Annotated in this window: 98 protein-coding genes, 3 tRNA genes and 1 pseudogene (2 of these 102 running past the window's edge); 45 read left to right on the top strand and 57 right to left on the bottom strand. The window is 62.4% G+C overall.

All coding sequences use genetic code 11. From position 1 onward, the window contains the following. A protein-coding gene (gene fdhF / locus M0D65_RS05015) for a formate dehydrogenase subunit alpha (protein ID WP_266251573.1) crosses the window boundary here: on the top strand, positions 1-1955 show its 3' portion. Its footprint begins 991 nt before the window's first position; the window shows 1955 of its 2946 coding nt (coding positions 992-2946); its start codon lies off the left edge, out of view; the stop codon is at positions 1953-1955. An 11-nt stretch (positions 1956-1966) separates the two neighbouring features. Next, positions 1967-2212 carry a formate dehydrogenase subunit delta gene (locus M0D65_RS05020; RefSeq protein ID WP_266251574.1) on the top strand — a complete coding sequence of 82 codons (246 nt, stop codon included), beginning with the start codon at positions 1967-1969 and terminating at the stop codon, positions 2210-2212. A 49-nt stretch (positions 2213-2261) separates the two neighbouring features. Here the strand turns inward: M0D65_RS05020 and M0D65_RS05025 are convergent, their stop codons facing one another. The 3 genes from M0D65_RS05025 to M0D65_RS05035 all read right to left on the bottom strand — a co-directional run bounded on the left by M0D65_RS05025 (position 2262) and on the right by M0D65_RS05035 (position 5452). After that, positions 2262-3998 carry an FAD-dependent monooxygenase gene (locus M0D65_RS05025; protein ID WP_266251575.1) on the bottom strand — a complete coding sequence of 579 codons (1737 nt, stop codon included), beginning with the start codon at positions 3996-3998 and terminating at the stop codon, positions 2262-2264. Between the two features lie 93 nt (positions 3999-4091). Beyond that, on the bottom strand, positions 4092-5132 hold the full coding sequence (locus M0D65_RS05030) for a cation diffusion facilitator family transporter (RefSeq protein WP_266251576.1): 1041 nt from the start codon (positions 5130-5132) through the stop codon (positions 4092-4094). Then, the gene (locus M0D65_RS05035; RefSeq protein ID WP_177228271.1) at positions 5129-5452 is read right to left on the bottom strand and encodes a helix-turn-helix transcriptional regulator; all 324 of its coding nucleotides are present in this window, start codon (positions 5450-5452) and stop codon (positions 5129-5131) included. Before M0D65_RS05035 ends, M0D65_RS05030 begins: the two co-directional genes overlap by 4 nt. 187 nt (positions 5453-5639) lie before the next feature. On the opposite strand from M0D65_RS05035, the gene M0D65_RS05040 reads away from it, so the two are divergent. Next, on the top strand, positions 5640-7613 hold the full coding sequence (locus M0D65_RS05040; RefSeq protein WP_091011476.1) for a tetratricopeptide repeat protein: 1974 nt from the start codon (positions 5640-5642) through the stop codon (positions 7611-7613). A gap of 236 nt (positions 7614-7849) precedes the next feature. On the opposite strand, the gene M0D65_RS05045 is transcribed toward M0D65_RS05040, so the two are convergent. Then, the gene (locus M0D65_RS05045) at positions 7850-9157 is read right to left on the bottom strand and encodes an MFS transporter (protein ID WP_091011475.1); all 1308 of its coding nucleotides are present in this window, start codon (positions 9155-9157) and stop codon (positions 7850-7852) included. A 330-nt stretch (positions 9158-9487) separates the two neighbouring features. Between M0D65_RS05045 and M0D65_RS05050 the strand changes: the two genes are divergently transcribed. Then, positions 9488-10021, top strand: a complete 534-nt coding sequence (locus M0D65_RS05050) for a GNAT family N-acetyltransferase (RefSeq protein WP_091011648.1) — start codon at positions 9488-9490, stop codon at positions 10019-10021. Positions 10022-10065: 44 nt separating this feature from the next. Here the strand turns inward: M0D65_RS05050 and M0D65_RS05055 are convergent, their stop codons facing one another. Both M0D65_RS05055 and M0D65_RS05060 read right to left on the bottom strand, forming a co-directional pair. Continuing rightward, on the bottom strand, positions 10066-11448 hold the full coding sequence (locus M0D65_RS05055; RefSeq protein ID WP_091011474.1) for a gamma-glutamyl-gamma-aminobutyrate hydrolase family protein: 1383 nt from the start codon (positions 11446-11448) through the stop codon (positions 10066-10068). Positions 11449-11636: 188 nt separating this feature from the next. Then, on the bottom strand, positions 11637-13394 hold the full coding sequence (locus M0D65_RS05060; RefSeq protein ID WP_091011473.1) for a cation:proton antiporter: 1758 nt from the start codon (positions 13392-13394) through the stop codon (positions 11637-11639). A gap of 185 nt (positions 13395-13579) precedes the next feature. Between M0D65_RS05060 and M0D65_RS05065 the strand changes: the two genes are divergently transcribed. From M0D65_RS05065 to guaD, 10 genes are all read left to right on the top strand, one after another. Then, positions 13580-14266, top strand: a complete 687-nt coding sequence (locus tag M0D65_RS05065) for a DUF2848 domain-containing protein (RefSeq protein ID WP_091011472.1) — start codon at positions 13580-13582, stop codon at positions 14264-14266. A 7-nt stretch (positions 14267-14273) separates the two neighbouring features. Next, positions 14274-15590 (top strand): MFS transporter, encoded by a 1317-nt coding sequence (locus M0D65_RS05070; protein ID WP_091011471.1) that lies wholly within the window; start codon positions 14274-14276, stop codon positions 15588-15590. A 114-nt stretch (positions 15591-15704) separates the two neighbouring features. Next, a complete protein-coding gene (locus M0D65_RS05075) occupies positions 15705-16382 on the top strand; it encodes a GntR family transcriptional regulator (protein ID WP_091011470.1) in 678 nt (225 codons plus the stop codon). Positions 16383-16388: 6 nt separating this feature from the next. Beyond that, entirely contained in the window at positions 16389-17765 is a 1377-nt protein-coding gene (locus M0D65_RS05080; protein ID WP_091011469.1) for an amidase, read from the top strand. A gap of 94 nt (positions 17766-17859) precedes the next feature. Beyond that, entirely contained in the window at positions 17860-18369 is a 510-nt protein-coding gene (locus M0D65_RS05085) for a disulfide bond formation protein B (protein WP_091011468.1), read from the top strand. 439 nt (positions 18370-18808) lie between these two features. Beyond that, on the top strand, positions 18809-20371 hold the full coding sequence (gene xdhA / locus M0D65_RS05090; protein WP_091011647.1) for a xanthine dehydrogenase small subunit: 1563 nt from the start codon (positions 18809-18811) through the stop codon (positions 20369-20371). Beyond that, positions 20368-22791, top strand: a complete 2424-nt coding sequence (gene xdhB / locus M0D65_RS05095) for a xanthine dehydrogenase molybdopterin binding subunit (protein ID WP_266251587.1) — start codon at positions 20368-20370, stop codon at positions 22789-22791. The genes xdhA and xdhB overlap by 4 nt, the downstream gene beginning before the upstream one ends. A gap of 64 nt (positions 22792-22855) precedes the next feature. Beyond that, positions 22856-23920 (top strand): xanthine dehydrogenase accessory protein XdhC, encoded by a 1065-nt coding sequence (xdhC, locus tag M0D65_RS05100; RefSeq protein ID WP_091011466.1) that lies wholly within the window; start codon positions 22856-22858, stop codon positions 23918-23920. A 67-nt stretch (positions 23921-23987) separates the two neighbouring features. After that, positions 23988-25034 (top strand): adenosine deaminase, encoded by a 1047-nt coding sequence (locus tag M0D65_RS05105; RefSeq protein ID WP_091011465.1) that lies wholly within the window; start codon positions 23988-23990, stop codon positions 25032-25034. Between the two features lie 119 nt (positions 25035-25153). Then, complete coding sequence (gene guaD / locus M0D65_RS05110; protein ID WP_091011464.1) at positions 25154-26491, top strand: guanine deaminase; 1338 nt, start codon at positions 25154-25156, stop codon at positions 26489-26491. A 64-nt stretch (positions 26492-26555) separates the two neighbouring features. Here the strand turns inward: guaD and M0D65_RS05115 are convergent, their stop codons facing one another. Next, the gene (locus M0D65_RS05115; RefSeq protein WP_091011646.1) at positions 26556-27797 is read right to left on the bottom strand and encodes an NAD(P)/FAD-dependent oxidoreductase; all 1242 of its coding nucleotides are present in this window, start codon (positions 27795-27797) and stop codon (positions 26556-26558) included. 130 nt (positions 27798-27927) lie between these two features. Between M0D65_RS05115 and M0D65_RS05120 the strand changes: the two genes are divergently transcribed. Continuing rightward, a complete protein-coding gene (locus M0D65_RS05120; RefSeq protein ID WP_091011463.1) occupies positions 27928-28665 on the top strand; it encodes a class I SAM-dependent methyltransferase in 738 nt (245 codons plus the stop codon). Between the two features lie 80 nt (positions 28666-28745). Here M0D65_RS05120 and M0D65_RS05125 read toward each other — a convergent pair whose 3' ends face one another. The 18 genes from M0D65_RS05125 to M0D65_RS05210 form a co-directional block, all read right to left on the bottom strand. After that, positions 28746-29171, bottom strand: a complete 426-nt coding sequence (locus M0D65_RS05125; RefSeq protein ID WP_091011462.1) for a signal peptidase — start codon at positions 29169-29171, stop codon at positions 28746-28748. A 38-nt stretch (positions 29172-29209) separates the two neighbouring features. After that, positions 29210-30451, bottom strand: a complete 1242-nt coding sequence (locus tag M0D65_RS05130) for a beta-ketoacyl synthase (protein WP_091011461.1) — start codon at positions 30449-30451, stop codon at positions 29210-29212. Continuing rightward, positions 30448-31674 carry a beta-ketoacyl-ACP synthase gene (locus M0D65_RS05135; protein ID WP_091011460.1) on the bottom strand — a complete coding sequence of 409 codons (1227 nt, stop codon included), beginning with the start codon at positions 31672-31674 and terminating at the stop codon, positions 30448-30450. Before M0D65_RS05135 ends, M0D65_RS05130 begins: the two co-directional genes overlap by 4 nt. A gap of 1 nt (position 31675) precedes the next feature. After that, the gene (locus tag M0D65_RS05140) at positions 31676-32401 is read right to left on the bottom strand and encodes a 3-ketoacyl-ACP reductase FabG2 (protein WP_091011459.1); all 726 of its coding nucleotides are present in this window, start codon (positions 32399-32401) and stop codon (positions 31676-31678) included. Then, positions 32398-32883, bottom strand: a complete 486-nt coding sequence (locus M0D65_RS05145; RefSeq protein ID WP_091011458.1) for a hotdog family protein — start codon at positions 32881-32883, stop codon at positions 32398-32400. Before M0D65_RS05145 ends, M0D65_RS05140 begins: the two co-directional genes overlap by 4 nt. Beyond that, positions 32883-34064, bottom strand: coding sequence for a beta-ketoacyl-[acyl-carrier-protein] synthase family protein (locus M0D65_RS05150; protein ID WP_091011457.1), 1182 nt, complete (start codon positions 34062-34064; stop codon positions 32883-32885). Before M0D65_RS05150 ends, M0D65_RS05145 begins: the two co-directional genes overlap by 1 nt. Beyond that, the gene (locus M0D65_RS05155; protein WP_091011456.1) at positions 34061-36493 is read right to left on the bottom strand and encodes an MMPL family transporter; all 2433 of its coding nucleotides are present in this window, start codon (positions 36491-36493) and stop codon (positions 34061-34063) included. The genes M0D65_RS05150 and M0D65_RS05155 overlap by 4 nt, the downstream gene beginning before the upstream one ends. Then, positions 36493-37158 carry an outer membrane lipoprotein carrier protein LolA gene (locus M0D65_RS05160; RefSeq protein WP_091011455.1) on the bottom strand — a complete coding sequence of 222 codons (666 nt, stop codon included), beginning with the start codon at positions 37156-37158 and terminating at the stop codon, positions 36493-36495. The genes M0D65_RS05155 and M0D65_RS05160 overlap by 1 nt, the downstream gene beginning before the upstream one ends. Continuing rightward, the gene (locus M0D65_RS05165) at positions 37146-37577 is read right to left on the bottom strand and encodes a thioesterase family protein (protein WP_091011454.1); all 432 of its coding nucleotides are present in this window, start codon (positions 37575-37577) and stop codon (positions 37146-37148) included. Before M0D65_RS05165 ends, M0D65_RS05160 begins: the two co-directional genes overlap by 13 nt. Beyond that, positions 37570-39174 carry a histidine ammonia-lyase gene (gene hutH, locus M0D65_RS05170; RefSeq protein ID WP_091011453.1) on the bottom strand — a complete coding sequence of 535 codons (1605 nt, stop codon included), beginning with the start codon at positions 39172-39174 and terminating at the stop codon, positions 37570-37572. The genes M0D65_RS05165 and hutH overlap by 8 nt, the downstream gene beginning before the upstream one ends. Further along, positions 39161-41074 carry a glycosyltransferase gene (locus M0D65_RS05175; RefSeq protein ID WP_266251598.1) on the bottom strand — a complete coding sequence of 638 codons (1914 nt, stop codon included), beginning with the start codon at positions 41072-41074 and terminating at the stop codon, positions 39161-39163. Before M0D65_RS05175 ends, hutH begins: the two co-directional genes overlap by 14 nt. Continuing rightward, positions 41071-42789, bottom strand: a complete 1719-nt coding sequence (locus tag M0D65_RS05180; RefSeq protein WP_266251599.1) for an AMP-binding protein — start codon at positions 42787-42789, stop codon at positions 41071-41073. The genes M0D65_RS05175 and M0D65_RS05180 overlap by 4 nt, the downstream gene beginning before the upstream one ends. Then, entirely contained in the window at positions 42786-43511 is a 726-nt protein-coding gene (locus tag M0D65_RS05185) for a hypothetical protein (RefSeq protein ID WP_266251601.1), read from the bottom strand. The genes M0D65_RS05180 and M0D65_RS05185 overlap by 4 nt, the downstream gene beginning before the upstream one ends. Continuing rightward, the gene (locus M0D65_RS05190; protein ID WP_091011451.1) at positions 43511-43762 is read right to left on the bottom strand and encodes an acyl carrier protein; all 252 of its coding nucleotides are present in this window, start codon (positions 43760-43762) and stop codon (positions 43511-43513) included. Before M0D65_RS05190 ends, M0D65_RS05185 begins: the two co-directional genes overlap by 1 nt. A gap of 3 nt (positions 43763-43765) precedes the next feature. After that, positions 43766-44065: a phosphopantetheine-binding protein gene (locus M0D65_RS05195; RefSeq protein ID WP_091011644.1), complete on the bottom strand. Its 300-nt coding sequence runs from the start codon at positions 44063-44065 to the stop codon at positions 43766-43768. Continuing rightward, entirely contained in the window at positions 44040-44834 is a 795-nt protein-coding gene (locus tag M0D65_RS05200; protein ID WP_266251603.1) for a 1-acyl-sn-glycerol-3-phosphate acyltransferase, read from the bottom strand. The genes M0D65_RS05195 and M0D65_RS05200 overlap by 26 nt, the downstream gene beginning before the upstream one ends. Next, on the bottom strand, positions 44831-45532 hold the full coding sequence (locus tag M0D65_RS05205; protein ID WP_266252027.1) for a beta-ketoacyl synthase chain length factor: 702 nt from the start codon (positions 45530-45532) through the stop codon (positions 44831-44833). The genes M0D65_RS05200 and M0D65_RS05205 overlap by 4 nt, the downstream gene beginning before the upstream one ends. Positions 45533-46160: 628 nt before the next feature. Further along, positions 46161-46892 carry a DUF4136 domain-containing protein gene (locus tag M0D65_RS05210; RefSeq protein ID WP_266251605.1) on the bottom strand — a complete coding sequence of 244 codons (732 nt, stop codon included), beginning with the start codon at positions 46890-46892 and terminating at the stop codon, positions 46161-46163. 186 nt (positions 46893-47078) lie between these two features. Here M0D65_RS05210 and pepN point away from each other — a divergent pair, with 186 nt between their 5' ends. The 3 genes from pepN to M0D65_RS05225 all read left to right on the top strand — a co-directional run bounded on the left by pepN (position 47079) and on the right by M0D65_RS05225 (position 51111). After that, on the top strand, positions 47079-49769 hold the full coding sequence (gene pepN, locus M0D65_RS05215; RefSeq protein ID WP_266251607.1) for an aminopeptidase N: 2691 nt from the start codon (positions 47079-47081) through the stop codon (positions 49767-49769). A 195-nt stretch (positions 49770-49964) separates the two neighbouring features. Then, positions 49965-50981: a class 1 fructose-bisphosphatase gene (locus tag M0D65_RS05220; RefSeq protein WP_091011447.1), complete on the top strand. Its 1017-nt coding sequence runs from the start codon at positions 49965-49967 to the stop codon at positions 50979-50981. A 54-nt stretch (positions 50982-51035) separates the two neighbouring features. Then, positions 51036-51111 (top strand) — tRNA-Thr (locus tag M0D65_RS05225). Between the two features lie 109 nt (positions 51112-51220). Here the strand turns inward: M0D65_RS05225 and M0D65_RS05230 are convergent. Then, on the bottom strand, positions 51221-51529 hold the full coding sequence (locus M0D65_RS05230) for a hypothetical protein (RefSeq protein ID WP_266251609.1): 309 nt from the start codon (positions 51527-51529) through the stop codon (positions 51221-51223). Between the two features lie 135 nt (positions 51530-51664). Further along, positions 51665-52576, bottom strand: a complete 912-nt coding sequence (locus M0D65_RS05235; protein WP_266251611.1) for a LysR substrate-binding domain-containing protein — start codon at positions 52574-52576, stop codon at positions 51665-51667. Positions 52577-52665: 89 nt separating this feature from the next. Here M0D65_RS05235 and M0D65_RS05240 point away from each other — a divergent pair, with 89 nt between their 5' ends. From M0D65_RS05240 to M0D65_RS05250, 3 genes are all read left to right on the top strand, one after another. After that, positions 52666-53994 carry an aspartate aminotransferase family protein gene (locus M0D65_RS05240; RefSeq protein ID WP_266251612.1) on the top strand — a complete coding sequence of 443 codons (1329 nt, stop codon included), beginning with the start codon at positions 52666-52668 and terminating at the stop codon, positions 53992-53994. Between the two features lie 255 nt (positions 53995-54249). Further along, positions 54250-55488 (top strand): dienelactone hydrolase family protein, encoded by a 1239-nt coding sequence (locus M0D65_RS05245; RefSeq protein WP_266251614.1) that lies wholly within the window; start codon positions 54250-54252, stop codon positions 55486-55488. A gap of 536 nt (positions 55489-56024) precedes the next feature. After that, positions 56025-56837, top strand: a complete 813-nt coding sequence (locus M0D65_RS05250) for a polysaccharide lyase family 7 protein (RefSeq protein WP_266251615.1) — start codon at positions 56025-56027, stop codon at positions 56835-56837. A 123-nt stretch (positions 56838-56960) separates the two neighbouring features. On the opposite strand, the gene M0D65_RS05255 is transcribed toward M0D65_RS05250, so the two are convergent. Then, positions 56961-59318: a TonB-dependent receptor gene (locus M0D65_RS05255; protein ID WP_266251617.1), complete on the bottom strand. Its 2358-nt coding sequence runs from the start codon at positions 59316-59318 to the stop codon at positions 56961-56963. 136 nt (positions 59319-59454) lie between these two features. Then, positions 59455-59838 carry a DUF2946 domain-containing protein gene (locus tag M0D65_RS05260; protein ID WP_266252028.1) on the bottom strand — a complete coding sequence of 128 codons (384 nt, stop codon included), beginning with the start codon at positions 59836-59838 and terminating at the stop codon, positions 59455-59457. A gap of 224 nt (positions 59839-60062) precedes the next feature. Here M0D65_RS05260 and M0D65_RS05265 point away from each other — a divergent pair, with 224 nt between their 5' ends. Both M0D65_RS05265 and M0D65_RS05270 read left to right on the top strand, forming a co-directional pair. After that, positions 60063-60212: a hypothetical protein gene (locus M0D65_RS05265; protein WP_170043833.1), complete on the top strand. Its 150-nt coding sequence runs from the start codon at positions 60063-60065 to the stop codon at positions 60210-60212. A gap of 317 nt (positions 60213-60529) precedes the next feature. Further along, positions 60530-61129 carry a chorismate mutase gene (locus M0D65_RS05270; protein WP_266251621.1) on the top strand — a complete coding sequence of 200 codons (600 nt, stop codon included), beginning with the start codon at positions 60530-60532 and terminating at the stop codon, positions 61127-61129. Between the two features lie 15 nt (positions 61130-61144). On the opposite strand, the gene M0D65_RS05275 is transcribed toward M0D65_RS05270, so the two are convergent. Together M0D65_RS05275 and M0D65_RS05280 are read right to left on the bottom strand one after the other, a co-directional pair. Further along, the gene (locus tag M0D65_RS05275; protein ID WP_266251623.1) at positions 61145-62302 is read right to left on the bottom strand and encodes an exonuclease domain-containing protein; all 1158 of its coding nucleotides are present in this window, start codon (positions 62300-62302) and stop codon (positions 61145-61147) included. A 260-nt stretch (positions 62303-62562) separates the two neighbouring features. Next, the gene (locus M0D65_RS05280) at positions 62563-62766 is read right to left on the bottom strand and encodes a cold-shock protein (protein WP_091011435.1); all 204 of its coding nucleotides are present in this window, start codon (positions 62764-62766) and stop codon (positions 62563-62565) included. A 425-nt stretch (positions 62767-63191) separates the two neighbouring features. Here M0D65_RS05280 and M0D65_RS05285 point away from each other — a divergent pair, with 425 nt between their 5' ends. Beyond that, positions 63192-63422, top strand: coding sequence for a hypothetical protein (locus M0D65_RS05285; protein ID WP_091011434.1), 231 nt, complete (start codon positions 63192-63194; stop codon positions 63420-63422). Positions 63423-63952: 530 nt separating this feature from the next. Then, positions 63953-65092: a porin gene (locus tag M0D65_RS05290; RefSeq protein ID WP_091011433.1), complete on the top strand. Its 1140-nt coding sequence runs from the start codon at positions 63953-63955 to the stop codon at positions 65090-65092. Between the two features lie 150 nt (positions 65093-65242). On the opposite strand, the gene greB is transcribed toward M0D65_RS05290, so the two are convergent. Beyond that, on the bottom strand, positions 65243-65812 hold the full coding sequence (gene greB / locus M0D65_RS05295; protein ID WP_266251626.1) for a transcription elongation factor GreB: 570 nt from the start codon (positions 65810-65812) through the stop codon (positions 65243-65245). A gap of 120 nt (positions 65813-65932) precedes the next feature. Here greB and M0D65_RS05300 point away from each other — a divergent pair. Beyond that, positions 65933-66009: transfer RNA gene (locus tag M0D65_RS05300), tRNA-Arg, on the top strand. 66 nt (positions 66010-66075) lie between these two features. Here the strand turns inward: M0D65_RS05300 and M0D65_RS05305 are convergent. The 4 genes from M0D65_RS05305 to M0D65_RS05320 form a co-directional block, all read right to left on the bottom strand. Then, the gene (locus tag M0D65_RS05305) at positions 66076-68433 is read right to left on the bottom strand and encodes a bifunctional (p)ppGpp synthetase/guanosine-3',5'-bis(diphosphate) 3'-pyrophosphohydrolase (protein ID WP_266251628.1); all 2358 of its coding nucleotides are present in this window, start codon (positions 68431-68433) and stop codon (positions 66076-66078) included. 81 nt (positions 68434-68514) lie between these two features. Then, positions 68515-68718 (bottom strand): DNA-directed RNA polymerase subunit omega, encoded by a 204-nt coding sequence (rpoZ, locus tag M0D65_RS05310; protein WP_091011430.1) that lies wholly within the window; start codon positions 68716-68718, stop codon positions 68515-68517. 59 nt (positions 68719-68777) lie between these two features. Beyond that, a complete protein-coding gene (gmk, locus tag M0D65_RS05315) occupies positions 68778-69461 on the bottom strand; it encodes a guanylate kinase (protein ID WP_091011429.1) in 684 nt (227 codons plus the stop codon). A 27-nt stretch (positions 69462-69488) separates the two neighbouring features. Beyond that, positions 69489-70418 carry a YicC/YloC family endoribonuclease gene (locus M0D65_RS05320; protein ID WP_266251632.1) on the bottom strand — a complete coding sequence of 310 codons (930 nt, stop codon included), beginning with the start codon at positions 70416-70418 and terminating at the stop codon, positions 69489-69491. Between the two features lie 249 nt (positions 70419-70667). Between M0D65_RS05320 and rph the strand changes: the two genes are divergently transcribed. The 4 genes from rph (at position 70668) to M0D65_RS05340 (ending at position 73399) form a co-directional block, all read left to right on the top strand. Further along, positions 70668-71408, top strand: a complete 741-nt coding sequence (rph, locus tag M0D65_RS05325) for a ribonuclease PH (protein WP_091011427.1) — start codon at positions 70668-70670, stop codon at positions 71406-71408. Beyond that, positions 71401-72045, top strand: coding sequence for an RdgB/HAM1 family non-canonical purine NTP pyrophosphatase (gene rdgB / locus M0D65_RS05330; RefSeq protein ID WP_266251635.1), 645 nt, complete (start codon positions 71401-71403; stop codon positions 72043-72045). The genes rph and rdgB overlap by 8 nt, the downstream gene beginning before the upstream one ends. Beyond that, the gene (hemW, locus tag M0D65_RS05335; protein WP_266251637.1) at positions 72042-73256 is read left to right on the top strand and encodes a radical SAM family heme chaperone HemW; all 1215 of its coding nucleotides are present in this window, start codon (positions 72042-72044) and stop codon (positions 73254-73256) included. The genes rdgB and hemW overlap by 4 nt, the downstream gene beginning before the upstream one ends. 53 nt (positions 73257-73309) lie before the next feature. Then, positions 73310-73399: transfer RNA gene (locus M0D65_RS05340), tRNA-Ser, on the top strand. A 122-nt stretch (positions 73400-73521) separates the two neighbouring features. On the opposite strand, the gene M0D65_RS05345 is transcribed toward M0D65_RS05340, so the two are convergent. Then, positions 73522-74289, bottom strand: coding sequence for an SDR family NAD(P)-dependent oxidoreductase (locus M0D65_RS05345; RefSeq protein WP_266251639.1), 768 nt, complete (start codon positions 74287-74289; stop codon positions 73522-73524). On the opposite strand from M0D65_RS05345, the gene M0D65_RS05350 reads away from it, so the two are divergent. Beyond that, positions 74288-74422: a hypothetical protein gene (locus M0D65_RS05350; RefSeq protein ID WP_266251641.1), complete on the top strand. Its 135-nt coding sequence runs from the start codon at positions 74288-74290 to the stop codon at positions 74420-74422. The genes M0D65_RS05345 and M0D65_RS05350 overlap by 2 nt on opposite strands. A 337-nt stretch (positions 74423-74759) precedes the next feature. On the opposite strand, the gene M0D65_RS05355 is transcribed toward M0D65_RS05350, so the two are convergent. The 4 genes from M0D65_RS05355 to M0D65_RS05370 form a co-directional block, all read right to left on the bottom strand. Next, complete coding sequence (locus tag M0D65_RS05355) at positions 74760-75572, bottom strand: OmpA family protein (RefSeq protein WP_266251643.1); 813 nt, start codon at positions 75570-75572, stop codon at positions 74760-74762. 64 nt (positions 75573-75636) lie between these two features. After that, a complete protein-coding gene (locus tag M0D65_RS05360; RefSeq protein WP_266251645.1) occupies positions 75637-79569 on the bottom strand; it encodes a YadA-like family protein in 3933 nt (1310 codons plus the stop codon). Between the two features lie 640 nt (positions 79570-80209). Continuing rightward, on the bottom strand, positions 80210-82093 hold the full coding sequence (locus M0D65_RS05365) for a CHASE2 and HATPase_c domain-containing protein (RefSeq protein WP_266251647.1): 1884 nt from the start codon (positions 82091-82093) through the stop codon (positions 80210-80212). A gap of 110 nt (positions 82094-82203) precedes the next feature. Beyond that, entirely contained in the window at positions 82204-82941 is a 738-nt protein-coding gene (locus M0D65_RS05370) for a response regulator transcription factor (RefSeq protein ID WP_266251649.1), read from the bottom strand. A gap of 1261 nt (positions 82942-84202) precedes the next feature. Here M0D65_RS05370 and M0D65_RS05375 point away from each other — a divergent pair. The 4 genes from M0D65_RS05375 to M0D65_RS05390 all read left to right on the top strand — a co-directional run bounded on the left by M0D65_RS05375 (position 84203) and on the right by M0D65_RS05390 (position 86835). Beyond that, on the top strand, positions 84203-84415 hold the full coding sequence (locus M0D65_RS05375) for a hypothetical protein (protein ID WP_091011639.1): 213 nt from the start codon (positions 84203-84205) through the stop codon (positions 84413-84415). A 134-nt stretch (positions 84416-84549) separates the two neighbouring features. Next, positions 84550-85020 carry a TonB family protein gene (locus tag M0D65_RS05380; protein ID WP_266251652.1) on the top strand — a complete coding sequence of 157 codons (471 nt, stop codon included), beginning with the start codon at positions 84550-84552 and terminating at the stop codon, positions 85018-85020. A gap of 187 nt (positions 85021-85207) precedes the next feature. Next, the gene (locus tag M0D65_RS05385) at positions 85208-86524 is read left to right on the top strand and encodes an MFS transporter (RefSeq protein ID WP_266251654.1); all 1317 of its coding nucleotides are present in this window, start codon (positions 85208-85210) and stop codon (positions 86522-86524) included. A gap of 131 nt (positions 86525-86655) precedes the next feature. Continuing rightward, complete coding sequence (locus M0D65_RS05390) at positions 86656-86835, top strand: hypothetical protein (protein ID WP_091011419.1); 180 nt, start codon at positions 86656-86658, stop codon at positions 86833-86835. Positions 86836-86925: 90 nt separating this feature from the next. Here the strand turns inward: M0D65_RS05390 and M0D65_RS05395 are convergent, their stop codons facing one another. After that, a complete protein-coding gene (locus M0D65_RS05395) occupies positions 86926-87066 on the bottom strand; it encodes a hypothetical protein (protein ID WP_266251657.1) in 141 nt (46 codons plus the stop codon). Between the two features lie 281 nt (positions 87067-87347). Continuing rightward, positions 87348-88388 (bottom strand): lipopolysaccharide heptosyltransferase I, encoded by a 1041-nt coding sequence (gene waaC / locus M0D65_RS05400; RefSeq protein WP_266251659.1) that lies wholly within the window; start codon positions 88386-88388, stop codon positions 87348-87350. 216 nt (positions 88389-88604) lie between these two features. Between waaC and M0D65_RS05405 the strand changes: the two genes are divergently transcribed. Then, positions 88605-90026, top strand: coding sequence for a chloride channel protein (locus M0D65_RS05405; RefSeq protein WP_266251661.1), 1422 nt, complete (start codon positions 88605-88607; stop codon positions 90024-90026). A gap of 175 nt (positions 90027-90201) precedes the next feature. Here the strand turns inward: M0D65_RS05405 and M0D65_RS05410 are convergent, their stop codons facing one another. The 7 genes from M0D65_RS05410 to M0D65_RS05440 form a co-directional block, all read right to left on the bottom strand. Continuing rightward, complete coding sequence (locus M0D65_RS05410; protein WP_266251663.1) at positions 90202-90513, bottom strand: YXWGXW repeat-containing protein; 312 nt, start codon at positions 90511-90513, stop codon at positions 90202-90204. A 270-nt stretch (positions 90514-90783) separates the two neighbouring features. Continuing rightward, positions 90784-91038 carry a cell division topological specificity factor MinE gene (gene minE, locus M0D65_RS05415; protein ID WP_091011415.1) on the bottom strand — a complete coding sequence of 85 codons (255 nt, stop codon included), beginning with the start codon at positions 91036-91038 and terminating at the stop codon, positions 90784-90786. A gap of 14 nt (positions 91039-91052) precedes the next feature. Then, on the bottom strand, positions 91053-91868 hold the full coding sequence (gene minD, locus M0D65_RS05420) for a septum site-determining protein MinD (protein ID WP_091011414.1): 816 nt from the start codon (positions 91866-91868) through the stop codon (positions 91053-91055). Between the two features lie 104 nt (positions 91869-91972). After that, entirely contained in the window at positions 91973-92749 is a 777-nt protein-coding gene (gene minC / locus M0D65_RS05425; RefSeq protein WP_266251667.1) for a septum site-determining protein MinC, read from the bottom strand. Between the two features lie 163 nt (positions 92750-92912). Beyond that, complete coding sequence (locus M0D65_RS05430) at positions 92913-93446, bottom strand: GNAT family N-acetyltransferase (protein WP_091011412.1); 534 nt, start codon at positions 93444-93446, stop codon at positions 92913-92915. A 98-nt stretch (positions 93447-93544) separates the two neighbouring features. Beyond that, the gene (map, locus tag M0D65_RS05435) at positions 93545-94330 is read right to left on the bottom strand and encodes a type I methionyl aminopeptidase (RefSeq protein WP_266251669.1); all 786 of its coding nucleotides are present in this window, start codon (positions 94328-94330) and stop codon (positions 93545-93547) included. 183 nt (positions 94331-94513) lie between these two features. Further along, a complete protein-coding gene (locus M0D65_RS05440) occupies positions 94514-95323 on the bottom strand; it encodes a DUF817 domain-containing protein (protein WP_266252029.1) in 810 nt (269 codons plus the stop codon). A gap of 278 nt (positions 95324-95601) precedes the next feature. Between M0D65_RS05440 and M0D65_RS05445 the strand changes: the two genes are divergently transcribed. From M0D65_RS05445 to M0D65_RS05460, 4 genes are all read left to right on the top strand, one after another. After that, the gene (locus M0D65_RS05445; protein ID WP_266251671.1) at positions 95602-96687 is read left to right on the top strand and encodes a sensor histidine kinase; all 1086 of its coding nucleotides are present in this window, start codon (positions 95602-95604) and stop codon (positions 96685-96687) included. After that, positions 96675-97379 carry a LytTR family DNA-binding domain-containing protein gene (locus tag M0D65_RS05450; protein WP_266251673.1) on the top strand — a complete coding sequence of 235 codons (705 nt, stop codon included), beginning with the start codon at positions 96675-96677 and terminating at the stop codon, positions 97377-97379. Before M0D65_RS05445 ends, M0D65_RS05450 begins: the two co-directional genes overlap by 13 nt. Positions 97380-97488: 109 nt before the next feature. Then, complete coding sequence (locus M0D65_RS05455; protein WP_266251675.1) at positions 97489-98424, top strand: sterol desaturase family protein; 936 nt, start codon at positions 97489-97491, stop codon at positions 98422-98424. 82 nt (positions 98425-98506) lie between these two features. Continuing rightward, positions 98507-99313, top strand: coding sequence for an aspartate/glutamate racemase family protein (locus M0D65_RS05460; RefSeq protein ID WP_266251677.1), 807 nt, complete (start codon positions 98507-98509; stop codon positions 99311-99313). A gap of 12 nt (positions 99314-99325) precedes the next feature. On the opposite strand, the gene M0D65_RS05465 is transcribed toward M0D65_RS05460, so the two are convergent. Continuing rightward, on the bottom strand, positions 99326-100432 hold the full coding sequence (locus M0D65_RS05465) for an NAD(P)/FAD-dependent oxidoreductase (protein WP_266251679.1): 1107 nt from the start codon (positions 100430-100432) through the stop codon (positions 99326-99328). A gap of 385 nt (positions 100433-100817) precedes the next feature. Here M0D65_RS05465 and M0D65_RS05470 point away from each other — a divergent pair, with 385 nt between their 5' ends. Then, on the top strand, positions 100818-101252 hold the full coding sequence (locus M0D65_RS05470) for a GNAT family N-acetyltransferase (protein WP_266251681.1): 435 nt from the start codon (positions 100818-100820) through the stop codon (positions 101250-101252). Positions 101253-101354: 102 nt separating this feature from the next. On the opposite strand, the gene M0D65_RS05475 is transcribed toward M0D65_RS05470, so the two are convergent. Next, positions 101355-102545 carry a hypothetical protein gene (locus M0D65_RS05475; RefSeq protein WP_266251683.1) on the bottom strand — a complete coding sequence of 397 codons (1191 nt, stop codon included), beginning with the start codon at positions 102543-102545 and terminating at the stop codon, positions 101355-101357. A gap of 1682 nt (positions 102546-104227) precedes the next feature. Between M0D65_RS05475 and M0D65_RS33080 the strand changes: the two are divergent. Further along, a pseudogene (locus M0D65_RS33080) lies at positions 104228-104857 on the top strand (ESPR-type extended signal peptide-containing protein); the annotation flags it as partial. Here the strand turns inward: M0D65_RS33080 and M0D65_RS05485 are convergent. Continuing rightward, positions 104848-105342 (bottom strand): hypothetical protein, encoded by a 495-nt coding sequence (locus tag M0D65_RS05485; RefSeq protein ID WP_266252047.1) that lies wholly within the window; start codon positions 105340-105342, stop codon positions 104848-104850. The pseudogene M0D65_RS33080 and the gene M0D65_RS05485 overlap by 10 nt on opposite strands. 167 nt (positions 105343-105509) lie before the next feature. Continuing rightward, positions 105510-106076: a hypothetical protein gene (locus M0D65_RS05490; protein WP_266251685.1), complete on the bottom strand. Its 567-nt coding sequence runs from the start codon at positions 106074-106076 to the stop codon at positions 105510-105512. Between the two features lie 469 nt (positions 106077-106545). Between M0D65_RS05490 and M0D65_RS05495 the strand changes: the two genes are divergently transcribed. Beyond that, positions 106546-107478 carry a YadA-like family protein gene (locus M0D65_RS05495; RefSeq protein WP_266252030.1) on the top strand — a complete coding sequence of 311 codons (933 nt, stop codon included), beginning with the start codon at positions 106546-106548 and terminating at the stop codon, positions 107476-107478. A gap of 62 nt (positions 107479-107540) precedes the next feature. Here the strand turns inward: M0D65_RS05495 and M0D65_RS05500 are convergent, their stop codons facing one another. Together M0D65_RS05500 and M0D65_RS05505 are read right to left on the bottom strand one after the other, a co-directional pair. Next, positions 107541-108485, bottom strand: coding sequence for an autotransporter domain-containing protein (locus tag M0D65_RS05500; RefSeq protein ID WP_367619324.1), 945 nt, complete (start codon positions 108483-108485; stop codon positions 107541-107543). Further along, positions 108383-110602, bottom strand: coding sequence for an autotransporter outer membrane beta-barrel domain-containing protein (locus M0D65_RS05505; protein ID WP_367619325.1), 2220 nt, complete (start codon positions 110600-110602; stop codon positions 108383-108385). Before M0D65_RS05505 ends, M0D65_RS05500 begins: the two co-directional genes overlap by 103 nt. Positions 110603-112902: 2300 nt before the next feature. Between M0D65_RS05505 and M0D65_RS05510 the strand changes: the two genes are divergently transcribed. Both M0D65_RS05510 and M0D65_RS05515 read left to right on the top strand, forming a co-directional pair. Beyond that, positions 112903-114069: an IS30 family transposase gene (locus tag M0D65_RS05510; protein WP_266251687.1), complete on the top strand. Its 1167-nt coding sequence runs from the start codon at positions 112903-112905 to the stop codon at positions 114067-114069. Between the two features lie 118 nt (positions 114070-114187). After that, on the top strand, positions 114188-114520 hold the full coding sequence (locus M0D65_RS05515; protein ID WP_266251689.1) for a hypothetical protein: 333 nt from the start codon (positions 114188-114190) through the stop codon (positions 114518-114520). Between the two features lie 498 nt (positions 114521-115018). Here the strand turns inward: M0D65_RS05515 and M0D65_RS05520 are convergent, their stop codons facing one another. Then, positions 115019-115343, bottom strand: partial view of a sugar-binding domain-containing protein gene (locus M0D65_RS05520; protein WP_266251691.1) — the end only. It continues 2567 nt past the right edge of the window; only the last 325 of its 2892 coding nucleotides appear in the window; its start codon lies beyond the right edge, outside the window; the stop codon is at positions 115019-115021.

Here is a 115343-nt window from a genome sequence, read left to right on the forward strand (position 1 = left end):
AGATCACCGACCCATGGCGCGAAGTCAGTTGGGACGAAGCGATCAGCTACGCAGCATCGGAATTCCGCCGCATCCAGGACAAGCACGGTCGCGATTCGATCGGCGGCATTACGTCGTCGCGCTGCACGAACGAGGAAACCTACCTCGTGCAGAAACTCGTGCGCGCCGCGTTCGGCAACAACAACGTCGACACCTGCGCGCGCGTCTGCCATTCACCGACCGGCTATGGACTGAAGACGACGCTCGGTGAATCCGCCGGAACGCAGACTTTCCGCTCGGTCGAAAAAGCCGATGTGATCGTGGTGATTGGTGCGAATCCGACCGATGGCCACCCGGTGTTCGCGTCGCGTCTGAAGCGCCGCGTGCGCGAAGGAGCGCGACTGATCGTCGTCGATCCGCGCCGCATCGATATCGTCGACACACCGCACGTGAAAGCCGTGCACCATCTGCAACTGATGCCCGGCACCAACGTCGCGATCGTCACCGCGCTCGCGCACGTAATCGTCACCGAGGGCTTGCTGAACGAAGCGTTCATCGCCGAGCGCTGTGAAACGCGTGCCTTCGAACAATGGCGTGCGTTTGTCGCGCTGCCCGAAAACTCGCCCGAAGCCACCGAAGCAACGACCGGCGTGCCCGCCGACCAGGTGCGCGCGGCCGCTCGCATCTACGCAACCGGTGGCAATGCGGCGATCTATTACGGCCTCGGTGTCACCGAACATGCGCAGGGCTCAACAATGGTGATGGGCATCGCGAATCTTGCGATGGCGACCGGCAACATCGGTCGCGAAGGCGTCGGCGTCAATCCGCTGCGCGGCCAGAACAACGTGCAGGGTTCGTGCGACATGGGTTCGTTCCCGCACGAACTGCCCGGCTACCGCCACATCAGCGATTCGATCACGCGCGCACTATTCGAGGACGCCTGGAACGTCACGCTGCAGCCCGAGCCGGGCCTGCGGATTCCGAACATGTTCGACGCCGCCGTGCACGGCACCTTCAAGGGCCTGTACTGCCAGGGCGAAGACATCGTGCAGTCGGATCCGAATACGCACCACGTATCGGCTGCGTTGTCGGCGATGGAATGCATCGTCGTGCAGGACATCTTCCTGAATGAAACGGCGAAGTACGCGCACGTGTTGCTGCCCGGTTCGACCTTCCTCGAAAAGGACGGCACGTTCACCAACGCCGAGCGCCGCATCTCGCGGGTACGCAAGGTGATGCCGCCGCTCGCCGGCTACGCGGACTGGGAAGTTACAGTGCTGCTCGCGCATGCGCTCGGCTACGAGATGGACTACGCGCATCCGGGCGAGATCATGGACGAGATCGCGCGTCTCACACCGACGTTCCATGGTGTGTCGTATGCGAAGCTCGACCAGCTCGGCAGTATTCAGTGGCCGTGCAACGAGCAGGCTCCCGACGGCACACCGACGATGCATATCGACGAATTCGTGCGCGGCAAGGGCAAGTTCGTCATCACGAAGTTCATTGCCTCGCCGGAAAAAGTCACGCGCAAATTCCCGTTGATCCTGACCACCGGGCGCATCCTCTCGCAATACAACGTCGGCGCGCAAACACGCCGCACCGAGAATTCGCGCTGGCACGACGAGGACCGGCTTGAGATCCATCCGCACGACGCGGAAGAACGCGGTATCCGCAACGACGACTGGGTCGGTATCGAATCGCGTGCGGGCCAGACCGTGCTGCGCGCAAAAGTAACCGAGCGGATGCAGCCGGGCGTCGTGTATACGACGTTCCACTTCCCCGAGTCGGGCGCGAACGTGATCACGACAGATAGCTCCGACTGGGCCACCAACTGCCCTGAATACAAGGTCACGGCCGTTCAGGTGATGCCGGTCGAGCAACCATCGCAGTGGCAGAAGGACTACTCGGTCTTTAACGCCGAGCAGCTCGACCTGCTGCGCACGCGCGAGCTGGCAAACGCGACGACCGGTAAATAAAAGGACAGGCGATGGATGAACAGAACCTGATCGACATGGCGAACCGGATCGGCGAGTTTTTCGAGTCGATGCCGGATCGCGAGGAAGCGCTCGACGGTATCGCCGATCATATTCGCCGCTTCTGGGAGCCGCGCATGCGCCGCACGTTGCTGGCGACGCTCGACCAGCCGCCCGCGGACAACGAGATGTCGGCGATCGTTCGCGAGGCGTTGCTGCGGCATCGCGTGTCGCTGACGCCGGCGGCGGCCGCTGCTTGATGCGCGATGGCGCAGCTCGATGTGCGCTGTACCGGCTTGCACGTCCCGCCTAACCGGCCTCCGACTCTTCTCCAGCCAATGCATTCTTCGTGAACCACGCGTCGCAGTAGCGCTGTAACGCGCGCAGATCCGACGACGGCCGGCCGCGCGCGGCGATATACCCATCGGGTCTCACCAGATAGAACGACGGGCGCGTACGACCATACGCATCGCTCAACGACAACGCTCCATCGCCGACCATATCCGTCACGCGCCACACGCGCACGGCATCGGGTAACGCGTGCTCCACCGCTGCCGCAAGCTGATCGAGCGCGCTGTCGCGCGGCGCTTCTGAAGTCGAGGCGGAGTCGTTCAACCCCAAGCCACCGGCCCCACCCTCTCCGCCTTCGTCCGCGGCAACCAGCAGGAATAGCGAAAAGAACGCGGGATCGTGCAGATCGAATATGCACCCGGTGCCAGGCACACGTCCCAGCGGCCCATCGACGACATGCACGAGCGCATCGGGCGCACGCGCTCCGGCATGCGGGCCACCGTCGAGCACGCGCTCGAGCGTGAGCGGCGAGCGCCGATACTGCACAGCCAGTTCGCTGACCTGGCGACGGGCCGCATCGCGCAGCGGACCGAGCGCGGCAAGCGCCGGCATCACGCGTTCGCGCAGCAGCTTGAGCGGCCCGTGATCGGCCTGCGCGAGTTGCATGACGAAACCGGTCTGCCGCAGCACCTCGCGTTCGATCGGATGACGCTCCGTGTGGTACGTGTCGAGCAACCGATCCGGCGCATCGCCTTTCAGCACGCGCGCCAGTTTCCAGCCCAGATTGAAGGCTTCCTGAATGCCCGTGTTCATACCCTGCGCACCGGCCGGACTGTGCACATGCGCAGCGTCGCCGACGAAAAAGACGCGCTCCATGCGTAACTGTTCGACCATGCGGCTGTTCACGTGGAAGTACGCGGACCATGCAAGCGCCGACAGCGCGACCGGATGATGAATGCGCCGCTCGACGATCTCTCGGCACTCGTCGAGCGACGGCACCGGCGGTGTCTGTGTCGCTTCGCTTTCGCCGTCACCTTTAAGGTTGCCCGCAACCGGTACCGCCGCATGATCGGCGATCAAGCGATGGCGGCCATCGCCCATCGGAAACAGCGCGGCAATTCCCTCGCCTGACGCGAAGATATGGAACTCGTCGGTGGGCCATTCGGTGTCCGCGTGCAGATCGGCGAGCAGAAAAGTCTGCGCGAGGGTTCTGCCGGCGAAGCTCATGCCGAGCTGCTTGCGGATCGAGCTGTGCGCGCCGTCGGCGGCGATCAACCAGGCGGGGTGCAACGTTTCGACATGACCGTCCGTACGCTGCACGTTCACGCTCAGACCGGCGGCGTTTTGCGTAAGCGTCGTCAGTTCGACGCCGCGCTCGACGGTAACGCCGAGCGTCGCGAGATGCCCGGTCATCAATCGTTCTGTGACGGACTGGTCGAGGAACAGCAGATACGGATAACGCGTCTGCAGCGGATCGAAATCGAGCTGGACGAGCCGGTGACCGTTCGAGTAGAGATTCGCCGCACGCGCTCGATGACCAAGCTCGAGAAACGGCTCGACGATCCGGTGTTGCTCGAAGAGTTCGAGTGTGCGGGCCTGGATGCCGATCGCGCGCGTATGCGGATCGGGTTGCAGCGCCTTGTCGATCAGACGGACGGGAACGTGCGCACGGGCCAGACTCATCGCTGCGGCGAGCCCGGTCGGACCCGCGCCGACGATCAGCACCGGCGCTGCATCGAAGGAAGCAGCTGTCATGCTGGCCTCCGCGGATGAACACGTCGCTAGTGTACGCCGCCGTGTAGCCGGCCTTCGACGCGGCGCATCAAAGCGTACGCTGGTTCGGTACGGTCAGTGCGAATGCGGCGGCCTGTCGAGCGTGCAGTGATGATCGCTCGTGCCGAGGTCGACCTGCAACGTCGCGTGATGCATCTCGAAGCGCTCGCGCAGCGCGATCACCATGCCGTCGACGGCAGCGTCGCCGGGATGGCCCGCGGGCATCACGACATGCGCGGTCAGCGCGTTGCCCGTGGTGGATAACGCCCATACGTGGAGATCGTGAACATCGGTGACGCCGGGCTGCTGCGCGAGAAAACTGCGGATGCGCTGCAGGTCGACGCCGGGTGGCACGGCATCGAGCGCGAGTCGGATCGAATCGCGTAGCAAACCCCACGTACCGTAGACGATCACTGCAACCACGACGATGCTCATCACCGGATCGAGCCACGTCCAGCCGGTGCCGAGAATGACGAGACCGCTCACCGCAACGGCGCCGGAGATGGCGGCGTCGGCGGCCATATGCATGAAGGCGCCGCGCACGTTGAGATCCTTCTCCTGGCCGCGCATGAAAAGCCACGCGGAGAAACCGTTCACGATCATGCCGATGGTGGCGACGACGAACACGTCGAATCCCGCTACGGGCGCCGGGTTAAGCAGGCGGTTAATCGCTTCGGCGACGATCACGCCGCATGCGAACAGCAGCAACCCCGCGTTGGCGAGCGACGCGAGAATCGACGAACTGCCGAAGCCGAATGTATAGCGTGCCGACGGCCGGCGCGCGGTGAGCCAGATCGCGCCCCACGCGAGCAGCAGACCGAGCACGTCCGAGAGGTTGTGGCCCGCATCCGCCAGCAACGCCGTCGAATGCGCGAGGACGCCGTAGACCGCCTGTACGACGACGATCAGGATATTCAGCGTGACGGCGAGTGCGAATGCGCGGCCCTGGCCCTGCACCGGCGCGTGATGATGGTGATGGCTGTGACCGCCGTGGCTGTGGTCATGACCGCCGTGATTGTGGCCGCTGTGGTCATTGTCATGGTCATGGCCGGCATGCGCTTCGTGATCGTGATCGTCGCCGTGCTCATGTTCGCCGGCGGCTGGCGTATTCGTCATTCTGTATCCTGGGTAAGTTCGTTGGCCGGTTCGGCGACGTGCTCCAGCATGTCCGCGAGCATATTGCTGATATGGCTGTCGGCCGCACGGTAGAACACCTGCTTGCCCTGACGCTCCGCGCGCACGATCCGCGCCGCGCGCAACAACCGCAAATGATGGCTGACCAGCGACGACGACAGTCCGAGCACATCGGCAATCGCGCCCACGGCGCGCTCTTCGTCCACGCAGACGAGCACGATACGCAGCCGCGTCGGATCGCCGAGCAGGCGGAACAGATCGGCAATGGGCACGACGCGATCGTCGACGACGGCAGGCAGCATGGAGGTATCGGCAGAAGTGTGGCGCCCGGTTATTACATGAATTACATGAGAACCGGACAGCATGGAAATAACATGTGAACAGGTATTCACATGTTATCCGATGCCACTTGACCGGTCAAATCGCGGAACGGCTCGGCGAGTGTGGGAAAATGCGCGCTCTGCCTCACCCGATCCGTCCTTTTCCGTCATGGAACCTGCTTTCGACCGCGCGTACGCGGCACATCTTGACGGCCGCCTCGCCGACGCCGAGCGCGATTACCGCGCGACGCTCGACGCCGATCCCGTACATGTCGATGCGCTGCATCTGCTGGGCGTGCTGCGCCACCAGCAGGGCCAGCACGCGGAAGCGGCCGACCTCGTGCGCCGCGCCGCGGATCTGCGCCCGGACGACGCCGCGCTGCAGTTGAACCTCGGCAATGCGCTGAAGGCAATGGGCCAGCTGGACAGTGCAATCGAACGGTTTCGCAATGCATTGACGCTCGCGCCGACCTTTCCGATGGCGCACTACAACCTCGGCAATGCGTATGCGGCAACCGGTCGGCACGAAGACGCTGCCGACGCGTTTCGCAAGTCGCTGCGCCTGCAACCGCAGGACGCGTCCTCGCACAACAATCTTGGTAACGCGCTGCATGCGCTGGGCGAGCATCGCGAGGCGATCGCGTCGTTTCGTCGCGCGCTCGAACTGCGCCCTGGCCACGCGGGCGCGCACAACAATCTCGGGATGGCGCTCAATGCGCTGAATCAGCCGCACGAAGCGATCGTCGAATTTCGCGCGGCGCTCGCCGCCGAACCGCGCTTCGTCGCCGCGCAATTCAATCTCGGCAACACGCTCGATGCAATTGGCCAGCATCGCGAAGCCATCGATGCATTTGAAACCGTACTCGCGCTGCAACCGAATCTGCCGCCCGCGCTGTTCGGCCTCGGTAACGCGCTCGCCGCACTCGGCCAGCACGCGCAGGCGTTACCGCGTTTCGAGCGCGCGGTCGGTCTCGATCCGCAGTTTGCGTTTGCGTGGTTGAGCCTCGGCACGGCGCACCACGCGCTCGGCGCGCACGCGGCGGCGCTGCGCGCATTCGATCAGGCGCTGCGTCTGCGGCCCGAGCTCGCGCCTGCGCATATGAATCGCGCGCTCGTGCGTTTGACACTGGGCGACTTCGCGCGTGGGTTGCCCGAATACGAATGGCGACTGCGGGTTGTATCGCATGCGGATGCGGTGAACGCGTCAAACGTGGTGAATGGATCGAATGCTGCGAGTGCTGCGAATGGGCAGAATATGCTGCACGTGTCTGCCGCACCGCATCCGTCGCCGACATCGACGGCCACCTCAGCCGCCCTGCCGCGCTGGCATGGCGAACCACTCGACTCGCGCACGCTGCGGGTCTACGCGGAACAGGGCTTCGGCGACACACTGCAGTTCGTGCGCTACGTACCCGAGCTCGCACAGCGTGCGGCGCGCGTGATACTCGAGGTGCAGCCGCAACTGATCCCGATACTCGAACCCGCAGCGCGCGCATGGCGCGTCACGCTGATCGCGCAAGGCACGTCGCGGCCGAACGCGGATCTGCACTGCCCGCTACCGAGCCTGCCGCTCGCCTTCGGCACGACCTTCGACACGATCCCCGCGCGCGCGCCCTACCTCACCGTGCCGCCTGCTTATCAGCGCAAATGGCGCGGATCGCTGGGCGGACACGCGAAGCGCAAGATCGGGCTCGCGTGGTCGGGCCGCATCCAGCAGCAGGAAAACCGCGCGATGCCGCTCGCGGCGCTCGACCCGCTGTTCGCGCTGGAAGGCATCGACTGGATCGTGCTGCAACCCGATCTGAGCGAGGAAGATCATGCGGCACTCGATGCACACCCGCGGGCCGCATCGATTCATCGCATGGGTCAGCGGACAGGACAACGCATCGTCGATTTCGCCGACACGGCGGCGATCGTCGAACGGCTGGAAGCGGTGGTCTCGATCGATACGTCGATCGCTCATCTGACCGGTGCGCTGCATCGGCCGCTCTGGCTGATGCTGCCGTTCGCCGCGGACTGGCGCTGGTTCACCGACGACACGCGCAGCCCGTGGTATCCCGGCGCGCGGCTCGTGCGCCAGCCGCGGCCAGGTGCGTGGGATGAAGTTGTGGAAACGGTCGCGCGCGCGCTGCGTGACGGCTAGACGCTTTCGTTACACGGCACCCTGGCCGCACCTAAGTGGTAACTAAACACTGCCTGGACGTTGCGCCTAAACGGTACCTAAACGGCACCCAAGCGACACTTAGCCAGCACTCGTCCAGCACCTAAGCAACATCAAACCGCCAAAGAAAAACCCCACGCGCCGCAAAGGCAAGTGGGGTTCAGTTCAACACCAGCAAGTCACTATCGAGCGGCACGCCGCTCACGCACCGCTCGCCACTACGCGTTTCGATACTGATTCCGCGCTTCCGGCGTGCGATACAGCATCAGCGTCGCGATCAGCCCGCATACCGCAGCCACGGCCATCCACAAACCAGGTGCAGCCTTGTTGCCCGTGGAGTGGATCAACAGCGTCGAGATGGCCGGTGTGAAACCGCCGATCGTCGTCGCGAGACTGTAGGCAAGCGAGAAGCCCGCAGTGCGAACGTCGGCCGGCATCACTTCGGTCAGCGCCACAACCATCGCGCCGTTATAGCTGCCGTACAGGAACGAGAGCCACAATTCGACGGTGAGCAGACGGCCGAACGACGGGTCCGCCACGAGCCACAGCACCGCCGGGTACGAGGTCAGGATAGTGAGGATCGTGAACGCAAGCAGCACCGGCCGGCGACCGATACGATCCGACAACGCGCCCGCGAGCGGCAACCAGATCAGATTCGAGAGACCGATACAGACGGTCACGACGAGCGTATCGAGCGACGACAGTTTCAGCACTTCCTTGCCGAACGTCGGCGTATAAGCGGTGATCATGTAGAACGACACGGTGGTCATGATCACCATGCCCATACCGCCCAGCACCACGCCCCAGTTCTGCGCCATCGACTTCATGATCTCGCCCATCGACGGGCGATGCTTCCTCGCGAGAAACTCGTCGGTCTCTTTCAGCGAGCGGCGGATCAGGAACAGGAACGGCACGATCAGACAGCCGATCAGGAACGGCACGCGCCAGCCCCACGCCGTCATCTGGTCGGCCGGCAACAGCTTGTTGAGCAGCACGCCGATCAGCGCCGCGAACACCACCGCGACCTGCTGGCTACCCGACTGCCACGAACAATAGAAGCCCTTGTGGCCCTTCGTCGCGATCTCGGACAGATACACCGACACGCCACCCAGTTCGACGCCCGCGGAGAACCCTTGCAGCAGACGCCCAAGCAGCACGAGCACCGGCGCGAGAATACCGATCGTCGCGTAGCCCGGTATCGCGGCCACCGTCAGCGTGCCGAGCGCCATCAAGCCGAGCGTGAGAATCAGGCCCTTGCGCCGGCCGTGGTGATCGATATACGCGCCGAGCACGATCGCACCGAGCGGACGCATCAGGAAGCCGGCGCCGAACACCGATAGCGACAGCATCAGCGACGCAAATTCGCTGCCGCCAGGGAAGTAGGTCTTGGCAATCGCGGACGCGTAGTAGCCGTAGACCATGAAGTCGTACATCTCGAGGAAATTCCCGCTGACGACGCGGAACACCGTGCGGACTTTCGATTCCTCGGCGGAAGACGCGTGAGACGCGTGGGACGCAGTAGACATGACACTCTCGGGTGAGCCCGTTGCCGGCGGACGGTGGCAGGATCGGGGAGTTAACTAACGACAATCCACTGCATCGGCAAGTGGATAGCCCGGGGCGGACAAGCTGGAACACGCGCCAGGGGCGCTGAATTTTGACGCTGCGGTTATTGCTGCGATATCAGGGTAAACATGGGGCCACGCGAGCATCATCAGCGACTCGAATATTACCGTTCCCGCGGCCAGTTTGCGCTGCGTCGCGCCGCATACCGCTCGGCAGGCGAAGGTTCACACGCGCACGCCAGTTGCGGCGGTACACTCTGCGTTCGTCTGTTTCGACCCAATCCTGCCTCGATGTCCACCGTTTCTGTTTCGCTGCGCCCCGCCACTGTCGATGACGCGTCGTTGCTCGCGTCGATCCACGCCGCGAGCTGGCAGGCCACCTATCGCGGGCTGCTGCCCGACGCCTTTCTCGACAGCGAAGTTGCGCAAGAACGCGCGGCCTACTGGTTCGACCGGATGAACGCGCCGGGCGCCGAACGGCGCATCGTGCTGATCGCCGAACGTGACGGCGAAGCGATCGGCTTTGTCTGTGTGGAACGTCAGATCGACACGCCTTGGGGCGTCCTCCTCGACAACCTGCATGCGCTCCCCGCGCATCAGGGGATCGGCGCGGGCAAGCTGCTGATGCGCGCCGCCCAGGACTGGGCACGCGCTCAGGGCGCGGTACAGCTCTATCTATATGTGCTCGAAGGCAACACGCCCGCGATCCGCTTCTATGAGCGCCAGGGCTGGCAGTTCTCGGGCGCGGAGCCCGATCAGATGGGCGGCATCGATATCACCGCGCTGCGTTATATCTATCGGCTCGATCGAGCAACGGCGACCTGAGTTTCACAGGTCGCCCCTCCGCTATCGCACCTGAAAACCCGCGGCTAGAAACGCGTCTCGCGCGCGACGCGTAAAAACGTATCGAGCAACGGTGTGCAATCGAGCAGCTCCGGCCCACCCGCACGATGAAACTCCGGATGCCACTGCACGCCCACCACGAACGGCGCACGCCGGTAGCGCACGGCTTCGATGATGCCGTCGGTCGCCGACACGGCTTCGATGTTCAGATCGCGCCCGAGCGTCTTCACCGCCTGGTGATGGATCGAGTTGACGATCGCCTCGCGCCGGCCCGGGAACATGTTCGCGAGCGTCGAGCCATCGGGGAAATGAATCGAGTGGCGATGCTGGTCGTAGTGCTCGTTGACGTGCACGGCGGCGGTCGGCACATCGGTGGCGATGTCCTGATACAGCGTGCCGCCGAACGCGACGTTGATGAGCTGGCACCCACGGCACACACCGAGCACCGGTTTGCCCGACTCGACGAACTCGTGCAGCAGTTCCAGTTCGTACATATCGCGCACGCGGTCGCCGGGCCATTCGGGATGCGTCGCGGCCTCCGTGTACGACTGCGGCGAAACATCCGCACCGCCTTGCAGCAGCAGCCCATCGAGATGCTTCGCGTAATCGCGCAGACGAATGTTGCTCGGGTGCAGCATGCCCTGATGACCGACCGTCGGGATCATGAACACGAGCACATCACGCGACATCACCCAGTGCGCAATCGATTCCTCGAGGTATTGCAGCGTCTTGCCGCGCAATCCCTTCGCACCGGGCTCAGGATGGAAGATCCGTGCGGAGACACCAATGCGTAATGTGCGTTGCGTGATGCGCTGGCCGGCACGATCGAAGATGCGCCGCGCCCGCGCCGCGACGATCCGTCCAAACACCGACCACGCGGAATCGGCCTGCTTCAGGTACGCGGGCTGGCCTGGCGGTATCGCATTGGGCGGCGGCGGATTCGATGCGCTGAAATCCGGCGCCGCGCCGAAACCGGGTGGCGGTGCACCGGCGCGCGCAGCGGATGCGGCTGCCGCGGTTTCCCCAGGGACATCGCTGGTACTGGCCTGTTCCGCCCCGGCCGCCGACACCTCGCCGGGGCTCGCGCCGGCATTTGCGGTTGCTTCCGCGCCGGCACCCTGGTTCGCATGTGCACCGCCGGTCCGCGCGCGCACCTCGGCTTCCTGCCTTGCAGTCGCCTGTGCAGCGGAAGCACGCGCTTCGGCCGCATCTTGCCGCTGCGCGGCGCCGGGATCGGCAGGCGTGACGTTCGAGGCACTGACGGGTGAATCGGTCGATGACGCTTCGGTAGCGGCTTGCACCGGTGGTGTAGCAGACGGAGGTGGCGCCGGCTTCGCGGCATCCGGGTGGGCGGTGGAGGGAGAGGGGGTGCCCGGTACGGCAGGCTGATCAGGTTTGTTTTCGCTCATGGCGGTGGCACAGGCGCGTCTGGACACGCGAACGAATGGATGTGAACCCATTATCCTTCAGCCAGGAGTGCCCGGCAAACCAGCACACAATTGCTCACATTAGTGTGTTTCTGTCACATGACGACCGTCACAGCCTCAGCCGGGCCTGCCTGGGTAGTACTTCGGTGGCACCTGGCTGGCAACCCGCTTCACGGATCAGGCTGTTCCTCGAACGTTTCGCGCAATGCGATCTGCAACGTCGCGTGAATTCTCACGCACCAGCGCCACAGCAATGCCACCAGCAATGCCGCGCACAGGAGTACGGCGACGAGCAGACCGGTCGGCGGCAGAATGCCGCCCGATAGCGCCGCCACCAGCAGGAATACCCCCACCATCGAGACGATCGGCACGAGGTCGGAAATCGCATAGCGGATCGCGCTCGTGAAGCGCCCCGCTTTCGCCGGCTGTACGCTGACTTCCGCGAGCAACAACGCGAGCGATTTGGTCTTGCGATAGACCGCGACGAGAAACGGCAGCGACACCAGCAGCGCCCCGCTCCACAGCACGACGCGCTGCAGTGGCTCCGAATTCACCCAGTGCGCAAGGAAGTCGCTTGCATGCGGCGCACCATACGAAACGCCGAGAAAAATCGCCGCGACGAGTGCGAGGTTCACTGCGATCTGCAGCACGATCCGCCGCGTCATGCCGAGCAGCGTCGGTTCGTTGCTCGCGGGCCGCAAGCTACCAAGCCATTGCGAGTACATACCGAACACGTTGGCCAGCGTAGCCGGCATCGCGCGGCCAAGACGCTGCGTAATCGGATCGGCGGCGCGGATCAGATATGGCGTGAACAACGTGGTCAGCGCCGACACGGCCACCGCGATCGGATACAGAAACGCGCTCGTCACCTTCAACGTCAACCCAAGCGACGCGATGATGAACGAGAACTCGCCGATCTGCGACACGGTCATGCCGACGCGCATCGCGGTACGCCCGTCCTTGCCCGCGAGGAATGTGCCGAGGCCGCACGACACGATCTTGCCGACGATCACCGCCACCGTGATCACCGCAATCGGCCATGCATAGTCGACGAGGATGCGCGGATCGAGCATCAGGCCGATCGTCACGAAGAAGATCGCGGAGAACGCGTCGCGCAGCGGCGCGATCAGATGCTCGATGCGATGCAGGTGCCGCGACTCGGCCATGATCGCGCCGATCAGGAACGCGCCGAGCGCGATGCTGTAGTCGAGCTTCACGACCAGCAGACAGAAGCCAAAACAGAAACCGAGCACCGATACGAGCAGCATCTCGTCGCTGCGCGAACGCGCCACGTAATTGAGCGCACGCGGCACGACCAGAATGCCGACCACCAGCGACACGGTCATGAACAGCAGCAGCTTGCCGAGCGTCATCAGTGCAACGCCCGCGCTGAGTTGACCGGTCTGCGCGATGCCCGACAACAGCACGAGCATCGCAATCGCGAGGATGTCCTCGACGATCAGAATGCCGAACACGAGTTGCGCGAAGTTCTCGCGCTTAAGACCCAGTTCGGAGAGTGCCTTGACGATGATCGTCGTCGACGAGATGGCGAGGATCGCACCGAGAAATAACGAATCCATCGGGCTCCAGCCGAACGCACTGCCGATCTCGTAACCGATCCACAGCATCAGCACGATCTCCGAGAGCGCCGCGACGATGGCGGTCGCGCCGACCCGGAACAGCTTGCGCAGACTGAATTCGAGCCCCAGCGAGAACATCAGGAACACCACACCGAGTTCGCCGAGCGTCTGGATGGTCGCCTCGTCGTGGATCAACTGGAACGGCGGCGTGTACGGCCCGATGATCACGCCCGCCGCGATATAGCCCAGCACCACCGGCTGCTTCAGGCGATGGAACAGCACGGTGACGACGCCGGCAAACGCCATCACGACCGCCAGATCCTGAATGAAGCCGATTCCGTGGTGCATGGGCGCCTTTCCTTACAAAAAGTAATGTCGAGACCGAATAGTAACGCACGTGTGCGACGTGCCGGACTTAGGCCGTCCGGCATCCTGCGCACGGCCTAAGTCATCTCAAGGAATGTTTTTGACAGACTGGACGTCTGTGAAATATCACAATAATATCTATCGCATATTCAATCTGGAGTTCAGTCATGTCGCAGGTGTCGTTCAATGTCGTGAGCCGCTCGGGAACGAGCGCCCCGTCCACCGTCGATCTCAACCGGTTGACGATCGCCGGTTGGGCCGGCCGCGACCAGGCGGCGATCGAGCATCACATCGCCGAACTCGCCGCGCTCGGCGTCAAACGCCCGTCCACGACACCGCTCTTCTACCGTCTCGGCGCCGGCCTGCTCACGCAGGCGGAACAGATCGACGTGGTCGGCACGAAATCGAGCGGCGAAGCCGAGTGCGTGCTGGTCCATAGCGCCGACGGACTGCTCGTGACGATCGGCTCCGACCACACGGACCGCGAAGTCGAAGCCTACGGCGTAACCGTATCGAAGCAGATCTGCCCGAAGCCAGTAGCACGCGATGCGTGGCGCTTCGACGACGTCGTCGGCCACTGGGATCAGTTGCAGTTGCGCGCGCATGCCGTACTGAACGGCGAGCGTCGCCTGTACCAGCAAGGCAGCGTGGCCTCGCTGCTCGCCGCCGCCGATCTGCTCGAACGCGCACCGGTGCCGGCCGGCGCGGCGATGTTCTGCGGCACGCTGGCGGTGATCGGCGGCATCGTCGGGATGGGAGACGGCGATGCGCTCGAACTCGAACTGCATGACCCCGTGCTGAACCGCACGCTGCGCCACGCGTATCGCGTGCGCGCATTACCCATCGTCGAATGAGTCTTTCATGAACCTCACTCCCGCCGCTTCCGCCGAAGCCAGCGCGCTGCGCAAGATCACCTGGCACATCATGCCGTTCCTGTTTCTGGTCTATGTGCTGTCGTATCTCGACCGCGTGAACATCGGCTACGCGAAGCTGCAGTTCACCGGCGACCTCGGCCTGTCGAATGCAGCTTATGGGCTCGGTGCAGGGATCTTCTTCTTTGGTTACTTCGTGTTCGAGGTGCCGAGCAATCTGCTTTTGAAGCGCTTCGGCGCACGCGCCACGATTGCCCGCATCACGATCCTGTGGGGCGCGCTGTCGTGCGCGATGATGTTCGTGCATTCGGAGACCACGTTCTATGTGCTGCGTTTTTTCCTCGGCGTCGCCGAAGCCGGTCTCGTGCCGGGCGTCGTGCTGTATCTGACGTTCTGGTTTCCGTCCGACCGGCGCGCGCGGATGGTCGCCGTGTTCATGGCGGCGATTCCGGTGGCGGGCATCATCGGTGCGCCGTTGTCGGGGTTCCTGATGTCGGCGCTGCATGAAGCGCACGGACTGCGCGGCTGGCAGTGGATGTTCCTGATCGAAGGCATTCCGTCGATCCTGACCGGCTTCTGGGCGCTCGCCGTGCTGCGCAACAGCCCCGCCGACGCCGCCTGGCTCACCGCCGAAGAAAAGCACGCCATCCTCGGCCGGCTCGCCCGCGAAAACAGCGTCGCGGCCGCAGCGGGCGCGGAACACAGTCTTGCCGTCGCGCTGCGCTCCAGTCGCTTCTGGCTGCTGACGCTGATCTACTTTTGTCTCGTCACCGGCAATGCGGGCTTCTCGTTCTGGTTGCCGCAGATCGTCAAGGACCTCGGCGTGACGAACCTGCTGACGAACGGCTTCGTCACCGCGATTCCCTATCTCGCGGCGGGCATCGGCATGATCCTGATCGGCCGTTCGTCGGATGTGACGGGCGAGCGTCGGTGGCATTACGCGGTGTGCTGCTTCCTTGGCGCGGCTGGGTTGATCGGCAGTGCGTCAGTCACGAACTCGATTCCGCTTGCCGTAACCGGTCTGTCGATCGCGTACGTCGGCATCCTCGCGGGCTTCGGCATTTTCTGGTCGATGTCGACGACGTTTCTGCAAGGTACGGCTGCGGTCGCCGGCATTGCCGTGATCAATTCGATTGCGAATCTGGCCGGCTACGTGAGCCCGTATGTGCTCGGCATCGTCAAGGATGCGACGCATAGCGTGACTTACGGCTTGCTATTGATCGCTGGTGCATTGATCGTCGGTGGACTTGTCACGCTCGCGATGCCGCGCGTGAAGGTACTGCACGGTGCGACGAGTGCGGCGTAATACTCACACCGCAGCTCGCAGCGCCGACAGCGCGGTGAGTCCGCGGGCCCGCTGCGCCCTGTTTGCCGCGCAGCCGTGTTCTACAATGCGGCCACACCGACCGCACTCCTTTTCATGACGCTCCCGCAGACTTCCCGCAGCGCTCGCCCCAAGCCACAGAACGCCGCGAGCCTCGCCGAACAGGCCTACGATTTCGTCAAGCGCGAGATCATCACGATGCGTCTGCGCCCAAGCGAAGTGCTCAACGAAGCCGAACTGATGGCGCTGACCGGCATCGGTCGCACTCCCGTTCACCAGGCGCTGCACCGGCTCGTTCACGAAGGCATGCTCACGATCATGCCGCGCAAGGGCATCATGGTGCGCCCGGTCTCGCTCGACGACGTGCTCGCGATCATCGATGTGCGGCTCGTCAACGAGAGCTACTGCGTCGAACTCGCGGCGCGCCATGCGCAGGCGCAGGATTTCGAAGCGATGGAAGCGCTGCTCGAACGTTCGGCGGTCTGCGTCGCGGCGCATGACGTCGAAGGGATGATGGACATCGATCGCGAGTTCCATCTGGCCATTTCCGCCGCCTCGCGCAACGCGGTGCTCGCCGACATCCTGCGTGGACTGCATGAACGCTCGCTGCGTTTCTGGTTCATCTCGCTGTCCGAGCCGCACCATCTCGAAGACGTCCACGACGAGCATCTCGAACTGTTTCGCCTGTTGCGCGAACGCGATGCGGACGGCGCGCGCCAGTCCGTGCAGCGTCATATCGAAGCGTTCCGCGCGACGCTTTTCAACCGGATCTGAACGACCATGACCACCGATTTCACACCTTTCCCGCCGCTCGCCCAACTCGCCGCCGATCTCTCCGCCGGTCGCACCACGAGCCGCGCGCTCGTCGAAACCGCGCTCGAACGGATCGCCGATCCGGCAGGCCAGGGATCGACCGTCTTCATGCATGTCGATGCCGACAGCGCCCGCGCGGCCGCCGATGCGCACGACCGTCTGCGCGCCGCGGGCACCGTACTGTCGCCGCTCGCGGGGATTCCGGTGTCGGTGAAGGACCTGTTCGATATCGAAGGCCAGGTGACGCGCGCGGGTTCCCGCGTGCTCGCCGATGCGCCGCCCGCCACCGCCGATGCCATCGCCGTCGCGCGGCTGAAGCGTGCGGGAGCGGTGATCGTCGGGCGCACCAACATGAGCGAGTTCGCGTTTTCAGGGCTTGGGCTCAATCCGCATTACGGGAATCCGCTGTCGCCGTACCGGCGCAGCGAACCCGGCGACGAACGGATCTCGGGCGGGTCTTCGTCGGGCGCGGCGGCTTCGGTCGCCGACGGCATGGCGGCGATTGCGCTCGGCACCGACACCGGCGGCTCGATCCGCATCCCGGCCGCGCTGTGCGGTCTGACCGGCTTCAAACCGACCGCCGAGCGGATTCCGAAGCAAGGCGGCGTGCCGCTGTCGTCAACGCTCGATTCGTTCGGGCCGATCGGCGTGTCGGTCGCGTGCTGCGCGCTGGTGGACCGGATGCTGGCGGGGCTGGAACCGCGTGTGCCGGCCGCCCGGCCGCTCGAAGGCGTGCGCCTCGGCGTGTTAACCAACTACGTAACGGACGGTGTCGAGCCGGCGGTCACCGAAGCTGTCGATATGGCGCTCAAGCATCTCGAAGCCGCCGGCGCGATCGTCAAGGAAGTCCGCTTCGCGCCGCTCGACCGCCTGGCGGAAATCAACCGCTTCGGCTTTTCGCCGATCGAAGCGTACGCCTGGCACCGGCCGCTGCTGGAAAAGCATCGCGACCTCTACGATCCGCGCGTGCTGGTCCGGATCCTGAAGGGACAGCCGGCCAGCGCCGCCGACTATCTTGACCTGCTCGCCGAACGCCACGCGATGCTGGAAGCAGCCCGCGCGCTGTGGCAGCGCTTCGACGCGGTGGTCGCGCCGACCGTGCCTGTCGTGCCGCCGCGCGTCGCCGACCTGATCGACGACGATGAGGCATTCGGTCGCACCAACGCGCTGATCCTGCGCAATCCGAGCGCGTTCAACTTCCTCGATACGTGCGCGCTGTCGCTGCCCTGCCACCGGCGCGGCGATGCACCGGTCGGCCTGATGCTGGCGGGCGCCCCGCACAACGACGACGCGCTGCTGGCCCTCGGCCGGGCCGCCGAGGCCGTTCTGACGACGATCCGTTAGACGAAAGGCGCGGTGGCCCGGGTTCGCGCTAGAATCGCGGGCACCCGCCTGGGGGAGCTCCCCCGGCATTCACCGACCGCCACACGATCGATCCATGAACAACGACAACGCCGTCCTGCGCCGCGAGCGCTCCCTGCTGGTCCTGCTCGGTTTCATCTGTCTTGCGCTGGTGGCCGGCGCGCTGTACCTCCAGTACTTCAAGCACGAAGACCCGTGCCCGCTGTGCATCATGCAGCGCTACTTCTATCTGCTGATCGCGATCTTCGCGTTCCTCGGCGCGCGGCTGCGCGGCTGGCGCGGCGTGCGCCTGCTCGAACTGCTGGCCGTGCTGTCGGCGGCAGCCGGCATCGCTACCGCGGCGAAACACGTCTACGTGCAGGCGAACCCGGGGTTTAGCTGCGGGTTCGACGCGCTGCAACCGGTCGTCGACAGCCTGCCGCCCGCGCACTGGCTGCCCGGCGTGTTCAAGGTGGCGGGCCTTTGCGAAACCGCCTATCCGCCGATTCTCGGCCTGACGCTGCCGATGTGGTCGCTGCTCGGCTTCGTCGTCGCGTTCGTGCCGCTCGTGCGCAGTCTCGTGCGTAACCGGCGCCGCATCAGCTGATTCGGGGTTGCCGCCCGGCGCGCTCGTTGCCGGACGGCCTGTCCGCTGTACTGCCGGTCGATGTGGGGCGGCTGCGGCGGAGCCCGCGATGCCGGCGCCGCGGGGTCAGCGGCGTTTGCGTGGCCGCGCAGCGTTGACAGGTCCGGCGTCACCGCTTTGACCCGGCCCATTCCGCGGCCTTTCCTGTCTCCGGCCAACCGCTTCACGTCACTTTCCACCGCCTTTCGCCCCTTCCCGCCCCCACGCAACTTCCGCCGCGCGGGCGAATCGTACGGTTGTCATGACCCGCGGCTGATAACCCCCATTACCGGCAGGGAATCCTTTCCACGCGCGGTGGTGCTATCTTCGGGCATGGATGGCGATCTACGTGCGCGAGGCCGGCTACGGCTCGACCTCATGCGTAACGCGCGCCCGGTCCGCAATGTCTTTCGGATTCGCCATGACAACGCAAACCATCCGTTTCTATTACCGTGGGGCCCTCCGTGAAGTCACGGACGTGCCCGCTTCGTGCACCGTGCTGCAGCACCTGCGCGAAGACCTGCATTGCACGGGAACGAAGGAAGGCTGCGCCGAAGGCGATTGCGGCGCGTGCACGGTGGTGGTCGGCGAGCTGGGTCCGCAACGCTCGCTCGCGCTGAAAGCGGTTAACGCCTGCATCCAGTTCCTGCCTACGCTCGATGGCCGCGCCCTCTTCACTATCGAAGACCTGCGCGCCGCTAACGGCGCACTGCATCCGGTCCAGCAGGCTTTGGTGGATTGTCACGGCTCTCAATGCGGCTTCTGTACGCCCGGCTTCGCGATGTCGATGTGGGCGCTCTACGAAAACCAGCCCGCCGACGCCGGCCTGCCAACACGCGATGAAATCGCCGCCGCACTCTCCGGCAATCTGTGCCGCTGCACCGGCTACCGCCCGATCGTCGATGCCGCGCAGAAAATGTTCGACTACACGCAATACCCGCGCGTCGCGCTCGATCGCGCTGCGGTGTGCGCTGCGCTCGAACCGGTCCAGCGTCGCCACGCCTTCACCTATACCGCCCCCGACGTGCGCGGCACCGCCGCCGGTTCGCCGACGTTCCATGCGCCGGTCGACCTCGACGGCTTCGCGCAGTTGTATGCGCAGCATCCTCAGGCGCGCGTGCTGGCCGGCGGCACCGATGTTGGCCTGTGGGTCACCAAGCAGTTTCGCGACCTCGGCGACATCCTGTACGTCGGCAACGTGGCAGCGCTCAAGACCATCGAGCGCGATGCGCAGACACTCACCATCGGCGCGGCGGTATCGCTCGAAGCGGCCTACGCCGCACTCGCCGTCGATTACCCCGAAGTCGCCGAGCTATGGGTCCGCTTCGCCTCGCTGCCGATCCGCAATGCGGGCACGCTCGGCGGCAATATCGCGAACGGCTCGCCGATCGGCGATTCGATGCCCGCGCTGATCGCGCTCGGTGCGCAGGTCGTGCTGCGCCATGCGCGCAAAACGCGCACCGTGCCGCTCGATGCGTTCTATCCCGGCTACCGGAAAACGGCGCTCACGGCCGGAGAATTCGTCGCGGCGATCCGCGTGCCTCGACCGGCTCCCACACTGCGCTTTCGCACCTATAAGGTATCGAAGCGCTACGATCAGGATATTTCGGCGGTGTGTGCGGCGTTCGCACTGCGCGTCGACGGTGACACGATCGTCAACGCGCGCATCGCGTTCGGTGGGATGGCGGCGGTGCCGCAGCGTGCGGCCCAGGCGGAAGCGGTGCTCACAGGCGCGCCTTGGGATGCGGCCACCGCCCGTCGCGCGATGGATGCGCTCGCCGCCGACTATCAACCGCTGACCGATATGCGCGCGTCGGGCGCCTATCGTTTGAAGGTGGCGCGCAATCTGCTGTGGCGCTTCCATCTGGAGACGCGCGACAACGCGCCGCTTGGTCTGCACGACGTGAACGCATTTGCGTTCGGCACGCGTGACGTGCATGACGCAGCCGACGAAGTCACGCTCGCGAAGGAGCCTCAGCCATGAGCTCGCGCATCGACACTTCTACTGCAGACGACGCAAACCACGCGTCGATCGGCGTGTCGCTGCCGCATGAGTCGGCGCAACTGCACGTGAGCGGCGAAGCGCACTACACCGACGATCTACCCGAACTGCACGGCACGTTGCACGCGGCGCTCGGCCTCGCGCGCCATGCACATGCGCGCATCGTCTCGATGGATCTCGCCGCCGTGCGCGCCGCGCCGGGCGTCGTCGCCGTGCTGACAGCGAGCGACATTCCAGGTGAAAACAACTGCGGCCCGGTACTGCACGACGATCCGATTCTCGCCGACGGCGAAGTGCAATATCTCGGCCAGCCGGTATTCGTCGTGATCGCGCAGAGCCACACGCTCGCGCGCCGCGCAGCCGCGCTCGCCGCAAGCGAAGACGTGGTCCGTTACGAGCCGCTCGAAGCGGTACTCACCATCGCCGAAGCGAAGGCACGTCAATCGTTCGTGTTGCCGCCGCTGCATCTGACTCGCGGCGCACCCGCCGCACGTATCGCGGCGGCGGCTCATCGCATGACCGGCACATTCGAAGTAGGCGGCCAGGAGCAGTTCTATCTGGAAGGGCAGATCGCGTATGCGGTGCCGCAAGAGATGGATGGCATGCTCATCTACAGTTCGACGCAGCATCCGAGCGAAATGCAGGCGCTGGTCGCGCACATGCTCAACCTGCCCGCGCATAACGTGGTCTGCGAATGCCGGCGGATGGGCGGCGGGTTCGGCGGCAAGGAATCGCAATCGGCGGTGTTTGCCTGCGCGGCCGCGCTCGCTGCCCGCAGGCTGAATCGACCGGTGAAGTTGCGTGCGGATCGCGACGACGACTTCACGATCACCGGCAAGCGCCACGACGCTGCGTACGAATACGAAGTCGGTTTCGACGACGACGGTCGCATCGCCGGCGTGCGCGTCGAGATCGCGTTGCGTGCAGGCTATTCCGCCGATCTGTCCGGCGCCGTCGCGACACGCGCCGTCTGCCATGTCGACAACGCGTACTACCTGTCCGATGTCGATATCGTCGCGCTGTGCTGCAAGACCAACACGCAGTCGAACACGGCGTTTCGCGGCTTCGGCGGCCCGCAGGGCGCGCTCGTGATGGAAGTCATGCTCGATGACATCGCGCGACAGTTGCAGCGCGATCCGCTCGACGTGCGGCGCGTGAATTACTACGGCGTCGGAGAGCGCGATGTGACGCCGTACGGTCAGCGCGTCGAGGACAACATCCTCGCGCCGCTTACCGACGAACTGCTCGCGACGAGCCAGTATGAGGCGCGCCGCAATGCAATCGCCGCATTCAACGCGACGAGCCCGATACTCCGGCGCGGCATTGCACTGACGCCCGTGAAGTTCGGCATCTCGTTCAACGTGCCGTTTCTGAATCAGGCCGGCGCGCTTGTTCACGTGTACCGGGACGGCTCGGTGCTCGTCAATCATGGCGGCACTGAAATGGGCCAGGGGCTCAACACCAAGGTCGCTCAAGTGGTTGCACACGCGTTCGGCCTGCCGTTGTCGCGCGTACGCGTGACAGCCACCGATACATCGAAAGTCGCGAACACGTCGGCAACGGCGGCATCGACCGGCAGCGACCTGAACGGCAAGGCCGCCGAAGCAGCCGCGCACATCATTTGCGAGCGACTGGCCGCGTTGGCCGCGCAACAACTCGGTGGCGAAACGCAGGACGTGCGTTTCGCAGACAGCACAGTGCACGCGAACGGCGCATCGATACCGTTCGCGCAACTGGTCGAGAGCGCGTACCTCGCACGCGTGCAGTTGTGGTCCGATGGTTTCTACGCGACGCCGAAAGTCCACTGGGACGCGAAGACGTTGACCGGCCATCCGTTCTACTACTTCGCGTACGGTGCGGCCGCATCGGAGGTCGTCGTCGATACGCTGACCGGCGAATGGAAGCTGGTGCGTGCCGACCTGTTGCACGACGCGGGTCAATCGATCAACCCGGCCATCGATATCGGCCAGGTGGAAGGCGCGTTTATCCAGGGCATGGGCTGGCTCACCACCGAAGAGCTCTGGTGGAACAGCGACGGCCGCCTGATGACGCACGCGCCCTCCACCTACAAGATTCCCGCCGTAAGCGACACACCGGCTGCGTTTTACACGCGGCTCTATCGCAACGAAAACGCCGAGCCGACCGTGTTCCGTTCGAAGGCCGTCGGCGAGCCGCCGTTGCTGTTGCCGTTCTCGGTGTTCCTGGCGCTTCGCGATGCGATCGCCGCAGCCGTGCCTCACGCGAAGCGCGCGCCGCCGCTGCGCGCGCCCGCGACGCCGGAGGCAATACTCGACGCGATCGAGGCACTCGGTGCGCCGCCACAGGAACAGGAACATCAGGAACCGAACGCGGCCGGCGCGGCGACACCGCCGTCAGCAAAGACGGCCGATACCGCCGTCTAGTCGCATCGACCGTACCTAACCGCCCACCCGGATACCTCGTGCGGGCCTTACTGGAGAATGCCGGATGCAAGCCTGGCTACCCGATCTGCAACAACTGCTCGCGCACGGCGATGCTGTCGTGCTCGTCACGGTGGCGCGTGCCGAAGGATCGGTACCGCGCGGGGCCGGTACGAAGATGATCGTCACGCGCGATTCGGCGCGGCATACGATCGGCGGCGGCCATCTCGAGTGGAAAGCAATCGAGAGCGCTCGCAAGGTGCTCAAAGACGGCATGCGCACACCGCGCATGCGTCGGCTCGAACGCTTTGCGCTCGGCCCGAGCCTCGGCCAATGTTGCGGCGGTGCGGTCGTGCTCGCGTTCGAGCGGCTCGATATCGGCGATCTCGGTTGGGTCACGTCGCTGGCAAAGCGCATCGCGGCCGGGCAATCGATGGTGCGTAGCGTATCATTCGGTCCCGCCGCGGATACCGCCGCAGCGGACGCCGTGCTGCTGTCCGAACCGGAACCCGGTGTGGAAAGCGCGGACTGTCTGCTGTGGGACGGCGCCGGCTTCGAAGCGAGCGGCGCGTTGCTGACCGAAACCATCGCGCCGCGCGACTTCTCGGTGGTGTTGTTCGGCGCGGGTCACGTAGGTGCCGCACTCGTGCGTGTGCTCGCCACCTTGCCTTGTCACGTGCGCTGGGTCGACGAGCGCGACGCGCAGTTTCCGCCACCGGAAACGCTCAACGCGCCAAACCTGACGATCGACGCAAACGATGCGCCCGACGCCGCCGTCGACGAAGCCGCACCGAACACGTATTTCATCGTGATGACGCACAACCACCAGGTCGATCTCGAACTCGCCGAGCGCATCCTGCTGCGCGGCGATTACGGGTTCTTCGGCATGATCGGCTCGCACACGAAACGCAAGCAGTTCGAGCACCGGCTTGCCGCGCGCGGCATCGACCCTGCGCAGATCGCGCGGATGAAGTGCCCGCTCGGTGTGGATGGGATCGTCGACAAGTCGCCGGAAGTCATCGCGGTTTCCGCGGCTGCGCAGCTGTTACAGGCCGTCGAAGCGAATGCGCCTGCCGGGCCTTCCGCCGCGGCGCTGGCCGCAGCCGGGCGAATTGCACCTGACATCGGATAAACCGGAGCTGCCCCTCCGGATATGCATCTGTTTTCAATAAACCAAACCTGCCCCCGAAGAATCGAAGATGACTACAACGATCGCACCCACTCTCGCCGACAAGGTTGCACGCGCACCGAAGGCCGAACTGCACATTCATATCGAAGGCTCGCTCGAACCCGAGCTGATCTTCCGGCTCGCCGAGCGCAACGGCGTAACGCTGCCGTACGCATCGATCGATGCCTTGCGCGCGGCGTATGCGTTCACCGATCTGCAATCGTTTCTCGACATCTACTATGCAGGCGCGAGCGTGCTGCTCACCGAGCAGGATTTCTACGACATGACGATGGCCTACGCCGAGCGCGCCCTCGCCGATCATGTCGCGCACACCGAAATCTTCTTCGATCCGCAGACGCACACCGAACGCGGTGTATCGATCGATGTCGTGGTCGCGGGTATCGAGCGTGCGCTTGCCGATGCGGAAAAGCAGGGCCTGTCGAGCAAGCTGATCCTGTGCTTCCTGCGCCATCTGTCCGAAGAAGATGCGCTCGCTACGTTCGATGCGGCGCTGCCGCTTTTCGAGCGCTATCGCCACCGGTTGATCGGTGTCGGTCTGGATTCGTCGGAGCGCGGCCATCCGCCGTCGAAGTTCGAGCGCGTGTTCGCGAAAGCGCGTGCGCTAGGGCTCAAACTCGTCGCGCATGCGGGCGAAGAAGGTCCGCCGTCGTATATCTACGAAGCACTCGATCTGTTGAAAGTGGATCGCGTCGATCACGGTGTGCGCAGCATCGAAGACCCGGCACTCGTCGCGCGTCTCGCCGATTCGCGCGTCGCACTGACGGTGTGCCCGCTCTCCAACCTGAAGCTGTGCGTGTTCGACGATCTCACGAAGCACACGCTGAAGGAGTTGCTCGATCGCGGTGTCGCCGTCACCGTGAATTCCGACGACCCGGCGTACTTCGGTGGCTACGTGAACACCAATTACTTCGCAATTATCGAAGCGCTGAAGCTTACCGATACCGAGGTCTACACGACCGTGCGCAACAGCTTCGAAGCATCGTTCGTCACGCCGGACGAGCGCGCGGCGCTGATTGCAAGGCTCGATGCGCATTGGCACGGCGATGGCGCGCAGTAACTGCGCGCACTTAGGTCACCGATATCCACAGAACCCACGAAGGCCGCGCGGCCCCCCACCGCGCACAGCCCACCAACCCACACCACTTCAATCGCTACACGACGGAGACAGTTTTTCCCATGACTCAATCGGCTTACCGCGCACAATTGCTGAGATTCAACGGCGATCCTGCGCAATCGCACCACGCAGCGGTCTTCGACGAAGACGGCCTGCTCATCGTCGATGACGGCCGTGTCGTCGCAGCGGGCGCATGGAACACCGTATCGACCCAGCTCGCACCGGGCACGCAGGTGCACGAGATGCGCGACAAGCTCATCGTGCCGGGCTTCATCGATTCGCACATCCACTACCCGCAGACCGACATGATCGCGTCGCCGGCACCGGGCTTGTTGCCGTGGCTCGAGACGTACACGTTCCCAACCGAAGGCAGTTTCGCCGACCCCGCAGTTGCCGCGGATACCGCGCGCTTCTTCGTCGATGAGCTGCTCGCGTGCGGCACGACGACCGCGCTCGTCTACTGCACCGTGCACAAGCATTCCGCCGATGCGTTTTTCACCGAAAGCGAAGCGCGCAACCTGCGGATGGTCGCCGGCAAGGTGCTGATGGATCGCAATTGCCCCGAGTTTCTGCGCGACACCGCGCAATCGGGCTACGACGACAGCGCCGAGCTGATCGGCCGCTGGCACAACCGCGGCCGGCAGATGTATGCACTGACGCCGCGCTTCGCGCCGACGTCGACGGAAGCACAGCTCGAAGCATGCACCGTGCTCGCGAAGCAGCATCAGGACATCTTTATTCAGAGTCACGTCGCGGAGAATCTCGCCGAGGTGGAATGGGTCGCGAGCCTGTTTCCCGGTCATCGCAGCTATCTCGACATCTACGATCACTATGGGCTGCTGCGTCCGCGCGCGGTGTATGGACACTGTGTCCATCTCGACGACGAAGACCGTCGGCGGATGGCGCAGACCCGTACCGTCGCCGCACACTGCCCGACCTCGAACCTGTTTCTCGGCAGCGGACTGTTCGATTTCGACAAGGCAGGGGAAACGGGGCAGCCGGTCGCACTCGCAACGGACGTCGGCGGCGGCACGTCGTTTTCGATGCTGCAAACGATGAACGAAGCGCACAAGGTCGCGCGCCTCACCGGCCATCATCTGAGTGCCACGCGCATGTTCTGGCTCGCCACTGCCGGCGCCGCACAGGCGCTCGATCTTGCCGACAAGGTCGGGACGCTCGCCGTGCAATCGGAAGCGGATTTCGTCGTGCTCGATCCGGCGGCGACGCCGTTGCTGGCGCGCCGTACGGCGCGGGTGGAATCGCTGGAGGAACTGCTGTTTGCGTTCGCGCTGCTCGGCGACGATCGCGCGGTGTACGCGACTTATGCGGCTGGGAAGTGTGTGCACGAGCGCGATCGGGAGCGGGTGCATGCGGCTCGCAGTGCGAGGATTGCTGCGTAACCCGAGATTCCGCGGCGGGCGGCGCATCTGGATTGCACCGCCCGTCGCAACGCTTCACGCCACGTCACACCGGTTGCATGCAAACTTCGTGCAGCGCATTGAGTCTGCGCACCGGGTCGGCAACGTACGGATTCGTCTCGTCCCACGCATAACCCGCTAGCACCGCACTGATCATGCGACGGATTCCCTCCGTCTGGTGCGGATGAAAAATGATGTCCTGTAGCTCGCCGGTATACCACCGCTCGACGAACGCACGGAACGTATCGATACCCTTGCGCAGCGGTACGTCGTAATCGGCCTGCCAGTCTACGGCCTCGCCGCGCAGGAGCCGTATTAACGCGCGCGTCGCGAGATGCGCGGAGCGCAGTGCGATCGTCACGCCTGAAGAAAACACCGGGTCGAGAAATTCACCGGCGTTGCCGAGCAGCGCATAGCCGGGGCCGTGCAGTTTCTCGACGTTCGCGGCATACCCGCCGATCTGCCGCACCGGCATCAGGAACGGTGCGGCGCCGATCAGTCTACCCAGTGTGGGTTCCTCGTTGATCAGGCTGCGCAGCTTCGCTTCGCGTTCTGCATCCGGTACATCGAGAAAGCTCGCCTCCGCCACGCAGCCAACCGACGAGCGGCCGCCAGCCAGCGGAATCATCCAGTACCAGACGTCGCGCCGCCGCGGATGCACGGCCACGCTGATCTTGTTGCGATCGGTCGTGCCAGCGGGCAAGCCGTCGCGTACGTGGGTGAAGATCGCGGCGCGAGTCGGCATCCGTGTCGGCGCCTCGAGGTTCAAGAGCCGCGGCAGCACACGGCCGAAACCGCTCGCGTCGAGTACAAAGCGCGCCTGCACGCGGTACGCCGCACCCGCCTCGTCTTCGATATCGAGCACAGGCGCCGCACCGGTCTGGATCGCGCGCACCGTGTGGCCAAAGCTGACCTCGGCACCCTGCTGCTGTGCGCAGCGGATCAACAGATCGTCGAAAACCGCGCGCTCGACCTGGTATGTCGTGCCCCACCCCGGTGTGTGCTTGTCGCGGAAGTCGAACGACGACGTCTGCTCGTTGCAGATAAAGTGCGCGCCGTTCTTGTACTGGAAACCCGCTTCAACCACCGCCTGCAACATGCCCGCTTCTTCAAGGTAGGTCATGCTCTGCGGCAACAGACTTTCACCGATCGAAAAGCGTGGAAAATGTTGCCGTTCGAGCACTCGCACCGAGTGTCCCGCACGCCGCAGTAACGCCGCCGCAACGGCACCCGCGGGCCCAGCGCCGATAATCGCTACATCGACGGTCACATTCTGATCTAAAGACATTCCGCTCACCTGTTCTTCGCTGCATTGATCCGTCCCGGGCGGTGTCGCCATCGCTCGCGCGCCCCGGCATCGGGCTTTACAATGTCGAACGCTCGCCGCGGCGAGACTGCACCTCTACCGGGGAAACCACGTGTCGCCATCTCAATTTTCCAGCGTGCCGTTCGTGCCCGAAACTGCCTTCGGCATCTGGTTCCTGCGTACTCACACGTGGGAACACCACGTGCTGCGCGTCGCGATCAACGACCTCAAGCAGCTCGTCGACGCCCCGCTGCCTGACTCGCCCACGATCGTCGACGTCGGCTGCGGTCAAGGCATCTCGTTCCGCCTGCTGGCCAGCGCGTTCCGCCCACGCCGCATCGTCGGCGTCGATTTTCATGCGCCGTCGCTGGTGCTCGCCGAAGCGGCCGCGCACACTTGTCGCGCGCAGGCTGATCGCGCCATCGACATCGAATTACTGCACGGCGACTGTGCAAACCTGCCGCTACCCGACGCGAGCGCCGATTTCGTGTTCTGCCACCAGACCTTCCATCATCTCGTCGAGCAGGACCGCGCGCTCAGCGAATTCCGCCGCGTCCTGAAGCCTGGCGGCGTGCTGCTGTTCGCCGAATCGACCGACGCATACATCCGCTCGTGGGTCATCCGGCTGCTGTTCCGCCATCCGATGCACGTGCAGAAAAGCGCCGACGGTTATCTGCAGATGATCCGCGATGCCGGCTTCGCGTTCGGCACGCACAACGTGTCGCTGCCCTACCTGTGGTGGAGTCGCGCAAAAGACTTCGGTCTGCTCGAACGACTCGGCCTGTCCCATCCTCAGCCGGGCAAGCGCCGCGAAACGCTCGTCAACGTCGCCGCGGTCAAGACAGGCTGATCCAGACCGTGGCGGCATCGGGGCAGCGCCGGCCAGCGCTCCTCGCATGCCGCCACCCAACGCTCACTTCGTTGCGAGTGTTACTGCTCGAGCGTGACTGCATCGCCGCGCACGTGCAGCGCGGCGGCGCTGCCGCTTACGCCACAGGTGAAGGTATCGGCCGCTTCCGTCTCGGTGCTGTGAAAGCTCGTGCGAATATTGATCACGGCATTCGCATGACGTGAGCCTGCATCGTCGCGCAGCTTGTGCAACGCCTCGTTCAAGGCGGTATCGCACGACACCTGCTCGTCGTCGACCTTACGCGCGATGCGCGCCGACGCTGTCACCTCGCCAAGCTGCGTCTTCACCGCCTCGTGGGTTTGCGAACCGAAATAAAGCGCTACCGCCGAGCTGGCATCCGGCTGGGTCAACTTCGCCTGCAACGGCAACGACCGAACATGCGTTGCACACCCCGTCTGGGTGATCGCCGCAACGATCACCATGCCAACCGCGTATCTGATCTTCATTGTTATTTCTCTCGTTATTGCAACTACGTTGCAGGATTTTATGCACCCTTCCAGGCGCGAAACATCAGGCTCGCGCAACTGCCGCCGAACCCGAAAGAAACCGACATCGCCGCATCGATCTGCGCCGCACGCGAGGCTTGCACGAGCGGCAGGTGGCCGACCCGTGGGTCGATCGTCTCGATCCCCGTCGTCCCTGCGATAAAACCATCGCGCATCATCAGAAGCGTGTAGATCGCCTCGTGCGCCCCGCATGCGCCGAGTGGATGCCCGGTCAACCCCTTGGTCGAGGAAAACGGCGGCACCTCCGGGCCGAACACGTCGGCAAGCGCGCGCAGTTCCTCGATGTCGCCAAGCGGTGTCGACGGTCCATGTGTGTTGATGTAGCCGGGTCGTACGCCGCCTTCGTCGAGCGCGGCACGCATCGCACGCGCAATCCCCGGCGCGTGCGGTGTCACCATGCCGGCACCGTCGGTACCTTCTCCGAAGCCGGTCAGCTCCGCGTAAATGCGTGCGCCGCGGGCAAGCGCGTGATCGAGCGCCTCCAGCACCAGCACACCGCCGCCCGATGCGATCACGAAACCGTCGCGCGCCGTATCGTACGGGCGCGACGCGCGCTGCGGCGTGTCGTTGAAGTGCCGCGACAGCGCGCCCATCGCATCGAACATCAACGTCATGTTGTCGTGCAGCGATTCGCTACCACCCGCGAGCACGATCTGCTGGCGACCCGTCTGGATCAGTTGCATCGCCTGACCGATCGCGAGCGCGGACGTCGTGCAGGCCGAAGACGGCGAATAGCTCACGCCTTCCAGACCGAACGCCTGCGCGACATTCGCGGAGGCGGTGCTGCTCATCGCCTGTGGCACCGTGTACGGCGGCACCTTGTCGACGCCGCGCGTGTGTGCGATTGCCATCGCGTGGTCGTACGTGGACATGGTGCCGACGCCGGAGCCGATCACGGCGCCCGCCTGCGGCGAGCGCAGCGTCGCCGGATCGAGTTCGGCATCGGCAATCGCACTACGCGCCGCATGGCATGCGAAGCGCGCGGTATCGCCCATGAAGCGTTCGAGCTTGCGGTCGAAGGGCAGCGCGCCCGCCACCGATGCAACGCCCGCCACCTGGCTGCCAAAGCCACGGGCGCGCCACGCGTCGATTCGCGACAGGCCGCTGCGCCCCTCGCGCAGCGCAGCCGACACATCGTCGAGCGTATTGCCGAGGCACGACACGATACCCATGCCGGTGACGACGACACGCGACGTCGCGCGCGATGTATGCGCGCTCATCGCACGCGCCTGAAAACAAGCGATGTGTTGATCCCGCCGAACGCGAAGTTGTTGCTCATCACGTGCTCCGCGTCGATCTCCCGGCCACCGCCGACGATGTAGTCGAGCGACGCGCACGCCGGGTCGACTTCAGTCAGGTTCAGCGTCGGCGCGTACCAGTTGCGCTTCATCATCTCGATCGTCCACCATGCTTCCAGCGCACCGCATGCGCCGAGCGTGTGGCCCACGTAGCTCTTCAGCGAACTGATCGGCATGCGCGCGCCGAACACCTGCTCGGTGGCGTGGCTTTCCGCAACATCGCCGCGATCCGTCGACGTGCCGTGCGCGTTCACATAGGCGATCGCGGCGGGGGCAAGCTGTGCATCGTCGAGCGCAAGCCGCATCGCGATCGCCATGGTCGGGGCAGTGGGCTGGGTCATATGCGCGCCATCGGAATTGCAGCCAAAGCCGACAATCTCCGCGTGAATCCGCGCGCCGCGCGCTCTCGCGTGCTCGTACTCTTCAAGCACCAGCGTCGCCGCGCCCTCGCCGACCACGAGGCCGTCGCGCTTCAGGTCGAACGGCCGTGGCGTCAGATGCGCTTCGTCGTTACGGGTACTGGTCGCATACAGCGTATCGAACACGGCGACTGCGGGCCCCGACAGTTCCTCCGCGCCGCCCGCGAGCATCAGTTGCTGCTTGCCGGTCGCGATCGTCTCATAGGCGTAGCCGATCGCCTGGCTACCCGACGCGCATGCGCACGACGTCGGCACAATACGTCCCTTCAGGTCCCAGAACAGGCTGACGTTGACCGCCGCGGTATGCGGCATCATCTGCACGTAGCTGTTTGAGGAGACATCGGTCATCGACCCGGTTTGAAGCATCGCGCCAAACGCACGGATCGGCGCGACGGATCCCGACGACGATCCGTACGCGACCCCCATGCGGCCATCGCGGATCGACAGGTCTTCGGCGAGTCCGGCGTCCTCCAGCGCGAGTTCACTCGCTCGCACGGCATACATCGACACCGGCCCCATCGAGCGGGTCTTTTTGCGTGGATAGTGCGCAGGCGCGCTAAAGCCGGGCAGCGGACACGCCAGCCGCGTATGCAGAGACTCGAAGTAGTCCCATTCAGTCATGCGACGCACCGCATTGCGTCCGGCGCGCAAGTGCGCTTCTATGTCGTCCCAGCGATCGCCGAACGCCGTGACGCCGCCCATACCTGTAACGACGACGCGCTTCATATCAGACCATCCCGCCGTTCACACCGATCACCTGCCGCGTCACATACGAGGCTGCATCGGACATCAGGAAACTCACCACCGACGCGACTTCGGCCGGCTGGCCGACGCGCTTCATCGGCACCGCCTGCAGTCCGTGTTCGAGCGACGTGGTGTCGAGCATGCCGGTCTCGATCAGTCCGGGCGCGACACAGTTGACCGTGATGTTGCGCGTCGCAAGTTCGACGGCCAGCGCTTTCGTCGCTCCGATCAACCCGGCCTTCGCTGCGCTGTAGTTCACCTGGCCGCGATTGCCGATCACACCGGACACCGACGCGATCGTGACGATCCGGCCACCCTTGCGAGCACGCACCATCGGCATCGTCAGGGGGTGGACCACGTTGTAGAACGCATCGAGACCGGTTTCGATCACGATGTCCCAGTCTTCATCGGTAAGCGCGGGAAACGCCGCGTCGCGGGTCACCCCGGCGCAGCAGACGATCCCGTAGTACGCGCCATGCGCGGCAACGTCGGCTTCGAGCAGATTGCGACAGACGGCGCGCTCGCGCACATCGAACTGCAACACGCGTGCCGCGCCGCCCTGGGCGACGATGCCTGCCGTGACCGCGTCGGCTTCGGCGCGGCCACTGCGGCAATGCACCGATACGGCGAAACCGTCGGCGGCAAGCTGATAGGCTATCGCGCGGCCAATGCCGCGATTTGCACCGGTTATAAGGACACGCCGGCTCATGACCTGAAACTCCCTTCAATGAATGTCTGGAAATCGGTGGGCTGATACACCTTGATCACCGCCTCGGCACAGCGTGTCGTGCCGCAATCGATTGTGCATTCGTACGCGCCATGCCCTGCTTCGCTACGCAATAGTTCGCTGGTCTCGATCCGCAACTGCGCCGCGCGCGGAAAAGCGGACAGCACCGCCGTGTAGCTGCGCGAACCGAGCAGCACGCCTGGGCGCGCCGTGCCGCCCGCGCGCATGGCGAGCAGGCCGACGTGAGCGGCAATCGCCTGCGCCATCAGTTCGATGCCGATCCACGCGGGCATTGCACCGTTGGCATCGGCGTACCACGCGGCCGGGTTCACTCTCGCATGCGCGGTGAGCGCATCGTCGGTACACGCGCTCACGCGCTCGAGCAGCAGCATCGTGCCGCGATGCGGCAGGATCGTCTCGACGGGTGGGAAAACAGATTCGATCGTAGGTGTCGTCACGGGCATCACCGGCCAAGGATCAGGCTGACATTGCTGCCGCCGAATGCAAAGGAATTGCTCATCGCGTACGCGCCGCCTGCGCTCGCTAACCGCCGTTCGTCTTCGACGAGATCGAGTACCGGTAGCGCAGGATCGGCCTCACCGTCCCACAGATGGCGCGGCAACGCGACATCTGGACGCGCCAGCGCAAGCCACGCGAACCCCAGTTCGGTCGCGCCGGCTGCGCCGAGCGGGTGGCCGGTCAACGGCTTCGTGCCGCTCGCCGCGACACCCGCCGGGAACACGCGGGCCAGCAAATGCGCTTCCATCTCGTCATTCTTGCGCGTGGCTGTCGCGTGCAGGTTGACGTAGCCGACCGCCGCCGCGGCAATCCCCGCATCGGCGAGTGCCGCGCGCAGGGCGCGTTCACCGCCGACACCCTGCGGGTCCGGCGCCGAGATGTGATGGGCATCGCTCGACTCGCCGGCACCCGCCAGCCTGACGAGCGCTTCGTCACGGCTCATCAGGAACACCGCAGCGCCTTCACCGATGTTGATCCCGCAGCGGTTGCGACTCATCGGATTGCTGCGCGACACGCTGGTCGATTCGAGCGAGCCGAATCCTTGTACGGTCAGTTCGCACAGTGCGTCGACCCCGCCGACTACGACGGCATCGCACAACTTCAGTTGCAACAGCCGGCGCGCCGCCACGAAGACTTTCGCACTCGACGTACACGCGGTCGAAATCGTGAATGCCGGTCCGCGCAGGTTCAGCGCGGCAGCGGCGAACGGCGCCACCGTGCCGATTTCCATCTGCCGGTAGTCGAACGCGGCGGGTAACTCGCCGGTACGGACGCGCTGCGCGAGCGCGGCTTCGGCGGCATCGATGCCTGACGTACTCGTGCCAAGCACCACGCCAATCCGCCGCGCACCATAGCGGGCCCGGGCGTTTTCGAGTGCCGGCGCGATCTGCGCGAGCGCGGCAAGCAGCAGCCGGTTGTTGCGGCAGTCGTAGTGCGCGAGCGCCGCGGGCGGTGCAATGTCAAGCGGTGCCATGACCCGGCCGACGAACGAGTCGCCGTTGCGCATCGGCACCGCACCCATTCCCGGCGCAGCAGAAGCGGCGAGCGCAGGCACGATCGCGTCGAGGTCGGCGCCGAGTGCATTGATCATGCCGAGCGCGTGCAGATAGACGGGTACTCCGCTCAAGCGATCCTCCTGGGAGACGCCGGCATGCCGATCGGAGCGAGTAGCACCGACACCGCGATACCCAACGCAAGCGTGCCGCCGAAGCTGCGCAGCGCCGGCATCGCGCTCAACCCTAGCAGGCCGAACGAGAGCAGTGTCGTCGCCGCCGATAGCAGCACGCCGGTCCACACCGCACCGAGGTCGGCGTCGGGGCGCCCCGCACCTTCGCGCAGAAATACCGCGTAATTCGCCCCGACGCCGAGTACCAGCATCAGCGCGAGCCAGTTGAACAGATTGAGCGGTACGCCTGCATAACCGAACACCGAGAGCGTTACGCCGACCGCGAGCATGACCGGCAGCGCCGTCGCGAGACCACCGCGCAATGTGTAACGCCACATCAGCAAACCAAGGACCAGTACCAGTGCACCTGCGAGCCACAGCCCACTGTCGACACGGTACGCACCGAAGAGACGCGACACGCTCGCTGCCTTGTCGACGAAAACCACCTGCGGCAACGCACTGGCAATGGCGATCAGCGCCGCTTCGTTCGCGGTCGTCACGCGCCGCGGCATCACGAGCGCCGCATAACCGCCCGCGCGCCCGTCGATCTCACCCACGTTGCCCAACCACAAATGACGGAACGGCCGCGACCAGGGTGCGGCGAGCCAGTTGTCGATACCGAGCGCCGTCCCGGCCGATTTCGTATAGGCCGCGAGCCACGTGGTTGCGACCTCGTCGCGAAAGCCCGCGTCGTCCAGCAGCGTACCCAGTTTCGCCGGATCGGCGAACACACGCTGTGCGAGCAGCCGGCGGTCGTCGGCTTGCTGTTTCGCCGACGGCACAAACGACGTCACCGATTGCCAGCCGTCCACTCCCTGGGGGCCATGCAGCGCGTCCAGTTTCGCGCCAAGCATCTCTGCGCGCTCCAGCACGGCTTCGGGCGTCGCACCGCGCACGACGAAAAATTGCGCCGTGCTGTCGACGCCGGTCGCCTCGCGGACCTCGCGCTCCTGTGCGACCAGCGCCGGGTCACGCTGAATCAACAGATGGATGTCGTCGTCGCTCGTGAGGCGCATCCAGCCCGGCGCCGCGGCGACCAGCAGCAGCGCCGCGACGACCCCTGCGCGCCGTCCGCCGATCGCAGCGTGCCAGCGTGCGAGCAGCCTTGCCGCTGCATTGAAAAGTGCGCGCGGGCTGCGCTTCGGTGCAGTGGTGAGCAGCGTGGGCAACAACCACAATACGGACGCGAACGCGGTGCAGATGCCGACAATCGCAAAACACGCGATCTGCTTCAACGCTGGAAACGGTACCCATGCAAGAATCGCGTAGCCAAGCAGACTCGTCGACAGTGCGACGCCCAGTGCCGGGCGCACCGCGCGTGCGCCACGTCGCGCATCCCAGTTGCGCCGCGTGCCGAGATAGACGACAAAGTACTGAATCGAGTAATCGACCGCCTCGCCGATCAGACTCGCGCCGAACACCAGTGTCAGCAGGTGTAGCTTGCCGAACACCAGCATCGTCACCGCAAGCGCGCAGACGACGCCCAGTGCCGTCGAGAGGAAACCGAACAGCAGCAATCGCGGCGAGCGGAACACCCATAGCATCAGCAGCGCAATGCCGCACACCGACACGGCGCCGATCAGATGCACCTCGCGCTCCGACGCGCTGCGCGCCGCCTCCGCATAGAACACGGCGCCCGTACGCGCGACGGTCACATCGGGAAACGTCTGACGTAGCACCGCCGTGCCGTGTGCGACCGCGTCGAGCACCGCACGCTGTGTCTTCGCTTCATAGGCTGAGCCGGGTAGCGTAGCGAGCACCAGCACGCTGGTGCTGGCACCCGTCACAAGCGTCGCAGTGCCGCGATGGGCGACCAGCAGACCGTCTTCGATACCGAGATTCGAGGTGGCAAGCGGCAACCTCGCGAGCCAATGTTCGAGCCAGCCGAACGGATCGTCGGCGAGCGGCGTGGCAAGACCGCTGCGCAGCGGGTTGTAGAGGCGCGCGGCCAGTGCATCGTGCAGCGAGACCCCAGGATCCGCGAGCGTTGCGCGGTCCGTCGGGGTGAGCAGGCCGAAGCGATACGGCAGATATAGCGCAGCGATACTCGACAGATCGAACGGCGGAAGCTCCGCGGTTACCGAGCGAAACGCGCCGCTTGTGGTGAGCGATGCTCCGAGCTGCCGCGCCGCTGCCTTTGCATGCGCAGCATCGTGACTCGTGACGAGCAACACAGTGCGGTCGCCCAGCGATGCAGCGAGCGTATTGACGGCCTGTTCGGCCACAGGGTCGACTTCGGTGGCGGGCAGCAGCGCGAGCAGATCGGTCTGCAACGGCGATGGCCCCGCGAAGCGCCATGCGCAGTAGCAAGAGGCCGCGAGTGCGAGCACCAGCCACGCGGCGCGTATCGCCCACGTTTTTCTGGCGCCGCGCTGTTGCAGCCGTTCCATCAGGGCGCTCCGAACAGGGTACGTTCGGCAGGCGTCGGTGCCTCGACCGGGGTCGTGTTCGCGAAGTCGAGCTGGGTGGCGTCGCCGTTCGCGAACGCGATGTGCAGCGTCTGCAGGTAGGTGCCGCCCGTCATTTGCAGCGAGCGGATCGATTGTGCGAGCTGCGGCTGGTTCGGCGTGAGCTGCATGCGCCATTGTGCGAACGTGCCCTGCGCATGCACGTCGAACTGCGAATAGAGGGACGACAGGTCGCCGCCAAGCATCGCGCGCATCATCCGCGATACCTGCGCGACGCCGCGCGTGCCGGACGCGGTTTGTGTGGCGATGCGCTGGCCCTGCGGGTTGACTTCAACGACGCCCGTGTCGGTAATCACGTAAGTGGCTTTGTAGGGCGACTCGATCTGCCAGATCACGCCAAGCGCGCGAACGAACAGCAGCGAGCCCCTGCTGACGAGCGGTTGCTTCATCGCGGACAGCGTCTGGGTCTGCGTGAAGCGCGCACGAATGCCTGGCGCCTGCCCGAGATGCGCGGCGATCTGCGCAACGAGTGCGCTATCGGGGGCCGCAGCGGACGGCGGTGCCGCTGCCGCGAACGCAGTTGTCCCGGGCACGCAAGCCGCGACGAACAGCGTTGCGATCGCCGCACGCAGCGTCAGCGAGACCATGCGCGCTCCAGCTTTTCGAATACGACTGGCGGCGACACGAACTGCAACTCCTGGCTCGTGGCGTCGACGGCCACCTGAATGGTGTAGCCCTTCGTCAGCCGCTCGCCCGATACACAGTCGACGATCTCGTAGCCGATCTTCAGGCGGTTCTCGTGTTCGAGCAACTCGGCGTGCACGTCGACGCGCTGTCCGTACACCGCGGGCCGCACGTACTTCAGATGCGCCTCGACGACCGGCCACAGATAACCCGACGCCTGCATCTCACGATAGTCGTAGTCGAATGCGCGCAGCAACGCGACCCGGCCGATCTCGAAGTACTTCAGATAATGACCGTGCCAGCATACGTTCATTGCATCGACGTCGTGAAACGGCACCTCGACAGTGGCGCTCGCGCTCAGGACCGGGCGTGGATCAGCCATGCCGCCTGCCCTCCACCGTGTCGCCGACCAGCGCGCAATCTGCGATTCGTGCGGTCAATGCACGCAGGTCCGGCTCCAGCGCACGATCCTCATCGACGAACGGCGACTGCGCGCTCACGCTGTCGACGAAATCGCGCAGCGGCGCGGGGAGCGGCGTGCCGTTGCTGCGCAAACGCAGCTGTGCGGCCTGCACGGTCGCGAGCGTATGGGCGGCCGCGACCTGCTCGGTCAGCTCGAGGATGCGCAAACAATCGCGCGCGGCGATCGTACCCATGCTGACCTTGTCCTGGTTGTGTGCTTCGGTCGAACGCGAAAACACGCTCGCGGGCATCGTCAGTTTCAGTGCCTCGGCGGTCCATGCCGACGACGATATCTGCACGGCCTTGAAGCCGTGGTTGATCGGCGCACGCGCGGGCGCAGCACCCGTCAGGTTGCGCGGCAAGCCATTGTTGAACTTGTCGTCGACGAGCAGCGCGATCTGACGATCCATCAGGTCCGCGAGGTTGGCGACCGCCGTTTTCAGCGCATCCATCGCGAACGCGATATGACCGCCGTAGAAGTTGCCGCCGTGCAGCACGCGTTCGCCGTCGGGGTCGACCAGCGGATTGTCGTTCGCGCTGTTCAGTTCGTTCTCGATGTCGCGGCGCACCCATGACAGCGCGTCGCGCGCAACACCGATTACATGCGGCGCACAGCGGATCGAATAGCGGTCCTGCAGACGATGCCCAGGCGTATCGTCGCGGCCAGCGAGATCCGCCCGAATCCACGCGGCGGCTTCCATCTGCCCCGCGTGCGGCTTCGCTTCGAATAACAGCGCATCGAAATGCGCGGCGCGGCCGTCGAGCGCGACCGTCGACAGCGCGGTGAGGCGCGCGGCAAGCCGCGTCAGATGTTCGGCGCGAACAAAGGCGAGACACGCGAGACCGGTCATCACTGCCGTGCCGTTCATCAGCGCAAGGCCCTCTTTCGGCGCCAGCGTGAGTGGCGTGAGACCGAGCGCGGCCCATACGCCAGCTGCGTCGCGCAATCCGCCTTTGAACAGCACGTCACGCTCGCCGACCAGCGCCGCAGCGACATACGACAGCGGCGTCAGGTCGCCGCTCGCACCGACCGACCCTTCGGATGGAATGCGCGGCAACACACGGTGGTTAATCAGATCGGCCAATCGTTCGAGCAACACGGGGCGCACACCCGACAAGCCATAGGCCAGCGAGTTAAGCCGCGCGACGATCACGGCGAGCGTCTGCGCGTCGTCGAGGTGCTGACCCATGCCGCAGCCGTGGTAGCGCGTGAGCTGCAATGGCAGCGCCTCGACGAGATGGGGCGGCACGTCGACGACGCACGCGTCGCCATAGCCTGTATTCACGCCATAAACCGTCGCACCCGACGCGAGATACCGGCGCAGGAAGTCCGCGCCGCGCTCGATGCGCGCGCGCCACGTGGGGTCGCCGCTGAGCGCAACGGGCACACGCCGCTGCGCGATCGCGACGACTTCTTCGATCGTCAGACGGCGGCCGCCGATCGTCACAACACGCGTCGCGTCGACCTGGGCAACGCTTGAGGCAAATCCGTCACCGGTCAGATCATGCTCCGCCATTCGCCTCTCCGTTGCTGCGGTCCGAAAAAAATGCTTCTGTGGCGCGTTCCGCTGAAAGCGCCGTTGATGCGTGCCCTGAAGAAGATGCCTCTAACGCATGTTCCCTGGGAGGCACCTCCGGGGCTTGCTCCGAAGGACGCTCTCCTCGCGCGCGTCCGGACGGACGTGCGCCAGGGGCAGGCGCCCAGAAATCGAAGAAGTTGAACCATTGGTAGGGTGCCTTGCGGCAATAGTGTTCGAGACGCGTCGCATAGCGTTGCGCCCACGCGGCGATATGCTGCTTGCGCTCGCGGCGCGGCAGATCGATACGTTCGGCGAATGGCTCGAAATACAGCCGGTAGCGTTGGCCCGCGCCATCACGCTCCTTCAGGCAAAAGAACAGATAGACCGGACAACCGAGCGCGTGCGCAAGCACGTAAGGTCCCTGCGCAAACGGCGCGGTCGCGCCGAGAAACTGCGCGTCGGTCGTGCGGCCGGATTCGAGCGCCGGCACGCGATCGCCTACGATCACCAGTAGCTCGCCTGCATCGATGCGCTCCTGCATCATCATCGAGGTTTCCGGGCCGAAGTCGCGGACCTCGATCAGGCGCCGCGAAAACTCGCTGTTCGCGGACGCGAGCACGCGGTTAAAGCGCCGCGCGTGCTCGGTGTAGACGACGGCACTCACCTTGGCGTGCGCACCGCGCGCAGCGAGCGCGCGTGTCATTTCCAGGTTGCCGAGGTGGGCGCCGATCACGAGCGCGCCGCGGCCGCTCGCCACGAGCGAGTCGAACGCGCTGGAATCGTCGAATGCAGCGTCGGCAAGCTTCACATGGCCTGACCATGCAGCCAGCTTGTCGAGTCCCGAACGCGCGAACTCGAGCATCTGCCGGTAGGCGCTGCGCCAACCGGGTCGTGGCGTGTCTAGATCCGGCGCGGCATGTTCGAGACGCGTGAAGTACTGGCGCGATGCGGCGCGCGCAGCACGGCCCGTCAAGAGAAAATACCCGACGATGGGATGCAGCCACAACGCGGTGAAACGGATACCGAAGAGCCGGCAGCTCAGGGCAAGCAGCCCCATACCGATCGAGCTACCGCGCTCTGCAATACGCCACCAGTGCTGCGTACCGGCGTGGGTATCGGTCTGAACAGCGGCTTGCGCTGCGGCAGGCGCACGCCGCGGCATCACCTTGTGCGCAAGCAGCACTGGCAAACGCAACAACATGCCGGCGACGAGCCACGTATGGCTGCGACTGATGCGCACGTTGTCCCACAGCACGTCGAAGTGCGATACACCGTCGGCGGCATAGGTCACGCGCGTCGGAATCGAATGGAACGCGACGCGGCGCCAGTGCAGCCGCACAAGAATCGCGATGTCGAAATCCATGCGCGTCGGCAGCGCGACGCTGTCGATCAACGCACACGCGATGTCGAGCGGGTACAGACGAAAGCCGCACATCGAATCGCGAATCTCCAGCGACAGTGTTTCGATCCATACCCACACGTGCGTCGCATAACGACCGTACAGTCGCGCCTTCGGCACGCTCGCGTCGTACACCGGGCGACCGAGAATCACGGTGGCCGGCGCGGCACGCGCGGCGTCGATGAAAAGCGGTACATCGGCGGCATCGTGCTGGCCGTCGGCATCGATCTGCAATGCGTGTGTGAAGCCGGCCGCGCGCGCGGCGCGCAGGCCGGCCATCACCGCCGCACCCTTGCCGCCGTTCGCCGGCAAACGGAGTAGCGTCAACTGCGCCGGGTATTGCGCGGCGAGCGCAAGCAACACCTCGCGAGTCGCATCGTCGCTGCCGTCGTCGACGACGAAGAACGGCAAACCGTGCACCGCGAGTCGCGCGAGCGTATCGCCGATCGCATCCTTATGGTTATAGATCGGGATGACGATGCAGGGAGCGAAGCTCATACCTGCTCCCGATAGACGATCACACCCGATGCGCAATCGCGTTCGCCAAGCCGGTAACCGAACTGCACGCGACGGCGTGCGGCATCGTGTGCGAGCGTGAGATGCAATACCGCACCTGGTGGGACCGGAACGAGAAATTTCAGACGATCGATCGAGGCGACTTCGCGCACGTTCGTGAAATGTTCCGACGCGAGCCGGATGGCCCAGTCGATCTGCACCACGCCTGGCAAGATAGGTAGGCCCGGAAAGTGGCCGTCGAAATGCACGAGACCCGGCGGCACACGCAACTCGTAGCGCAATGCGTCGCCGTCGCGTGTTTCGGCGAGGACTTCGGCGCCGTCCGCGCGGGCGTCGAATGCGGCCGCGACTGCCGCGGCCGGCAGCTTGCCGCGCGCGTCGAATGGCAGTGCCATCCGGAAACGCCAGTAGCGCGGCAGGGCGACCACGTCGAAGTACGCGGCCAGATAGCGGCGCAGGGTCTTCGCTAATGCGACGCGACCACCCGCGTGCAATGCGTCGCGGCCCGCAGCACTCAATGCGACCAGTGCGCCAACCCGTTCGCGCGTCGCACCGGCAAGCGGTGTGATCGCGACCTGCGCGACGTGCGGATGCGCGGCGAGGCGCATCTCGAGCTCCGGTAGCGACACGCGCTTGCCATCGAGTTTGACCACGCGATCGAGCCGGCCCTGCAGCCGGAACCGGCCATCGGCATCGAGCGCAATCGCGTCGTCGGTACGGTGCCAACGGTCATGGCCCAGATGCGGTGAGCGCACGTTCAGCGCGCCGTCGTCAGCGCGCCTCACGTCGACGCCGAACACGGGTGTCCACGCCGCGCGCTCGTTCTGCCGGCGCCAGGCAATGCCGCCAGTTTCCGTGCTGCCATAGATTTCGATGGGCGCCGCGCCGAACGCGGCTGCATACACGAGCGCAGTCGCTTCATCGAGTGGGCCACCCGACGAGAAAAACGCGCGCGGCGCCGAAGCAAGCGCTGCGAACCCCTCGAGCTCGGGCCAGCGCGACAGTTGTGCGGGTGTCGACACCACGAGTGCCGCCCCGACTTCCGCGAGCCGTCCCTGCAACTGCTGCGGATCGAGCGTCAACCCACGGTCGAACGCGCGGCCCGCCGCGAGTGGCCACAGCACGCGAAATAGCAGCCCATAGATATGGTGGTGCGGCACGCTCGCAAGCATCGCCGCATCGCCCGCGAGCGCGCCCCACTCCGTTTCGAGGGTGCGCACCTCGGCATCGAACTGGGCAAGCGTCTTGTGAATGGGCTTCGGTGTGCCGCTGCTGCCGGAGGTGAAAAGCGTCAACTGGGCCTGCAGGTCGATCGCCAGACCCCTTGCCGATGCGCCGGACGCGTCCGACGCGTCCGGCGAAAACGACACAGCGCACAGCGCCGGCATGTCGGCGTCGATAAGCACCGCATCGTACGCATCGGCCAGATCGGCCAGATAGCCGGGTGTCGCGCTCGCGGGAATAACCGGCGTCTTGCCGCACGCAAAGAGCGCGAACAGCACGCAGGCAAAATCGAACGGGTCGCCGATGCACAGCGCGACGCGCTGCGCGCTGCGCGTACGCAATGCGGCAACCGCCGCAAGCGAACGTGCACGAAAGGCAGCATGGTCGCGCACTACGGCGCCGTCCCAGCATACCGGCGTCGAAGGAGCACGCGCCGCGGGCGGCGCGCTCAACAGATCGTGCAACGCGATCATGCGATCTCCGAGCGGGCGGCGCGTGGCAACACCACCAGATAGCGCCATGCGATCTCGCCGACCAGCAGCAACCCAATCAACCCATAGGAGATCGCGCCGTTGTACAGCGACCAGGCGTCGCGCGCCCAGTAGAGCCCAGTGTAGGCGGAGAACGCGCCATTCAGTACGAAGAACCCGCACCAGATCTGTGTAACGCGGCGTGTGTGATGCACGGCATGCTCGCTCAGGGCAGGTGTACGCAGGCGGGCGAATTTTTCTATCATCGACGGCCCGCGCACGAGTGTCGCGCCGAAAGCGACCAGCAGGCCGAGATTGACGAGCGAAGGATAAAGACGCAGCAGCATCTCACTGTTGGTCGCGACGATCGCAGCCGACACAACGCTCAGCACACCGGCGACGCACCAGTCGATCGCCGTGAGTCGTCGCAGCGACGTGGCGACGCTACCCTTGCCGATCCAGCGCTGCAACCACAGCAGCACGAATAACATGCAGCCGATGTAGCGCGGCGCATCCCAGTGCCACGCGCCCAGGATCAAGGCCGGATAGGCGAGCTTCAGCGCGACCTGCGCGATACCGCTCCAGACGCGCCCGCGTGCGGGCGCCGTTGCGGGCGCAACCGCGAGCGTGGCATGCCCGGCCTCGGGCGCGGGTCCGGTGGCGGGCGCTACGCGACCTGCCGCCTGGTGGTCCTGGCCCTGGGCGCGGGTGCGCATCGTCTGCATCAGCCCTGCGCTGCGAGCAGCGATTCGACTGCGCGGATCACATCGCTGACCGTACGCACTGATTTGAACTCGTCCGGCTTGATGCGGCGACCGGTCATTTCCTGCAGCTTGATCGCGAGGTCGACTGCATCGATGCTGTCGAGATCGAGATCTTCGAACAGGTTTGCATCGGGCGTCACACGCTCTGGTTCGATCGCGAAGTTCTCGTTGAAGATGGCGCGAATACGCTCAAGAATCTCTGCATCGGTCACGATTTACTCCCCTTTCCTGACTGCTTCGTCCGCTGCGTGTGCAGCGTCTCGCTGGCTGGCGACCAGCGCCGCAAGTGTGTTGATCGAACGGAAATGCTCTCGCGTGCGCTCGTCGTTCGCCGCGATCGTCAATTGATATTTCTTGCGCAGCACGATACCGATCTCGAGCGCGTCAATCGAATCGAGACCGACACCGTCCGTGTCGAACAGCGGCGCATCGTCGTCGATGTCCGCCGGGCTCAGGTCTTCCAGATCGAGTGCCTCGATCAGAAGCTGCTTAATTTCCAGTTTTAAAGAATCCATAATCGAACAGGTGCCGGGTGATATGTGCTTCGATTGCGCTGGTCACGGTGCGCGCAGCAAGCGCTGGCGCCGCGTCGCTTGCTGTCAGTTGCTCGATGCCGACCGGCTCGAGCACACTCACGCGCATCCGGAACGGGCGCGGCGGTACGTCGTACCAGCGCATCTGCCGCGTGAACGCAGGCGGATCGCAATCCATCAGCACCGGCAGGATTGGCACATCCGCCTTCAGCGCCATGTGCGCGAAGCCGCGCGAGAACGCGTGCAGACGGTTCGGCGCGGGACTGCGCGTGCCCTCGGGAAAGATGATCATGGTGTAGCCCGCTGCGAGCTGGCGCGAACCGGCTTCGACGAGTTCGACCGGATCGGCATTGCTCACATATTCGGCGGCACGCACGATACCCCAGAAGCACGGGTTTCCCCAATGCGCGTTTTTCACTACGCAGCAGGCCCTAGGGGTCAGCGACAACAGCACCACCACGTCGAGATAGGTCGGGTGGTTCGCAACGACGATCGCCGGCCGGCGGTTGCGCAACGCAGCCCCACCCCGCACATCGAGTTCCATCACTCCGATCCATTGCAGCGCCGCAACGAGCGCGCGAAAAAACTGGTGGATCACCAACGTCACGATGCGCTGCCGCGACGCGCGATGCGGCCAGAGCCACGCGATCGGAAACACGAGCAACGAGAACAGCAGCCCGCACACGCCGAATACGACGAAGCTCATACCGGTTGCAACCAGACGCCAGTAGTAGCCGATGCGGGTATTCATGCCGCCACTCCGTTCCAGCGCCACTGCCACCCCGCGCGCGGCCCGTGCCACGCGGCCGGCTCGCGGCGCTCCAGACAGCGCAGCACGGCTTCGCTCTGGGTAGGCAACGCAACAGATGCGAGCTCATCGGGCTGATCAGACTCATCGGCGCAAACCGTGCATTCGAGATGCCCGATAGCCTGGGAGTCCAGCAGAATCGCGAGCGCGCCGCCTTGCACTTCGTGTTCGACTGGACCGTAGATCGCATCAGCGGGCTCGTCCGCGTAAACGAGCAGCACCGGGCCACATGGATCACCGGCATATTGCGCGTGCGCTTCTAGCAGCGCGTAGCCGAGCGTTTCGGCACCCGCCGACAGCGCGCTGGCAGGCGCATGATCGCCGCGCGCAATACTGAATATGCCGGGCATCGCGTTAAGCACGGAGAGACTGAAGGCGGTTGGCGAGACGGGTTCGCCGGCCGTGAGTGCATGGAGAATATCGGTGGTGCGCCGCAATTCGCCATGACGCGACGCAAATACCACGCGTACCTCGCATTGCCGTGGCACGCAGTCGTGCGCCACTTTCAGCGCGGCGCGCGACAGTGTGCTCAGACGACGCCTGACCATCGGTTCGATAAAGCCGATATCGGGAGCGACGGCTGCTGTCGCGGGCCAGGAAGACCAGCGAGCAACCGGAATGGTCCAGTGCAGATCGGGCATGTCGGTGTTTGCGCGCATGAACGCTGCTGGCGCCTGACCGGGGGACGCCCGCTGTGGCGCAATGTGCGCGCACTCGCCAGGTCGTCACCGCCGGAGTCGATCCAGTCTTGTTCTCTTGTTTTATGGATTCAGTGAATTAACCGCACATGCCCCGTTTATTCAGGGCGGCGCGTTTCGCGTTTGGTCAGATTTCTATGTGCTCCCCGTAATGTGCCGAATCATAACGAATATTCGCCGGTAAATCAGCCTGAAAAAACGTATCTCGCTATATCCGTCTCGTTAGCGCGACGGAATGTCGACTGAATGTCAAAAGAATGGCAAGCCGGTCAAAGAAACATTGAAGCCTTAAACCTCTAACGCATGTCCGGTTTTAAGCGAGAGCCTTTCGATTACCCGACTACCGTCATGCCATACGCCGTTTCAATTCTTGACGCTTGAGTTTTGGCACAGTGCTAAAGCGACATCATTGCGTCGGCATGCCTGTGGAGCGGGCCGTCGGAAAATACTGCCGGGAAATGGCAACGGCCTCACAGGACTTGCACCCTGTGAGGCCGTTGATCTATTGACGTACTGATCTGGTGAAGCGCAGCTAGCTGTTGCCGTCGGACCGTTAGCGACCCGGAGGCGATTACTGCACCGTCTGCGCCGCGCCGACCGGCGCTGCTGCCGGCGCCTTGACCGGCGGCGCGCCAGGCGCGGCAGACCCCGGCACCTCGTTCGACGCCCCACCGTTCTTGTCGAGCGGAATCCGTACCGTACGCACCGTACCGTTGTTCAGCGGGAAAGCATCGAGCGCGCTGCGCGCCAGATAAGGCATCGCGCCGACCAGTGAGGGCTCGTCGGTGGAGGTGCGGGCCGTCACGTTGTAGACCTCCTTGCCGGTAGCACGCTCGGTAAAGCGGATGCCGAGCGTATGCACGGACACCGGATAGTTCTGGTTCACGTAGCCGGCCGGGAACGCACCATACGCGCCGTACGGCCCCCACGGGTCGAACGGACGGCCCCAGTAGCCGGGGAAAGGACCTGCCCACGGGTTGGCATAGACCGGTTCGGAAACCGTTACGGTGCCCGCCCGCGTCGAATACGTCAGGCCGACCAGATAACGGGCTTCGGCCGCGTCGACGCGGCGGAATGCGTGGGTGGCGAGTTCGTCGGCAACCAGCTGTTCGTAAGTTGCCTGTTCAAGATTGTTCTGCTGCGCGGCGGTACGCGTAAACGCGTAAGTCCGCGTGGCGTCGCTGCCGCTCCAGTCGGAAAACGCTGTGACGCGGCTCGTCACGTAGGTCGTACAGCCGGAAAGCATCACGGTCAACGCCGCCAGCAACAGCGTCGCGCGCCGGGTCCATCGGTCCAGTTTCATGGTCGTCCTCGTCTTGCCTGTCATGGGTGTGCACATTGTGCAGCGGCCCGATAATACGCTGACCGGTCGAGTCGGTAAAAAGTTCGCCCGGCAGGAGGCGCGGAGCCTTTGTACAATGGCGGTCTATGCCCGTCTCGCCCATCCGCGCAGGCCGGCTCCCCAAAAATCCCCTTACCCGTGGACATCATGGCAGATACCGCAACGCCCACCGTGATCCGGCGCGCCGACTACGCACCGCCGGCTTTCCTGATCGACACCGTCGCGCTGGAATTCGATCTCGTCCCAGAACGCACTGTCGTCAGGAATACGATGCGCGTGCGGCGCAATCCGGATGCGGCCCACGCGGCGCACTTCGAACTGATGGGCGAGCAACTCGAGTTCGTCAGCGCGACTATCGACGGTACGCCGCACAGCGCCGTGCGCACGCATGCGCATGGTCTGAGCGTCGATAACGTACCGGACGCCTTCGAACTGACGCTCGTGAACCTCTGCAATCCGGCAGAAAACACGACGCTGTCGGGTCTCTATGTATCGAGCGACAACTTCTTCACGCAGTGCGAGGCCGAGGGCTTTCGCCGCATCACCTACTTCCTCGATCGTCCCGATGTGATGGCGACCTACACGGTCACGCTGCGTGCGGACAAGGCCGCGTACCCGGTGCTGCTGTCCAACGGCAACCTGCTCGACGAAGGCGACCTGCCGGATGGCCGCCATTTTGCGCGCTGGGAAGACCCGTTCAGAAAACCGAGCTACCTGTTCGCGCTGGTCGCGGGCAAGCTCGTCAAGCTCGAAGAGCGGGTGCGCAGCGGCTCGGGCAAAGAGAAACTGCTGCAGGTATGGGTCGAACCGCACGATCTCGACAAAACGCGTCACGCGATGGACTCGCTGATCAATTCGATTCGCTGGGACGAGCAGCGCTTTGGGCTCGAACTCGATCTGGATCGCTTCATGATCGTCGCGGTCGGCGACTTCAACATGGGCGCGATGGAGAACAAGGGGCTCAACATCTTCAACACGAAGTACGTGCTGGCGAACCCCGAAACCGCCACCGACACCGACTTCGCGAACATCGAAGCCGTGGTCGGCCACGAGTACTTCCATAACTGGACCGGCAATCGCGTCACCTGCCGCGACTGGTTCCAGTTGAGCCTGAAGGAAGGGCTGACGGTGTTTCGCGACCAGGAGTTCTCCGCGGACATGGCCGGCGGAGCCACCGACGAAGCCGCGCGCGCAACCAAGCGCATCGAAGATGTCCGCGTGCTGCGCCAGATGCAGTTCGCCGAAGACGCAGGCCCGATGGCGCATCCGGTACGCCCGGAAAGCTACGTCGAGATCAACAACTTCTACACGATGACCGTCTACGAGAAAGGCTCGGAAGTCGTGCGGATGTATCAGACGCTGTTCGGCCGCGACGGTTTTCGCCGCGGCATGGACCTGTACTTCAAGCGGCATGACGGCCAGGCCGTGACCTGCGACGACTTCCGCCATGCGCTCGCCGATGCGAACGGTCGCGACCTCGCGCAGTTCGAGCGCTGGTACAGCCAGGCCGGTACGCCGCGCGTCACGGTCAGCACGCACTACGACGCCGCGCAACACCGCTACCGCGTCACGCTGTCGCAGGGCTACGGCGACGCCGCACCGGCCGCACGCGAAACGCAAAAAGGCCCGCTGCTGATTCCGTTCGCAATCGGACTGATCGGCGCGAACGGTGCGGACCTGCCGTTGCGTCTCGAAGGCGAGGCTGCGGCGCAAGGTACGACGCGTGTACTCGAGTTCACGCAGACCGAGCAGACCTTCACGTTCGTCGACATCGCGGAGAAACCACTGCCGTCGCTGTTGCGCAATTTCTCGGCGCCGGTGATCGTCGAGTACGACTATTCGGCTGAAGAACTTGCCTTCCTGCTCGCCCACGACAGCGATCCGTTCAATCGTTGGGAAGCCGGCCAGCGGCTCGCGACGCGCGAACTGCTCAGCCTCGCAGCGCGTGCAGCAACGGGTGCGTCGTTGCAGCTCGACGACTCGGTCGTCAATGCGTTCGCGCGGGTACTGACCGACGAAACGCTGTCGCCTTCGTTCCGCGAACTCGCGCTGATGCTACCGTCGGAAACGTATCTCGCGGAACAGATGCCCGAGTCGAATCCGGCCGCTGTGCATACCGCGCGGCAGTTCGTGCGCCGACGTCTCGCCGAAGCACTGAAGAACGACTGGCTCGCGATCTACGAACGCCATCAAACGCCTGGTGACTACGAAGCGACGCCTGACGCAGGCGGTCATCGCGCGCTGAAGAATCTTGCGCTCGCCTACCTCGCCGAACTCGCCGACCCTGCCGATGCCGTACAGCTCGCCGGTGCGCAATACGACGCGGCGAACAACATGACCGACCGCGCCGCTGCGCTGTCCGCATTGCTCACTGCGGCAACGGCCGGCGACGGTCGCCGTGCGCAGGCAGCGCTCGAAGACTTCTATCGCCGCTTCGAAAAGGAACCGCTCGTCATCGACAAGTGGTTTGCGCTGCAAGCCACGCAACGCGGCTCGGCGCAGCGTCCGGTGATCGATATCGTGCGTGCACTGATGTCACATCCGGCGTTTAACCTGAAGAACCCGAATCGCGCGCGTTCGCTGATTTTCAGTTTCTGCGCGGCGAACCCCGCGCAGTTCCACGCGGAAGATGGCTCGGGTTACGCATTCTGGGCGGACCAGGTCATCGCACTCGATGCACTGAACCCGCAGGTCGCCGCGCGGCTTGCGCGTTCGCTCGAACTGTGGCGCCGGTTCACGCCGGCGCTGCGCGAGAAGATGCGCGGCGCGCTTGAAAAGGTTGCCGCGCAGGTGAAGTCGCGTGACGTGCGGGAGATTGTCGAGAAGGCGCTGGGCTAGCAGGTTCCGACGGTGTCGTTGGCCGGCTTGCCGCCGGCCCGCTCACCCTCCGCCGATCAGGCAAAAAGCCGGCACCTGTGGCCGGCTTTTTATCGTGTGAAGCGAAAACAGTTGCGCGCACCCGACGTAAAACTCGGGCAGGGCAACCCGAGCGGGTAAAATCGAGGGATTCCTCAGTCTTTCCGGAGCACTGCAATGGCTTTATCGCGACGTACCACTCTCACCAAGTATCTGATCGAGCAGCAGCGCGAGAACAACAACCTGCCCGCCGATCTGCGTCTCCTGATCGAAGTCGTGGCGCGCGCGTGCAAGGCGATCAGCTATCACGTCAGCAAGGGTGCGCTCGGCGATGCGCTCGGCACCGCCGGCAGCGAGAACGTGCAGGGCGAAGTGCAGAAGAAGCTCGACATCCTGTCGAACGAAATCCTGCTCGAAGCCAACGAATGGGGCGGCAACCTGGCCGGCATGGCATCGGAAGAAATGGAACAGTTCTTCCCGATTCCAGCGAACTACCCGAAGGGCGAATACCTGCTCGTGTTCGATCCGCTCGACGGCTCGTCGAACATCGACGTGAACGTGTCGATCGGTACGATCTTCTCGGTGCTGCGCTGCCCGGACGGCCAGCAGCCGACCGAACAGTCGTTCCTGCAGCCGGGCACCCGCCAGGTCGCGGCCGGCTACGCGGTGTACGGTCCGCAAACCGTGCTCGTGCTGACCACCGGCAACGGCGTGAACTGCTTCACGCTCGACCGCGAACTCGGGTCGTGGGTGCTCACGCAGAGCGAGATGCGCATTCCGGTCGAGACACGCGAATTCGCGATCAATGCATCGAACGAACGCCACTGGTACCCGCCAGTCCAGCAGTACGTCGGCGAACTGAAGGCCGGCACCGACGGCGCGCGTCAGGAGGACTTCAATATGCGCTGGATTGCATCGATGGTGGCCGACGTGCACCGCATCCTGAATCGCGGCGGCATCTTCATGTACCCCGCCGACAGTCGCACACCCGACAAGCCAGGCAAGCTGCGCCTGATGTACGAAGCGAACCCGATGGCGTTTATCGTCGAGCAGGCCGGCGGCGCCGCGACCAACGGCCACAAGCGGATTCTCGACATCCAGCCGAAGAGCCTGCACGAGCGCGTTGCCGTGTTCCTCGGCTCGAAGAACGAGGTGGACCGCGTCACGCGCTACCATCTCGAGGCAAAAAGTTGATCGGCGGGGCTTGCCAAAGGATAGAAAGTATCCCTATAATCGCGGTTCTCTGATGCCGGAATAGCTCAGACGGTAGAGCAGCGCATTCGTAATGCGAAGGTCGGGGGTTCGATTCCTCTTTCCGGCACCAAATCGATATTCAGAAAAGTAGTTGGAAGTTCTCAGACCCGCGCCAGCCCTCAGGCTCCGCGGGTTTTTTGTATCTGTAGATCGCGCAGAATCCCCCCGCCGTGCTTCACCTATCGCCTGACTTTCCGGACGGCGATCACCCGATCGCTGTCATCGAAATCAATCGCGATATACGCGTTGAAGTCGGCCGGTGCGTAGGCAGCGGGACTGTACGTCCATGTAGTCGCAGCGGAACCGGACGGAAACAGATCGATGCGGCCGCCAGGCGCGCCTAAAAGCGCTTCGACAGTCGCGGCCGATGTGCCGTCCGGAATAGCCGAACGAAGAGCCCGCCACCGGCGCGCCGTGCGCATACGCCAGCCCAGCAGTGCACCGATAAAGGCGCATACCAACGCAGATACCGCCACGATCTCAAACATAGTACGGCCTCGGTTCAGCAGCGCTGATGATGCAACCCGTCACGGTCCTCGTGTCCATCATGGGCGACGGGCGCGGCCCATGTCGCTGACACCTGAAGTGCTTCCATGTCTGTCCGACTCCTGCAGAATTGCGGGTTACGAAGAAATCGCCGATCGCAGCCAGTTCTCAAAAGCTGTCGCGGCCTGCAAGCCGATGTTGTGATCCCGCGATCGAACGAGATAATAAGACGTCACTTCGACGCTGAATCGCTCACCATCGAAAGGCGCGATCAGTCGCCCATCGCGCAACTCTTGCGCAGCCAGAAGCTCGCTCTCCAGCACCACACCGAGACCATCGACTGCGGCGTCGATCGCCATCACCGAGCGATCGAGCCATAGCTCGTTGTCGAGCCGCACGTCCGCACATCCTGCCTGCCGCAAATACTCCGGCCACGTCAGCGCGTTCGACGAATGGATCAGCGTTGCGCGCGCCAGATCCTGCGGCGCGCGCAACGCGAGTTCCTTTGCAAGCACGGGGCTGCACAACGGACGCAACCGCTCAGTCAACAACGGCTCGACATCGAACTTCGGCGTATGCGGTTGCCCGTAGACGATCGCGATATCGAATCGCGTCGCCTCCAGTTCGTCATGACCGGAAAGCGTGGACAAACGAATCCTCACATCCGGATTGCCGCGCAGGAATTCGGGTAGTCGCGGCTGCAACCACTTGGCGGCAAAACTCGGACTAGATGCGACGACCAGATAACCGCGTTGCGACTGCGGCGCGACCAGATTCGTCGCCTCGGCAATCACGCCAAATGCTCGCTCGATCTCGCGCGCATAGGCACGCCCCGCAGCCGTGAGCACCGCCCGCCCGGGATGCCGCTGAAACAGCGGCACACCCAGAAAATCCTCGAGCTGCTGAATCTGATGACTGACCGCGGAGGGCGTCACCGCAAGCTCTTCCGCACCCAGCGCAAAACTGCCGCGCCGCGACGCCGCCTCGAATGCGACGAGCGCCTTGAGCGGCGGCAATCGGGATTTCGAGGGGCTTCTAGTTGAGCTCATTTGATGGGCTGCTGAATTTTATGCGTTGGCGCCAACCTGCTCGCCTTCTTAAGATGTTCTCTCACGGCAATCGACCCATGGAGCAAACGATGAGCGAAGGACTTCTGCAGGCATCCAGAGACTTTCTGGTCCGGTACGGCGGCGATGCTTTCCCCAACCTGTTCACGTCCGCCAAGGGCACCATCGTAAAGGATAGCCACGGCCGCGAGTATCTGGACTTCACGTCGGGCCAGATGTGCGCCACGATCGGGCACAACCATCCGGCCATCGTCGAAGCCGTTCATCGAGCGGGCGAGAAAGCGTTCCATATGTTCAGCGGCATGATTCCGGAGGTCGTTGCCGAACTCGGGCAGACACTGGCACGCGACTGGCTGCCCGGCGATCTCCAGAAAACCATCTTCATCAACACGGGCTCTGAAGCCACCGAGGTCGCGCTGCGCATGGCGAAGATGTACACCGACGGCTATGAAGTGCTGGCACTCGGCGGTTCGTGGCATGGCATCACGGGCGGCGCCAGTACGGTGTCGTTTGCGAGCGATCGCAAGGGTTACGGCGTGCCCGCACCCGGCGTGTTCCTGATCCCCGAACCGAATTCGTATCGACCGTATATTCCGGCTGCCACACCGGAAGCGTCGGCGCTGGCCAACCTGAACCTCGCGTTGAAGATGTTCGACATGCAGTCGAGCGGCCGCGGTGCCGCGATCATCGTCGAGCCCATCATCAGCGCCGGCGGTGTGCTCGTACCGCCGCAATCGTTCATGCAGGCATTGCGCAAAGCCGCCGACGAACGCGGCATGCTGCTCATCTTCGATGAAGCGCAAACCGCGTTTGGCCGCATCGGCACACGCACCGGATCGGAGTTCTTCGGCGTCGTGCCCGACATCATGACGATGTCGAAGACGCTCGGTGGCGGTTTGCCGCTTGCTGCGGTGTCGACGACGTCGAAGATCGAGGAAGTGCTGCATGAAAAGCACTTTACGTTTTACACGAGCCACGTATCGGACCCGCTTCTCGCCGAAGTTGGACTCGCCGTTCTGCAGGTGATCAAGGAAGAGCACCTGATTGCACGCGCGAACGAAATGGGCGGCTATCTACGGAACCGTCTGGAAGAATTGCAGCAGCGTTACGAAGTCATCGGCGATATTCGCGGCGCGGGTCTGCTGCTTGGCGTCGAACTAGTCACCGACCGCGCATCGCGCAACGCGGCTCACGAACTCGGTGCGCTAACAACACGCAAATGCTTCGAGAACGGACTGAGCATGAACATCCGCCGACGCCCCGAGCGCGGTTCGGTATGGCGCATCGCCCCGCCGTTGACGGTTTCCACCGACGAGATCGATCGCGCAGTGGCGATCCTCGACAAGGCGTTGGGCGATAGTCTCGACGAGATTGCGGGCGCGAGAGCGAGAGCGAACTGAGATTCGCGAACGGCACCCACTCGACATCGATGCCTCGCTACACCCGCGAGGTGTCACACCTTTCCACGGGCTCTGGTTCACAATAGCGACGCGATCGTCGGCGTAACGTCGACAGCCTTGCAGTGCGCATCCGGCACTGCGTGAACAGCTGTCATTGCGAACGATCGCCGACATGCGCGCAACTCACCGGTTCGACGACAGCGCGCCTCCCCCACTATTCTGAATCGCTTCAGCAAGCCCGAAAGGAACGAAAACATGAGCGGTGCAATGATCGATATTCCGTCCCGCGATGGCGGGCGCTTCTCTGCCTATATGGCGAAGCCCGCCCAGGGATCCGGTCCGGGACTCGTGTTGCTGCAGGAAATCTTCGGCATCAACGGTTACATGAAAGCGATGGCGGACCGGTACGCAGAGGAAGGTTATGTCGTACTCGTTCCGGACTTGTTCTGGCGCATGAAGCCAGGCGTCGTGCTCGGCTATGACGAAGCGGATCTGGCCCAGGCGCTCGACTACAACGCCCGGCTCGATCCGCCGCTCGCCGTGACAGATATCGCGGCCACCATCGACGCGTTACGCGCAAGACCCGAACAGGCGGGCAAGGTCGGCACGATCGGCTACTGCCTCGGCGGCAAGCTTGCGATGCTGGCCGCAGCACGCACCGATGTGGATTGTGCGGTCAGCTATTACGGCGTCGGTCTCGATGCGTTCATCGATGAGGTCGCATCGATCCAGTGTCCGATGGTTTTCCATTTCGCCGGCGAAGACGCACATTGCCCAGCGCATGTGCGAGAAAAAATCCAGACCGCGCTTGCGAACAGACCGCAGATCGAGCAATACGTTTATCCCGGCTGCGGCCATGCATTCGCCACGCCCGAACGCGAACACTTCGACAAGCCGGCCACGATGATGGCGTATTCGCGGACGCTCGCGCTGTTGCGCAAGGTACTCGGCCCGATCCATGACCTGAATACGTTGTGGGAACAACATTGCTACTACGAGTTCGCCACGCGGGACGTCAACGCGGTGATGCCGACCATGGTCGCCGAACCCTACGTCAATCATGTGCCTACGATGACCGGCGGCGTCGGGCACGACCAGTTAAAGCGCTTCTACAAATATCACTTCGTCGATTCGAACCCCGCCGATACGCGCCTGATTCCGATTTCACGCACGATCGGCGCCGATCGTATCGTCGATGAGTTTGTATTCTGCGCGACGCATGATCGGGAGATCGACTGGCTTCTGCCGGGTCTGCGGCCAACCGGGAAATACTTCGAAGTACCGATGCTCGCCGTGGTCTGCTTTCGCGGCGACAAGCTCTACAACGAACATATCTATTGGGACCAGGCATCCGTCCTGGTGCAGATCGGCCTGCTCGATCCGACCGGGTTGCCGGTGGCCGGTATCCAGACCACTCGCAAGATGGTCGACGAAACACTTCCGAGCAATGCGCTGATGCCGAACTGGGCATCGAGCGAAGGGAAGCCCACCTGATCACGCACAAACGATATCCATACCGGGCTGCCGGCGGCGGCCCGCATCAGTATTCATCCGTGTTTCGAGCGCCGTATTGCTAGCAACTCTCTATCGTCACGACTAAAACGATAAATCAGGAAATCGTTTACTTTCAAGATATTCCTTGCTAGCATGATTTAAAACAAGGTCGCAATTTCACATAGAAAGTATTTCGTAATTAATCGACTCATATAGCAATTCCGGCTTGAACGCCGGCTCGCAAGGCACGTCCTTTAGATCTGTGAGTGGCAAAGCACTCTGACTGAGGCCAGATATCTCCTGGCCCATGAGACCTGGCCTGACCCGCAAGATACAACCTCGGATTCCAGATCGATTCCATCTGGATATCCAATATCGTCATTTGAATCAACTAACGCAATTCATATTGAATACGTTACTCGGGTTAACGATTATTAATTATTTAGGAAAACGTTACCCTAAATAACTCAAAACGAATAACAGCTCTCGTTAAATGTTGTCGCATTTCAACCCGTGGCAAATGAGAAGGAGACGATATGAAGAGCAGAATCATCACCAGCCTGGTTGCAGTTCTGTCCGGAAGCGTGCTCGTGGCATGTGGCGGCGGTTCAAGCGATGGCGTGCCCGCAGCGGCGCTGAAACAGCTTGATCAGAATGCCAGCGTGATAGCCCCCGATCTGAGCACCGGCAGTCCACCCGGATCGAACTTCAACCTCGCGCCATTCACGCTGCAACTGCCGACGGGCTCGTCCGGCGATATCGACACGGTGAGCAGTTCCAGACTTACGGGCGGCTACACGGACAAGCCCTACTTCTATACGGACAGCTCGGACGGTTCGATGGTGATGATGGATCCCACGCAGGGCTGGACCACGTCCGGCTCGCTGCATCCGCGGACGGAACTGCATGAGAACGCGACGTGGTCCACGGCCGGCACGAACAGGATGAACGCAACGGTCGCCGTGACCCAGGTGCCGGACCACACCACGGTCGGCCAGATTTTCCAGGGCTCCGGGCCTAGTAAACCGCTGTGCGAATTGCAGTTCACTTCAGGTGGTGTGGTGAAGCTTCTACTCGAGAGCACTAACCAGGGCGGCAAATCGAACACCTACACGATTACCAATGTCGCGGTAGGAACGAAGTTCACCTATGAGTTGAGCCTGAGTGGCACGACGGTCACCGTGAAGGTCAACAGCACGACGAAGACCTATACGATGGATTCCAGCTTCGACGGAGAGAACTTCTACTTCAAGGCCGGCGACTATGATCAATCGGCGGTATCGGGTACGCCGTTGACGACGGCTGGCACGGTCGTCAAGTTCTATGCGTTGAGTCTGACGCACTCGTAGCCCGCATTTTTTCAGGCTTGCCGTATCACTGAACCCTGTTTCAAAGCGCAGGGTTCAGCCTCTGAACTGGCCCACCTGAACCCAGCGCTCACGCCCCGACAGAATCGAGATCGCCCGTCTCTCTCAAAGCGACCACTTGAGTTCTCCATAGAACGTCCGCCCCGGATACGGATGGAAGACGTAATAGCGACGATCCGTCAGGTTGTCGACGCCGAGCGACGCAAGCCAGTGACGATCGATCTTGTAGCGCGCCTTCAGGTCGATCACCGTAAAGGAACTCGTGCCGCCGTAGACGTCCGGGTTCACATCGCTGTTATCGAGCGTGTTGTACTGGCGGCCCGAATAGCGCACGCCGACGCTCGCGAGCCACTGCTCGTTGAAGCGATACGACGCGAGCAGGTTCGCGCGGACTACGGGGATGCGCGGCCAGCGGTTGCCCTGGTACGCCGGGTTCGCTGAATCCTCGAGCGTGCGCGCGTTGCTGGCCGACACGTTGGCATCGAGATCGAGTCCGCGCAGCAGGACGTTCTGCCCCGAGAACGCCAGCTCGACGCCGCGCACGCGCACCCGGTCGACGTTCGAGATATTCGTGACCGTCGTGGCCCCGCTGATCGTGGTCTGGCTGTAGATCGAATCGCGCAGATCACTCTGGAAAATGCTCGCCCGTACGACACCGACGCCGACGTCGCGCTCGGCCGTGAAATCCCAGTCGATTGCCTTCTCCGGGCGCAGACCCGGGTTGTTGTTGACGAGCGCGTTGTTCGAGATCGTTCCCTGGAACAGTTCGGCGACGGTCGGGAAGCGCGTGCCGGTTGCGAACGACACGCGGAACCGCCAGTCGTCGGTGGCCTGCCATTGCACCGATGCTTTCGGCGACAGCGCGTTCGCACCGCGGTCCGCGTAGCCGAGCGTCGAGCTTGCGTTGCCGAGCGCGCCGCCGTACGCATCCCAGCGCTCGTAGCGCAGACCGAGCGTGGCGAGCCAGCCCGGCGCGAAACGCCACGCATCCTGGCCATACACCGCCTGGGTCCGGGTGTCGCCGCGATAGGTGCTGGCAAGCGTCACCGGCGCACCGTTCAGCCAGTTCGGCGTGCTGTAGGTCTCGTTGCGCAGGAAGTAGTTGTCGAAGTGATAGCCGAGCGTGAACGTGTGCCCCGCCACCGACGGCGACTCCGCCTTCAGGTCGAAGGTCCGCCAGCCGGTGCCGTCGCCGTGGAAGATCGTGCCCGCACCGCCGCCCAGCGACGCCGGCGGCGCGGTGGTTGCCGAACGCAGTACATCGTGCGAGACGTCGTAGGCGGAGACCGTGCTGGACAGGCGCCAGCCCGAACCGAGCTTCGCGTTCAGGCCGAACGCGTACAGCCAGTTTTCCTGATCGCCGTTAGCCGGCGAAAACGCACTCGGCGAGAGCGTGTAGTTACGCCCGCCGATCGTTACATTGCCGCCATACACGGGATTGCCTGCCGCGTCGGTGAGAAACGTCTGCGCGCGATCCTTATAGTGGTTTTCCCAGTGCCCGAGCGTGAGCGTCGCGTCGACCTTGTCGGTGAACGCGTAGCCCATCCGCACGGTTTCGGTGAGCTGCTGCGTGCGCTCGATCATCTGCGGCCCGACGAACACACGCGGCCGACCGTTCGGGCCGATATCGGTGGCGGCACCCGTTACCGGCACCGGTGTGCCAAACGACGGGTTGTAAGTACCGTTCGGCGCCGCGTACTGCATCGGTTGACTGTTGTTCTCCAGCCGGTCGAGTGTCAGCGAATACCAGAACCGTCCGACGCGATCGGCAATCCGGGCGGACTGATGATTGCCGCCGAAGCTCTGTGCAAAACCGTACGGATCGTCGTAGCGCTGCGTAAAGAACTGCGTATCCAGCGACGCTTCGAGCTTCTCGGGCTTGCGCGTCGTGATCTGCACGGTCGAGCCGATCGAGTTGCCCGGGTACAGCGCCGAGAACGGTCCGTACAGCACCTCGACCTGGGCGATGTCGTCGGGGGCGATCAGCGACCAGCGCGGCGGGTAGCCGTAGCTCGAGCCGAGCAGGTTCGACAGCAGCAGGCCGTCTGCGTAGACCAAACCGCGCGCGCTCTGCATTTCGTTGAAGTCGCGGCCGGAGAACACCGAGTTGCGATCGCCGATGAAGCGCTTGCGCACCATCAGGTTCGGTACGTACTTCAGCGCATCTTCGGTGTTGACCGTGTTGTGCGCGTCGATCTGGCGGCGCGTGATCGTCTCGACCACGGCCGGTGTGTCGGGCGCAAAAGCGGGACGTACCGGCCGCGCCGCATTGATCGTGACGACGGGCAAAGTATGTATGTCGCCCGTCAACGCTTGCGTCGAATCGTTCGTTAACAATGAATCGGATGGATCGGCCGGCGCGGTGGTGGTCTCGGCGGAATGAGCGGACTGAATGACGAAGGCCGCCATGCACGCAGCCGAAAACGGCCGGCGTGCAGACAGCGCAGCAATGGCGTAACGCATGGGAAATCCTGAAAGCGTGATCGAGAACGACGCGCGCACGAACCTCGCGCGATAGGGCGCGATCGGGCGGCACGCGACGTGCGGTACCCGCACCGTCGATAAGGACGATGACGACGGCGCGGACTCGGGAGACGGGCTAGATCAGCGTTTCAGGTGGGGCACGAGGTTGCGCGACGCGAACGCTGCGACGCACAAAGACGGTTTCCGGCTCAAATGTCTGCTGATACACAGACGCGCGAGCGGGAACCGGCAGGAAGGGAAGACTGGCTCCGAGCGCGAAATTCGCGGCGAAGCCGGGGCAATAGACGCAGTGCGGGACGACGAGGTGGACTTTGCCGGTGTCGCTGGCGTCGCCAGAACCGCCGAGATCGATGACGACGCTCTGGCCGCCTGCATGGCAGAGCTCGACGGTGAACGGACTCTGCGTACTGGCAAGACGCGCATAGCCGATGACGGGCGACAGTACATTGAGTACCAGCGCCAGCCATACGAGGCCGATCCACCGCGTCGAGCGTTTCATCATTGGTCTGAAAATTTGTGCGCGCAGTATAACAAGCAGGCGACACGCGGTCTGCGGCCAATTGCCATACCGAGGATCGTTAAATTTTGTTTAAGCAACTTTGAATTCATCGACCGCTGTGCCGTTAAAGCAACAAAGAGGCAATGAAAGCAGCGTCACCGCTTCGCAGCACTGGTGCAAATCGGGGAGCGAGGCAGATAATCACTTTACACAGGAGAACTATCATGGATACCAGACCGCCAAGAGTCCCGACCCCGGACAAAGTCTTTAGTCCGGATCCGGAACCCGCAGGCGTGGAGTTTCTCGGGGCCGAACTGCCGGAACATGTCCGCGCGTTTCTCGACGAACAACGCAAGACGTGCGAACAGAAGTAAGCACCCGCCGCGACGTTGCAGTTGCCTCAGCACATTTGCTGCGGCGCAGTAACGCACTGAGGCATGCGCTACCGAAATCGCGCACGCAGGTCCCTACCTGCTAGCTGTACCTGAGTCCCGACTGATTCAGCGTGCGGGTCTGTGCACGTCCGTTGCTCGTCTTGTACATGTTGTTCTGCTGTCCCTCCCGCACTTCCTCCCGCCTCAGCTTTTTCCCCGTACTTGATCGCTGCGCGCATGCTTCGCCGCGCATTGTCCTTGGTTCGTTTATTCTTCGGCTTTTCCCGCCTCGATTAACGCCGCTTGACTGCCCATCAATGAAACTCACTTACCGCCCTGCTGCAGTGCTCCGCACGCTCGCGCTTTTTTCCGCGATCTGCTTCGCCCCCATGCCGGTCTCCGCAGCCGGCGACGACGTGGCGCTCACCAATCTGATCGCACTCGTGTCGCAGCGGCTCGCGCTCGCCGAGCCGGTCGCGCGCTGGAAATGGGCAAACCATCAGGCGATTACCGACAAGCCGCGCGAGACCGCCTTGCTCAACGACGTTGAAAAACGCGCGCAAGCGGCCGATGTCGATCCGGCGTTCGCTCACGCGTTCTTCCAGGACCAGATCGATGCGAGCAAGGACGTGCAGAACGATCTGTTCAAGACCTGGCAAACGACGCGGCCGCCCGAAGGGCCGGCCCCCGATCTTGCGGCCAGCACGCGACCGCAACTGGACAGACTCACTGCCGCCTTGATTGCGGGGCTTGCGCGTATTCAGCCGTTGCGCGGCGCGTCGGACTGTCCGACGCGAGTCGCCGATGGAATCGCGAACTGGAAATCGCTAACGCGTTATGACGCGACGTATTCCGGCGCGCTGACGCGGGCGCTTGGGCATGTGTGCGAGTCGGGTGGGGTTGGTGCGACTGGGTGAGGCTGGGCGCTAAAGCTACGCGACGGTATCCGCACCAGCCAGCGCCGACAAAGGCGCAGCAAGCGGCGTGACGCGCAGGCCGCGCGCAAGGTGCGTCTGCAGAATCCGGTACGTCGAGAGCTCGAACGGACCCGCAATGCCGGACGACGTCAGCAGCGCTGCTTCCTCGAGCGACGGCGCATGGCCCACATAACGCCAGCGATCCACCACATGGAAAGTGCGCGAGCGCGACGCGTCGTCGCGCTCCTCGAAGACGATCGCGCCTGTGTACGGCCATGGCGCATCGGCGGGATCGTCGCGGGCCGCACGGGGCAGCCGGTTATGGACGGGACGCAGCGCTGCTATCCACTGCGCCTCGGCAAGCAGCGCGCCGAGTTCGCCGCCCGTTGCACGCCATTCCACTCGCCGCACCTGCTGCGCAAGCCGCATGTCTTTCGATGACCGGCGCTCGCCGGTCAGATGCGTACGCAAGCGCTGCCGCACGCGTACGCTGCGCCCGACGTACAGCGGCGCATCGTCCTCGCCGTAGAGCGCGTAGACACCGCAACCGGCCGGCGCGCTATCGAGCAGATCTTCAGTAATGTCGCCGGCCAGCCGGTAGCGCCGCATCGTGCGCTCGATCTGCGTGCGCAACACGTCGAGCGGCACCAGCCCATGCAGGCGTTGCCAGAACTGCCACAGCAGATCGGCGTCGGCGAGCGCGCGATGTCGATCGGTGGGTACCAGGGCATGCCGCGCCATCAAGGCATCGAGCCCGTGGCGCTTCTCCGCCGGAAACAGCGCGCGCGACAGACGAACGGTACACAGCACATCGGGATTGAACGTGAAACCTGCGCGCGCGAACTCGCTGCGCAAAAAACCGCGGTCGAAGCTGGCGTTGTGCGCGACGAAAAGCTTGCCGTTCAGGCGCTCGAACAGGGCGGCAGCGATCGCATCGAACGTGGGTGCGCCCTGCACCATCGCATTGGTGATGCCGGTCAATTGCTGGATGAACGGTGGAATCGGCTGCTGCGGATCGACCAGCGTGCTCCAGCGCGAAACGCCCGACGCCCCCAGTTCGACCACGCCGACCTCGGTGATGCGGTGCTCGCCCGGCGAGCCGCCGGTCGTTTCGAGGTCGACGAAGACGATCGGCGTGTCGATCGCGGGGTCCGGCAGAAGCTGTTCGAGCATGACAGGAGTTTGAATGTGGCTTACGGGAAGTATGCCACCAGTTGCCGGCAGGGCCGCACGCCGCCGCGCCAGGCGGGAAATCCGCAACCCGCGATTCACAGCGCCCGATTTAATATCGACCGCCCGGTAATCCGGCCAGATGGTTAATTAAATATCGCCGGCTTCAAGACCGGTTCGTATCGTGGGCCATACAAGAAAAAAGCCCCCGACGATGCGGGGGCTTTCAATGGGCCGCAGCTAACTCATGCGGCGCAGGGCCTTTACAGCGGCTGGATGTTCGCAGCCTGCTTGCCCTTCGGGCCGGTCTTGACCTCAAACGAAACGCGCTGGTTTTCCTTCAGCGACTTGAAGCCTTCGCTGCGGATTTCCGAGAAATGAGCGAACAGATCTTCGCCGCCTGCGTCCGATGTGATGAAGCCAAAGCCCTTAGCATCGTTGAACCATTTGACGATACCGGTTTCCATGTTCCAGTTTCCCTCGAGATTTAATAAAAACGGGCAATGCCCTCAAGCCGATATTACGACGTACATCCTCTGTTGCCGGAGGTACGCATCGGCCTGTAATGCCGCTGCGTCTGTCAATCGAAAATTCAGCTCTGCCGTTATACGGGCGGCGGGGAATCGTCGTCAAGTAAATTTTTGGAAGGTGTATTGCGCAACAAACAATATGGCAATGCGCGGCGCATGGAGAACGTTTTCAGCTTATTTCCGGTGTGAACCGGATCGTTAAAACGTCATTATTACTTAATCACGGATCTTGAGAATCTTTTGATAGGAAAATATTACCTTGACGTAACAAATTGTGTTTTTGGTAAGTGTTTGTCCGGGTTGTATGTATAAGGCATCCATTTCAAGATCGTGTGCATAAGCTGTCCCAGGGAGAGAGTGCCATGCTGAATGAATTCCGCCGCTTGATCGCGTGGTTGAACCGTGCGCCAAACGAGGCGCCAGCCATTACTACCGCCGTCTCTCACCTTGCATTCGACCCGGTCTGGCACGGAGATCATTGGCAAAACCTGCTGTCTTCCCCTATGGACGCCCGTCACTATGTAATGGAAGACTGGAGTCTGTCCTTACCGCTGGATGTATTTACCCCCGGCGTTGCGGCTCAACAGGGATAACAGGCAGCAACCGCGCGAAAGCTACAGGCAAAAAAAAGCGCGACTTGGAGGTCGCGCCGACAAAGGTTTGGAGATCTTTTTCGTCAACGAAAAAGTCTGCTTCGGAAAGCAGAGATTAAAGTATAGCGCCACCGCATCAGCCCATTAGTAGCGCAAACAACAAACATCTATTCCTTATACGACAACAATCTATTTTTATGCCTTTTAGCGTTGTTTTCGTACGTCGTTTGCTGTAGCAATTGCACAACGCCGGTTGGTTGACACATCCTTCCCACCCCTTTGCTCGTCTTGAAAAGCCTTTCCCAGCAAGGCTTTGAGCGATCATCCGAATAATTTCCAATCTCGTAATACTTTATTGCTGAAATTGGAACATCCGCTCCGCGGCCTCGTCTCTACACTCTGCCTGTCCGGAAACCAACGCGTTGGCCAGATCGCGCGTTTCACGCAAATTTCGCCTCTCGCAGCGTTAGCGTGAAGGTTTCCTTCAAGCCTGGGTTTCCAAAGCCCATCCTGTTCTCGGAGTTATAAAGATGAAAAAGACTCTTTTGGTCGCGGCCCTGTCGGGCGTTTTTGCTACTGCAGCGCACGCCCAAAGCAGCGTCACGCTGTACGGCCTTATCGATGCAGGTATCACCTACACGAACAACCAGGGCGGTCACAGCAACTGGCAAGAAACCAGCGGCGCGATCAACGGCAGCCGTTGGGGCCTGCGCGGTGCTGAAGACCTCGGCGGCGGTCTGAAGGCTATCTTCACGTTGGAAAACGGCTTCAACATCGCTAACGGCACCCTCGGCCAGAGCGGCCGTGAATTTGGTCGTCAAGCGTTCGTCGGTCTGGCAAGCGATCAGTTCGGCGCCTTGACCCTCGGCCGTCAATACGACAGCGTCGTCGACTATGTCGGCCCGCTGGCACTGACTGGCACGCAATACGGTGGCACGCAGTTCGCGCACCCGTTCGACAACGACAACCTGAACAACTCGTTCCGTATCAACAATTCGGTCAAGTACCAAAGCGTTGACTACGCCGGCTTCAAGTTCGGTGGCCTGTATGGCTTCTCGAACGACGCTGGTCAGTTCGCGAACAACCGCGCATACAGCGTGGGTGGTTCGTACAGCTGGGGCGGCCTGAACGTCGCAGCAGCTTACCTGCAACTGAACAGCAACCCGGGTGCAGCGCTCAACAACACGAGCGGTGCTGTGTCGGGTGACAACACGTTCCTGGCTGGCCGTCAACGCACGTTCGGTGCTGGCGCGAACTACTCGTTCGGCCCGGCAACCGTTGGTCTCGTGTACACGCAAACGAACCTGTCGCAACTGGCTGGTATCGGTGCAGGTGCATCGGGCGTGAGCGGTGGCATCAACGGTCTGGGTGGCAACAGCGCCCGCTTCCAGAACATCGAAGCGAACGCACGTTACGCTCTGACGCCGGCCCTGAGCCTGGCTGGTTCGTACACGTACACGCGTGGCAACCTGGCTGGTACGAGCCCGCACTGGAACCAGTTCAACCTGCAATCGGACTACCTGCTGTCCAAGCGCACGGACGTGTACCTGCAAGGCGAATACCAACGTACCAACAAGAATGCTATCGTCAGCGCAGACATCAATGGTCTGGCTGCTTCGAACAGCAATCAGCAAGTCGCTGTGACGGTTGGTCTGCGTCACCGCTTCTAAGCTGCTGGCAGTATCCGCAGTATCGAAAGGCGCCGCTTGCGGCGCCTTTTTTCATGGGCTTGAGGTTTTTGCCTGGAGTCCGGCGCGCTTCACACCGCGGGTAACGGTTTGAGGGGTTGAGGCAGCGCGCGTCGGTCGCTGCCAGCGCGATCAGGCGCCCGTATCGGGTGGTGGGTAGCTCACATCGAGCACATCGATCGGCTCCGGCCCTGCCGGCGTATACAACGTGACCTGATCGCCGATCCGCGCCTTCAACAGCGCCCGCGCAACCGGCGAGATCCAGCTGACATGCCCGCGGTCCAGATCGACCTCGTCGACACCGACGATGGTGATCGCATGCTCCTCGCCATCGGCTGTCCCATAGTGAACAGTCGCACCGAAAAACACCTGATCGACGCTCTCCTGCCGGCTGCTATCGACGATCTCGGCGAGATCCAGCCGCTTGGTCAGAAAGCGGATCCGCCGATCGATTTCGCGCAGGCGCCGCTTTCCGTAGATGTAATCGCCGTTCTCCGAACGATCGCCATTCGACGCAGCCCACGAGACGAGCTTCACGACTTCGGGACGCTCGTCATCGATCAGATGCAGCAGTTCGTCGCGCATCCGTCGATAGCCGGCCGGCGTGATGTAGTTTTTCGCCCCAGCGGGCACTTCGGGCTGGGCGACGTCGAGATCGTCGTCGCTTTCTTCGCTCGATTCTTTGACAAAAGCCTTGTTCATGGTAATCCGGGTGAATGCCGCAAACGTCCAGCCATCAAGGGTACACGATCGACACAGCGGCACAAATCGCGTTTCTCGCTTCCCTTTTTTCGAGGCTTTGCTATAATCTCGTTTCTGCGTGCGGCTGTAGCTCAGTTGGATAGAGTACTTGGCTACGAACCAAGGGGTCGTGGGTTCGAATCCTGCCAGCCGCACCATTTCATGAAGGGCCTTCCATCCGGAAGGCCCTTTGTTTTTGTCGGTGGGCCTTACGGTGGATCAGGTCAGTAGTCGGCGCGCTCGCGATCGATGCGCATGCCACCGTCGTGACGATGGTGCTGCTCGTCGCTCGGCCGCTCGCGCGTAATGCGCATCACGTCCGGATTGGTACGCACGCGGCGCATCACGTTGGCGAGATGCACGCGGTCGCTGACCTGGATCACGAAGCGCAACACCGTCGATTCCTGCGACAGGTCCTCGTCCATCGCAATGTGCACGATGTTCGCATCGGCAAACGTGATGTCCGCGGCAACGCGGGCGAACACACCCTTCGCGTTCTTCACGAGCACCTTGATCGCCACGTCGAATAGACGCCCCGGCTGCGGTGCCCACGCGACATCGATCCAGCGGCCCGGATCGCGCCGGTGAATGCGTTGTGCAACGCGGCAATCGGTTGTGTGGATCGCCATGCCGAGCCCGATGCCGATATAGCCCATGATGTCGTCGCCAGGGATCGGGCGACAGCAAGCCGAGAGCTGCACCGACATGCCTTCGGTACCGGTGATCACGACCGGCGGCGGGTTCAATACGGACGCTTCGCGCGGGCTGTCGTCGTCGGCATCGAGGCCGCGCATCAGCACTTCGATGCGCTTCGCCATCACCGCCGCGACGCGCCGGCCAAGGCCGATGTCCGCGAAAATTTCCTGACCGTTCTTGTTGCCGGTCCACTGCACGAGCTTTTCCCACACCTCGGGTGTGACGTCGGCCAATGCGAGCCCGTAGCCCTTGAGCGCCTGATCGACAAGGCGCTCGCCAAGCTGCACGGACTCGTTCAGGCGCATCGTCTTCAGGTAATGGCGGATTGCCGAACGTGCCTTGCCGGTACGCACGAAGCCGAGCCACGCCGGGTTCGGCTTCGAGTACGGCGCGGTGATCACCTCGACGATATCGCCGCTCTTCAATTCGGTACGCAGCGGCAGCAGTTCGTTGTTGATCTTCACCGCGACACACTGGTTACCAAGGTCGCTATGGATCGAATAGGCGAAATCGAGCGCCGTCGCACCGCGCGGCAGCGCCATGATCTTCGACTTCGGCGTGAACACGTAGACCGCATCCGGGAACAGATCGATCTTCACGTGCTCGAGAAACTCGCTCGAATCACCCGCTTCGCTTTGAATATCGAGCAGCGATTTGAGCCACTGATGCGCACGCTTTTGCACATCGTTGAGATCCGCGCCGCCGTTCTTGTACAGCCAGTGCGCAGCGACGCCCGCTTCGGCGATCTCGTGCATCTTGCGCGTGCGCACCTGGAACTCGATCGGCGCGCCAAACGGCCCCACCAGGGTTGTATGCAGCGACTGGTAGCCATTCACCTTCGGGATCGCGATGTAGTCCTTGAACTTGCCCGGCACCGGCTTGTAGAGCGCATGCAGCGCACCGATGCAGGTATAGCACTCAAGCGCACTCTCGACGACCACGCGAAAACCGTACACGTCGAGCACCTGCGAGAACGACAGTTGCTTGTCGCGCATCTTCTTGTAGATGCTGAAGATGGTTTTCTCGCGACCGGTCACTTCCGCGTCGAGCTTCGCATCGGAGATTGCGCGCTGCACCGACTCCATGATCTTGCCGACCACTTCGCGGCGATTGCCGCGCGCCGCTTTCACGGCCTTTTCAAGCGTTGCGTAGCGATGCGGGTTGAAGTTCGCGAAGCTCAGGTCCTGCAGCTCGCGATACGTATTGTTCAGCCCCAACCGATGCGCGATCGGAGCGTAGATATCGAGTGTTTCGCGCGCCACGCGGCGGCGTTTTTCGGGCGGCACCGCACCCAGCGTGCGCATGTTGTGCAGCCGGTCCGCCAGTTTGACGAGGATCACGCGAACGTCGCGCGCCATCGCCAGCAGCATCTTGCGGAAATTTTCCGCCTGCGCTTCCTCGCGGTTGCGAAACTCCATCTTGTCCAGTTTCGACAACCCGTCGACCAGTTCCGCGACCTTCGCACCGAAGCGCTCGGCCAGCTCGGCCTTGGTCACGCCCTGATCTTCCATCACGTCATGCAGCAGCGCCGCCATGATCGACTGGTCGTCGAGCTTCCAGCTGGCGCAGATTTCAGCGACGGCGACCGGGTGCGTGATGTAGGGTTCGCCGCTCTGGCGGTACTGGCCGAGATGGGCTTCGTCGCTGAAATGGAACGCCGCCTTGACCTCCTTGATCTCTTCCGGCGTCAGGTAGCCGGCGAGAGCAGCGGTCAGTTTGGCGATCGAAACGACGTCGTGCCGGCGCGGTTGCTCCGGCGTAGCGGTCGGCCCGAACAGATGGCGAAACGACTGTTCGAGGACCGCGTCGATGTATTTGCGTGCAGACGAGGGCGAGTCGGACTCCTGCTCTAGCTCTGTAGCAGAAGGCGAAGGGTGGGTGCTCATGCTCGCCTCCTTGTCAGTGAGCCCGCGGTCTGCACGCGGCGGAGTCATTTACAGCGGTAATCGAAAAACAGACAAGGTGCCTTAGACAGGCACCTTCTTCAGCATTTCGACGCCGACGTGACCAGCCGCAATTTCGCGCAGGGCGATGACGGTGGGCTTATCGCGGCTTTCAAGCTTCGGCGTGTGACCTTGTGCGAGCTGACGCGCGCGGTAGGTTGCGGCAAGCGCCAGTTCGAAACGATTCGGGATCTGTTTCAGACAGTCTTCGACGGTGATGCGGGCCATGTCAGGAATTCCTTCTCAGTATGTTACTCATTCTACCTTATGTGCGCGACACCCCGCCGTCAGCCGCCATGCGGCAGGTGGATGCCGAGCTGCATGAACAGCTGGGTGTGGCGCGCGTACTGCGACGCGAACCGCGAACGCGTCGCGCCGACCAGGCACTGCAGGTCCGCGAGCGCGCGATCGAAGTTCTCGTTGATCACGACGTACTCTGCTTCCGCCGCGTGCGCCATCTCGCTACCGGCGGCGAGCAGACGTCGCACGATGACGTTCGGCTCGTCCTGGCCGCGCTTCTTCAGGCGGTCTTCGAGCGCTTCGAGCGAAGGCGGCAGGATGAAGATGCCGATCGCGTTGTGAAACTGCTTCTTCACCTGTTGTGCGCCCTGCCAGTCGATTTCCAGCAGCACGTCATGGCCGTTTTTCATCTGGTCTTCGATCCACACGCGCGACGTCGCGTAGTAATTGCCATGCACTTCCGCGCTTTCGAGAAACTCGCCGGCCGCGTGGCGCGCGAGAAAATCGTCGACGGTGGTGAAGTGGTAGTGCTGGCCATCCTGTTCTTTCGGGCGCGGCGGGCGCGTCGTGTACGAGATCGACAGGCGGATGGCCGGATCGCGCGCGAGCAACGCGTTCACGAGGGTCGACTTCCCCGCACCCGACGGTGCGACGACCATGAACAGGTTGCCCGGATAAACGCCTGCGTACGGATTGCGCGGCGCGCTGCTTTCGCGTGGGTGGTCGGTCATGCTGCGGGACTCCGGGTCGGTCGGGACTTATTCGAGATTTTGCACCTGCTCGCGCATCTGTTCGATGAGCAGCTTCAGCGTCATCGATGCGTCGGCGAGTTCCTTAGCCGCGGCCTTCGAGCCGAGCGTATTCGCTTCGCGGTTCAGCTCCTGCATCATGAAATCGAGCCGCTTGCCTACCTTGCCGCCCTTTTCGATCACGTGGCGCGTTTCGTTCAGGTGCGCGGTGAGGCGCGTCAGTTCTTCGGCGATGTCGATACGGATACCGTACATCGTCACTTCCTGGCGGATACGCTCGTTGATTTCTTCGCGCGATACGGTCGACACGGACGCAGCGTTCTCGGGTGCCGCGATGCCGAGCGCTTCCTGCAGACGCTCGACGATCTTCTGCTGATGCTTCGTGATCAGCTCCGGCACGAGCGGCGAGATCTTCGCAACGATCGTCTCCATCTCGGTGACGTTGTTCAGCAGCATCGTGGCGAGTTGCGCGCCTTCGCGCGCGCGCACGTCGATCAGGTCCGTGATCGCCTGCTTGCCGCAACCGAGCACGGCATCGCGCAACGTTTCGGCAGCAACTCCGCTTTCGGCGAGTACGCCGGGCCAGCGCAGGATTTCGCCGGTGCGCAGGCGGCCCGCATCGGGGAACGCTTCGAGCACGGCACGCTCAAGCACCGCGAGCTGTTCGAGCGCATCGCGGTTCAATGCGCCCGCGTTGGCCGCCTGTTCGCTACGCTGCAGGTTGATACGGATATCGACCTTGCCGCGCGACAGCTTGTTCATCAGCATTTCGCGCAGCGTCGGTTCGCAGACGCGCACGTCTTCGGGCATGCGGAAGTTCAGATCGAGGAAGCGCGAGTTAACGGTACGGAGTTCGACGGAAACGCTCACACCGCCATTGCCCGAGGTCGCGGCGAGTTCGCGTGTCACGCTCGCGTAGCCAGTCATGCTGTAGATCATCGTTCGTCTCGCGAAAGGGGCCATGCGGAAAAACGTAGCGGTAATCGCATCGTTTGCGCGTCATTTCCGGTACAGCCCGTGGATTCGAGTCGCCCGGCGTGTACGGGACGCGGGGCGTAGAACGCGCATTATCCCATCTTTCGCGATAGCGCCCCGCGAAGCGGAAGCGACCCGAACGCGGCTCGCAGCGCCGATCGGCGGTAAAATCGCGGTTTCCCTCCTGCCCCTCTCCTTCCACGGTCCCCGACGATGAACGACACCACGAAACGCCCCAGCGGCCGCCGCCCCGATCAGTTGCGCGATGTGCGCATCACGCGCCACTACACGAAGCACGCGGAAGGTTCGGTGCTCGTCGAATTCGGCGACACGAAAGTGATCTGCACCGCGAGCATCGCCGAGCAGGTGCCCGGCTTTCTACGCGATCGCGGCCAGGGCTGGCTCACGGCCGAATACGGCATGCTGCCGCGCGCGACGCATACGCGCAGCGACCGTGAAGCCGCACGCGGCAAACAGACCGGGCGTACGCAGGAAATCCAGCGGTTGATCGGCCGGGCGCTGCGCTCGGTGTTCGATCTCGAACGGCTTGGCGCACGTACGCTGCATATCGATTGCGATGTGATCCAGGCCGACGGTGGCACGCGTACCGCGAGCATCACCGGTGCATTCGTCGCTGCACACGATGCGGTCGCCAAACTGCTTACGACAGGCCGTATCGAAAGCTCGCCGATCACCGACTACGTCGCCGCGATTTCGGTCGGCGTGTATGACGGACTACCGGTGCTCGATCTCGACTACGACGAAGATTCCCAATGCGATACCGACATGAACGTCGTGATGACCGGCGATGGCGGTTTCGTCGAGATTCAGGGCACCGCGGAAGGCGTGCCGTTTTCCCGCGATGAAATGAATGCGCTGCTCGATCTCGCGCAAAGCGGTATTACGACGCTGATCGCGAAGCAAAAGGAAGCGCTGGAGATCAAGGGTGAGTGATCGTCAGACTCTCGCGACCACGGCGACAGCGAGTTCGCTGGCGAAAGTCGTGCTCGCGTCGAACAACCCGGGCAAGCTGCGCGAGTTCGCGGCCTTGCTCGGCTCGGCGGGAATCGAGCTGATTCCGCAAGGCGCGCTCAATGTGCCCGAAGCGGAGGAGCCCTACCCGACGTTTGTCGAGAACGCGCTGACCAAAGCGCGGCACGCAGCGCGACTGACCGGCCTGCCCGCACTCGCCGACGACTCCGGTCTGTGCGTGCGCGCGCTGCGCGGTGCGCCCGGCGTCTATTCGGCGCGCTACGCCCTGCTTGCCGGCGGCGAGAAAAGCGACGCCGCAAACAACGCGCATCTGCTCGAACAGTTGAAGGACACGACCGATCGTCGTGCGTATTACTTCTGCGTGCTGGCGCTCGTACGTCACGAGAACGACCCTGAGCCGCTGATCGTCGAAGGTCGCTGGCACGGCGAAATGCTCGATGCGCCGCGTGGTTCGAACGGCTTCGGCTATGACCCGTTGTTCTTCCTGCCCACGCTCGACGCTACCGCGGCACAACTCGATCCGGCTGTGAAGAACGCGCAAAGCCATCGAGCGATCGCGTTGCAGCAGTTGCTCGCACGCTTGCGGGAGGAAGCATGAGCGCGGCATCGGCGGGGGCCGGCGTGATCCAGGCGTTCACCGCGCCGGGCGGCATTCGACTCACGTCGCTGCCACCGCTCGCGCTGTACGTGCATTTTCCGTGGTGCGTTCGCAAGTGCCCGTACTGCGATTTCAATTCGCACGAATGGAAAGGCGACGCGTTCCCCGAAGGCGATTATCTCGATGCGCTGCGCGCCGATCTCGAGCAGGCGTTGCCGCTCGTGTGGGGGCGCCAGGTGCACACGGTGTTTATCGGCGGGGGGACGCCCAGTTTGCTGTCGGCCGCGGGCCTCGACCGGCTGCTGTCGGATGTGCGGGCGTTGTTGCCGCTCGACGCCGACGCTGAAATCACGCTCGAAGCAAACCCCGGCACATTCGAAGCCGCGAAGTTCGCGCAGTTCAGGGCGAGCGGAGTGAATCGATTGTCGGTGGGGATCCAGAGCTTTAATGAAGCGCATCTGAAGGCACTCGGCCGGATTCACGACTCGACGCAGGCGCATCGCGCAGTCGAAGTCGCCGCGCATACCTTCGACAATTTCAATCTCGATCTGATGTTCGCGCTGCCGCAACAGACGCTTGCCGAATGTCAGACCGACATCGAGACAGCGCTCTCGTTTGCGCCGCCGCATCTGTCGCTGTACCACCTGACGCTCGAACCGAACACAATGTTCGCGAAGTATCCGCCCGCGCTTCCCGACGACGACGCATCCGCCGATATGCAGGAGTGGATACACGAGCGCACCGCCGCGGCAGGTTACGAGCGCTACGAAGTGTCCGCGTATGCGCGGCCGCATCGGCAGAGCAAACACAATCTGAACTACTGGCGGTTTGGCGATTACCTCGGTATCGGTGCGGGCGCGCATACGAAGCTGTCGTTTCCGAACCGGATCTTGCGACAGATGCGCTACAAGCACCCCGCTACTTTCATCGAGCATGCGAAGGCTGGCAAACCGGTTCACGAGGAACACGAGGTCGGACCGCGCGACCTGCCGTTCGAGTTCATGTTGAACGCGCTGCGGCTGGTTGAAGGGTTTCCGGTACATCGTTTCGTCGAGCGTACCGGCCTGACGATGACGTCGATCGAAACCGCGTTAGGGGAAGCGGAAAGGCGTGGGCTGATTGCGCGGGATCATCAGCACATCGCGCCGACGCCGCTTGGCCAGCGTTTTCTGAATGATCTGCAGGGGTTGTTCCTGCAGGATGCGTCTTAAGCGGACACAGGACCGGGCGCGATAGCGCCGTTCCAGGGTACAATCCGCGTCCCGGAGGTGTGGCAGAGTGGTTGAATGCACCGGTCTTGAAAACCGGCGAAGGGGCAACCCTTCCGTGAGTTCGAATCTCACCGCCTCCGCCAGATTTATCTTTCCAGCACCCTCAAAAGATCCCCGCAGAGCCAAACCCCACGGGTCCTCTCGGCGAACCGATACTTTCACGATCCAGCTCGGTTCGTCTGCGCGCAAACACCAATCGCCTTCCTCAGGCAATCCACCCTCCATCCACCGTCAGACTTTCTCCGGTGGTGTACCCCGCTTCGGGACTCACCAGATACGCCACCGCCGCCGCAATTTCTTCGGGTTTACCGAAACGACCCACGCTAGCGAGCCTCGTCATCGTTGCGTGATCTTCCGTCCCCGGCTGCGGCGCCAGTTCGGTATCGATCGGACCCGGCTGAACCGCATTGACGGTCACACCATACTTCCCAAGCTCGCGCGAAAGACCGCGTGTAAAACCTCGAATGGCAAATTTCGACGCGATGTAAAGCGTGACACCCGGCAGCGGCGCGGCTTCGCCGAAAGCGGAACCCACATTGATAATGCGTCCCCAGCCCGTCGCGACCATGCGCTTTGCCGCGTCTTTCGCCAGCTCGATCGGAGCCCGCACGTTGAGATTGAAATGCGTGTCGTACGACGTTTCCGACGACTCGAGGAACGGCCCATATTCGACCGTGCCCGCGTTGTTGACGAGGATGTCGAGCCGGCCTTCGAACCTGCCGCCGAACACGCCATTCACCGCATCGATCAGTGCCGTCACCCCCTCGGGCTTCGACAGATTGGCGCCGACCGCTTCGGCCTCGCCTCCCGCATCGCGGATTGCCTTGACCACCGCCTCCGCGCGTTCCGGACTCGATGCGTAGTGGACGACGACCGCTGCGCCGTCCCGCGCGAGACGGGTCGCGATTGCAGCACCGATGCCGCGTGAAGAGCCGGTGACGAGTGCGAGTTTGCCTTTCAGAGCTTGCGTCATGATGACCTCGATGGTGAGTGTTGAACGGTCCGCTCACGTGTCCGAAGCAGGACTGGCGGACTACTGCATGGGTGCCAATGCGTTCATGCACTGGTTGATGCGTATCGTCCGCTCGCGCTGGGGTGCGCGGTAGTCATCGGCGAGGAATAGGTGCTATTCCTCGGCTGTTCGCTTTGCTGGGTGCCCGGCTATCAAGAATGGAAGTTCGCAGCCGGGTAATTGCTGTGTGGTGTTACCACCTGGTCGGCCGTTAGCCGTTGGGTACCAGTCGATCCTGTGTTTTTCAGAGAGGCGATTTGGCACGTCACTGAAGATAGGGCACAGGTCCCGCGTAAGAAACGAGCCGCGGTGGCCGGGGGCGATTCCCTCGCAGCCTGGCGCACTTGCGCAGACAGCCTGCCCCATACGATGAAGCGCATCGAAGGGACTGCACGATAAACCGCCCCCTCGACGGCACGCCTTCAAAACATCTACGCCCCCGCCTTACGCTGCCCATAAAGCGTGATCCCGACACGCCGGTCCGGCTGCAGACACGCGATCACCGCAGCAGACTCTCCACCCGGACAATGCGTCACCGGCTGGCTCGACCCGACACCCTCCGCGTGTATCACCTGCGCATCGAGTCCGCGATCGATCAGATACGCCCGCACCGTATCCGCCCGCGCAACCGACAGCGGACGGTTGATCGCATCCGAGCCAATCCGGTCGGTATGCCCGACTACATCGATGCGCGTCACACCATCTCTCGCACGGATCTTCTCCGCCACCGCATCCAGCTCCGCGCGCCCTTTGGGCAACATCGAAGCGAGGCTCGACTTGCCAAACGGAAACAACGCCTCGCTCTGGATCGAGAACTCATCGAGCGGCACAGGTTTCGACACCTCCGTGACCACCGTTGTCTGCGCAGGCGCCGCCTTCAGGAAGTCCGCACACGCCGGGTCTCGCCAGTACGTGCCGCTCACCCGCATGTGGCTGTCGTACTGCACCTGGTACTGGCACGACACGACCTCGTTGCCGCGCCGGAAGTCGAACAGGTAATTCCACACGTGATTGCCGACGAACCACTCGTGAAACTGCGGCGGCCCGATCAGGTCGTACAGCTGGTCCTTGTTCAGGCCCACGGCGACATTGCGCAGGTTATCGATGTTGACGAACGTGCCGCCTGCAGGAGAGGCCCCCTGCGGGTTGGGAAACACCGGCGGAGACTGGGGTGCCGCACAGCCCGTTATGAGCAGGGCTGCCAGCACACTGAGGGAGAGAGCCGCAATCGATTGCATTTTCATGGTGTACCCGTTTTCCAAAGTGAGAAAGGCAGCGCGCGGAACCGCTCCGGCGCAGCCGCCCTGCTTACCATTGATAGCCCGCACCGATCACCGCGCCGTAGTCGTTGCGCGTATTGGTGGTGACCGCAGCCTTGTAGATCCAGTGGTTGTTCTCCGAGATCGTCGAAATACCGATCGCCTGACCCGACTGGCTGCGATAGATACTGCCCGCGATCGACACCATGCTCTTGCCGGGTCCCGACGGTTGCGGTAATCCAGCCACCGCCATCGCGCTCGCCGTGCCGCCGTCCGCATCGCGCCGCAGGCCCTGGATCTGGGCGTCGGTGTAGGCGTTGGCGTTGCCGAGTGCAGCGTTCAGCTGGCCGACGTTGACACCATCGGTCGGTGCCGTGCCGGCCGCGACATTGGTGATCTGGCGCGGCGAGTCGGCCGTGCCGATCGAGACGACGTTGCTGCGGCCGCCATCGTTACTGCCCGCACCGAGCGCCACCGAGTTGTTACCGGAGGCAGTCGAACCGTTCCCCACCGCCGTACTGCTCGAACCGGAGGCCACCGCGCCGTTACCGCCCGCCGACGAGTTCGAACCGGTCGACGAAGGCGCGGTCGTGGTGCCGGGCGTCGAAGGGAAGCCGCCGTTGCCACCGCTGTTGTTGACGATGTTCTGGATCTGCTGGGTGAGATTCTGGTCGACGGCCTGCAGCTGGCTGACGTTGACGGCGTCTGTCCCGGCCGAGCCTGCGGCGACGCCCGTGATCTTGCGGTTGCCGATGTTGACCTCACCCACCGACGACTGCGGACTGCTCAGGCCGTAGGCGATGTAGTTCGACTGGGCGCCAACGGTGGTCACCGATCCTGCACCGATCGCCACGCTGTTCGCAAAGCTGGCGCTTGCGCCTGAGCCTAGCGCCAATGCGTCAGCGGCACTGCTGTTCGCACCCGAACCGACCGCCACGGCACCTGCCGCACTGGAAACCGAGTTGGCGCCCTGAGCGATCGATTGAGGACCGGTCGCATTCGCTCCGCTACCCAGTGCAATCGCATCGGCCTGCCCGGAATTCGCCGCCTGACCGATGGCTACCCCGCCCGGCGCCGTCTGCTGGACGATCGCGCCGTTGCCGATGCCGATGCCGTTGTCGCCGTTGACCACCGTCGTCGGACCTACCGCGATCGACTCCTGGCCTACCGCGAGCGAATCGGCGGCTGTCGAATTGGCGTGGAAGTACAGCGTCGGTGTCACGGAGAACGCCTGAAGCGCACCGGTCAGCTGCCGGACTGTCACTGCATCGTGTGCGCTGGTACCGTCCGCGACGTTGATGAGCTGCCGGTACGTCGCGCCGGTCGTGCTGCCGAACGACACCGCGCCGAGCAGCGTCTCATCGGACGTATTGAACGGAACCGTGTGGGTGCCGGCCGGAATCGTGCCGCTGCCCGCTGCGATGGTGCGGTCGGAGACAGAGCCTGAACCAATCGCGACGCTGCCGTCGATCGAAGCGGTCGTCTGCGCGCCAAGCGCCATGGCGTTGGCCGTTGTCGCCTGCGCGCCGGTGCCGGCTGCGAAGGCATCCGTGGCGCTCGCGACCGCCTGCGGACCGACGGCAATGCTGTCCGTCCCCGTTGCCTGACTGTCGGCGAGCGTCGAGTCCGCGTGGAAGTACTTGATGCCCGCGCCATTGCTGATGTTCGAGATGGCGGTTGTGTTGGCATCCACCTGCTCGTTGGTCGCGAAGAGCTGCGAGCCGTTCACGGCGTCGGTACTGGTTCCACTCAGTTGCCCAGCAGCGACGTTCTGGATCTGCCGCTCCGCGCCTGCCGCGCCGACGCTCACCACGCCGGCCACTGTCGTACCCGCGAAGTTATAGGTGACGCCACCGATCACCGCACTGGGTGTCGATACGCCTGCGGTGGTCGTCGTATTGGCACCGAGCGCGACGGAATTCGCCTGCGTCGCCTGCGCGTTGCCGCCGATCGCTACCGAATCGGCACCGCTCGCCGTCGAGTCAGGATCGGTCGAGTTCGCGTGGAAATACTTGATACCCGCGCCGTTGTTGATGTTCGATATCGCCGTGGTGTTGGCCGTCACCTGCTGGTTCGTGGCGAACAGCTGTGAGCCGTTCACGGCATCCGTGCTGGTGCCGCTCAACTGGCCTGCGGCGACGTTCTGGATCTGCCGGTCGAGCCCGGCTGCGCCGACGCTCACCACGCCGCCCACCGTCGCACCCGCGAAGTTATACGTGACGCCACCGATCACCGCACTGGGTGTGCCGACGCCCGCGGTGGTCGTCGAGTTCGCACCGAGCGCCACGCTGTTTGCCACGCTGGTCGTCGCACCCGAGCCGAGCGCGAGGCCGCCGGTGGCCGCGGCCTGCACCACCGCGGTATCACCGATCGCGATCGAGCCCGCGACATTCGCCTGCGATGCGTTGCCGAGTGCAACCGATCCCTGCCCGGTCGCCACGTTCGTATTGCCCAGTGCGATCGCACCATTGCCGTTGGCAGTGTTGGTCGCGCCCATTGCCACGGCGCCGTTGCCGGTGGCCGTATTCGGGTCACCAATTGCGACTGCACCGTTGCCGTTCGCCGTCTGTCCTTCGCCGAGTGCGACGGCGCCGGTGCCGCCCGTGACCTGCGAGTTGTGGCCGCCCGCGATGGAGCCGGTGCCCGAGGCTGCGGTCACCGTGCTGGTGTCACCGAAGGCAACGGTCGATGCGGCAAGTGCCTTCGAATCTGCGCCGATGGCCGTTGAATTGACGCCGCCGGCCGTGGTCGTCGATCCCAGTGCCGTGCTTTGCGTGCCGGATGCAAGCGCGTTGATGCCTAAGGCAGATGCGTTGTTGGCGGCCGAGCTGCCGGCGCCCAGGGCCGTCGCAGAAACGGCGGTCGCGTGGGAATTGAGACCCAGTGCAATCGCATTGGCAGCGGTGGCGGTGGCGCCAGGTCCCAGTGCGACTGAAGACGTACCGGAAGCCGTGGCCAGGTCACCGATGGCGACGCTAAACAGCTGGGACGATATGGCCGTATTGCCGATCGCAATCGCACTGGTTCCGGTGGCCGTCGCACCGGGACCGAATGCCTGCGCGAATGGACCGCTGGCCAGACTGCTAAAACCGAGCGCGATCGACTCATTCCCAGTCGCCTGCGTACCCGAGCCGGGAACACCGGCCGTCCCGCCGCCGGCACCGATAGCGATGGAACCCGTACCCGTGGAGCCTGCATTGGTACCGATCGCGGTTGCTGAAGGACCGCCCGATGACGCACCGCTACCAACCGCCAGACCGCCAGCGGCCGCGGCCGACACCTGCGCCTGATTACCCACCGCAACCCCGCTCACACCCGCAGCAGTTGCCAGGTAACCCACTGCGGTGGCTTGCAGCGCCGACGCCACAGAGCTTCCGCCGACCGCCACGGTAAAATTCCCGTTTGCCGCGGCACCGCCGCCCAGCGCAAGACCGAACGAACCCGACGCGCTCGAATGCTCGCCGAATGCCATCGAAAAACCACCGGTTGCCGACGCGAATGCGCCAAGTGCCGTTGCGCCTGACGCCGCAGTAGAGAGATAACCTACCGACGTCGCGAACTCATCCGACGCATCAGCATTGGTGCCAACCGCCGTGGCGAAATTGCCAACCGCCTGGCTATTGGTGCCCAGAGCAGTAGTGTTAAGCCCGGTTGCCGCTGCATTCTGCCCTACCGCAACTCCCAGGTTTCCCGCCGCATTTGAGCCTGATCCGACTGCCACCGAGTTCGCGCCCCCGGCCGAGCCGCCAGCCACTGCCTGCGCTACCGCTGCCCGCGGAATCAGGACACCTCCCGCGGACATCAACATGATCCCAACAGCGATAGCGCGTCGCCGGTCTACCCTGCTAGTCGACCCTCCGCGCTGGTCGACCGTGCCGGACGACGATCCCGACTTTCCTTTTCCCGCCGCGGGGTCTATCTCGGATACGGCGACAAAAGCGCCGCGCGCGCTGTTCCAGATCGAGCGATATACCTTGTTCATGTTTTTTTCCTGCCAGGCTGTAATCGACGTGTTCCATGCAATGCACCTGCTCACTGGCGGCCGTCTGCCAGCGGGCGTGCACGCCCGTCTCGCGTCTCCCTGAATCAACGCGAGCTTGTTTCCGGATAAACAACTTCAGTGCAAGTATTTTTCTGGCATGCGAATACACATCGAATCCAACAAATGAATTCTTATATATCAGGCGCACGCACCCATCGAGGAATTCAGTGAACTTCCTCAATCGAAATAACTCAATTCAATTTATTCGCTACGCATTTCCATTCAAATTACCCACATGGCTCAGGCAAGAATGTGCTGAATCGTAGAGTAATGGATGGAAAGCAGAAAAACGGAGGGAACAATTTTGAACAATTGTCACAGAAAAGTGACAAATGAAAACACACACGCCCGCACAGCAAGCGATTGAGCGCCTCGTGGCAGTTCACAAATGTTAAAAATGACTCGCCCTGTCGTATCCGGACAGATTGAATTGACAAACGGATTCGAAGCTTGTAATTAGCAGGAAAGATCGCCCCGGCAAACTATCCTATTAATCCGAAAGACGAGAATTCGTAAATAAAATCACACACCAGAAGGATGATTTAACAATCTGCCTTCTATTGATCCGTTGATATAACGATCAACCAGCCACCGACTGTTTCGGTAAAAGAAGCGTAAAAACAGACCCCTGCCCCACGCGACTTTCAACATGAATTTTCCCGCCAAGCGCATCGATGACACCTTTGACGAAGGCGAGCCCCAGGCCGTGGCCAGGACGGTCGCTATGCGCGTCGATGCGAGTGAACTCGGTAAACAGATTCGGGATTTGATCGGCGGGGATGCCGATGCCTTGATCGGCAATCGCCACTGTCTGGTATTGCTCGCATGCGCGGGCGTTCACCGTGATAGTCGCGTTCTCGGGTCCAAACTTGATGGCGTTGTCGATCAGATTGCCGACCGCGCGACGCAGCATCTGCGCATCGGCATCGATCAGGATGCCGGGCTCGGCGATCAGGTCGACCCGTGTGCGTTTGGCATTGGCATGAGGCCAGAAATCATCGATGGTGTCGTGAAGCAGGAACGCAAGATCGACCGTCGTCAGCGACAGCGTGCGTCGCTCCGCGCGAGCGAGCAACAGGAACTGATCCACTAGCGCGAGCGTCGATTCTGCGTACTGGCTCACCAGATCGATGAAGCGTGCTTCCGGCATCTCCATCGGCGCATGGCGTCGCTGCTCGATCAAGGTGAGTATCGCGGCCTGGGGAGAGCGAACGTCGTGGGAGAAAAAGCGTAGTGCGGTGTCCTGCTCACGTTCGGCGGCGAGCTTCTGTGTGACGTGCTGTTGTCGCGGATCGAGCGCGCCAAGGCGGATGGGTGGCCCGCAGGCGAGCGCCAGTTCTCCCATTACGCTCTCCGCCTGCGGGCTCACATAGCGCAGCGTCCCCCCTCGCCGACACCACGCCCAGACGGGATACGCCGCGATGCACAACGTCGCCGCGGCGGCCGGAAAGTAGAAAACGTGCGCCACTGCAAGCAGGACGAGCGATACGGCATACGTAGCCAGCACAAGCATTACGCAGGCAAACAATCCGGCGCGCGGTCCGAGCGCGAACAGTCCCACGCACACGAACGGCAACACGCACAGACTAAGTAGCAGCTGACCGGTTTCCGACAGCGGGCTCACCAGCGATCCGCTCGCCATCCCGTAAGTGGCATCCGCGAGAAATGCAACATCGGTCAACGGAGATCGATCGCTACCCGCGATGACGAAATGCGTGTCCGTCGTACCGGAAGTCGGACCGACGATAACAATCGCCCCGTCGAAAATGGACGCGGCCACGCGGCCCTGAAGCACATCGATCAACGAAAAAGTTGCGTGCGACGACTCACGTCCTATCGGCACATACCGGCGACATGCACCCGCCCCGTCGCGTGTCGGATTCGGGGATTCTTTGCATCGAGCCGGCGTCGCACCGGCAGCGCTCAGCAGCGCCTCGCTCATATGCATCGAGGTCGCGCCGGTAAACCGTTCGAGCCGATAGAAGCTGCGGGATGCACCGTCCACATCCGCGGATGTATCGGTTCGCGCGATCGCGAAGGCGGCCTCTCTGATCGGCGTAACCGGCGGGACGACATGCGTTCCTTCGGGTGTATCGACAAGCAGAACCGGTAGCACGACTTTCGCATTCCGTGTCATCGCCTTCGCGAGTTGATCGTCGCCGCCAGGATCGACTCTGCCTGGGTGCGGCATCGCGATGTCGAGTCCAACGGCAGACACGCCAGCATCGGTCAGCCAGTCGATGAGTTCGGCATAGGCACTGCGCTTCACCGGCCATCCGCCCAGCGCATTGACGCTCGCATCGTCGATGGCGACGAGGACGATCTTCTTCGGTGCTGGCTGCTGAAGCAGTGGTTGCACAGCGTCGAAAAAAAACAAATCCGCGCCGCGCAATACCCGTGAAACGTCAAGCGCAACGCATAGCAACAGCAGGAAAACGCCGAACGCTAGCCACTCCTGCAGCATGCGAGGACGGCTGGCGTCCGAATCGCGACCCGACCTCGACGTCCGCCTGCGAAGTCGCAGGTCGCTCGTCTGATCGGCGGAGCGCCCGGGCGCCGCGCCTGGTTCGCAGGTCAGTTGCACGGCAACACGTTCTGATCTGACACGGCACTTCGGGGTGACTTCGACGGTACTTCTTCCAGCCGGTATCCGTGCGTATAGACGGCGCTCAGCCGCAGACCGTTTTCAGGGGCGAGTGCCAGCTTCTGCCGCACACGATAGACGTGGGTATCGAGCGTGCGGGACGCGGGGTCGAGCTCGCGCCCCCACGTGCTAATGCTGACGACCTTGCGCGACAGCAGCTTGCCCAGGTTGTTGAAGAACAGCGCGGTGAGATCGAACTCTTTCGGCGTGAGATCGATGCGCTCGCCGCGCAACGCGACGGTGCGGCCCAGCGGGTCGAGCGTATAGTCGCCGGCGCGGATGTGATCGGTCCGTTCGAGGTCGTGTGTGACCCGCCGCAGCAGCGCGTTGACGCGCGCCGTCAGTTCCCCGACACGAAACGGTTTCACGAGATAGTCATCGGCGCCGGCTTCCATCGCCAGAACGATGTCGTCGTCGAGCACCTTGTTCGTCAGGAACAGCACCGCGGGCACGTCGCCGAGGTTGCGGCGAATCCAGTACAGCACTTCGAAGCCGCTCATCCTCGGCAACAGCCAGTCGAGAATGACCAGATCCACCGGCTGCGACCTGAGAAGACGAACGGCTTCCTCGCCATCGCCAGCCTCGATGATGTCGTGCCCCAGCGGGCCGACGACTCTCACCGCCGCTTTGGCATGCACGGGGTCATCTTCGACAACTAGCACACGCATAAACGCCATCCGTTCTTCAGGACTGGTGCGGCACGACTTGATCGCTCAGGCGTAGTCCGTCGGGATTGCCCGTGCCAATGAACGCAACGCGGCGCATGGCCGTCGTAACGCGCAAACTGGCACGACCCATCGGACAGCGAACCCATTTCATGACGCAGGTATGGCAACAGAAGACCGCAACGCTTTGATGTCAATGCACGCAGGTAGTACGCGACGTTACGGTCGCGAAACACGGGCAACACTCACGCTCGCCTCGATGCGAGGATGTTCAACAACGGAGACCAGGGTGGACGGGCGGCCGGCTTACGACGGGCCGTCGTGATGTTGCAGACCTGCGGAAATGGCGCGCGAAGGGGCCGATTGATGCAGGTGATGCGCTTCGGTTCGCGGGCTGTTCCACCAGCCTGCCGGTCCTGTGATGTCCATGGTTACGACCCTCTCCCATCTGCGCACGCGTTTGTACCATCGGCGCACCGGATCGGCGCACGTCTTTGTGGCGCTTACCGGTTTCTTTATCTCGGGAATCTCTCAAGCACTTGTTTTACTGATACTCGAACAAACAATTCTGCCGACTTTCGTGGTATTTCCCACTGCATCGTCGCCAAAAAAGCGTGTTAAGTGCCTGCCGGGACTTTGGCACAAGACTATTACTTTGTCCACATGAATGCTTACGATAAAGTCATCTATTGCAATATTTAATAATGTCTAATAGTTGGGCACATCGGCGTGCGGCGACGCACCTTCCAGCGCCCGCAGTGCCGGCGAGACATGACAGCTTGATGACGCCTGTGCAGCCATGTGGGCGAGGCGGACGGCCAGTTCGTAGCGTAGGGTGACGGGGGACTGCGATGAACGTAACGGCGATCGACAGCCTGTTGAATGAACTTCAATACTACGAATTTTTAATCGCATTACGAACGAAATCGACAAACAGCCGCTTGAATTCGCTGTCAATAGGCTATTCGGAAAACTCGAATGCTGTTTTAAATCATGAATCAGCCATTTTGTAATGGCACATTCCAACCTGGCTTCAAAAAATGGGCGAAAAAAAAGCCGCAGACATCGCCGCGGCCCTATCAACATGCGTCCCGAGGGGTTACTGCTGAACGCGACTCCAATGTCCCACGAGCCGGAGCGTCATACAAGTTTCCATTTGTAATTTTGGTTTAGCGGACGTTTCAGGGCGTGCAAGCGGCATCGCAATCTAGGTATAAACCCTTAGCATGAGGTATCATGGCGGCCAAATATGGAAGCCATGCTCATGCCTCATCGTTATCAGCTACTCGAAAAGATCGCGTTCTCACTGGTCGTACTGTCCGCCGTCATGTGCTCGACCTTCATCGCTTACGAAAGCTCGCCGGAATTCCGCGGCGACCTCAAGGCGGGCAAGGATCTGATCGCGAAGAGCGGTCAGTATTCGTATGGATGCACGACCGTGCCCAGCGATCCCTGCGCGCAGTTGTCGCTCCAGTAAGCCTTCACTCGCGCGCTCACGTCCGGGCGCCTGCGTCGCGCGGGTCTCGACCTCCGCTGCGGTACTCCCCCGATTGCAAAGCGGCCTGTTTCGACTAGCATTCGAAGCACAGTCTGCCTGCAAGGCGTGCCGCCATGTTCCCGCGCTTTCGTTCCTGCATGACGCTCGCTTTCGCGCTGACAGCGACCGCCTGCACCTTCACGCCACCCGAGCGACCCGCGCTGTCGATCCCGCTAGCCGCGATGAACAGCGCCACACTCGACCGCTATCGCGACGCGGTTGCGCGTCGCATCCAGGAGCGCAATCCATCGTATGTCCTGTCGGGCACCCCGCAGGCGATGCTGCGCTCGCTCGTCGTCGTTTCGTTCACCGTCGATCGCGACGGCCGCGTGCTCGCTTCATCGGTGTACCGCACCAACGGCGACGACGAAGCAGAAAGCACGGCGCTCAATTCGCTACGCCGCTCGGCACCGCTGCCGCAACCGCCCGCCAGACTACTCGACGGCCGCGGCCGGCTCGAGCTGATGGAAGACTGGCTCTTCAACGACGACGGCAAATTCCAGTTGCGTACGCTCGCCTCGCCGCAAGCGCAAACAATCGACTGACCTCACGCCGTCTCGAAGCCGTTCGCGACCATTCACAGCGCGGCGCCACCCGATGTAAGCTGTCAGGCCGTCGCGGCCCGCTTGATGCATCGCCGCACGCGCGCTTGCCCTAATGAACATAAAACGCTGCCGCCGCAGACGCATGCCTGCGCACAACCAGGCAGCATCACGACACCTGGAGATTTCGATGTCAACACCCCCGATTTCCACCGCGCAACCCGGCCAGTCTGAGTCGGCCGGGCAAAACAGCGCGTCGCGGGTCATCTTCGCGAGCTTCATCGGCACCGCAATCGAGTTCTACGATTTCTACGTCTATGCCACCGCCGCCGCGCTCGTGATCGGCCCGGTGTTCTTTCCGCATGGCTCGGCGACCGCCCAGGCGCTGTCCGCGTTCGTCACGTTCGGCATCGCCTTCATCGCGCGACCGATCGGCTCGTTTCTGTTCGGCCATTTCGGCGACCGCATCGGCCGCAAGTCGACGCTCGTCGCGTCGCTGCTCGTCATGGGTCTGTCGACAACGTTGATCGGCTTCGTCCCCGGCTACGACTCGATCGGCAGTCTCGCGCCGATCCTGCTGTGCGTGCTGCGCTTCGGCCAGGGCATCGGGCTCGGCGGCGAATGGGGCGGCGCCGCGCTGCTCGCCACCGAGAACGCGCCCGCCGGCAAGCGCGGCTGGTTCGGCATGTTCCCGCAGCTTGGGCCATCGGTCGGCTTTCTGGCATCGAACGGTCTGTTCTTCGGTCTCGCGCTCACGCTGTCGGACGAGCAGTTCCGTAGCTGGGGATGGCGCGTGCCGTTCCTCGTGAGTGCCGTGCTGGTCGCGCTCGGCCTTTATGTGCGGCTCAAGATCGCGGAGACGCCGGCCTTCCGCGCCGCCATCGAACGCAAGGAACGTGTGCGCGTGCCGATCGCCGAGCTGCTGTCGAAGCATGGCGGCCCCACACTGCTCGGCGCACTCGCAATGGTCGTCTGCTACACGCTGTTCTACATCTCGACGGTGTTCTCGCTGTCGTACGGTGTATCGACACTGCACTTCACGCGACCAGGCTTCCTCGGCCTGCTGTGCATCGCGGTGCTGTTCATGGCATTCGCGACGCCGATTTCCGCGTGGGCCAGCGACCGCTACGGCCGCAAGCCGGTGCTGATCTTCGGCATCGTTGCCGCGATCCTGTCGGGCTTCGCGATGGAGCCGCTGCTCGGTAGCGGTTCGGTGCCGCTCGTATTGCTGTTTCTCGTGATCGAGCTGTTCCTGATGGGCGTCACGTTCGCGCCGATGGGTGCGCTGTTGCCCGAGTTGTTCCCGACCAACGTGCGCTACACGGGTGCCGGTGTGGCGTATAACCTCGGGGGGATTCTCGGAGCGTCGGTCGCGCCGTATATCGCTCAGGTGCTCGCCGCACGCGGTGGGTTGTCATGGGTGGGCGGATATGTGTCGGTAGCTGCGCTCGTCAGTCTGATCGGTGTGCTGTGCATGCGCGAGACCCGCGATGCACGTTTGATGTAAGGAATATTGCCAAAACACCGCGCGGCTGCGGAGTTTCCCCGCCTTGCGCGGTTTTTTGGCGTGCCTATACTCAAATGAGCTGAAATCAGCTGAGATGCGCTGAAAAAACGATCCCGAAACAGGAGGCACCCGTGGGCATTCAGATCAGCAACGCAGATATCGTGATGATCATCGCACTGGCATTGCTCGGTTCCTTGCTGCTGGCAATCCGTTTCAAGCCGGTCACTTGGAAAGGTATTCTCGTCGAAGCGCTCGCGGCAAACATCGCAGCCATTGCCGCGGTCGTCGCGGTCGAAATGATGCTCGCCTAGCGGCAGCCTCGCGTTCACGCGAATTCACGCAAATTCGCGCTGCGCAAGATTGAATGGCGTCACGCGCGCTTGCGCGTGACGCCATTCTCATTAGCGGTAGTATCCGCCGCCACCGTACCCATGGTAATAGCCGCCACCGCCGTAGTAGCCCGGCCCTGGCACCACAATGCAGCCACCCAGCGCGGCTGTCAGCAGCGCGCCGGCAATCAAGGTTAGCGTCAAGCGTTTCACATCGTTCTCCCGTCGGGTCAGTATGATTCGATCGATCTCGCGATCTCGAATACTTCCGATTGAACACGACGCGATACTGCGCGGGCGTTGCAATTTGTAAGCGAACTCGCCCGCGATGTTACACAGAACGCATAAATCGGCCTTCCGCGGCTCATTTGTAGAAGAACAGCGACAGATTTAACAAGCGTGTAATGCGATCGGCCGTGCGAAACCGCGTTCGCCCATGTGAAAACGCACGCTTTACGCGTGCGTTCCGGTTCCGATAGCGGGGAGAAAAACCGTTATGCCGCGGCGGCAGACGGTGTGGCACCGAGGGCAGTCGATGCCGGCGAAACAGGAGGCGCCGCGTGCACGTGATCGATGGCCTGCAGCGCTTCGTCGATGCTCGGCACCCGCCGGCCATCGCCAACCGACACCGAACGATACGGCGTGTGATTGCCGAAATGCTCCGCCGATGTCGCGATGAAAATCATCACCGCACGCTTCTGCAACGCATGCGCGAGGTGCACGAAGCCGGTGTCGACGCCGACCACGAGCTGGCAGTCCTGGATCAGTTGTGCGATGCCGGTCAACGTCATCTGCGGCAACAAGGTCGCGGACGGGACCTGCGCGACGATATCGGTCGCCTCGCTATGTTCGGCGAGCGATCCCCACGGCAACACCACACGATAGCCGCGCCCGAGCAGATCGCGGGCAACCGCGGCCCAGTGCGAGGTCGGCCACTTCTTGTCGTCCTTCGATGCCGCATGGAAAAGGATGGCGAGCGGCGAGGCGTCGGGCTGCAGCGCGTCCGCTGCAGCGTTCGCGTGCGTGGCGCGCGGTACTTCCAGGTTGTAGATCGGCGGATCTTCGAGCGTATAGCCGAGTGCGCGGCTCACGGTCTCGCGCATGCCCTGCCACGCGTTGGTGTCGTCGCCACACGGCGCGAAACGGCCCGTATAGGCAAAGGCCGCGCCACGCTCGCCGAGGTCTTTGGCCTGATAGCCGAGCCGTCGCGACGAACGCGTGAGAAACGAAATGATGGCGCTCTTGTAGACGCCGTGAATGTCGAGCACCACGTCGTAGTGCTCCGCGCGCAGTTCGGCGATCGATGCCCAGATCGCCTTGAAGTCGGCCCAGCGACGCGCTTTCTTGAAGCGGCGCAGCGGCGCGCACAACACGCGGTCGGTGCCGACATTCCAGCGGGCAATTTCTGCAAAGGCTTCGTCAGCAGCCCAGTCGACTTTGACGCCTGGAAAGGCGCGTTTGAGATCGGCAACGACCGGTTGGGCCTGTATGACGTCGCCCATCGAGGTGACCTTGACGACAAGAATTCGCTTCATGGTGTTCCGTTACCGTAATCGGTCGCAGGCGTGATTTTATCCGACGATCCTTATACATCACAGGCCGGTAAATCACACGATACCCTTACAGCAACACAAGGGCGTTACCGGACGTTACTGCACTTGACATTCAGAACGATTATTTCAAATCGCTTTCACGGCATTTTTACGCGTGTTCCGCCGTTATAATCGCCGCTTTGCATCTGCAGATACGCCATGTCCCGGGCTCTGCCTGTTCTCTCTTCCACGCTGGCCAGACGCGCACGACGCCTCTGGCGGCAGTACGGCATCTTCTGGCTCGGTGCGATCGCGGTCGGCTTGATTGCGGTGCTCTATGCACGCCTGATCGACTGGGGCTATAACGCATTCCGGTCGATGCAGCACCACTACGCGTGGTTACCGCTGCTACTGACACCCGCCGTCGCCGCGGCCGCGGTCTGGCTCACACGCAAGTTTTTTCGTGGCGCCGAGGGCAGCGGGATTCCGCAGGTCATCGCGACGCTGCACACAAAACCGGGCGAATCCGGTGCGCGCCTGCTCACACTGAAGATCCTCGTCGGCAAGATTCTGGTGTCGTTCCTCGCTATTCTCGGCGGCTTTACCATCGGCCGCGAGGGGCCGACCGTGCAGGTCGGTGCGGCACTGATGTTCAATCTGCGCCGCTTCTATCCGCGTTCGAATGCGCTGATCGAGCGTCAGCTCGTGCTCGCGGGCGCCGCGGCCGGGCTGTCCGCTGCGTTCAATACGCCGTTGGCCGGCATCGTTTTCGCGATCGAGGAACTGACGCGCAGCTTCGAAGCGCGTGCGAGCGGCGTGCTGATCACCGCGATCATCATCGCCGGTGTGATTGCGCTCGGGCTCAACGGCAACTACACGTACTTCGGCACGATCGAGATCGGCGCGCATTTTCCGGATCTGCTCGCCGTCGCGGTGGTGCTGACCGCGATCGTCACCGGCATTGCAGGCGGTGTGTTCGGCTGGCTGCTGCTCAATACCGCGCGCTGGATTCCGGCGCCGCTGCGCCAGTTGCACGGCGAGCGGCCGGTTGCTTTCGCGGCCCTGTGCGGTTTCATCATCGCGGTGGTCGGACTGATTTCCGGCGGGACGACATTCGGTAGCGGCTATGCCGAAGCGCGTGGGCTGCTCGATGGTCACGAGCAGTTGTCGCTGTTCTATCCGTTTCTGAAGATGATCTCGATGGTGGGCTCGTACCTGCCCGGCATTCCAGGTGGCATCTTCGCACCGTCGCTGTCGATCGGCGCGGGCTTCGGCAACCTGCTGCATACCGTGTTCAGCGGCATGCAGCTACAGATGCTGATCGCGCTCGCCATGGTCGGTTATCTGGCCGCCGTCACGCAATCGCCGATTACGTCGTTTGTGATCGTGATGGAGATGATCAACGGTCATGCGCTGGTGATCTCGTTGATGGCCACCGCGTTGATTTCGAGCCGTGTATCGCGGCTCTTCGTGCCGCCGCTATATGAATCGCTGGCGACGCGCTATATGGCGCCGCTACCGCAACCGGCCCCCGTGCCCGTTCCCGAAGTGCCCGAGGCACTGATCGAGGACGAGCCCGAGGCGGCCGATGCAGCCGCCGATGCAACCGACCCCGCCCCGACCGATACGCCCCGTCAGTAGATGACGACCGGCCCAGGCCGGTAGTACGCGGGACGTGCCGGCACGACAATGCAGCCGGCAAGCGTCACGGCAAGCAGCAGCGCTGCCAGCAGTCTGGTTTTCATCGCATGCTCCTGAAAGCGGCGCCGCGAGTCACGGCGCCGCAAACTGACGCTGATCGCCGCTTCTCTACGCTTCAAGCCCAGTGGCCGCCGATCCAGCGCCAGCCGTCACCGCGACCGGCCCAGTGTCCCGGCACCCAGTGATACCCGACGCGCTCGGCCTGCCAGTGTCCCGCCACCCACACGTAGTGGCCGCGATCCCATTGCCAGTGGCCGTGATCCCACACATATCCGACCCGTGCGGCGGGCACGACTTCGTAGCGCACCGGCGGCGGCGCGGACGGCGCGACGATGATCACCTCGGCGGAAGCAGACGACGCCACCGCACTCACGCCGGCAATAACCAGTGCAGCATTGACGAGCAGCACGCGCAAAGACTTGTTCATATTCACCTCAGGAAAGAACACCGTTGACGGCGTATCCGTTCAATGCGCGAGGTGACAGGAAGGCTGACATGCGCCGTATTACACCGGTACCTGAAGTGCAACGAGGTATTTCAGCGCGCTAGCGAACGAGGGGGAGGAACCGGCGAAGAAGGGGAAAGTACGGGCGGGCTGTTGGGCGCCGCATGTGTCGCCATCAAGGCAACACATGCGGCGCGACAGACAGTGTCATGCGACAGCTGGAGAAACTGAAAGCAACCGGATGCCCGGTACTCAGGCTTGCGGAATCTCGATCTTGACTTCGAGCACTTCGAGATCGTCCTGACGCTCGAGGCTCACACGGATATCGTTGTCGGAGATTTTCACGTACTTCGAAATCACAGCGACGAGTTCGCGTTGCAACGCCGGCAGATAGTCGGCGGGCGCCTTGTTGCCGCCGCGCTCGTGCGCGATGATCAACTGCAGGCGTTCCTTCGCGACCGACGCGGATTTTTTCTTCTCTCCCAGCAAAAACGAAAGAATCGACATTAGGTGCGTTCCCCTTACTTGGTGCCGAAGAGGCGCTGCAACAGGCCCGGCTTCTGGTAATCGGTGAAACGTAGCGACTTCTCTTCGCCAAGGAAGCGCGACACGATGTCCTTATACGCTTCGGCGACATCCGTACCTTCGATGTGCACAGCCGGCAGCCCCTGGTTCGACGCATGCAGCACCGCTTCCGATTCCGGCACGACGCCGATCAGCTCGATACGCAGAATTTCCTGGATGTCCGTGAGCGACAGCATCTCGCCTTCGCTGACGCGCTTCGGGTTGTAGCGCGTGATCAGCAGATGCTCCTTGATCGGCTCCTTGCCTTCGATCGCGCGCTTCGTCTTCGACGACAGGATGCCGAGAATCCGGTCCGAATCGCGTACCGACGACACTTCCGGGTTGGTCACGATCAGCGCTTCGTCGGCGTAGTGCATCGCGAGCAGCGCGCCCGATTCGATCCCGGCCGGCGAATCGCAAACGATAAATTCGAAGTCCATCGCGATCAGATCGTTGATGATCTTCTCGACGCCGTCCTGCGTCAGTGCATCCTTATCGCGCGTTTGCGACGCAGGCAGGATGAACAGGTTCTCGCACTTCTTGTCCTTGATGAGCGCCTGGTTCAGGTTCGCCTCGCCCTGGATCACATTGATCAGGTCGTACACGACTCGGCGCTCGCAGCCCATGATGAGGTCGAGGTTGCGCAGGCCGACATCGAAGTCGATCACGGCGGTCTTGTGGCCGCGCAATGCGAGACCCGATGCGAAACTCGCGCTCGTGGTCGTCTTGCCCACGCCACCCTTGCCCGAAGTCACCACAATGATTTTTGCCATTTAGCCTTACCTTGCGTTCGTCAGATTCTTCAACTTCAAACTTCAATTAGGCGCTGCAGCAACCGGCTGTCAGCCGCATGCACAGCCGCTGTGCGGCGCGTGCGTCAGGTGAGCCGCAGCGGTTCGATCATCAATTTTTCTTCGTCGAGCCAGATCTGCACGGCCTTGCCGTTCACATCGGCCGGCAACGGGTTCTCAGTCGTACGATAGATACCGGCAATCGAAATCAGTTCCGGCTCGAGGCAGGTGCAGAAAATCCGCGCATCGTGATTGCCTTGCACGCCGGCCAGTGCCCGGCCGCGCAACGGTGCGTAGATATGGATGTTGCCTTCTGCGATGACTTCCGCGCCGTAGCTCACGATGCCGAGCACGACCAGATCGCCCTTCGCGTAAATGCGCTGCCCCGAGCGCAACGGCTTGTCGATGACGAGCGTTTGCGACGGGGTACCGAGCGGCACCGGTTCTGCCAGTACCGTGTCCGGCACCACCGCCGCTGCAGCAGATGTTTCAGCGGTTTCATCAGCAGCTTCGTCGCCGGCCGCTTTCGTGGCACCGGCACCGCGCCGGTCGCGCGCTTCGAGCAGCGGCAGGCCTGCTTCCAGCACCCAGCCATGCTGCTCCGGCAACGCAACCACACCGACCGGCCGCATCCGCACGCTGTCGAGCAACTGCGCGACCTCGGCGAGCGGCAAGCGCTCGTCGGCGTTCAGGCGGCGCACGTCGATGGCGACGACATCGTTGGCGAAAAACTCCGGGGTCGCCTCGAAGCGCCGGTTCAGCTCGGTGCGCATCGCATCGAGGTCGGTGGTCTTCACGACGAACAGAAGCGTGTCGACGGAGCCGCTGCGCAGTTCGAAAAAGGGCGATTTCTTGGGCGACATAGCGTTCGACGAAAAATTTTGCGTATTTTACAGGCGTCTACGCGTGCGGCCAGTTTTTTCGGGAAACACACGTGCAAAGGCACATGCTGCGCCGCACGGTGCGAGAGAAGAACAGCCGAATGGAGGGAACGCGAAACCCGCGGCGCGGCAGCCTGTGCGCCGCTCACCGGCCCGACGCGCTGGACGCGTGCCTGACGTGGCGCACCAGCAGCGTTTCGCCCTGCTCCGGCACGCGCTCGATGCGGCGATGCTCGCCGGTCGGACCGAAACCGAGCGCTTCGTAAAAGCGCATCGCGTTGCGGTTCGCGTCGGCAATCCACGCGTAGATCTCGTGTGCACCGCCGCGTGCGAGCCATTCACCGGCGGTATCGACGAGCAGCACACCGCCGCGCAGATGACGCACGGCCGGCGCCACCCATAGCTCGCGGACGAACGCGCGACGCGCGGCCGAATCGTCGCAATACGCGCCGATCAGGCCGGCTGGATGGCCTTCGGTATAGAGAATGAACGAGGCTTCGGTAGCGGAAAACGCGTGACGCGCGGCGGTTGCGTCGAACGTGGTGGAGTCGGCGGAAAGGGCGTCTTCAAGCGTTTCGCCGAACGCATAAGGTGCTTCGCGCAACGACGCAGTACGAAGTTCGCGGAAAACGGCGCCTTGACTGGCGGTGATACGGCGAACGGTCAGAGACGGAATCATGCAGACAAAAACCCCTGTTGATGCTTTGGCATAGCTTTAACCGAACAGCCGCGCGAGTCAAATCCTTATTTTCCGGATAGGCCCGCCGGTGCGTACGTTCAGGGCGCCTCGTACGCGCCGGTACCGTCGGGCCAGGGGGTCAGCAGTTCGTAGCCTTCTTCGGTCACGGCGATCATGTGCTCCCACTGCGCGGACAGCGAGCGGTCCTTGGTCACGACCGTCCAGCCGTCGGCGAGCACGGACGTGCCCGCGCGCCCTGCGTTGACCATCGGTTCGATCGTGAACACCATGCCCGGCTTGAGCTTCACGCCCTGCCCCGGTTGCCCGTAGTGCAGCACCTGCGGTTCCTCGTGGTACACCTTGCCGATGCCATGCCCGCAGTAATCGCGGACGATCGAGAAGCCGGCACGTTGCGCGACCTGCTGGATCGCGTGGCCGACATCGCCGAGCGTCGCATCGGGCTTCACCTGACGAATGCCCGCGAGCATCGCTTCGTAGGTCGTATCGATCAGTTCGCGGCCGACCGTGCTCGGCGTGCCGACGCAGTACATGCGGCTCGTGTCGCCGAAGTAGCCGTCGTGGATCACCGCGACGTCGATGTTGACGATGTCGCCGTCCTTCAGAACCTCGCCGCGACTCGGAATACCGTGGCACACCACCTGGTTGACCGAAATACACACTGTTTTCGGAAAGCCCATGTAGCCGACGTTTGCCGGAATCGCCTTTTGCGTATTGACGATGTAGTCGTTGCAGATCGCGTCGAGCTGTCCGGTCGAGACGCCGGCCTTCACATGCTCGCCGATCATCGCGAGGACGTCGGCGGCGAGGCGGCCGGCGATGCGCAAGCCGGCGAGATCGTCAGGGGTCTTGTAGGTGATGGCCATGATGGAATGAAACGGATCGATGAAGGCGAAATAGCGGTCGCTTCGGGTTGTCGATGGGGCAATTGTACAGAGGATGGCCCGCGACCCTCCGCGGGGCGGGCTGCGGTGCTATCCGGCCAGCTCGGGCTGGCTTGGGTGCCGGTGTGTTGCGCAGGGCTTCAGTCTGCGGAATCATGGCCGCAATCAGCGCGACGGCAACGGCAACCGCGGACGGCTAACCAGCGTGACGATCACGTAGCTCATGATCGTCAGCATGAACCACGAGCCGAGCTTGCCGACCGAGACCATCGCCCAGCCTTGCATCTGACTCGGGTACAGCCACGCGTGACTAAGCGTGCCGAGGTTTTCGGCAAGCCAGATGAAAACGGCGATGAGAAAGAAACCGAGCAGCAGCGGCATGCGGTGATACACAGTGCCGATGCGAAAGTAGACCCAGCAGCGGCGAAACGCGATCGCGGCACAAGCCATCAATAGATAGCGCAGATCGAACCAGTAGTGATGCAGAAAGAAGTTGCCGTAGATCGCAGCCGACAGCGCAAGCGTCACCTTCAGCGGCGGGTGATGCGAGAAGCGCAGGTCGAATTCCCGGCAAGAGCGCGTGATGTAACTCCCTACCGATGCGTACATGAACCCCGTAAAAAGCGGCACCCCACCGATACGCAGATACGCGAACTCCGGATAGATCCACGAGCCGACTGCGGTCTTGAACACTTCCATGCCGGTGCCCGCGATGTGGAACAGCAAGATGACCTTCACTTCGTCCCACGTTTCGAGGCCCAGTCGGACCAGGATGATCTGAATTAAGACCGCGGCAAGCGTCAACGCGTCATAGCGAGGCAGCAGTGCATGCGCCGGGTACCAGAGATACGTCGCGATCAGCAGCGCGACCATCAATCCGCCGAACAGACAAACCCACGCCTGCTTGATGCCGAATACGAGGAAGGTATGCCAACCGGCAGCGAGACGGCTGCGATCGCCGGATGCGTTCAACAGTCTCGTCGTCAACGCGTCGAGCCAGGCGCTGGCGCGAGACGGTGCCGGTTCCAGCGCGGTGCTTGTGGACTGCTCCGTCAATTGGACTGCTCCTTCTGGTTATGCTTGTTGTCTTCGTGGTCCTTGCGCCAGCGGTTTCACGCGCTGTGGCCGCGAGATCGCCCTCGTGCGGCCGCCGGCAAAACGTGCCGCCATGCTATACGGAAGCGCCGCGATGTAGGATTATCGAGCGCGGACACAAAACCCGTGCCGGAGACAAACGCGCATGAACCGCGTCAATGAACACTAACCTCCTCGTCGACGAACCCCAACCCATCGAGCTGTTGCGCCGCCTCGTGTGGCCCTGGGTCGCGTTCTGGCTGTTGATATTCGCGGTCGACATTCAGCAGTCGATGTGGTCAGGCGAGCTTCAATTCTGGCGGACACTCGTCAACACCAGCACATCCGCGCTCGGAGCCACGGTGCTGATCGCGGTTCAGATGGGGCGCAGAAATCGGCGCAGGAGCCTTCTCGGTCAGCCGCTGAAATGGTTTCTCCGCGCCTGGGCATGGATGCCGTTGCAACTGGTTGTGTACGTTACGGGCATCTACGCGTTGCGCCTCGGCATCTACGCACTGGCTGGCAGCAGGTACCGGCACGGCCCGTGGGGCGAGGTATTCGCGTACGACGCGACGGCCTTCGTCGAGTTCTATGTGTTGTTCAGCGGCATTATTTTCGGCATTCAGTCCTACGGCGCGTGGGCTGCCGAGCGAGTGCGCTCCGCCCAGCAGGCGAACCTCGCCCGTCAGGCACAGCTCGCGCAGTTGACCCAGCAATTGCAACCGCACTTTCTGTTTAACGCGCTGAACACCATTTCATCGCTGATCCACAGCAATCCCGACTCGGCTGACAGGCTGCTTACGCAACTCGCGACCTTGCTGCGCGCGGCGACCGATGCAAGCCAGCGCCCCGAGCAGTCGCTAGCCGACGAACTGACGTTACTGCACGCCTACGCGGACATCATGACGCAACGTTTTTCGGATCGCGTGCGGATCACCTGGGATGTCGATGCCGCCACTTCAACCTGCCTGGTCCCCACGCTCGGACTTCAGCCGCTGCTCGAGAACTGCTTCCGGCACGTGGTTGAACGGCGCAGCGCACCGACGCACATCGCGATACGCGCGCGCCACGACGACACAGACAAACTGCAGATAGAGATCGAAGACGACGGCGAAACGCTGGGCTTGCCCGATACCCGCGGCGTGGGTCTCGGCAATCTCGAGGGCCGGCTGCAATCGCTGTACGGCACGCAAGCAAGCCTTGCGTTGCAGCTTCGGCCCGGCGGCGGCCTGATCGTGCGAGTGACACTGCCATGCGCGCACTGATCGTCGACGACGAAGCACTCGCTCGCAGCAAACTGCTGCGCATGCTGCGCGTCTTTCCCGATGTCGAAGTCGTGGGCGAAGCCATCGACGGTGCGAGCGCGTTGACGCTCGCCGAGCAGCTTCGTCCGGACGTGATCTTTCTCGATGTGCAGATGCCTGAAGTCGACGGTTTCGATGTAGCGGCGTCGTTACCGGACGACGCACCGGCGCTCGTATTCGTGACCGCGTTCGATCAGTACGCGTTGCGCGCCTTCGATGCCCAGGCCGTCGACTACCTGTTGAAGCCGGTCGAACCGGAACGCCTTGCGCGCACGGTGCAGCGCTTGCGCGCATCGGTTCGCGTTACCCCACGCCCGAGCGTCGGCGTACCCGCGCAGTTGATGATCGTCGACCGCGGGCAGACGCACATCGTGCGCTGCGCCGAAATCGAATGGCTGGAGGCCGCCGATAACTACGTCAATATCCATCTGCCGGGGCGCAGCCTGTTGATGCGCCGTACGCTGACCGCGTTGCTCAATGACCTCGACCCGATGTTTGTCCGCACACATCGCGGCGCCGCCGTCGCGCTCGCCGCTGTGCTCGCCGTGCGGCCGGAGGGGAAAGGCGACGCAACCATCGTTCTGCGCAGCGGCGCCGAAGTGCCGTGCAGCCGGCAGCATCGCGCGGCACTCATGCAGCGCCTGCAGCGCTAACGCGAATCGTCCGATCCACCCCGCATCGGACCCAACTCGTCCCAGATCGATTGTCGCTCCCGCGACGGCGAATTACGCTGGCCAGCGTCTCAATGGGGATGCTCCGCTCATGACTATCCTGTTCACCATCCTGAGGTATACCGTCGCGCTGATTCTCGTGTCTTCGTTGACCGAGGCTCTCGTACTTTCCGTCCGACGCGGCTGGCGCAACTACGACTGGAAAGCGGCCGGGGTATCGGTGGTCGACATGCTGGTTCGCGAGTACCCGCTCGGCTGGTTGCTGCCGCTCGCGTTCTGGGGCGATGCCATGGGCTGGTTCTGGCGGCACCGGCTCTGGACCCTGCCGATGCATCACTGGACCGGCTGGCTGGCGTGTTTCGTCGGTCAGGAGTTCTGCTACTACTGCTACCACCGCGCGGCCCACCGGGTGCGCTGGTTCTGGTGCACTCACGCGATTCATCACTCACCGAATCAACTGAACCTTGCCGTCGCCTACCGTATGGGGTGGACCGGCCGTCTTGCCGGCTCGACACTGTTCTTCGTGCTTGCGCCGCTATTCGGTATGCCGCCCAGGATTGTGCTGATGCTGCTTTCGCTCAACCTGCTCTATCAGTTCTGGCTGCACGTCACGTGGATTCCGCGGCTCGGACCGCTGGAGTGGATACTCAACACGCCTTCCGCGCACCGCGTTCATCATGCGTCCAACCTCGAGTACCTCGATGGCAACTACGGCGGTGTGCTGATCGTGTTCGACCGGTTGTTCGGCACGTATATCGCCGAAAAGCCCGACGTGCCCTGTCGCTTCGGGCTGGTCACACCGATGACAACCTATAACCTGCTAACCGTCGAGTTCGATCACTGGCGTGCCATGTGGCGCGATCTGGTCACGGCGCGCTCGATTCGCGAGGGACTGGGTTATCTGTTTGGACCGCCAGGCTGGCGACCCGATGAGCGCGGTGAAACCACGGAAGATTTGCGGCGCCGTGCGGGGTTGCAGTTCGCGGGGATGGAACCTGAGCAGCGCATCTCTATAGTCGAGGAATGAACGGTTCTTTCGTGCGGTCTCGCGAATCGGCGTGGCGATTCTGCGTGGCGCTTGCGCGTACGCTACGATGATGCAGCGAATCGTGATCGATCACGTCACAGTGCGCGGTCGAGACTCGCTGAAATCATCTCGCGTTCCTATCGTTACTCGAACATCGCCCATGGATATCGACGCTCAAAGTCTGCCCACAATCGGCTTGATCGTTCCGCCTGCCGCCGGAAAAGTCCCCGATGACGGTCCGTTGCTCTACAAGGACCGGGTAAGGTTTGTCGCCCGAGGACTGGCGCTCGGCCAGATTTCGCCGGAGGGCTATGAAGCGGTCATCGACTCCGTGGCTGACAGGGCCCGCTCTCTTGCCGACGACGGCGCGCAGGCCATTTCGTTGATGGGTACCTCGCTCAGCTTTTATCGCGGAGCCGCGTTCAACCGGCAACTCGTTGACGCGATCCACGAAGCCACCGGTTTGCCTGCAACGACGATGAGTCACGCGGTCGTCAGGGCGTTGAAAGCAACGGGCGTACGGCGCGTGGCACTGGCGACGGCCTACATCGACGATGTCAACGCGCGGCTTGCCGCGTTCCTGCAGGAAGAGGGATTCGAGGTCGCCGCTGTTAAAGGTCTTGCCATGACCGATGTAATTGGCGTGGGTACGGTACCGCCCGAAACACTCATCGATCTCGCGCAGGACGTGTTCGCCCGGGATACATCGGCAGAGGGTGTGCTGATCTCCTGCGGCGGCCTGAAAACCCTCGGCATTATCGAAACGCTGGAAGCTCGCCTTGGCGTACCGGTCGTGTCGAGCTCGCCTGCCGGGTTCTGGGACGCGGTACAACTGATGGGTGTGAGTCCGGTCGCGCCCGGCTTCGGGCGCTTATTCGAGCGTCGGTAGCGTCGTCATCCTTCATGCACGCGATGCGCGATATCCGTCGTTCAGCATCCAGTGCGTGAAGCTTGCATACTCCTGCGCGTATTCGTGGGCGTCGCGTACCCGCTCTACGGCGTCCGCCAGTTCATGCACGCGGGCATAGTGAGGAATGCGGTTGGTTTCATAGGCCGATAGCGCTGTCGCGAGATCCCCGTATTTCTGTACGGCATTAACCAGTACCCGTACGTCTTCGACACCCAGTGTCCCACCCGCCGAGATATGCGGCGACAACGCATGTGCTGCATCGCCGATCAGCGCGACGCGCGCCGATGTCCACCGAGGCAACGCGGGCACGAACATGATCTGGTTGTGCAGGATCTGCTCTTCCGGCGTCCTCTCGATCAGCTTCGCCAGCCAGTCGTTCCAGCCGTTATCGTTCAGATGCGCGGCCCGGCGCAGCGCCTCTTCCTTCTTCGTACCGGTAACAGCCGGGCTATCGAACTGATTCACCATCCACACCACCTGATCGCCATAGGTGCGTACATATCCCCCACGCGCGCGTTGATGTCCAACGGTCAGGATGGAACCCTCCGCAGGTTCGTCGCCTGCCGCAATCATGCCGCGCCACACGTGGTGACCGGCATGCTCCTGTGCAGCCGAACCAGGGTCCAGTTGCGCGCGCACTGCCGAGTAAGCGCCGTCGGCGCCTAGCAGCAGGTCTGCTCGCTCGACGGCTCCGTTAGTGAACCTCACCTTGACGTGGTCCGCTTCTTCCTCGAAGGCGAGGATTCTGGTGTTCACGCGAATGTTTTCCTGGCCGACCGCTGCAGCGAGAAGCTGGTTCAGTTGGGGACGCGGGACGAGAAGAAACTGGTGTTCAGCAAGTGCGAAGCCGGGTGCCCGCAGACGGCGTCCGCCTGCATCGTAGAACCATGTTTCAACGGATGTGCCGATTGCGTTGATCGAATCGCCCACGCCGACTTCCGAGAACACGTCGAGCGCGTTGCGCCACAAACCGATCGCCGCACCCGCCGCGCGAATCTCCGGTGCCTGCTCGCACACGAGCACTTCCCAGCCAATCGACTTGAACGCAATACCGGCAGTCAATCCAACGATACCGCCGCCCGCGATGATGACTCGCATGATCAGAACACTCCTGGTAGTGTTTTCCGGTTGCCTCGATTCGGTTGCTACCGCGCCGAACCGACCGGTTGGAATCGCGTGGATTCCTCGTTGATGAATTGGACTCTAATTTATGAGCGTTCGCTCACATTGGCTACTCGCTTTCCGCTGGTCGCTGCGACGGAGACTTATGGCCTGTTTTTCGCGGGGAAATGGGCCGTATCCGGCTTTGATTGCAGTGGTGTTGGGCGAGGCGCTCACATTTGTCCTGCGTCGTAAGCTCGTTCATCCGTGTTGTCGACTCGGTTATGCTTGAATTTCGGCACCCCGGACGGGGTTTCGGGTGCTGTCAGTTGTGGTTTCTGGAGCAGGCGCAACGGCAACCTGAATCATGGAAGGACGTGACATGAGCATTCGAGATGTGCAGTTGAATGACGCAAGAGAAATTTCCGCGCTGAGCAGTCAGTTCGGCTGGAATGCCTCGGAAGACGAAATACGGTCTCGCCTCGAGATCGTGCTCGATAGGCCCGACCACAAGATCTTTCTGTATGAAAGTGACGCCGGGGACGTGCTCGGATGGATTCACGCGTGCGTCAACGTCATCGTATCGAGCGGGAAATATGGCGAGGTTCTGGCCTTTGTGGTTCGCGAGGGAAGTAGAGGCTCGGGGATTGGAAGGGAGCTGCTGTTACGCGCCGAGCAGTGGATCGGAGCTCATGAAGTGAGCGCGACTTCCATCGTCATACGCTGTAACAACGAACGGCCCCGCACGCATGAGTTCTATATCCGGAATGGCTATAGAAATACGATGATTGCGCTCAGGAAAGCCATTGAACGTTAGGCGGTTTTGTTTCGGACGATCGCGACGCAAACAAAAAAGTGCCGAGAAGTCTCTCCCGGCACCTTGTCACTTCATCACGGCTTTAGCGACAGCTAACAGACCTCAATCCGACTGCGTGAACTGAATCGCGGGCGATGTCGAGCTCGACCCAGCGGACGCGGTGCATTTCCCGATGTTCAGGTTGTTGGTTTCGCCGGTCGTGCCGCCGTTGCTCGGGCCGACGCACGTCGGTGCCGAGTTGGAGCCGTCGGTCAACGCAACCTTCACGGTCATCGACGAACCCGTGTTGAAGTCGGCGCGCGATCCGCCAGCATTACCCACGACGTTGAATTCCGTCTCGGTCCAGCCATTTGCGATATCCGAGTTGGAATCGGCGGTGGACGAGCTGTAGGCTTCCGTGCCGTAGACGGCGGTTGCCGTATCCGTGCCATTCGAGTTAGCAGTACCCGAAAGCGTCAGGCTTGCAAGGGCCGTGATCGGCAGTTGCTTCGCGATAACGGTAGCAGGACTGTTCTGGTAACAGTCGTCCCCGCTCCCACCATTCGAATCGGCGCCCGCATCCGTGAATCCGCTCGGGCAGATGTTGGTGTTGCCACCATCGACATCCTGGCCGTAGTTCTCCAGCCAGGTCTGGATGAACACGTCGGTCGTGCCGGTGAGCGCCGTGCCCGCCGCGTTAACGTCGTCGGACACCACGATGTATTGTTGCCACGATTGGCAGCCCGAGTAGCCTGCGCAAGCCGCGGAGTTACCGTCCATATTCGTATTGAGCTGCAACGTGTATTGATTCGCGCCAAGGATGCCGCCACCGCCATACGCTGCTACGCCCGCACCCTTTTCGGTCTTCACGCCGGTGACCGTGGGGAAGCTGCCGACCGCTTCACTGATCAGGTTCCCGGACGGTGCCTCGGCGGAGAAATCGTAACCGCTGCCCACTACCTGCTCGCCCGCATGCTTGACGCTAGTCGCGGCGTCCTGTTGGGCGACATGTGCCGTCTTCCGACGCGCCGACACGTAGCCCGATACCGGGCCGCATTCCACCTTGGACCATTTGAGGTTCGGATACGAAGCGTGATAACAGCCCTGTACCTGCGGCGCGAATTGCCTGACGTTCTCACGCCATGACTGATGCGCCTGAGCGTCGGCCTGAACCTGAGCCTGATCGACGAACGTGCTGGCGGTTTCGCCTGCAAAGGCCGACGACAGCGGAATGGCACTGATAAAAAGACCTGCACCCACGACAACTGCGGCATGAGCCATGTTACGCGTGGTAAGCAATAACTTCGGTCGCATATGTTTCTCCGGTGGAAGCAACGTGTTGAGGTTTCTGGCGCTGAATTATTCAGCGGCCTTGACCTGCGTGATGAGGACCTGCGGCAAAACTATCCGTAAAGCATCGGATTAAGCGGTAAGGTTCTTTAAAGACAGCTTTTTGTAAAATCTCAAGGAATATTGAATAACGTGAACACTTTGCGGCTTTGGCTTTTGGCACATGCATCGTGGGTTATGCAGTTGAATGAACCGATAAGTGGTGACGCATGGAGTACCGCCGAACCTTGCCTGCTGCGGCCGAGGCGCGCTGCGTGATGATCCTCACGCGCGGAGGTCCTGTTACGGCAGGAAGCGACCATCCATAGCGGATAATTTTCCGCATATCGACTTAATCAACGAAGCAAAAGCAGAATGAGATATCGCGGTATTTGAAAATAATTGAGTATTGGATTGCGCAATGCCACCGGCATAAATCGGCATTCACTTATTATCGAGATGTAATTTGAAAATTATCATCTCGTAAGTAATTTGCCTGTAATTGTCAGCAACATTAAGAAAGCAGTGTCTTGAAGCAAAAGATAGCAATAAAAAAAACAAGGCGTCAAACTTTTTTAGATTGAAGCTAAAAAAGTTTGGCACATTTGCGTTGGGTGCCGACGCAACCTGGAGGGGTGCTTTTAGGGGCCGGGAGCGATTGTCGTCGGCCCGGCTCGCGGCAATGTGCGGCGGTCATTGTCTGAGCGTTGCGTCGCAGTCGGTAGACATGCATCGCTATCGGTGAAAAGCCGCCGATGGCATGCCCGATATTTGAAATATGCGCGCGCTACGCGCGACAACTGTTTTGATAGTCGATTCGTGAACCGAAAAACAAAAAACCCCGCAAGTTTTCGACTTTACGGGGTTCTTTGAAAAATTCTGGCGGAAAGGGTGTCTGTCTATCACCCTTACCAGAAAACAGTTTCAAGCCGATTCAACAGAAAAGTACCCGACAAAGTACCCGTAAACCGAAGGCATTTCGTCAGATATGCGTTTGGAGACTTCGAATCCGCCCTCGCCGCCAATATTTCCGCCCTAACGCCTTATTCCACAAGCCAACTCGGCCTGATGGTCAAAAAGTATCCAGAAAAATACCCGAAGTCATCGTACTCTCGCCTGCGACTCTACCAGTCGCATTGGACCTGGTTGTAGTTGTATGACAGCGGCTGGATCTAAAGCACATGGAGACATGGAGACATGGAGACATGGAGACAATCTACGTTTTTACACTGAAAGCCCTATTCCATAAGGTTTTCATTGTCTCCAAGTAAGTCTCCAGAACAGATATTTTCCTGGAGACACCTTGGAGGCAAACGATTGGCATTCAGCTTGCCGATGGCCGTAGCATCCGGCTGCTCAACGTGACCGCCTACTGGGCGGGGGCATTACCGTTCCATCGAACGCTAAACATTACACCAAATACGCGTGAGAACGGACAACATCGTGCTGGAGCACCCGCACCAATATGTCCGCAAATGCCACGGAACCTATTCGGCATCGGAATCTCGCTACGCAAGACACTGTGGATTGTTTATTAGTCAACTATCCGATAGGATCGATTGCCAAAAAACCAATCGCGAGGCGAATAAAACCTTTATCGCATTGGCACCAAACCGGCTGGCCCCAAGGTCAGGTAACGGGGCGGCCACACTTTCCCGGAGGTGGTCGTGAATCGCGCATATCGGACTATCTGGAGCGATGTACTTGGTGTTTGGGTCGTGGTTTCCGAAAAGGCTCATACCCGCGGCAAAAAGTCGACAAAATGCGTCACGCATTCAAATGCTGCGTCCTTTGCGCCGGTTAGCGGGGCAATTTTTCAGAAACTGACGATAATCAGCGCGGCCATTTTTGCGTTTTCGCCAGCGCAGGCGCAAATGATCATCAACGATAATGGCGATTCCAGCTGTTATCAGATTAACGATGGCGGTACAGTCGGCTCGCTCAACGGCAGTGCCAACTGCAACACCGCGAGCGTGACGCGGACGATGACCAACAGCGGCATGATGGTCGTGGGCGGGACCAATGGGAGCGCTACGATCGGCGGACTGCCGACGTCGACGGGCGGCACGACGACGGCGGGTGGATCGACCGCGAACGTCTACGGCTTCTATGTCCTGTCGAACGGCGCGTACATCAACGGTGGCACGAACGGCACCCAAATCGTGGGCACGATGCAGGTGTCTGGGCTGGCATCGTTGAACGGTGGCGCGAGCGTCAACAACCAGAAAATTACCAATGTCGCAGCCGGGACTGTTTCGTCGACGAGCACGGATGCGATCAACGGCAGTCAGTTGTTCAGTCTGTCGACTGCGACATCGACCAGTCTGAGCACAACAAATAGCAATGTGACAACCCTGTCGACTTCGACTTCGAGCGGCATTGGGTCGTTGTCGACTGGTGTGAGTTCGCTGTCCACATCGACCTCGACTGGCATCACCAGCCTGTCGACCTCGACTTCAAGCGCCATCGGCTCGTTGTCGGCTGGTGTGAGTTCGCTGTCTACGTCGACATCGACTGGAATCACCAGTCTGTCGACCTCGACTTCGAGCGGCATCGGCTCGCTATCGACCGGTGTGAGCTCGTTGTCCACATCGACCTCGACTGGCATCACCAGTCTGTCGACCTCGACTTCGAGCGGCATCGCTTCGTTGTCGACCGGCGTGAGCTCGCTGTCCACATCGACCTCGACTGGCATCACCAGTCTGTCGACCTCGATTTCGAGCGGCATCGCTTCGTTGTCGACCGGCGTGAGCTCGTTGTCCACATCGACCTCGACTGGCATCACCAGTCTGTCGACCTCGACTNCACATCGACCTCGACTGGCATCACCAGTCTGTCGACCTCGACTTCGAGCGGCATCGGCTCGCTGTCAACCGGTGTGAGCTCGCTGTCCACCTCGACCTCGACCGGCATCATCAGCCTGTCGACCGGTCTGAGCACGACCAATAGTCATGTGACGAGTCTGTCGACTTCAACGTCAAGTGGCATCAGTTCCCTGTCGACTGGTGTGAGCTCGTTGTCGACGTCGACCTCGACCGGCATCGGTAGCCTGTCTACCGGCCTGAGCACGACGAACAGCAACGTGACGAGCCTGTCGAGCTCGACATCAACAGGCATCAGTTCGCTATCGACCGGTGTGAGTTCGCTATCAACCGGCCTGAGTACGACCAACAGCAACGTGACAAGTCTGTCGAGTTCGACATCGACGGGCATCAACTCGCTGTCAACCGGTGTGACCTCGCTGTCCACCTCGACTTCGACCGGCATCACCAGCTTGTCCACCGGTCTGAGCACGACGAACAGCAACGTGTCGAGTCTGTCGACCGGCCTCAGCACCACCACCAGCAGCATCGGCAGTCTGTCGACTTCGACCTCGACCGGCATCAGCACCCTGACGAACAACGTCAACTCCCTGTCGACAGGCCTCAGTACGACGAGCAGCACGGTAACGAGTCTGTCGACGCTGACCTCGACCAGCATCGGCTCGCTGTCGACCGGTATCATTTCGCTGTCCACGGGCGTCGCCAATTCGGTCCAGTACGACGACCCATCACACACAAGCGTGACGCTCGGCGGAGTTGGCGCGACCGCACCAGTCAGGCTGACCAATGTCGCCCCTGGCGTGAACCCGACCGATGCGGTCAACGTCAGCCAGGTGTCGTCGCTGTCGACATCGGTGGCCTTTGCGATCAACTCGCTGTCGACGGGCCTGAGTACGACCAACAGCAATGTGAGCAGTCTCTCCACGTCGACATCGACCGGCATCGATTCGTTGTCCACGTCGAGTTCGACGGGCATTGGCTCTCTGTCGACCGGTCTCACGTCGCTGTCGACCGGTGTGAGCACTACGATCGGTAGCATGTCGGCTTCGACCTCCACCAGCATCGGCTCCCTGTCCACCGGCGTGACTTCGCTGTCCACCACCGTGAGCAGCGGGCTGAGCACAATCACTAGCGCCATCGCCAGCGGCGCCGGTGGAAACGGTGTGGTCCTGTCCAGCCTGTCGACATCGCTCGCGCCCATCAACGCCGCATCGACGACCGCCAATTCACGCGGCGCGACCATCGGCGCCACGCTCACGGGCGGCGTCAATGCGTCCGGCGCTGTCGTCTCGCAGGGACGCGGAACCAACAATACCGCCACTCAAGTCGTACAGGCTTCCGGTTGCGGTGTCGCCAATGGCACGGACACCACGGCAACCGGGTTGTGCGCGGGTGCAGGCACGATCGCCGGCGTCAATGGCGCCACGACCACAACCGTGGCCAACGGTGCGACCGCGTACGGTTCGCAGTCGCTTGCGCAGGACGCGAACACGACCGCGATCGGCTTCCGCGCGACCTCGCAGTATGCGGGTTCGGTTGCAATCGGCTACCAGGCCCAGGCCATCGCCGATCCGGCAACCGCAGTTGGCTCCAATTCGCTGGCCTCCGGCAACAATTCGGTTGCACTGGGCGCGGGTGCGCAAGCCACGGCTCAAGGGGCGGCTGCACTGGGTGCGGGTGCGCAAGCCACAGCTCAAGGCGCGGTCGCGCTGGGTGCGAATTCCGTTGCGAACGAAGCCAACACAGTATCTGTCGGCTCGCCAGGGAACGAACGTCGCCTCACCAATGTGGCGCCGGGGATCAATCCAACCGATGGAGTCAACGTGTCTCAGCTGGAGAGCGTGCAAGGCAACGTCAATGACGTGGCACGTCGTTCGTACTCGGGTATCGCGGCTGCGACCGCTTTGGCGATGATTCCAGAGGTTGATCCGGGCAAGACTTTGTCAGTCGGATTTGGCTCGGGAAATTATCAGGGCTACTCGGCGGTTGCGTTCGGGTTTACCGCCCGCGTTGCGGAAAACATCAAGGTGAAGGGAGGTGTCAGCGGCGGTGGTGCAGGCGCCGTATTCGGGGTGGGTGCTGCGTACCAGTGGTAGTGCGCGGATGTATAGGCGGGCATCGAATGGTTTCTTCGATGCCCGCCAAAATAGCAGCCCCCTTACCAGCTCAGCCGAACGCCTGCATTGCCCTCAACCGTGCGCTGATGCGCACCACCCAGGTTGAACAGGTAACCCGCACTTGCAAAAACACTGACCGTGTTATTGACCCGTGCCGATATACCCGCGCCAACCTGCCCTTCGGTTTGCCCAACGGTCGTTGGAAGGATGGTGTTGCCCGTGAAAGTCACGCTGTCGGTGCCACCGAAATAGCGCAACACATTGACGCGTGCATACGGCTGCCACTGCAGTCCCGCCGCTACGAACTCACCCTGTAACCGCGCGCCGAGACGACCGATCAGGCTGCTTGCGCTATGGAATGCTACCGTCGAGACGCCGTCGTCGAGATCATTGATGTGCGTGTGCTGATAGATCAGCTGGACCTGCGGTTCAATCGACAGATTCAGCGGCAGCGGGATCGGCAAACCAGCTTCCACCGACGCCGTGACCGACTTGCCATGTGTAGTAGCACCGATGTTCTGGTTGGATCTCGGGTCGATCGTCATCGTACTGAGCATCAGCACCGTGTCCGTATACCAACCCCCGGGGCCAATGTGGGTCCAGTAACCGCCCAGACTGTATGAGTCGATCGACAGATGACCCGCGGCAAAATCAGGCTGTGCGAGCGCGAATCCGTTGACGTCGCCGGTAGCGCGTGCAAAGCCGAGGAAGAACCCGTAGTGATTGCGGTGGCCGCTCGCGGTCGTATCGGAATACACATCCTGGCCGACCTGCCCACCGCCAATCGTGCCGTCGAACTTCTGATTCACGCTGCCGTCGTTGCCTTGTACGCTATGGCCGCCCCATACCCGGCTCCAGCCGGCCGGCAATACGCCGTTCTCGTTCAACAGGCCTTGCGAGCCCTGTCGGTCATGAAACGTACCGATCTGCTGCACGAGCATCTCGCGCGCCAGCGATGGTATCTCCGCGTAAACCGGCACTTCCATCCGATAGATAGGTACCGGGGATGTCGTTCCGGATGACGTCGTCGGCAGATGAGGGGCGCCTTCAGCGAGGACCGGCTGTGATGCTGTCGNGGTGTCGGTGTCGGTGTCGGTGTCGGTGTCGGTGTCGGTGTCGGTGTCGGTGTCGGTGTCGGCGTCGGCGTCGGCGTCGGGGCCGGTGGCAAGCTCGAACGCAGATACCAGTTGTTCTGCGTTCCCGCAGTCACACCGCCCTGATACAACGCATACGTATAAGCACCCGCGCTCAATGTGTTGCCCTGCGCAAACGAACCGCCCGCCGTCGTGCCACCGTTAGTCGCCTGCACAACCTGGATGCCATTGTCGACAGTCAATCCGCCCGCACCTCCGACGTTCGTGATATTCAGCGTCGTCGTCCCGCTCGCCCGGCCACCGCTAACTACGATCTTGTCCGACGGCGAATTATCGGCACCCAACTGGGTGTTGAGCGCCGCTGTCCCATTCTGTCCAGCGTAATTACCGGCGACGGTCAGTGTATTGCCCACACCGCTGCCCGCGATCTGGAGAAGCCCGGCATTGGTTACATCACCGTTGACGGTGAAATTGCCGCTCGCACCGCCCGCGAACACGGGCAACGCATTCGCGACGGCAAGCGTACCGTTATTGATCACGTTACCAGTCACGTTGCCGTACCCGCCGATTGTCGCGTCCGAAGCAACCGTGACGGCCCCACCACCGCCCAGGGCTGCGCCCGCGCTCGACTCGTCACCGACCACGAGCGTACCCGCGCTAACCGTCGTACCGCCGCCATAAGTGTTGGCGCCATCGAGAATCAACGTGCCTGAGCCGACTTTGGTCAACGCACCCGCACCGGTAATGTTTTGCGTAATCGTAGACTGGAACCCTTGAGTATCGATCGTGCCGCCTCCGGCGCCAATCGAGATCGCACGCGTACTGGCAAGATTGAAACTGCTGCCCAGTTGCAAGGTGCCACCGCCAAACGTCACACCACCCGTCGATGCGCCGAGCGCGTTATCCGCGACGACCGACACGATCCCCTGAGTCAGTACCGTACCACCCGAATAGGTGTTGCCGCCCGATGCACTCGGAGCGAGCGTCAACGTTCCTGTGCCATCCTTCTCGACTGCACCGGTACCGGTGATGAGACCCGCATACGTACCATCGGCATTCTGTGTGAACTGCACGAGTCCGTTGTTGGTCACCGTTGGCGGGAGGCTCTGCGCAGGTGCCTGCAGGACGCCGGCCTGGTCGACGACCACCTTGCCTGTGTACTGCGAATTGTTGCCGTTCAGCACCAACGTACCCTGCTGTACCTCCGCGACGGTCACGCCTATGATCGAACCGGTCAGCGTCCACGTACCGCTGTCCTGCTTGTAGAGGGTCTGAAAATTCTTGATGTTGCCCGGTAGAGAGCCCGTGTCCGTCCCATTGAGCGTGATGACGTTGTTGCCGCCACCGCCATCGAAGTTACCGGTGATGACCGACCCCGTGTACAGGTGCAGCGAATCGTTGCCGCCCGCGAAAACGAGATTGCCAATCACCTGGCCGCGGTTCGTGAAGTCGACAGCACCTTTGCCCGTTGAACCGATCACGTTGCCCGGCGCCTGGATGATCCCGGTCGCGTTGTTGATAACCGTGTTCGTGCCGGATAGATTGTCGAACCAGATCGCTGCCGCGTTGATGCTGCGAATCGTGCCATTGTTGATAATCGTGTTACCGCTGCCTATTGCATTGACCGCTTCTCCAGGTATCTGCGTTCCCGTCGAAATGACGGAGCCCCCTTGCTGGACGGTGAGCGTAGTGTTATTGCGGAATTCGATGGTGTTGGCGCCGTAACCAAACACTCCAGCGTTCGACTTCGAGGCGTTCTGGACCAGCGCTCCGCTCGACACCGTAATGTTGGCGTTGTCAGATACAGTGATTGCATTCGTGTCGCCGACGATGACCTGGGCATTCGGCCCGATGTTGACGGTCGCCCCCGATGCATTGGTTGGACCGGTGCCGATCGTACTTTTCCATGGCGTGGGCGAAGTCGTATCGCAGGTAGTGACGTTTGCCGCTGTCGTACAGTTGGCATACACGGCGGCCGGCAAGAAAGCAATGATGGCGGACACAGCCATCGAGGCAACCGGGACCCAGTCGCCCGGCCGGAATGCTGGACGGCGCAGACCGTCGGATGAGCGATCAGGATGGATTCGGTCTGGTTGCGACGAAGAGGATCTGGCAAACGGAACCGTCGATGTAGATGGACTTTCCAGATGAACTGCACTGAACCGCCGAGCGTTCGCACGCATGTTGCGTCCTCGTTGTTTATTTGAACCCTGTAGTTAAAATGCGCTGAATTCCTAGACCAACGCCAAGGCAGCATAGTTACAGAATCTTACCTTGACCTTTCGTTGGGCACTATTTTTTTGAACCTGACAGCCGTTTGAACAGAGGTGATGCAGGGAACTCGGGAAAGTTGATAGATGAAAAACTGGAGTCCACCATTCGTAGTGGTCGCCAACAGGAAATTCTCCGACACTCGACTCCGTTCGAAAACGCCGTCGAAGTACAGCGTTTCACCTTAGGGCGAATTCACTTAGCGTGTCGCCGAAGGTCGGGGATGTTTCAGGGATCAATGCCGCAAGGGCGTCCTGTGCGTCGATCGCATATCGCTTGAACCGCTCCACGTTCGAACCGATCCACCCGTTGAGTTCCGAGAAGCGCGCCCGTTGCAGTTCAGTCTTGTTGGCCCGGGCACCTGTAACGATCGACCCAATCGTCTAGTTGATCGCTGGCTGTGACTCCCTAAAGGCCGCGGTGGCCAAAGCGATCCCCTACGTCAGCTAGACGCTCGAAAGCGACAGGCCGCTCCTCACGCGCCCGCGAGGCGTTACGACGCTGCGATGAACGCCCCAAGACACTGAATCTGCTGTTCATGTCGATCAGCACGGGCAGACCAGCAAGCGGAAAGGCGCTCGACGTGCTAACGCCGACACGCCAGGATAGCGATCAGTACCGATACCACTTTGCGGAGAGTGAGAAACATTCGTGCATGCGCGCACGGGCATTCGAACAACAAAGCCAGGCAACGATGTCCTATGAAGCGGCGACGGTGGAGTCGTGTCCGCACCCAAACTGAAGGCTCGTGACGACCCGACGACCAAGCGGCATCGTTGGCCAGATCGAGCACTATAGCTGACCGCTACGGCGCTTGCGCCGATCTTTGCTAGCCCTTTACGCTTTATCGTCAACGATTGTCCGGTTTGATTACAGAAGGCAACGAAAATTCGACCTGGCGACGCAGTGCCTTAAGCCACACCGACTACATCTGAATCCGAGCGAGGAGTCCGGTACCAACATTTCTATACATATCGATCACAGTATTCGAGGAGACAATGATGCGCGCGTCATATCTGGCGCGATTCATCCTAGCCATGTTCTATTCGATAAGCTGCCCAGTTGCGGTAGCCGCCAGCAGCGTCACAACCGATGAGGCGTCGCCATTCGGCGCATTTGTGCCAGCTGCCAATTGGGGTTCCTTCACCCCACACCTTGGCCTTCGATAGCTAGCCGAGCAGCGCAGAGTATTACGATTGGACTCAAGTCCTACCTGACTCCATCCGACGAGCGAATCGACGCCGTGGTATTTCGCTACGGTCTGGTGCCAGAAGCGTACGTCCGGAGCGGAATGTGTCAGGTACTTCCAAGCTCGTCGAGAGTGGATATAGATCGTTCAAGTCGACTGGTGACTCACAAACGGGCATCGCTCGCATGGCAAATATGACCGGATCCAATCTGATTTCGCGATATCTGTTCAACCAGGGATCGTCGTACTCGGGAGAGGGTCCGCCTTCCTAGGTGCTACCTAAATCCGATTATCCACCGAAATACTTGCAGGCCAAAGCCCGTCTGAAGTGCGATTTCGATCTTCTACTGCGTTGATGAGGATACCGTCGTATGCATTATGAATATCACACCTGCACGATACAAATTATTACGTTCTTCTGAACACGATATTTCTAGACTGGTGCGATGGGCACGTTGGAAAATCGCTCTACCATCTCATTCAGGCGAACCCTTTTGAGCCGCGTATTTCTCTTTGATGAGCCTCTTTCCTGAAGACTATTTTTGTTGTTCATCGTTTCTCGTAGGTGCGACACCCCTGATGCTTAAGGCGCATCTATGCCGTACCGTGAGATCGCTCCGATTTGTGGAGGCCGATGAATCAAGCAGCGATTTGATTCAGATAGAAGGGTTGTGCAAGCGCGGCATGCGACTGGCAATTGTGACGTACCTGTGCGTTGCCGATGCCGAAAGGTTTCGGTGCATTGCCTGATTTTCTCGTCGACGGCGCTCCTCGCAAAGAAAGCTGGGGCGCGTTCAACCGGTCGTTGCAACACCTTCTGGTCTAATGTCGGCCCAGGAGGAAAAGTAGGTGAATCAAAAGCGAAGATGCGGGCTATCGCTTGCACAAAAGACGTTGTTGTGGCAGAGATGGAAAGATGGTGAGTCGCTAAGCGACATCGGCCGTTCGTTAGGCAAGCACGCCGCATCGATTCACGCGATCGTGCGTCCCCACGGCGGCATCATGCCGATGATAAGAAAACGGTCAACCAGAGTACTGACGCTTGCCGAGAGAGAAGAAATTTCGCGCGGCGTCCATGCAGACGTTTCAATCCGTCAGATCGCGGCGAGCCTCGGTCGGTCGCCGTCGAGCATCAGCCGTGAAGTAGCACGGCACGGCGGGCTGAACAAATACCGGGCGGCGCTGGCGGACGCAAAAGCCTGGGACAGCGCAAGGCGACCGAAACCCTGCCGCCTTGCCGTCAACGCTAAACTGTGTCGGCTAGTCGCCAGAAAGCTGCAACTGAAATGGGCGCCGCAGCAGATCGCTGGCTGGTTGAAGCAGCAGTACCCCGATGATGACACCATGCAGGTCTCACACGAAACGATTTACCGCAGTCTGTTCATTCAGGCGCGTGGTGTACTCAAGGCGGAGTTGATGAAACACCTACGCACGCGCCGTATGATGCGCCGCTCGAAGAAAGCGTCAGCAAAGGGGCAACCGCGCGGACAGATCATTGATGCGGTATCAATCCGCGAACGGCCTGCGGAAGCCGAAGACCGGGCTGTTCCGGGACACTGGGAAGGCGACTTGCTGAGCGGCTCGAACAATACACACATCGCAACGCTGGTCGAACGTCATTCGCGCTTCACCATCCTCGTGAAGGTAAAGGGCAAGGACACAGAAAGCGTCGTGTCTGCGCTCAGCCAACAGGTGCGAAAATTGCCGGTGGAGCTCCGCCGATCGGTCACATGGGACCGAGGCATGGAACTCGCACAGCACAAGCAATTCACAGTCGCGACCGTCGTGCAGGTCTACTTCTGCGATCCACAAAGCCCGTGGCAACGTGGCACAAACGAGAATACCAACGGACTCCTCCAGCAGTACTTCCCCAAAGGCACAAGTCTGGCCGGCTACTCGCAAGGCGATCTGAACAAGATCGCCTTGCAACTGAATCAACGACCCCGAAAGACATTGGGCTTCATGACGCCTGCAGATAAACTAAATGCCAGCATGGGTGTTGCATTCACCGGTTGAACCCATCGGTGATCTTCCCATAAACCTTCGTGGCCAATACATCGTTGTGCTTCCAACCATCCTCAGATGAGATATGCCTGAATCGTTGAAAGGAGGAAAGTGAGCATGACATCTATCGATGAGTTCATCTGCCGGGATTCTGGCATTGAGAGATGCCGGCGACCCGCGTGGTGGTGGTGTCGTGCGTAACCGCTACCCATCACTATCCGCCAGCCTGATCGTGCCTGTTGAGCTACTTGACACATTGGGGCAGCGCTTTGGCACCGGTAGTTTTACGCTCGCACAATGGTATGCGCATGCGCGTCACCCGGTGGAAATTGCCCGCTTGCAGCATCGCCTACAAGCCGCAATACGCCTTGGCTGTATCCAGCGTGAGGGACGTAATTACCGGCTAACCGCCAGCACGTGGGCTGACGTTCAGCGGCGCCGCGCTGAAATGCTCGTCACGTGAACCGAGTTACCTCCGGGAGTAAAGATTGATATTTCGTTGATTGGTTCTTGCACACTCGATGGCATCAACCAGCGCGCGTATCCTGATTATGTGCCGACCCACATCGCCGAACGCAGCCCGCTTCGAACTGCGCTGCTCCACACGCCGCAAGCTTAGCCTGCCGCGTCTCAGGACGCTTTTCCAGAAAAATCGGAACGACCGGCACGCGACGTTTACATGGTCGGTGATGACGTTGGTGAATTTGAGAAGACCGTCACGCTTGTCAGCTGGCACGCGGACGGATCCTCGACCGGTTCCGCATCGCGATGCAATTCAAGGCGGCCCAGCATCCCGTGGTCGGTAGAAAGACAATCGCGTCGCTAGAACGGGAGTTGGTGGAGCGCAAAACTGCCCACGCCAAATGGCCACTTTGGCATGCAAGGCTCGCGCGGCGATTAAGCAGATCAAGGCACTGGACGGTCGGCTTGTTGACGCATCCATGCCTTGTCATTCCCCTCGTCAACTGCTTCCACACTTGCCAAATGTGGCGACTGCTGGCGCGACTGTAAGCGCCGGCTGGTTGAACGTCACCGGCACGTCACTCGACGAAAGCCTGGTATTCCGTTGATCGAGTTTCCAGCCGTCGACACGCAACGCCACGCCGGAAATCGGCTTCTCCTTCGCGTGTGGCACGTCGATGACGATCTGCGTCGATGTGCCGGGCAGCAGGTTCAGATAGTTGTCGCTGTAGAACGCGGGCAGGATTCTCTGCCCACTCGACTGATCGTATAACTGCAGGTGAGTCATCAGCGAGATCGCTTTACCAATGTTCTCAACGTCGGCC

Origin of the sequence: Paraburkholderia sp. CHISQ3, assembly GCF_030464945.1 — a bacterium.
Taxonomy (GTDB): Bacteria; Pseudomonadota; Gammaproteobacteria; order Burkholderiales; family Burkholderiaceae; genus Paraburkholderia; species Paraburkholderia megapolitana.

What these genes read in the sequence shown, in the direction of transcription:
- hutH (WP_091011453.1), bottom strand. Translation starts at nt 39,174, where the DNA reads ATGGCGGAGCATGATCTGACCGGTGACGGATTTGCCTCAAGCGTTGCC.
- M0D65_RS05360 (WP_266251645.1), bottom strand. Translation starts at nt 79,569, where the DNA reads ATGAACAAGGTATATCGCTCGATCTGGAACAGCGCGCGCGGCGCTTTT.
- M0D65_RS05140 (WP_091011459.1), bottom strand. Translation starts at nt 32,401, where the DNA reads ATGAGCCGGCGTGTCCTTATAACCGGTGCAAATCGCGGCATTGGCCGC.
- M0D65_RS05230 (WP_266251609.1), bottom strand. Translation starts at nt 51,529, where the DNA reads ATGTTTGAGATCGTGGCGGTATCTGCGTTGGTATGCGCCTTTATCGGT.
- M0D65_RS05075 (WP_091011470.1), top strand. Translation starts at nt 15,705, where the DNA reads ATGACGCTCCCGCAGACTTCCCGCAGCGCTCGCCCCAAGCCACAGAAC.
- M0D65_RS05405 (WP_266251661.1), top strand. Translation starts at nt 88,605, where the DNA reads ATGTCCCGGGCTCTGCCTGTTCTCTCTTCCACGCTGGCCAGACGCGCA.
- M0D65_RS05305 (WP_266251628.1), bottom strand. Translation starts at nt 68,433, where the DNA reads ATGAGCACCCACCCTTCGCCTTCTGCTACAGAGCTAGAGCAGGAGTCC.
- M0D65_RS05265 (WP_170043833.1), top strand. Translation starts at nt 60,063, where the DNA reads ATGGATACCAGACCGCCAAGAGTCCCGACCCCGGACAAAGTCTTTAGT.
- M0D65_RS05290 (WP_091011433.1), top strand. Translation starts at nt 63,953, where the DNA reads ATGAAAAAGACTCTTTTGGTCGCGGCCCTGTCGGGCGTTTTTGCTACT.
- M0D65_RS05355 (WP_266251643.1), bottom strand. Translation starts at nt 75,572, where the DNA reads ATGAAAATGCAATCGATTGCGGCTCTCTCCCTCAGTGTGCTGGCAGCC.
- M0D65_RS05515 (WP_266251689.1), top strand. Translation starts at nt 114,188, where the DNA reads ATGAGTTCATCTGCCGGGATTCTGGCATTGAGAGATGCCGGCGACCCG.
- xdhB (WP_266251587.1), top strand. Translation starts at nt 20,368, where the DNA reads ATGAGCTCGCGCATCGACACTTCTACTGCAGACGACGCAAACCACGCG.
- M0D65_RS05280 (WP_091011435.1), bottom strand. Translation starts at nt 62,766, where the DNA reads ATGGAAACCGGTATCGTCAAATGGTTCAACGATGCTAAGGGCTTTGGC.
- M0D65_RS05115 (WP_091011646.1), bottom strand. Translation starts at nt 27,797, where the DNA reads ATGTCTTTAGATCAGAATGTGACCGTCGATGTAGCGATTATCGGCGCT.
- M0D65_RS05210 (WP_266251605.1), bottom strand. Translation starts at nt 46,892, where the DNA reads ATGAAACTGGACCGATGGACCCGGCGCGCGACGCTGTTGCTGGCGGCG.
- M0D65_RS05240 (WP_266251612.1), top strand. Translation starts at nt 52,666, where the DNA reads ATGAGCGAAGGACTTCTGCAGGCATCCAGAGACTTTCTGGTCCGGTAC.
- M0D65_RS05205 (WP_266252027.1), bottom strand. Translation starts at nt 45,532, where the DNA reads ATGCCCGATCTGCACTGGACCATTCCGGTTGCTCGCTGGTCTTCCTGG.
- M0D65_RS05370 (WP_266251649.1), bottom strand. Translation starts at nt 82,941, where the DNA reads ATGCGTGTGCTAGTTGTCGAAGATGACCCCGTGCATGCCAAAGCGGCG.
- M0D65_RS05165 (WP_091011454.1), bottom strand. Translation starts at nt 37,577, where the DNA reads ATGGCTGATCCACGCCCGGTCCTGAGCGCGAGCGCCACTGTCGAGGTG.
- M0D65_RS05250 (WP_266251615.1), top strand. Translation starts at nt 56,025, where the DNA reads ATGAAGAGCAGAATCATCACCAGCCTGGTTGCAGTTCTGTCCGGAAGC.
- M0D65_RS05245 (WP_266251614.1), top strand. Translation starts at nt 54,250, where the DNA reads ATGAGCGGTGCAATGATCGATATTCCGTCCCGCGATGGCGGGCGCTTC.
- M0D65_RS05085 (WP_091011468.1), top strand. Translation starts at nt 17,860, where the DNA reads ATGAACAACGACAACGCCGTCCTGCGCCGCGAGCGCTCCCTGCTGGTC.
- M0D65_RS05035 (WP_177228271.1), bottom strand. Translation starts at nt 5,452, where the DNA reads ATGCTGCCTGCCGTCGTCGACGATCGCGTCGTGCCCATTGCCGATCTG.
- M0D65_RS05185 (WP_266251601.1), bottom strand. Translation starts at nt 43,511, where the DNA reads ATGCAGACGATGCGCACCCGCGCCCAGGGCCAGGACCACCAGGCGGCA.
- M0D65_RS05045 (WP_091011475.1), bottom strand. Translation starts at nt 9,157, where the DNA reads ATGTCTACTGCGTCCCACGCGTCTCACGCGTCTTCCGCCGAGGAATCG.
- xdhA (WP_091011647.1), top strand. Translation starts at nt 18,809, where the DNA reads ATGACAACGCAAACCATCCGTTTCTATTACCGTGGGGCCCTCCGTGAA.
- M0D65_RS05255 (WP_266251617.1), bottom strand. Translation starts at nt 59,318, where the DNA reads ATGCGTTACGCCATTGCTGCGCTGTCTGCACGCCGGCCGTTTTCGGCT.
- M0D65_RS05105 (WP_091011465.1), top strand. Translation starts at nt 23,988, where the DNA reads ATGACTACAACGATCGCACCCACTCTCGCCGACAAGGTTGCACGCGCA.
- M0D65_RS05135 (WP_091011460.1), bottom strand. Translation starts at nt 31,674, where the DNA reads ATGAAGCGCGTCGTCGTTACAGGTATGGGCGGCGTCACGGCGTTCGGC.
- M0D65_RS05430 (WP_091011412.1), bottom strand. Translation starts at nt 93,446, where the DNA reads ATGATTCCGTCTCTGACCGTTCGCCGTATCACCGCCAGTCAAGGCGCC.
- M0D65_RS05145 (WP_091011458.1), bottom strand. Translation starts at nt 32,883, where the DNA reads ATGCCCGTGACGACACCTACGATCGAATCTGTTTTCCCACCCGTCGAG.
- rpoZ (WP_091011430.1), bottom strand. Translation starts at nt 68,718, where the DNA reads ATGGCCCGCATCACCGTCGAAGACTGTCTGAAACAGATCCCGAATCGT.
- M0D65_RS05155 (WP_091011456.1), bottom strand. Translation starts at nt 36,493, where the DNA reads ATGGAACGGCTGCAACAGCGCGGCGCCAGAAAAACGTGGGCGATACGC.
- waaC (WP_266251659.1), bottom strand. Translation starts at nt 88,388, where the DNA reads ATGAAGCGAATTCTTGTCGTCAAGGTCACCTCGATGGGCGACGTCATA.
- minC (WP_266251667.1), bottom strand. Translation starts at nt 92,749, where the DNA reads ATGTCGCCCAAGAAATCGCCCTTTTTCGAACTGCGCAGCGGCTCCGTC.
- M0D65_RS05080 (WP_091011469.1), top strand. Translation starts at nt 16,389, where the DNA reads ATGACCACCGATTTCACACCTTTCCCGCCGCTCGCCCAACTCGCCGCC.
- minE (WP_091011415.1), bottom strand. Translation starts at nt 91,038, where the DNA reads ATGTCGATTCTTTCGTTTTTGCTGGGAGAGAAGAAAAAATCCGCGTCG.
- M0D65_RS05195 (WP_091011644.1), bottom strand. Translation starts at nt 44,065, where the DNA reads ATGGATTCTTTAAAACTGGAAATTAAGCAGCTTCTGATCGAGGCACTC.
- M0D65_RS05065 (WP_091011472.1), top strand. Translation starts at nt 13,580, where the DNA reads ATGTCGCAGGTGTCGTTCAATGTCGTGAGCCGCTCGGGAACGAGCGCC.
- M0D65_RS05470 (WP_266251681.1), top strand. Translation starts at nt 100,818, where the DNA reads ATGAGCATTCGAGATGTGCAGTTGAATGACGCAAGAGAAATTTCCGCG.
- M0D65_RS05500 (WP_367619324.1), bottom strand. Translation starts at nt 108,485, where the DNA reads ATGGAAGTGCCGGTTTACGCGGAGATACCATCGCTGGCGCGCGAGATG.
- M0D65_RS05320 (WP_266251632.1), bottom strand. Translation starts at nt 70,418, where the DNA reads ATGATCTACAGCATGACTGGCTACGCGAGCGTGACACGCGAACTCGCC.
- M0D65_RS05220 (WP_091011447.1), top strand. Translation starts at nt 49,965, where the DNA reads ATGGCTTTATCGCGACGTACCACTCTCACCAAGTATCTGATCGAGCAG.
- M0D65_RS05385 (WP_266251654.1), top strand. Translation starts at nt 85,208, where the DNA reads ATGTCAACACCCCCGATTTCCACCGCGCAACCCGGCCAGTCTGAGTCG.
- M0D65_RS05025 (WP_266251575.1), bottom strand. Translation starts at nt 3,998, where the DNA reads ATGACAGCTGCTTCCTTCGATGCAGCGCCGGTGCTGATCGTCGGCGCG.
- M0D65_RS05270 (WP_266251621.1), top strand. Translation starts at nt 60,530, where the DNA reads ATGAAACTCACTTACCGCCCTGCTGCAGTGCTCCGCACGCTCGCGCTT.
- M0D65_RS05070 (WP_091011471.1), top strand. Translation starts at nt 14,274, where the DNA reads ATGAACCTCACTCCCGCCGCTTCCGCCGAAGCCAGCGCGCTGCGCAAG.
- greB (WP_266251626.1), bottom strand. Translation starts at nt 65,812, where the DNA reads ATGAACAAGGCTTTTGTCAAAGAATCGAGCGAAGAAAGCGACGACGAT.
- M0D65_RS05375 (WP_091011639.1), top strand. Translation starts at nt 84,203, where the DNA reads ATGCCTCATCGTTATCAGCTACTCGAAAAGATCGCGTTCTCACTGGTC.
- M0D65_RS05160 (WP_091011455.1), bottom strand. Translation starts at nt 37,158, where the DNA reads ATGGTCTCGCTGACGCTGCGTGCGGCGATCGCAACGCTGTTCGTCGCG.
- hemW (WP_266251637.1), top strand. Translation starts at nt 72,042, where the DNA reads ATGAGCGCGGCATCGGCGGGGGCCGGCGTGATCCAGGCGTTCACCGCG.
- M0D65_RS05125 (WP_091011462.1), bottom strand. Translation starts at nt 29,171, where the DNA reads ATGAAGATCAGATACGCGGTTGGCATGGTGATCGTTGCGGCGATCACC.
- M0D65_RS05475 (WP_266251683.1), bottom strand. Translation starts at nt 102,545, where the DNA reads ATGCGACCGAAGTTATTGCTTACCACGCGTAACATGGCTCATGCCGCA.
- M0D65_RS05365 (WP_266251647.1), bottom strand. Translation starts at nt 82,093, where the DNA reads ATGCTGCAGGAGTGGCTAGCGTTCGGCGTTTTCCTGCTGTTGCTATGC.
- M0D65_RS05060 (WP_091011473.1), bottom strand. Translation starts at nt 13,394, where the DNA reads ATGCACCACGGAATCGGCTTCATTCAGGATCTGGCGGTCGTGATGGCG.
- M0D65_RS05050 (WP_091011648.1), top strand. Translation starts at nt 9,488, where the DNA reads ATGTCCACCGTTTCTGTTTCGCTGCGCCCCGCCACTGTCGATGACGCG.
- M0D65_RS05175 (WP_266251598.1), bottom strand. Translation starts at nt 41,074, where the DNA reads ATGAGCTTCGCTCCCTGCATCGTCATCCCGATCTATAACCATAAGGAT.
- M0D65_RS05020 (WP_266251574.1), top strand. Translation starts at nt 1,967, where the DNA reads ATGGATGAACAGAACCTGATCGACATGGCGAACCGGATCGGCGAGTTT.
- map (WP_266251669.1), bottom strand. Translation starts at nt 94,330, where the DNA reads ATGGCCATCACCTACAAGACCCCTGACGATCTCGCCGGCTTGCGCATC.
- M0D65_RS05260 (WP_266252028.1), bottom strand. Translation starts at nt 59,838, where the DNA reads ATGAAACGCTCGACGCGGTGGATCGGCCTCGTATGGCTGGCGCTGGTA.
- M0D65_RS05465 (WP_266251679.1), bottom strand. Translation starts at nt 100,432, where the DNA reads ATGCGAGTCATCATCGCGGGCGGCGGTATCGTTGGATTGACTGCCGGT.
- M0D65_RS05345 (WP_266251639.1), bottom strand. Translation starts at nt 74,289, where the DNA reads ATGACGCAAGCTCTGAAAGGCAAACTCGCACTCGTCACCGGCTCTTCA.
- M0D65_RS05380 (WP_266251652.1), top strand. Translation starts at nt 84,550, where the DNA reads ATGTTCCCGCGCTTTCGTTCCTGCATGACGCTCGCTTTCGCGCTGACA.
- M0D65_RS05130 (WP_091011461.1), bottom strand. Translation starts at nt 30,451, where the DNA reads ATGAGCGCGCATACATCGCGCGCGACGTCGCGTGTCGTCGTCACCGGC.
- M0D65_RS05285 (WP_091011434.1), top strand. Translation starts at nt 63,192, where the DNA reads ATGCTGAATGAATTCCGCCGCTTGATCGCGTGGTTGAACCGTGCGCCA.
- M0D65_RS05180 (WP_266251599.1), bottom strand. Translation starts at nt 42,789, where the DNA reads ATGATCGCGTTGCACGATCTGTTGAGCGCGCCGCCCGCGGCGCGTGCT.
- M0D65_RS05235 (WP_266251611.1), bottom strand. Translation starts at nt 52,576, where the DNA reads ATGAGCTCAACTAGAAGCCCCTCGAAATCCCGATTGCCGCCGCTCAAG.
- guaD (WP_091011464.1), top strand. Translation starts at nt 25,154, where the DNA reads ATGACTCAATCGGCTTACCGCGCACAATTGCTGAGATTCAACGGCGAT.
- gmk (WP_091011429.1), bottom strand. Translation starts at nt 69,461, where the DNA reads ATGACCGACCACCCACGCGAAAGCAGCGCGCCGCGCAATCCGTACGCA.
- M0D65_RS05410 (WP_266251663.1), bottom strand. Translation starts at nt 90,513, where the DNA reads ATGAACAAGTCTTTGCGCGTGCTGCTCGTCAATGCTGCACTGGTTATT.
- M0D65_RS05030 (WP_266251576.1), bottom strand. Translation starts at nt 5,132, where the DNA reads ATGACGAATACGCCAGCCGCCGGCGAACATGAGCACGGCGACGATCAC.
- rph (WP_091011427.1), top strand. Translation starts at nt 70,668, where the DNA reads ATGAACGACACCACGAAACGCCCCAGCGGCCGCCGCCCCGATCAGTTG.
- M0D65_RS05450 (WP_266251673.1), top strand. Translation starts at nt 96,675, where the DNA reads ATGCGCGCACTGATCGTCGACGACGAAGCACTCGCTCGCAGCAAACTG.
- xdhC (WP_091011466.1), top strand. Translation starts at nt 22,856, where the DNA reads ATGCAAGCCTGGCTACCCGATCTGCAACAACTGCTCGCGCACGGCGAT.
- M0D65_RS05350 (WP_266251641.1), top strand. Translation starts at nt 74,288, where the DNA reads ATGATGACCTCGATGGTGAGTGTTGAACGGTCCGCTCACGTGTCCGAA.
- M0D65_RS05040 (WP_091011476.1), top strand. Translation starts at nt 5,640, where the DNA reads ATGGAACCTGCTTTCGACCGCGCGTACGCGGCACATCTTGACGGCCGC.
- M0D65_RS05455 (WP_266251675.1), top strand. Translation starts at nt 97,489, where the DNA reads ATGACTATCCTGTTCACCATCCTGAGGTATACCGTCGCGCTGATTCTC.
- minD (WP_091011414.1), bottom strand. Translation starts at nt 91,868, where the DNA reads ATGGCAAAAATCATTGTGGTGACTTCGGGCAAGGGTGGCGTGGGCAAG.
- pepN (WP_266251607.1), top strand. Translation starts at nt 47,079, where the DNA reads ATGGCAGATACCGCAACGCCCACCGTGATCCGGCGCGCCGACTACGCA.
- M0D65_RS05055 (WP_091011474.1), bottom strand. Translation starts at nt 11,448, where the DNA reads ATGAGCGAAAACAAACCTGATCAGCCTGCCGTACCGGGCACCCCCTCT.
- M0D65_RS05485 (WP_266252047.1), bottom strand. Translation starts at nt 105,342, where the DNA reads ATGCCAGTCGAGGTCGATGTGGACAACGAGCTCACGCCGGTCGACAAC.
- M0D65_RS05445 (WP_266251671.1), top strand. Translation starts at nt 95,602, where the DNA reads ATGAACACTAACCTCCTCGTCGACGAACCCCAACCCATCGAGCTGTTG.
- M0D65_RS05275 (WP_266251623.1), bottom strand. Translation starts at nt 62,302, where the DNA reads ATGCTCGAACAGCTTCTGCCGGACCCCGCGATCGACACGCCGATCGTC.
- M0D65_RS05200 (WP_266251603.1), bottom strand. Translation starts at nt 44,834, where the DNA reads ATGAATACCCGCATCGGCTACTACTGGCGTCTGGTTGCAACCGGTATG.